Origin of the sequence: Catellatospora vulcania (genome assembly GCF_009720385.1) — a bacterium.
Lineage (GTDB): Bacteria > Actinomycetota > Actinomycetes > Mycobacteriales > Micromonosporaceae > Catellatospora > Catellatospora vulcania.
This window is the reverse complement of sequence record NZ_ML769302.1, coordinates 761,623-843,872: the sequence shown is the minus strand read 5'-3', so window position 1 is coordinate 843,872 and position 82,250 is coordinate 761,623. Positions and strand designations below refer to the sequence as shown.

General features: G+C 71.1%; 71 protein-coding genes and 1 pseudogene (1 of these 72 running past the window's edge). 30 read left to right on the top strand and 42 right to left on the bottom strand.

Annotated features, from left to right (window positions below; translation table 11 throughout):
- On the top strand, window positions 1–644 hold a 644-nt coding region (locus F6W97_RS08130), incomplete at its 5' end, for an elongation factor 1-alpha C-terminal domain-related protein (RefSeq protein WP_407924555.1).
- 180 nt (window positions 645–824) lie between these two features.
- On the opposite strand, the gene F6W97_RS08125 is transcribed toward F6W97_RS08130, so the two are convergent.
- The 7 genes from F6W97_RS08125 to F6W97_RS08095 are packed head-to-tail and all read right to left on the bottom strand — an operon-like array spanning window position 825 to window position 9,733.
- On the bottom strand, window positions 825–1,841 hold the full coding sequence (locus F6W97_RS08125) for a glycoside hydrolase family 26 protein (protein ID WP_155369500.1): 1,017 nt from the start codon (window positions 1,839–1,841) through the stop codon (window positions 825–827).
- The gene (locus F6W97_RS08120) at window positions 1,838–3,430 is read right to left on the bottom strand and encodes a lipopolysaccharide biosynthesis protein (RefSeq protein ID WP_155369499.1); all 1,593 of its coding nucleotides are present in this window, start codon (window positions 3,428–3,430) and stop codon (window positions 1,838–1,840) included. The genes F6W97_RS08125 and F6W97_RS08120 overlap by 4 nt, the downstream gene beginning before the upstream one ends.
- Window positions 3,427–4,296, bottom strand: coding sequence for a sulfotransferase family protein (locus F6W97_RS08115; protein WP_155369498.1), 870 nt, complete (start codon window positions 4,294–4,296; stop codon window positions 3,427–3,429). Before F6W97_RS08115 ends, F6W97_RS08120 begins: the two co-directional genes overlap by 4 nt.
- Window positions 4,296–5,519: a protein kinase family protein gene (locus tag F6W97_RS08110; RefSeq protein ID WP_155369497.1), complete on the bottom strand. Its 1,224-nt coding sequence runs from the start codon at window positions 5,517–5,519 to the stop codon at window positions 4,296–4,298. The genes F6W97_RS08115 and F6W97_RS08110 overlap by 1 nt, the downstream gene beginning before the upstream one ends.
- Window positions 5,520–5,562: 43 nt before the next feature.
- The gene (locus tag F6W97_RS08105) at window positions 5,563–7,014 is read right to left on the bottom strand and encodes an O-antigen ligase family protein (protein ID WP_155369496.1); all 1,452 of its coding nucleotides are present in this window, start codon (window positions 7,012–7,014) and stop codon (window positions 5,563–5,565) included.
- Entirely contained in the window at window positions 7,011–8,006 is a 996-nt protein-coding gene (locus F6W97_RS08100; RefSeq protein ID WP_155369495.1) for a DUF3048 domain-containing protein, read from the bottom strand. The genes F6W97_RS08105 and F6W97_RS08100 overlap by 4 nt, the downstream gene beginning before the upstream one ends.
- Window positions 8,003–9,733 carry a Wzz/FepE/Etk N-terminal domain-containing protein gene (locus F6W97_RS08095; RefSeq protein ID WP_155369494.1) on the bottom strand — a complete coding sequence of 577 codons (1,731 nt, stop codon included), beginning with the start codon at window positions 9,731–9,733 and terminating at the stop codon, window positions 8,003–8,005. The genes F6W97_RS08100 and F6W97_RS08095 overlap by 4 nt, the downstream gene beginning before the upstream one ends.
- A 336-nt stretch (window positions 9,734–10,069) precedes the next feature.
- Between F6W97_RS08095 and F6W97_RS08090 the strand changes: the two genes are divergently transcribed.
- The 3 genes from F6W97_RS08090 to F6W97_RS08080 are packed head-to-tail and all read left to right on the top strand — an operon-like array spanning window position 10,070 to window position 12,959.
- The gene (locus F6W97_RS08090; protein ID WP_155369597.1) at window positions 10,070–10,510 is read left to right on the top strand and encodes a glycosyltransferase family protein; all 441 of its coding nucleotides are present in this window, start codon (window positions 10,070–10,072) and stop codon (window positions 10,508–10,510) included.
- Entirely contained in the window at window positions 10,507–12,051 is a 1,545-nt protein-coding gene (locus F6W97_RS08085; RefSeq protein ID WP_230686485.1) for a glycosyltransferase, read from the top strand. The genes F6W97_RS08090 and F6W97_RS08085 overlap by 4 nt, the downstream gene beginning before the upstream one ends.
- Window positions 12,048–12,959 (top strand): glycosyltransferase family 2 protein, encoded by a 912-nt coding sequence (locus tag F6W97_RS08080; protein WP_155369493.1) that lies wholly within the window; start codon window positions 12,048–12,050, stop codon window positions 12,957–12,959. The genes F6W97_RS08085 and F6W97_RS08080 overlap by 4 nt, the downstream gene beginning before the upstream one ends.
- 60 nt (window positions 12,960–13,019) lie before the next feature.
- Here the strand turns inward: F6W97_RS08080 and F6W97_RS08075 are convergent, their stop codons facing one another.
- From F6W97_RS08075 to F6W97_RS08050, 6 genes are all read right to left on the bottom strand, one after another.
- Window positions 13,020–14,513, bottom strand: a complete 1,494-nt coding sequence (locus tag F6W97_RS08075) for a CBM96 family carbohydrate-binding protein (protein ID WP_196279016.1) — start codon at window positions 14,511–14,513, stop codon at window positions 13,020–13,022.
- 299 nt (window positions 14,514–14,812) lie between these two features.
- Window positions 14,813–16,093, bottom strand: coding sequence for a hypothetical protein (locus F6W97_RS08070; RefSeq protein ID WP_230686484.1), 1,281 nt, complete (start codon window positions 16,091–16,093; stop codon window positions 14,813–14,815).
- A 283-nt stretch (window positions 16,094–16,376) separates the two neighbouring features.
- A complete protein-coding gene (locus tag F6W97_RS08065) occupies window positions 16,377–18,806 on the bottom strand; it encodes a malectin domain-containing carbohydrate-binding protein (protein ID WP_155369491.1) in 2,430 nt (809 codons plus the stop codon).
- 480 nt (window positions 18,807–19,286) lie between these two features.
- Window positions 19,287–19,757 (bottom strand): 2-C-methyl-D-erythritol 2,4-cyclodiphosphate synthase, encoded by a 471-nt coding sequence (ispF, locus tag F6W97_RS08060; protein WP_230686483.1) that lies wholly within the window; start codon window positions 19,755–19,757, stop codon window positions 19,287–19,289.
- 253 nt (window positions 19,758–20,010) lie between these two features.
- The gene (ispD, locus tag F6W97_RS08055) at window positions 20,011–20,712 is read right to left on the bottom strand and encodes a 2-C-methyl-D-erythritol 4-phosphate cytidylyltransferase (protein ID WP_269059674.1); all 702 of its coding nucleotides are present in this window, start codon (window positions 20,710–20,712) and stop codon (window positions 20,011–20,013) included.
- A 26-nt stretch (window positions 20,713–20,738) separates the two neighbouring features.
- Window positions 20,739–21,224 (bottom strand): CarD family transcriptional regulator, encoded by a 486-nt coding sequence (locus F6W97_RS08050; protein ID WP_120317389.1) that lies wholly within the window; start codon window positions 21,222–21,224, stop codon window positions 20,739–20,741.
- Window positions 21,225–21,521: 297 nt separating this feature from the next.
- On the opposite strand from F6W97_RS08050, the gene F6W97_RS08045 reads away from it, so the two are divergent.
- The 5 genes from F6W97_RS08045 (at window position 21,522) to disA (ending at window position 26,295) form a co-directional block, all read left to right on the top strand.
- Complete coding sequence (locus F6W97_RS08045) at window positions 21,522–21,959, top strand: hypothetical protein (protein WP_155369488.1); 438 nt, start codon at window positions 21,522–21,524, stop codon at window positions 21,957–21,959.
- A gap of 92 nt (window positions 21,960–22,051) precedes the next feature.
- Entirely contained in the window at window positions 22,052–22,852 is an 801-nt protein-coding gene (locus F6W97_RS08040; protein ID WP_155369487.1) for a UbiA family prenyltransferase, read from the top strand.
- A 52-nt stretch (window positions 22,853–22,904) separates the two neighbouring features.
- On the top strand, window positions 22,905–23,624 hold the full coding sequence (locus tag F6W97_RS08035; protein WP_155369486.1) for a hypothetical protein: 720 nt from the start codon (window positions 22,905–22,907) through the stop codon (window positions 23,622–23,624).
- Between the two features lie 88 nt (window positions 23,625–23,712).
- Window positions 23,713–25,134, top strand: a complete 1,422-nt coding sequence (radA, locus tag F6W97_RS08030; protein WP_155369485.1) for a DNA repair protein RadA — start codon at window positions 23,713–23,715, stop codon at window positions 25,132–25,134.
- A gap of 54 nt (window positions 25,135–25,188) precedes the next feature.
- Window positions 25,189–26,295 (top strand): DNA integrity scanning diadenylate cyclase DisA, encoded by a 1,107-nt coding sequence (gene disA / locus F6W97_RS08025; RefSeq protein WP_407924554.1) that lies wholly within the window; start codon window positions 25,189–25,191, stop codon window positions 26,293–26,295.
- Window positions 26,296–26,781: 486 nt separating this feature from the next.
- On the opposite strand, the gene F6W97_RS08020 is transcribed toward disA, so the two are convergent.
- The 3 genes from F6W97_RS08020 to F6W97_RS08010 form a co-directional block, all read right to left on the bottom strand.
- A complete protein-coding gene (locus F6W97_RS08020; RefSeq protein ID WP_155369483.1) occupies window positions 26,782–27,489 on the bottom strand; it encodes a hypothetical protein in 708 nt (235 codons plus the stop codon).
- 69 nt (window positions 27,490–27,558) lie between these two features.
- Window positions 27,559–28,101 carry a peptide deformylase gene (gene def, locus F6W97_RS08015; RefSeq protein ID WP_155369482.1) on the bottom strand — a complete coding sequence of 181 codons (543 nt, stop codon included), beginning with the start codon at window positions 28,099–28,101 and terminating at the stop codon, window positions 27,559–27,561.
- A 40-nt stretch (window positions 28,102–28,141) separates the two neighbouring features.
- A complete protein-coding gene (locus F6W97_RS08010) occupies window positions 28,142–28,672 on the bottom strand; it encodes a glycine cleavage system transcriptional repressor (RefSeq protein WP_155369481.1) in 531 nt (176 codons plus the stop codon).
- Window positions 28,673–28,770: 98 nt separating this feature from the next.
- On the opposite strand from F6W97_RS08010, the gene F6W97_RS08005 reads away from it, so the two are divergent.
- Both F6W97_RS08005 and F6W97_RS08000 read left to right on the top strand, forming a co-directional pair.
- Window positions 28,771–29,655 (top strand): HhH-GPD family protein, encoded by an 885-nt coding sequence (locus F6W97_RS08005; RefSeq protein WP_155369480.1) that lies wholly within the window; start codon window positions 28,771–28,773, stop codon window positions 29,653–29,655.
- Between the two features lie 58 nt (window positions 29,656–29,713).
- Window positions 29,714–30,568, top strand: a complete 855-nt coding sequence (locus F6W97_RS08000) for a polysaccharide deacetylase family protein (RefSeq protein WP_155369479.1) — start codon at window positions 29,714–29,716, stop codon at window positions 30,566–30,568.
- A gap of 63 nt (window positions 30,569–30,631) precedes the next feature.
- Here F6W97_RS08000 and F6W97_RS07995 read toward each other — a convergent pair whose 3' ends face one another.
- Both F6W97_RS07995 and F6W97_RS07990 read right to left on the bottom strand, forming a co-directional pair.
- The gene (locus tag F6W97_RS07995; RefSeq protein WP_155369478.1) at window positions 30,632–33,163 is read right to left on the bottom strand and encodes an ATP-dependent Clp protease ATP-binding subunit; all 2,532 of its coding nucleotides are present in this window, start codon (window positions 33,161–33,163) and stop codon (window positions 30,632–30,634) included.
- 410 nt (window positions 33,164–33,573) lie between these two features.
- Window positions 33,574–33,924 (bottom strand): histone-like nucleoid-structuring protein Lsr2, encoded by a 351-nt coding sequence (locus F6W97_RS07990; protein ID WP_155369477.1) that lies wholly within the window; start codon window positions 33,922–33,924, stop codon window positions 33,574–33,576.
- 592 nt (window positions 33,925–34,516) lie between these two features.
- Here F6W97_RS07990 and F6W97_RS07985 point away from each other — a divergent pair.
- A complete protein-coding gene (locus F6W97_RS07985; RefSeq protein ID WP_155369476.1) occupies window positions 34,517–35,245 on the top strand; it encodes a class I SAM-dependent methyltransferase in 729 nt (242 codons plus the stop codon).
- On the opposite strand, the gene F6W97_RS07980 is transcribed toward F6W97_RS07985, so the two are convergent.
- The 11 genes from F6W97_RS07980 to F6W97_RS07925 all read right to left on the bottom strand — a co-directional run bounded on the left by F6W97_RS07980 (window position 35,235) and on the right by F6W97_RS07925 (window position 46,275).
- The gene (locus F6W97_RS07980) at window positions 35,235–35,999 is read right to left on the bottom strand and encodes a type III pantothenate kinase (RefSeq protein WP_120317403.1); all 765 of its coding nucleotides are present in this window, start codon (window positions 35,997–35,999) and stop codon (window positions 35,235–35,237) included. The two genes, F6W97_RS07985 and F6W97_RS07980, sit on opposite strands and share 11 nt — an antisense overlap.
- A gap of 7 nt (window positions 36,000–36,006) precedes the next feature.
- Complete coding sequence (nadC, locus tag F6W97_RS07975) at window positions 36,007–36,888, bottom strand: carboxylating nicotinate-nucleotide diphosphorylase (protein ID WP_155369475.1); 882 nt, start codon at window positions 36,886–36,888, stop codon at window positions 36,007–36,009.
- Window positions 36,885–38,666, bottom strand: a complete 1,782-nt coding sequence (locus F6W97_RS07970; protein ID WP_155369474.1) for an L-aspartate oxidase — start codon at window positions 38,664–38,666, stop codon at window positions 36,885–36,887. The genes nadC and F6W97_RS07970 overlap by 4 nt, the downstream gene beginning before the upstream one ends.
- A 115-nt stretch (window positions 38,667–38,781) precedes the next feature.
- The gene (locus tag F6W97_RS07965) at window positions 38,782–39,672 is read right to left on the bottom strand and encodes a septum formation family protein (protein WP_196279015.1); all 891 of its coding nucleotides are present in this window, start codon (window positions 39,670–39,672) and stop codon (window positions 38,782–38,784) included.
- A gap of 79 nt (window positions 39,673–39,751) precedes the next feature.
- Window positions 39,752–40,651 carry a septum formation family protein gene (locus tag F6W97_RS07960; protein WP_155369472.1) on the bottom strand — a complete coding sequence of 300 codons (900 nt, stop codon included), beginning with the start codon at window positions 40,649–40,651 and terminating at the stop codon, window positions 39,752–39,754.
- 79 nt (window positions 40,652–40,730) lie between these two features.
- Entirely contained in the window at window positions 40,731–41,585 is an 855-nt protein-coding gene (locus tag F6W97_RS07955) for a septum formation family protein (RefSeq protein WP_196279014.1), read from the bottom strand.
- Window positions 41,586–41,721: 136 nt separating this feature from the next.
- Window positions 41,722–42,588, bottom strand: coding sequence for a septum formation family protein (locus tag F6W97_RS07945; protein WP_155369470.1), 867 nt, complete (start codon window positions 42,586–42,588; stop codon window positions 41,722–41,724).
- Window positions 42,589–42,647: 59 nt separating this feature from the next.
- On the bottom strand, window positions 42,648–43,076 hold the full coding sequence (gene panD / locus F6W97_RS07940; RefSeq protein WP_155369469.1) for an aspartate 1-decarboxylase: 429 nt from the start codon (window positions 43,074–43,076) through the stop codon (window positions 42,648–42,650).
- Window positions 43,076–43,921 (bottom strand): pantoate--beta-alanine ligase, encoded by an 846-nt coding sequence (panC, locus tag F6W97_RS07935; protein ID WP_155369468.1) that lies wholly within the window; start codon window positions 43,919–43,921, stop codon window positions 43,076–43,078. The genes panD and panC overlap by 1 nt, the downstream gene beginning before the upstream one ends.
- Entirely contained in the window at window positions 43,918–44,841 is a 924-nt protein-coding gene (locus tag F6W97_RS07930) for a Rossmann-like and DUF2520 domain-containing protein (protein WP_155369467.1), read from the bottom strand. The genes panC and F6W97_RS07930 overlap by 4 nt, the downstream gene beginning before the upstream one ends.
- A gap of 177 nt (window positions 44,842–45,018) precedes the next feature.
- Window positions 45,019–46,275, bottom strand: a complete 1,257-nt coding sequence (locus F6W97_RS07925) for a phytase (RefSeq protein ID WP_155369466.1) — start codon at window positions 46,273–46,275, stop codon at window positions 45,019–45,021.
- Between the two features lie 76 nt (window positions 46,276–46,351).
- Here F6W97_RS07925 and F6W97_RS07920 point away from each other — a divergent pair, with 76 nt between their 5' ends.
- Together F6W97_RS07920 and F6W97_RS07915 are read left to right on the top strand one after the other, a co-directional pair.
- The gene (locus F6W97_RS07920) at window positions 46,352–47,401 is read left to right on the top strand and encodes an SAM-dependent methyltransferase (RefSeq protein ID WP_155369465.1); all 1,050 of its coding nucleotides are present in this window, start codon (window positions 46,352–46,354) and stop codon (window positions 47,399–47,401) included.
- Window positions 47,402–47,561: 160 nt separating this feature from the next.
- On the top strand, window positions 47,562–48,719 hold the full coding sequence (locus tag F6W97_RS07915; RefSeq protein WP_155369463.1) for an NADH-quinone oxidoreductase subunit D: 1,158 nt from the start codon (window positions 47,562–47,564) through the stop codon (window positions 48,717–48,719).
- A gap of 73 nt (window positions 48,720–48,792) precedes the next feature.
- Here the strand turns inward: F6W97_RS07915 and F6W97_RS07910 are convergent, their stop codons facing one another.
- The 4 genes from F6W97_RS07910 to folK all read right to left on the bottom strand — a co-directional run bounded on the left by F6W97_RS07910 (window position 48,793) and on the right by folK (window position 52,955).
- Window positions 48,793–50,073 carry a cation:proton antiporter gene (locus F6W97_RS07910; RefSeq protein WP_155369461.1) on the bottom strand — a complete coding sequence of 427 codons (1,281 nt, stop codon included), beginning with the start codon at window positions 50,071–50,073 and terminating at the stop codon, window positions 48,793–48,795.
- Between the two features lie 296 nt (window positions 50,074–50,369).
- A complete protein-coding gene (locus F6W97_RS07905) occupies window positions 50,370–51,653 on the bottom strand; it encodes an ABC transporter permease (protein WP_155369459.1) in 1,284 nt (427 codons plus the stop codon).
- Between the two features lie 157 nt (window positions 51,654–51,810).
- Entirely contained in the window at window positions 51,811–52,314 is a 504-nt protein-coding gene (locus F6W97_RS07900) for a DUF3180 domain-containing protein (RefSeq protein WP_155369457.1), read from the bottom strand.
- A gap of 113 nt (window positions 52,315–52,427) precedes the next feature.
- Window positions 52,428–52,955: a 2-amino-4-hydroxy-6-hydroxymethyldihydropteridine diphosphokinase gene (gene folK, locus F6W97_RS07895; RefSeq protein WP_155369456.1), complete on the bottom strand. Its 528-nt coding sequence runs from the start codon at window positions 52,953–52,955 to the stop codon at window positions 52,428–52,430.
- A 33-nt stretch (window positions 52,956–52,988) separates the two neighbouring features.
- Between folK and folP the strand changes: the two genes are divergently transcribed.
- The 9 genes from folP (at window position 52,989) to F6W97_RS41505 (ending at window position 62,786) form a co-directional block, all read left to right on the top strand.
- A complete protein-coding gene (gene folP / locus F6W97_RS07890) occupies window positions 52,989–53,810 on the top strand; it encodes a dihydropteroate synthase (RefSeq protein WP_230686509.1) in 822 nt (273 codons plus the stop codon).
- Between the two features lie 2 nt (window positions 53,811–53,812).
- On the top strand, window positions 53,813–54,169 hold the full coding sequence (gene folB, locus F6W97_RS07885; RefSeq protein WP_155369452.1) for a dihydroneopterin aldolase: 357 nt from the start codon (window positions 53,813–53,815) through the stop codon (window positions 54,167–54,169).
- Window positions 54,170–54,415: 246 nt separating this feature from the next.
- Window positions 54,416–54,736, top strand: coding sequence for a molybdopterin-binding domain-containing protein (locus tag F6W97_RS07880; protein WP_155369450.1), 321 nt, complete (start codon window positions 54,416–54,418; stop codon window positions 54,734–54,736).
- A 9-nt stretch (window positions 54,737–54,745) separates the two neighbouring features.
- On the top strand, window positions 54,746–55,108 hold the full coding sequence (locus F6W97_RS07875; RefSeq protein WP_155369449.1) for a hypothetical protein: 363 nt from the start codon (window positions 54,746–54,748) through the stop codon (window positions 55,106–55,108).
- A gap of 563 nt (window positions 55,109–55,671) precedes the next feature.
- Window positions 55,672–58,644 (top strand): ATP-binding protein, encoded by a 2,973-nt coding sequence (locus F6W97_RS07870; protein ID WP_407924560.1) that lies wholly within the window; start codon window positions 55,672–55,674, stop codon window positions 58,642–58,644.
- Between the two features lie 29 nt (window positions 58,645–58,673).
- Window positions 58,674–60,506, top strand: coding sequence for a DMT family transporter (locus tag F6W97_RS07865; protein ID WP_230686508.1), 1,833 nt, complete (start codon window positions 58,674–58,676; stop codon window positions 60,504–60,506).
- Between the two features lie 2 nt (window positions 60,507–60,508).
- The gene (locus F6W97_RS07860; RefSeq protein WP_155369447.1) at window positions 60,509–61,036 is read left to right on the top strand and encodes a hypothetical protein; all 528 of its coding nucleotides are present in this window, start codon (window positions 60,509–60,511) and stop codon (window positions 61,034–61,036) included.
- A complete protein-coding gene (locus F6W97_RS07855) occupies window positions 61,033–62,175 on the top strand; it encodes a M23 family metallopeptidase (RefSeq protein ID WP_155369445.1) in 1,143 nt (380 codons plus the stop codon). Before F6W97_RS07860 ends, F6W97_RS07855 begins: the two co-directional genes overlap by 4 nt.
- Window positions 62,172–62,786, top strand: a complete 615-nt coding sequence (locus tag F6W97_RS41505) for a hypothetical protein (protein ID WP_407924553.1) — start codon at window positions 62,172–62,174, stop codon at window positions 62,784–62,786. Before F6W97_RS07855 ends, F6W97_RS41505 begins: the two co-directional genes overlap by 4 nt.
- A gap of 1 nt (window position 62,787) precedes the next feature.
- Here F6W97_RS41505 and F6W97_RS07845 read toward each other — a convergent pair whose 3' ends face one another.
- Entirely contained in the window at window positions 62,788–63,285 is a 498-nt protein-coding gene (locus F6W97_RS07845) for a hypothetical protein (protein WP_155369441.1), read from the bottom strand.
- 281 nt (window positions 63,286–63,566) lie between these two features.
- Complete coding sequence (locus F6W97_RS07840) at window positions 63,567–63,728, bottom strand: hypothetical protein (RefSeq protein WP_155369439.1); 162 nt, start codon at window positions 63,726–63,728, stop codon at window positions 63,567–63,569.
- 101 nt (window positions 63,729–63,829) lie between these two features.
- On the opposite strand from F6W97_RS07840, the gene F6W97_RS07835 reads away from it, so the two are divergent.
- The 3 genes from F6W97_RS07835 (at window position 63,830) to F6W97_RS07825 (ending at window position 66,842) form a co-directional block, all read left to right on the top strand.
- Window positions 63,830–64,105, top strand: a complete 276-nt coding sequence (locus F6W97_RS07835) for a hypothetical protein (RefSeq protein WP_155369437.1) — start codon at window positions 63,830–63,832, stop codon at window positions 64,103–64,105.
- 117 nt (window positions 64,106–64,222) lie between these two features.
- Window positions 64,223–66,193, top strand: a complete 1,971-nt coding sequence (locus F6W97_RS07830) for an FtsK/SpoIIIE domain-containing protein (protein WP_230686481.1) — start codon at window positions 64,223–64,225, stop codon at window positions 66,191–66,193.
- Between the two features lie 25 nt (window positions 66,194–66,218).
- Window positions 66,219–66,842 (top strand): hypothetical protein, encoded by a 624-nt coding sequence (locus tag F6W97_RS07825; protein WP_155369435.1) that lies wholly within the window; start codon window positions 66,219–66,221, stop codon window positions 66,840–66,842.
- A gap of 53 nt (window positions 66,843–66,895) precedes the next feature.
- On the opposite strand, the gene folE is transcribed toward F6W97_RS07825, so the two are convergent.
- From folE to F6W97_RS41200, 4 genes are all read right to left on the bottom strand, one after another.
- Window positions 66,896–67,540 (bottom strand): GTP cyclohydrolase I FolE, encoded by a 645-nt coding sequence (gene folE / locus F6W97_RS07820; RefSeq protein ID WP_155369433.1) that lies wholly within the window; start codon window positions 67,538–67,540, stop codon window positions 66,896–66,898.
- Window positions 67,537–69,555 (bottom strand): ATP-dependent zinc metalloprotease FtsH, encoded by a 2,019-nt coding sequence (gene ftsH, locus F6W97_RS07815; RefSeq protein WP_155369431.1) that lies wholly within the window; start codon window positions 69,553–69,555, stop codon window positions 67,537–67,539. The genes folE and ftsH overlap by 4 nt, the downstream gene beginning before the upstream one ends.
- 678 nt (window positions 69,556–70,233) lie before the next feature.
- The gene (gene hpt / locus F6W97_RS07810; protein WP_155369429.1) at window positions 70,234–70,797 is read right to left on the bottom strand and encodes a hypoxanthine phosphoribosyltransferase; all 564 of its coding nucleotides are present in this window, start codon (window positions 70,795–70,797) and stop codon (window positions 70,234–70,236) included.
- A 4-nt stretch (window positions 70,798–70,801) separates the two neighbouring features.
- Window positions 70,802–70,924, bottom strand: coding sequence for a hypothetical protein (locus tag F6W97_RS41200; RefSeq protein WP_269059669.1), 123 nt, complete (start codon window positions 70,922–70,924; stop codon window positions 70,802–70,804).
- Window positions 70,925–71,063: 139 nt separating this feature from the next.
- Here F6W97_RS41200 and F6W97_RS07805 point away from each other — a divergent pair, with 139 nt between their 5' ends.
- Entirely contained in the window at window positions 71,064–72,017 is a 954-nt protein-coding gene (locus F6W97_RS07805; protein ID WP_155369427.1) for a GlxA family transcriptional regulator, read from the top strand.
- Window positions 72,018–72,105: 88 nt separating this feature from the next.
- Here F6W97_RS07805 and F6W97_RS07800 read toward each other — a convergent pair whose 3' ends face one another.
- Window positions 72,106–75,357, bottom strand: coding sequence for a S8 family serine peptidase (locus F6W97_RS07800; protein ID WP_230686480.1), 3,252 nt, complete (start codon window positions 75,355–75,357; stop codon window positions 72,106–72,108).
- A gap of 269 nt (window positions 75,358–75,626) precedes the next feature.
- Window positions 75,627–77,198, bottom strand: a complete 1,572-nt coding sequence (locus F6W97_RS07795) for a gamma-glutamyltransferase family protein (protein WP_230686479.1) — start codon at window positions 77,196–77,198, stop codon at window positions 75,627–75,629.
- Between the two features lie 71 nt (window positions 77,199–77,269).
- Here F6W97_RS07795 and F6W97_RS07790 point away from each other — a divergent pair, with 71 nt between their 5' ends.
- Entirely contained in the window at window positions 77,270–78,352 is a 1,083-nt protein-coding gene (locus F6W97_RS07790; RefSeq protein ID WP_155369422.1) for a zinc-dependent metalloprotease, read from the top strand.
- Between the two features lie 209 nt (window positions 78,353–78,561).
- A pseudogene (gene tilS / locus F6W97_RS07785) lies at window positions 78,562–79,458 on the top strand (tRNA lysidine(34) synthetase TilS); the annotation flags it as partial.
- Window positions 79,459–79,461: 3 nt separating this feature from the next.
- On the opposite strand, the gene dacB reads toward tilS, so the two are convergent.
- The gene (gene dacB / locus F6W97_RS07780; protein WP_230686478.1) at window positions 79,462–81,498 is read right to left on the bottom strand and encodes a D-alanyl-D-alanine carboxypeptidase/D-alanyl-D-alanine endopeptidase; all 2,037 of its coding nucleotides are present in this window, start codon (window positions 81,496–81,498) and stop codon (window positions 79,462–79,464) included.
- Between the two features lie 301 nt (window positions 81,499–81,799).
- On the opposite strand from dacB, the gene F6W97_RS07775 reads away from it, so the two are divergent.
- Window positions 81,800–82,250 carry the 5' portion of an inorganic diphosphatase gene (locus tag F6W97_RS07775; protein ID WP_155369420.1) on the top strand. Its footprint extends 41 nt past the window's final position, so 451 of the gene's 492 nt are visible here — the first part of the coding sequence; its start codon is at window positions 81,800–81,802; its stop codon lies beyond the right edge, outside the window.

The window sequence follows — 82,250 nt, the reverse complement described above, 5'->3', positions numbered from 1 at the left end:
ACCTGGAACACGTGCACATCGCCTCCGACCGCAACCTCGTCGACGTCCGGTTCCCCGTCCAGTACGTCATCCGGCCCCAGTCCACGACGGTCACCGACTACCGCGGCTACGCCGGACAGGTCGCCTCGGGCATCCTCAAGCCCGGCGACGAGGTCATGGTCCTGCCCTCCGGGATGACCACACGCATCGCCGGCATCGACACCGCCGACGGGCCCGTCGCCGAAGCGTTCCCGCCCATGAGCGTCACGGTCCGGCTCGAAGACGAGATCGACATCTCCCGCGGCGACATGATCTGCCGACCGCACAACACCCCGACCCCCGCCCAGGACATCGAGGCCCTCGTCTGCTGGATGGACGAATCCCGGCCACTGACCGTCGGCGCGAAGTACGCGGTCAAACACACCACCCGGACCGCCCGCGCGATCGTCAAGGGCCTGCAATACCGGCTCGACGTCAACACCCTGCACCGCGACGACACCGCCACCCAACTCGGCCTCAACGACATCGGCCGTGTTCGGCTGCGCACCACGGTGCCCCTGATGGCGGACCCGTACCGGCGGAACCGCACCACCGGCGGGTTCATCATCATCGACGAGGCCACCAACCGCACCGTCGCCGCCGGCATGATCATCGAAGCCGCCTGACCAGCGCACACGTCTCACCGAACGCCGAAACCGCACCCTCCCCGCCAGGGAAGGGTGCGGTTTCCGCATTACCGGCTCGCCCCCGTCGCGGGTGACGCATGATCGCCGTTTCGGGTCAGAAACTGCGGTCCCACCTCACGATGTGACACGAAACAGCGATCACCGCCCGAAACCGGCCGGTCAGTGGCCGGGTTGGCGGGTCAGCCAGGGGTCTTTGGCCAAGGTGGTCAGGGCTTTGACGGCGTCGGGTTCGTCGTCGAGAGTGGTGGCGTACCGGGGGCGGGAGTCCTGCTCGCTACTGAAGTAGAGGACGCCCTTGATCTGGGGCTGCTGGGGCAGCGCCAGCCGCATCTCGTGCAGCCACGCGGCCCGCTGGCCCGCCTCCCCCTTGACCACGCCGAACTCGCCGATCAGCAGCGGGCGGGGGCGGTGCCGGGCCCACTCCAGGACCGGGGCCATCAGCTCGGTGAAGGAGTACATCTCCGGGCCGGAGTACACGTCGGCGCACAGCCAGTCGACCTGGTCGTCGCCCGGGTAGAAGGGCTGGGCGCGGCCGTCCATGAAACCGTCGGCGTGCGGGCACCAGACCCAGGCGGCGTTGTCCGCGCCGACCTCGGTGAAGATGGCACGCACGTGCTTCCAAGCGGCCACGTAGTCCTCCGGCGAGTGGACCACGTTGAACAGGTTCGGGCGGTCCATCTCCCAGCGGTAGCGCAGCAGGATCGGGGTGCGGAAGTTGCGCACCGCCTCGGCGCGCCGCCGGATCTCGTTGTCGTAGACCCCGGTCACGATCGACCGGGTGTCGGTGCCCGCCCAGGAGATCATCAGCAGCTTGCCGCGGTGGACCAGCTCATAGTCGTACGTCGAGGGGAAGTCGTCCTGCCACGGGTGGAACGAGTGGGCAAGCGCGAGCGGCCTGTCGATCATGTCCTCGAAGCCGTCGATCGCGTCCAGCTGGTCGCCGGTGCGCCGGTTCTGCGCGTTCACGAAAGCCCCGAACCACGCGCCTTCTTCGGGCACGATCGGGCCCCGCCCGGTGGTGGTGAACGGGCCGGATGCTGCCGTGGGGAGTTGCTTGAGGGTGGGGCTGGGACGAGCCGGCAGCGGCTCCTCCTGCGGGACGACGGTCGTGCACCCGGCAGCCGCCACTGCCAGAAGCACCATCACCAGCCCCGCAGCCGGCAATGCTCTTCTCATGGGACGAGGGTCTCCACTGGGGGTGAGGTCTGTGCCGGGGTCTTCCCACGACGCCGGAGCGCGCGCAGGCCGGCCAGTTGCAGAGCGTGCCGGCACCGCCACACTACCGCTACGTAAACGACGGTCGCGGCCAGCACCGAGCCGAGCCCGACGAGCGGGTGATCACCGAACAGGACCCGGACCACCAGGGGCAGGGCCGCGTAGCAGGCGACGGCGGCGGCCATCGCGATGAACCCGCCCCGGCACAGGGGGGACAGCCCATGCCGGCGCTGCAGCTGCGCCAATGGCAGCAGGTTCTTGATGAGCAGGGCCGCCGACCAGGCCATCGCGGCGCCGACGATCCCGTACGACGGGATCAGCACGATGTTGAGGACCACGTTCACGACCAGCGCCAGCATGGTCTGGAAGAACGCGACGCCGGTGTGCCCGGCCATCTCCTGCACCGTGGAGACCATGCCGCACGCGGTCGCGACGAGCATGGTCAGCGACAGCACGATCCCGACGACGCCGGCGTCGCCGCCCGCCGTGTAACCCTCGCCGAACACCGTCATCAGCTGCCCGCCGAAGATGGCCCAGGTCAGGTAGAACGGCCAGATCAGCGCGATCAGCCAGGTGGTGGTCATCTGGTAGAGGCGGTTCGCCTCGTCGTGCTGGTCCTGTGCGAGCAGGCCGGAGAAGCGGTGCTGCACGGTCTGCCCCAGCGCCTGGCCGCCGAGCTGGCCGATGACCAGGAAGCGGGTGGCGGCGGTGTAGAGCGCGGCGTCCACCGGGCCGCGCAGCGCGGCCATCAGCACGACGTCGAGGCGCTGCAGCGCCAGCTGGGCCAGGCCGGTCCCGGCCCGGGGCGAGGCGTAGCGCCAGAAGCGGCTCCAGTCCTCGCGGGTGGGCGCCTCGACCGGCTGTCCGCCGGAGCGCTCGGCCTTGCGCCGCAGCTTCGCCGACCAGAGCACCGCCACGACCAGGCCCAGCGCGTACGGCAGGGACCAGGCCAGGGCGAGCGCCACCGAGCTGGTCCAGCCCGCCACCAGCACGGCGACGACGCCGAGCAGTTGCAGGCCGGGCCGCAGCACCCGCATGACCATGACGTTGGGCCGGGTGGTGCCGAGTCCGCGGCCGACGGCCAGGTGCACGCCGGTGATGGTGGAGGTCGGCAGGAAGACGGCGAACACCTGGATCGCGGCGACGGTGCCGGCGGGGGCGTCCGGCAGCATGACGCCGACCAGCCACGGCGCGGCGAACCACAGCCCGACCGCGAGCAGGATGCTGGCCACCACGACCGGGGTCGTCGCGACCCGCACTGTGGCGCGGATCTTGCCGGTCTCTTCGCGTACCCGCTGCTGGGCGAGCAGGTAGACCACACCGGTCTCCGCGCCGAGCAGCGCCGCCGCGGACAGGATCAGGAAGACCGAGGTGAGCGTGAACAGCACCCCGGCGACGCTCGCGTCGAAGCCACGGGTGACCACCACGGTCAGCGCCAGCCCGGCGACGGCGGACACGCCCGCGCCGACGAGGTTGAACAGGCTGCTGCGCATGACGCGCCCGCGGTCTGCCCCGTAGGCGCCGGCGTGGGCCGGCGTCTGCCCGCTCATCGCCGCCAGCTCGGCTGATGGCCGAGCCAGTCGGCGAGCCGGGCGTCGTACGGCGCGAAGTGGTCCTCCAGCCGGGACCGCAGCTCGTCGGACATCGGCGAGCGGGGCCGGGCGTTGTGCTGGTCGTGCACGATGCCGGGCACGTCCGGGATGCCGAGGAACTCGCACACCCCGGTGAAGATGCGCGCCGGGTCGGCGAAGTAGTCGTGGCTGTCGACGACGTGCAGCCGCTCCCGGCCGACCAGGGACTCCAGGTGCAGCAGCTGGTCGATGTACTCGCCGCGGCCCAGGTGGGCGAGGTGGCGTACGGCGTGGCTGTGGTAGCCCGGGTCGGCGGCCATCTTCTCCCGCTCGCCGGCCATGCGCCCAGCCTCCAGCGCCACGGCCTGCTCGAACTTCTCGGTCTCGAAGCCGCGGGCGTACTCGTGGGCGTGGCCGGAGTAGGCGCGCTCCACCGGGTCGCGCAGCAGCACGATGAGCTTGATGCCGGGGAGGTCCCGGGCGATGCGCTCGGGGGCCAGCGGGTGCCACATGTAGTACGGGCTGGCCTCGCCGGTGACCACGGGCATGCCGAGGGTCTGCGCGGTGCGCTCGGCCTTGGTGCGGCTCACGAAGTGGCCCATGAACCAGGCGTGCCCGCGGTGGTAGTCCATGTCGAAGTAGTGCACGCCCTTGCGGAAGCGCGGCGGCAGGTATGCCGGGTGCTGCGCCAGCGCCTTGTGCAGCGAGGTCGTGCCGCCGCGCTGCGTGCCGACGATCAGGAACGACGGCACCATGCGCCGGTCCGCGGTCAGCTGTCCCGCGGTCCGGGCCAGCGCGCCGGCCTTGCGCCAGACGAACTTCCGTACACGGCTCTTGACTGCCATCAGTTGTCCCCCACCAGAGAAGCCCATCGCCCGCCCAGTCCGGCGAACGCCCCGTTGATCCACTCGTCGACGCGCCCCATCGGCCGGCCGAGGTTGTCCAGACCGTCGCCCAGGTAGCGGCTGCCGATCTCGATGAAGTACAGGGCGGCGACCTCGTTCGCGACCTCGGCGTCGACCCCGAGCGGGGCGAGCAGCTCGGCGGCCCGCTCGGCGACCGAACGCGCGGCGACCACGGGGTCGGTGTGCCGTACTGCGACGGCCTCGTGCAGCTCGAAGTGCAGCGGGTCGTAGCCGACCGGCACGTCCGGCGTGAAGCGTTCGAAGTCCCAGAGCAGCAGCTCGCCGTCGCGGACGGACATGTTGCCGCCGTTCCAGTCGCCGTGCCAGCAGCCGAAGCCGATCTCGGCGTCGGCGCACGCGGCCAGCGCGCGGCGCATCAGCACCGCGGTGGGCCGGTCGCCGAGCGCGTCGACCTGGGCGGCCAGCCGGGCGGCGTAGGTGCTGCCCGCGTACGTGCCGCGGGTGACGCCCTGCACCTGCGCGATGGAGCGCATCGCGGCGAGGCTGAGCGGGGTCAGCCCGTCCGGCGGCGCCTCCAGGCTCACCGGCAGCGCACCGACGACGAGCAGCTCCGCACCGGCCCATTTGCCGAAGTGCAGCACGTCGGGCACCCGGGCCGGGACCAGGTCGCGGTCGGCGAGCAGGCGCAGCGCGCGGTGCTCGGCGGCGATCAGGGTCGAGGTCAGCTCGTTGACGGCCATCTTGGCGTACGCCACCGTGTGCGCCCGATCATCGATGAGCTGGAGCACGGGCTTGCGGTTGGCCCGGGGCGGCCCGAAGCGCACGCTCAGCCGCACCCGCTGCCCCAGCAGCCCGCTGAGGTGCTCGGCCAGCGACGGCTGCGCCTGCACCGCGAGCCGGTCACGGAAGACCAGGTCACCGAGGGTGCGACTGCCGAGCCCGGTGGAGAAGACGCCGGCGAGCACCCGCTGGCGCAGCCGGTCCTTGGCGGAGCGGGGGGCGCTGGTGTGCCGGATCGCGGCGCCGGCCGCCCGGCGGTCGCCGTGCGGGACCAGCAACCGGGCCTTGCCGATGGCGGGGACGACGGTGTACACCTCGCCCGCCGCGCCCGCACCCCGGCCGAGGAAGACCCGGTCGGTGGCCGTGCCGGCGGTGTCGTCGCCCAGCAGCCGGCCGAGCTCGGTGAGGAACTCGCCGCTCACTTCGCCACCTCGCGGACGACGATGGTCAGGGTCCGCGCGCGGCTCATGTGTACACCCGGTTCGTCTCGTTGCGCCAGAGCAGGGCCAGCGGGACCATCATGATCACCAGGGTCATGCCGGTCGAGTTGTAGATCGTGGAGAACCAGATCGCCAGCGGGACGGTGACTCCGGCGGCGATGCCGAGCCACGAATGGTCACGCCGGAAGCGCCAGCCCATCCACAGGAAGAACAGCAGGTACAGGCCCGCGCCGACGAAGCCCTGCGTGATCAGCAGCATCCACAGCTGGCCGTCGCTGCCGATGTCGCGGTTGCCGCACTGCTCGCAGGACGGGCTCTGGCCGATCGCGATGGACCGCTCGCTGCCGATCGTCTCCGACTGACCGCCGAATCCGATGATCGGCGAGGCCTTGGCGGCGTCCCACGCGGCGGCGTTGAGCGAGGCCCGCCCCTCGTTGGAGTGCGGGTTGTCCATCCGGGCCGTCACGGTGCTGCCCAGCGGTGTCGCGAGCACCAGCAGGCCGCCCAGGGCGACCGCGATGAGCACGCCGGCCACCGGCATGATGCTGCCCCGGATGGCCATCCGGACCACCAGGTAGGCGACGATGATGCCCAGACCGGCCCAGGTGCCCCGGTTGAGCGAGTAGACGATCGGGATCATCGCGGCGATCAGGACCAGCGTCGGCCAGATCTTGCTCCACAGACCCTTGGTCTTGTACAGCGTGGCCAGGATGAACCACGGCAGCAGCACCGCGATGCACTGGCCCCACGCGTTGGTGTACTGGAACGGCGCGGCCGGCCGCGGTGACGGCGACTCGCCGACGATGGTCTGCCACTGCGCGAACTCGATGCGCACCGACGACCGGACCCAGCCGTTGGCCAGCAGCGACTTCGGCAGCACCTCGGCCAGCGGGGTGGTGACCGCGATGCGTGGCAGCAGCACACCCGCGATGCCGCCGACGACGAGCACCACGAAGAAGTAGGCCAGGAACTTCACCACGCGTTTGGTGGGCAGCTCGCGTTCGGTGAGGTTGCCGATGTACAGCAGCACCACGATGGCCGCGCCCATGTCCAGCAGGCGGCGGGCGAAGGCCAGGATGCGGCCCAGGCCCATCTCCGGCGGCAGCGCGTCGGGCACCGTGGCGTCCAGCATGACGCCGCCGATCAGGCCGAGGAAGCACAGCAGCAGCCAGGCGAAGACCGGCGCGGGCATGCGCACCCGGCCGCGCCGGAACAGCTCCAGCGCCATCGGGATCGCCAGCAGCGGAACCCAGGCCAGGGTCAGGCCGAGCAGCCAGCCCACCGGATACAGCACGATCATGGCGAACAGCGCCCACTCGCGTGCGGGCACCGGCTCGTGCACGCCGCGGCGGTGCAGCACCGCGGCGAGTGGCGGCAGGGCTCGGGCATGTTCGGGAGCGGCCGCCACGCCGCGGACGCCCGCACCCTCGTCGGCGGGTGTGGTCTCCCCCGGCGTGCGGCGGGCGGCGGTGGTCACGAGACGGTCACCTTCGCCGTCGAGGGCAGCAGCAGGATCCAGCTCGGACCCGGGGAGAGCCGCACCACGGACTGCTCAGGGCCGAGGAGGTTGAGGGCGGAGAAGAAGCCGGCCTTGTTCCACGTCGCCTTGGCGCCCTGGCCCGCGCCGAAGACCTGGGCCGCGCCCTTGCCGACCGGGTCCGCCATCGCCACCTCGCGGTCGAGGGCCTTGACGTCCTTCTTGTTGAACGGCGTGGTCATCAGGATCAGGTTGGCCGTGGCGACCGGAACCCCGCCGAGGGTGGTCTGCCAGCGCCGGGTGGTCGAGTCGAACTTCCAGGTCACCGCCGCGTGCCCGGGGGACGCGACCACGATAGTGGTGGCCGGGGTGCTGCCCGTCGCGACGGGCTCGCCCGGCTGGCCGAACTGGAAGAGCGAGGCCAGCAGCTTCTGCTGGGCCGGAGCGGACGCCTGCAGCGTGCCCGTGTTCACGTAGACCCGCCCGGAGGTGGTGGTGAACCCGGTCTTCTTCGCCGGGGTGACCGCGGGCAGCTTCGACATGGCCAGCAGGTCGGCCCAGCCCTTGGGGGTGCCGTTGTGCACCATGTACGGCTGCAGCTGGTTGAGCAGTTTGATCTCGGCGGGGCGCACCGCCGCCACCGGGCCGACGCGGTCAGCCGGGGTCGACTGGTAGACCGCCGCCACCCGCAGCAGTTTGCCCTCGGCGAACTCCAGCTCGACGATGTCGGCCTTGTCCAGCCCGACCGGCGCCGCGGCACCCGTGCCGATTTCGATCGGCACGATGACCGCGGTCTTCGCCTTGGTCGCCTCCTCCGTCTCCAGCCCCGTCAGCGGCGCGCGCGGGCGCACCGCCTCAGGCGAGGGCAGCGTGAACGGCGACAGCTCCACGGGCGCGCTCGACGGCGGCTTGGCCGGGCCGACCGAGCAGCCCGCGGTGAACGACGCGGCGGCCAGCGCGGCCGCCGCTCCCAGGCGAATCGACCGGTTCATCGCAGATCGGCGGTGGACTGGTCGGCCGAGCTGCTGGTGCGCTTGCCGCCGTTGGTCTTCTTGTCCGCGCTGTCGGAGCCGGGGGCCCAGAACTCGATCCGGTCGCCGTCCTCGCCGACCCGCGGGATGACCATCGTCTGGTCGAAGTCGCGGCCCGCGCGCGGCAGATCCGCGGCCGCGGGCACTGCGGGAGAGTCCACGATCGGCGCGCTCGGGGCGGCCTTGCGCTTGAGCTTGCGGGCGACCCGCGGGCTGCGGACCACGAGCAGGCCGGCCAGCGGGCCCTGGACCCGGGCGACCTGCTCGACCGACTCCTCGACGTCCTCGGCGCGGGCGACCCGGGTCTCGACGACCAGCAGGACGGACGCGGCGATCTCGCTGAGCGCCTGCGCGTCGACAGCCCGGCTCGGCGGCGCGGTGGCCAGCAGCACCCGGTCGGCCTGCTGCTGCAGCTGCGCCAGCAGGTCGGACACGGCGGCGACCGGCAGCTCGACCCGCGGGTCGAGCCGGCCCGCGCCGAGCAGCGAGACGCCGCGGATCGCGGGCACGGCGTACAGGGCGCTGTCCAGGGTGACCTCACCGGCGATGACGTCGCCCAGGCCACGCGACGGGCTCACGCCGAGCAGGTCGGGCAGAAGCGAGGTCGAGTCGGTGCACACGATCACGACGCGCTCGCCGGACCGGGCGAACGCCGCGGCGAGGTTGGCGACCACGAACTCGACCGCCGGGCCGGGGGCCGCACCGCAGATCAGCAGCGCGTCGGTGGCCGAGGGGCGACCGCCGCGGGCGGCCCCGGCGGCGACCCGCAGCACGTTGCGCAACAGGCTGAACTCGCGCCCCAGCGCGCTGGCCGCGTCGGCGACCGCCGACCGGTCCCGGCCCCGCTGGACCTCCATCAGCACCGGCACGTCGTTGCGGTACGGGATCTGGCGGCTGTGGTAGATCCGCGAGTCCATGCGGTCCAGCACCAGCGCGCCGGCCAGCCCCAGCAGCAGGCCGATGGCCACGCCGCTGACCAGGTAAAGCATCATGTCGGGCTTGGCCGGGGAGGTGGGCTTGGTCGCCGCGGACAGGATGTTGCCCGGCTTGACGGTCGTCGCCAGCAGCGGGATCAGCCGCCCGTTCAGGGTGTTGATCTGCGCGGTGAGGATCTGCTGCTTCTGGACGGCCTTCTGCCGGTCGGCGGAGTTGGCGGCCAGGCCGACCAGCTGCGCGGCCACCTCGTCGAGCTGCTTGGTGAGCCCGGCGATCTCGTCGCGCATCGCGGCGCCCTGCACGTCGACGTTCTTCTGCGCCTCGGCGGCGCGCTGGTCCAGGTAGGCCTGGGCGAAGGCCTGCGAGCCGCGCTGCGCCTCGGCCACGGTGGGCGCGTCGAAGGTGATGGACAGCACCGAGGTGTTCGCCGGGACCGTCACGGTGACCCGCGACACCAGCTCTTCGACCGGGGTGTCCGTATTGATCAGATTCTTGGCCGCGCCGCCGACCGTCGTGGAACGCACGACCTGCGACTCGGTGTCGAGGTTCACCTTGGTCGTGGTGTCCTGGCCCACCTGCATCACGAGGACCTTCGTCTCGGACACGTAGACCTTGGGCTGGGTCGCCGCGACCCCGAGTCCGCCGAGCCCGCCTACTGCCACTGCGATCGCCACCAGCCACCAGCGGCGGGCCAGCCAGCCGACGTAATCGCCCATGCTCGCCGTCTGCACCGAGGCCGCATTAGTAGCCATTGATTCCCCTTGTTAACAAACCCATGAACACAGGACCGACGACCGGCGCGGCGCAGGTGAAGACGCCCTGGGTAGACGGTCCTCACCATAGCCATCACTGCCTGGTACGCGCTCAGCCAAACGGCCACTTCTGTATCAGACCGGAGTTATTGGACGCCACGATCGCCTCAGCGGGCTCAAGAGTATGACGCCCAGACCTGCCGTTCGGTCAGATCACATGCACTGTCAGGCTACCGACAATCGTCCGCGCGGAAATGTTAAATCGTGTCGCTAGGCTGCGGGTCGTCGACGTGGAGAGGAACCGAGGTGGGCGAACCGAATCGTGCACGTCATGTCATGCTGGTCGGCTCGTCGGGCGGACATCTCGCCCAGCTTTACGCACTGCGTCCATGGTGGACAGACCGTTTCCGCACCTGGGTGACCTTCCCCACGCAGGACGCGCACAGCCTGCTCGGGGGCGAGAACGTGGTCTACGCGCACTATCCGACCACCCGCAACATCCCGAATCTGCTGCGCAATGCACTGCTCGCGGTGAAGATGCTGCGCAGATCGCGCCCTGATGTGGTGATTTCGACCGGCGCCGGTGTGGCCCTGCCGTTCTTCATCGTCGCCCGGCTGCTGCGGATACCCACTGTTTACGTGGAGGTCTACGACCGGCTGGAGACGCGCACCCTGACCGCGCGGCTGTGCGCGCCGTTCACCTCGCGCATGCTCGTCCAGTTCGAGGAGCAGATGCGGCTGTACAAGGGCGCGACGATGGTGGGGCCGCTGCTGTGACGACCACCTCACCCGACTTCCCGTCGCAGCGCACCGCGCTGTCCGTGCCGGAGCAGCGCCGACCCGAGCGCGACGCCGTCCTGGTCGTGGTCGGCACCGACGTGCACTCCTTCGACCGGCTGCTGGACTGGGCCGAGCGCTGGTCCGCCGAGCGGGACGTGCCCTGCGTCATGCAGTACGGCTCGTCGACCCCGCGGCAGCTGCCCGGCTCGGACGCGTTCTTCGACCACGAGACCCTCAACGAGCGGCTGCGCCAGGCCGCGGTGGTGGTCTGCCACGGCGGCCCCGCCACCATCACCGAGGCCCGCCGGGCCGGTCACAAGCCGATCGTGGTGCCCCGCGACCCCGCGCTGCACGAGCACGTCGACGACCACCAGCAGCGCTTCGCCGCCCGGATGGGCAGCCTGGGCATGGTGGAGCTGTGCCGGACCGAGGCCGAGTTCCGCAACGCGCTCGACGCCGCCCTGGCCGAGCCCACCCTGCTGCGCATCTCCGGCAGCGAGGCGGGCGCCGCCGCGGCCGCGGCCGCACTGCGCGTGGGCTCGATCGCCGACGGCCTGGTCACGCGGGTTCCCCGGCCCACCCCTTCGGACAAGGTCACCGTGCTGTTCATCGGTGGCTGGGGACGCAGCGGCTCCACGCTGACCGACCGCATCCTGGGCCAGGCCCCGGACGTGTGCGCGGTAGGTGAGGTGACGCACATCTGGGAACGCGCCCTGCGCGACAACGAGCGCTGCGGCTGCGGCAGTGCCTTCGCCGACTGTCCGTTCTGGGCGAAGGTGGGCGATCTGGCGTTCGGCGGTTGGGACAAACTGGACCTCGACGCCACCATGGCGCTGAAGCACCGGGTCGACCGGATGCGCTTCGTGCTGCGGATGGGCTTGCCGTTCTTCCTGAACCGCCGCAAAAAGGACCTGCGGGCGTACGGCGAGCTGCACCGGCGGATCTACCGCGCGGTGGCCGACGTCTCCGGGGCGAGCGTGGTCGTCGACTCCAGCAAGCACGCCTCGCTGGCCTTCGCGCTGCGCCACGCGCGCGGCGTCGACCTGCGGGTGCTGCACCTGGTGCGGGACGGCCGCGCGGTGGCCTACTCCTGGAGCCGCGAGGTGCTGCGGCCGGAGATCGTGGGCGCCGAGGTGTTCATGCCGCAGTACTCGGCGGTCAAGTCGGGCGTGCTGTGGACCGTGCACAACGCGCTGTTCCACGTGCTCGACTGGGTGCGCGTGCCGACGCTGCGGCTGCGCTACGAGGACGTGGTGGCCCGGCCCGTCGACGGCCTGCGCCGCATCCGCGCGTTCGCGGGCCTCGGCCCCGGCGGCGCCGAATGCCTGACGCAGCCCGCCGCCGGGCTGCCGGTGGCCCGGCTGGAGACGACCCACACCGTCGCCGGCAACCCGATGCGTTTCACCAACGGCGAGCTGGAGCTGCGGCTCGACGCCGCCTGGCGCGGCAAGCTCGCGCCCCGCAAGCGCCGCATCCTCGGCGTGATGACATGGTTCGGCCGCGCGCGCTACGGCTACCTGGACTGGAGAAGGAAATGACGGCGAGCGTCTCGGTGGTCGTGCCCACCCGCAACCGCCCGGAACTGCTGCGCAAGGCGATCGACGCGATCCTGGGCCAGGACTACCCCGGCCCGGTCGAGATCGTCGTCGTGTACGACCAGAGCGAGCCTGACTTCTCTCTGGTCCAGGACGACCCGCAGCGCCGGGTCCGGGTCATCGTCAACGAGCGCACCCAGGGCCTGGCCGGCGGCCGCAACACCGGCATCCTGGCCACCGCGACCGACCTGGTGGCCTTCTGCGACGACGACGACGAGTGGCTGCCGGGCAAGCTGGCCGCCCAGGTCGCCATGCTCGACGCCAACCCGGCGTCCGAGCTGTGCTCGATCGGCGTCGTCATCGACTACGACGGCAAGGACGTGGACCGCACCCTGGACCGTGCCCTGGTGACGCTGCCCGAGCTGCTGCGCTCGCGGCTGACCGAGCTGCACCCGTCGACGTTCCTGTTCCGCCGCCCGGCGCTGGTCGACGGCATCGGCCTGGTCGACGAGAACATCCCGGGCAGCTACGCCGAGGACTACGAGCTGCTGCTGCGCGTCGCGCGGCGGGCCCCGATCGCCAACGCGCCGGGCGTCGGCGTGCGGGTGCGCTGGCACCGCCAGTCGTACTTCACCGCGCGCTGGGCGACCATCGCCGAGGCGCTGGAGTGGCTGCTGGAGCGCTACCCGGAGTTCGAGGGCGCACCGCGCGGCCACGCCCGGATCACCGGGCAGATCGCGTTCGCGCAGGCCGCGGGCGGGCACCGCAAGGACGCCATGCGCTGGGTCAAGAAGACCATCCGGCACAGCCCCCGGGAAGCGCGCTCCTACCTGGCGCTGGCGGTGGCCACCCGCCTCGTCTCCGCCGACACCGTGCTGCGCCGGCTGCACCAGCGCGGTCGCGGCATCTGACAGTACGAAAAGAAAGGGGGGCGGGATCCGCGGATCCCGCCCCCCTTTCGTCTGTTCACCTCATGCGTCGCAGAACCCGCGCCACGCCTTCTGGCTGGGCGCGTCCAGCAGGCGCCAGTCGGCCCGGGTGAAGTCGACGTCGAAGTACGTGACCCACAGCGCGCCGCCCTTGATGGAGGCGTTGGCCGCGTCGGTCAGCCACGCCGCCCGGCCGCTGCCGGAGGTGTCACCGGGCAGCTTGGCGGTGCCCAGCTCGGCGATGCCCCACGGCTTGCCCTCGGCCTTCGAGATGTTGGCCACCCGGTTCACCATGGTCGCGGCGTCGGGGTACTTCGGGTTGGTGAAGTTGAAGTTGTAGACGTCCCAGCCGAGCACGTCGATGACGTCGCTGCCGGCGTAGTAGTCCTTCCACTTGCGGCCGGACTGTGGGAACACGCTCCAGTCCATCAGCACCAGCGTGGCGTGCAGCTTGCTGTTGCCCGCGGCGTCGGCCAGCCCGGCGATACGGCGCCAGGCCGCCCGGTAGTCGGCCGCGGTGAACACGCCGGACTCGATGTTGTCCTCGGGCTCGTGGTAGTAGACCCAGTAGACGTCACGGTCCCGGGGCGCCTGCGCGAACCAGTTCTTCAGGTAGGAGTCGCGCGACCCGCTGAGGATCTCCTTCGGGTTGTACTTGAAGGAGACCACGACCGTGCGCCCGGCCTTGCCCGCGTTGCCGGGCCAGGCCGCGGGCGCGCCCGTGTAGAAGGTACGGAAGGCCTCCAGGCCGCCGTACAGGCCGTCCACCCGGGTCACGCCCTGGGCGTACGACTCGCCGCTCTTGGGGATGAAGCCGACGCCGCACAGCGTGCGCCCGGCCGGGATGTTGCCCGGCGGGTTCGGCTGGCCCGGGGTGACCGAGGCGGAGGGACCGACCGACGGCGTCGCCGAAGCCCCGGGCGAAACGCTGCCGGACGGTTGCGGTTTGCCGCCGCCGTCGCCCCGCTGGTGCCCGTCCAGCGTCTCGGTGTCGGTGATCTCGACGAAGACCACCGCCAGGGCCGGTGCGCCCGCGCCGTGCTCGCCGGCGAACAGCGTCAGCGTCTCGCTGTCGCTGGCGTTGGTCACCGCGAACGAGTAGCGGGCCGGGCCCTCGCCGGGCGCCGGCGTCGCCGCGCTGACGTCGAAGCTGACCAGGTTCGTCGCCGAGACCGCCGGCTCGCCGCCGAGCACCTCGCCGAGGCCGGGCCGGGTGGCGTACGACAGGTCCTTCTCGGACCAGTCGCTGCTGAGCACCGAGCGCACCTGCAGCGACGCCGGAGGTTTGGCGTCGGCCTGCAGCTGCAGCGACAACGACTGCACGCGGAAGCCTGCGGGTGTCGCGACCTGGAATTTCATGTACGCCACCGCGTAGTAGTCGGGACGCGCGACGGACACCAGGGTGTCCCGGCCGCCGAACACCGTGTCCGGCTCCTCGCGCACCACGTAACCGTCCTCGCCCACGGGGATCCGCTGGGAGGTGGTCTCAGGCGGGCTGTCCTTGGCGAACACGATCGCCACGCCGATCAGTGCCACACCGACGCATGCGGCGACGACCGCGGCCACGATCAAACGGCCGCGGGACGGCGGCCAGAAGCCGCGTCGCCTTGTTCGAGGGTCTAAGCGTTCTGGCGGTGCGAAGCGGGTGCTCCGCGCGGGGTAGGCCACAGTCAGACTCCGAGCAGGTTCACGCGGACCAAGCCGCGATCTCTGTATTGGCTCATGGCAGCCGTATGCGGCGCCGTCACGGACACAACATCATCCGCCACGACGCCGCACATCTCACTGCCTATCCTGATCACATTTCTCGTGATCGGCGATCGGAGTAATTCCGATCACGTTGCCGGCAATGGAAAGAATGCGATCCTTCCATGGAACTCGCCATGCACTGTATCCGTATCGCTGGCAATCCACAGTCCTGCGGTAGTGGGGTAGATGTCCTCGGTGCCGACGCCTCGATCCTTTCCGGGGTTCCAGGTGAAGGCTTTGCCGGTCACCGGATTGATCGCGCCGATGCCCTCGGACGGCACGGCGCCCGGACCGGCGTCGTCGGAGCCGTTCGGGTTGTCCAGCCAGCGCTGGTGGCCGCCGACGTAGACGGCAGCCCCGGCCACCGCGACGGACAGCAGGGTGTCCCCGCCGGTGTAGTTGGCCCAGACCGGCTGCTTGTTGGCGACCTGGCTGACCAGGTCCCACCGGGCCGCGGTGTCGCACAGTGAGCCGGTGCGCTTGGCGCCGGTGGTGACCGCCACGAACCAGGTCCCGTCGGCGGAGATGTCGACGGCGCGCATGTAGGTCGGGAACGAGTTCGAGCACTGCTGCTGGTAGCGCGTCGTCGTCCAGGGCGACAGCGTGGCCGGTGAGGTGGCCAGGTTCACCACCGCGATCTGATGCCGGGCCTGGCCTGCGACGCTGCTGAAGTTGCCCATGATGACCAGCTTCGAGCCGTCGGGGGTGACGTCCATGCCGGTCACCTTCACCGCGGAGGTGGCCCCGGAGCCGGTGGTGCGCGCGCCGTCCAGGCTCATGTTCACCGAGGCGTCGGCCGCGCCGGTGCCCGCGTTGAGCGCGGCCAGGCCGCGCCGGCTCGCCCCGCCGACGGTCTGGAACCGCCCGCCGAGCAGCAGCCGGCTGCCGGTCAGCTTCAGCTCGTCGACCCCGCCGTTGATCTCCGGCACGGTGAAGCCGGACACCGAAGCCCCGGTGGTGGCGCTGATCCGCTCGACACCGCGCGAACGGACCCCGTTGACGTTGGTGAAGTCGCCGCCGATGTAGAGCGACTGGCCGTCAGGCGCCGCGACCAGGGTGCGGACCGTGCCGTCGACCACCGGCTTGAAGGTGGTGTCGATGGCGCCGGTGGTGGCGTTGAAGGCGAACAGCCGGCGCTGTGTGGTCACCGTCGTCGAGTTCGACGGCCGGATCTGCGTGAACGAGCCGCCCACGTAGACGCGGCCGCCGATGGCAAGGATCTTGAAGGCGGTGCCGTCGAGGGCGTGCGGCGTCCAGTTGACCGGATCCTGCCCGACCAGTGCCGGGTGCTGCACCGACACGGCCGAGGCGGAGGCGCCGAAGGCGACGGCGGCGAGGGTGGCCGCCGTGGTCAGCGCAACGAACACCGGGCGCCGCCTGATGCGACGCGCGATCGAGAACCCATACATACGTCCGGATGCTGCCACGAATCGGCGGGCGAGCCTGTCGTGCAGACGACCACGGGAAAGCCGCATAACCGCTTGCGTGAATACCACTTCACGCACTATTACGGGTCTATTGTCGACAATTAGGCCTGGGCATTCGGCACACTTTAGCCGTTCGACCCGTAACGGGCAACGCCCGGCCCCCATAAGCGAGCGGACCGGCCACCCGAGGGTGACCGGTCCGCCTTCACTGCCGTGTCACGGTTCAGCCGCGGATGAACGCTCCCGGCGACACCCAGCTCACCGAGTCGATCGCCGGACCGCTGATCGCGGTGGCGACGCCGGTGAAGTTGGCGCCGTCGAACGCCCGGCGGATGAGCCGGCCGTCGGTCCGCGACCAGTACACGTTCCCGCCGGAGACGAACAGCGCGCCCGAGGGGACGGACAGGTTCTCCAGCGCGGTGCTCGTGCCACTGCCGTTCGCCTGGTAGCGCACCGAGCCGAAGACGCCGCTGTCCGGGCTGAAGTAGCGCCAGAACAGCGCGTTCTGCCCGTTCATCGTGTAGTAGATCCGGCCGTTGCTGTAGAACATGCTCCGCACGTTCGGCAGCTCGGTGTAGATCGCGGTCTTCTTGCCGTCGTACGTCTTGGTCGTGCCGGTCTCGTCCACCAGCACCCCGTCCCAGCGCGGGTCGGAGTGCGGGTTGTGCAGCGAGGCCGGACCGAAGTTGACGCCGTCGAAGGTCCGCTTGTAGAAGTTGCTGTCCGACATGCCGTAGTACAGCGTGTTGTCGACCAGGAACGCGCCGCGCAGGTTGGCCCACACGGTGCCGTCCGCGCCGCCGACCTCGGCGAGCGCGCCGGCCGTGGTGCCGTCGTACGAGCGCTTGGCGACACCGAGGCCGGTGCCACCGCTGGTCCGCACGATCTCGATCGCGTCCACCGCGGGGTTGAGCAGCCCGTGGAGGAACTCGATGTTGATCGTCCCGTCACTGGTGACCGGGAACTTCAGGGTGTGCGCGACCTTGTAGCCCACCTGCGCCACAGTGTCGTAGTTGTCCGCGCGGAGGACACCATCGATCTTGATGTCGAACACGCGCTGCCCGGCGGAGCTGTAGTTCCAGTCCCGCGCCACGAAGGAGAGGCGGACCTCCACCTGCGTGCCGGCGGTGACCGGGAAGTTCCACATCATCTCCGGGGCGGCCGACGGGTCGAACCGCCGGTCGTCGAAGACTCCGAGCGGGGTCGACGCCGCCACGGACGCGTCCGTGGTGAACGTGTTCGACACGATGGTGTTCGCGGTGCTGCCCGAGTTGCGGTAGAGGCTGGTGGAGGCGGTGTCCGCCAGCCAGGCCATCTCGCCGTCGTTCGCCGCCAGCTCCGGGCCGCCCGCGTTGACGCGGTACAGCACGTCGTTGGCCGGGACCGTCACGGTGCTGTTCGGGAAGAACACCTCGGTCGGCAGGTCGCCGACGACGCCGGCCGGCTTCACCTGACCGCCCGCGAGCGGGAAGTAGGCGAGCTTGCCGCGCATGTACTCGTAGTTGCCGATGTAATCGGTGTCCGAGCCGACGTAGAGGCCGTCCTCGGTGGCGTACAGCGCCGAGGCGCCGATGCCACGCGGGTTGCGGCCCGGGTTCCACGCCATCGGGATGCCGTTGCCCGGCTCCAGCGCGGCCAGACCCGGCCGGGCGACCGCGCCCTGCTGGGCCGCGTCCTTGCCGTCGCTGTTGTTCATCCAGCGCTGGTGGCCGCCGACGTAGACGGCGTTGCCGGTGATGGCCACCGACAGCAGCGTGTCGCCGCCGGTGTAGGCGATCCAGCTCGGCTGCAGGTTCGTGCCGGTGACGAAGTCCCAGCGGCTGGCGCTGTCACACAGCGTCCCGGCGTACGGCGCACCCGAGCTGACGACGACGAAGTAGCTGCCGTCCGGCGAGATGTCGACGTCGCGAACCCACTTGTCGAACCGGCTCGACAGACAGGCGTCGTCGAACCGGTTGGTGTGCCAGGGGCGGATGGCAGCCGACGCACCGGTCAGGTCGAGGGTGACGACCTGGTCGTAGTCGCCGCCGTTCGCCTGCTTGAAGTTGCCGAGCACGACCGCCTTGGTGCCGTCCGACGTGATGTCGAGCTCGGTGGCGCCGACGGAGGAGCTCGCCCCGGAGCCGGCGTAGTTGTGGTGCCCGGTCAGCGCGATGTTCACGAACGGATCGAATACACCCGTGGTCGCGTTCACCGACGCCAGGCCGTTGCGGGTCACCCCGCCGGCGGTGGTGAAGAAGCCGCCGACCAGGATCCGGTCGCCGAACTGCTTGACCGAGTTGACCGCGCCGTTGAAGGTCGTCGCCTTGAACGACGACACCACGGCGCCGTCGGTGGTGTTGAGCAGGACCAGCCTGCTCCACCCGCCGGCCTGCACCCCGGTGAAGCGGCCGCCGACGAACACGGTGCCGGGCGCGTTGCCCGGCTGCAGCGAGAGCACCTCGTCGTTGATGTTCGGTGCGAACGCCGGGTCCACCAGACCCGTGGTCGCGTCGAACGCGAACAGGTACGGCTTGCTGTGCACCGTGCCCGTGCCTCTATCGGTGACCCCGGTGAAGGTGCCGCCGACGATGACCTTGTTGCCCACCTTGACGATCGCGTTGACCGTCCCGTCGTTGATGTTCGGTGTCGCGGTCGACGGGACCGCGGACACGGACCGATCGTGCGGCGGTTGCACCGCCGACGCCGGACCGACGCCCAAGAGCAGAGCCGCGGCTACCGCGGTCCCTGCCATCGTGGTGCGACCTAGCCTTCGCACAGTTGTTCTCTCCCGCCAAACCAAAGGAAGCGGGCCCGGTAGACACCGGTGCCCGAACGCGAAAAGCCACAGCTGACGCTAACCCTGAAGCTTCAGGAAGATTGCTGCTCAGGGCAAGAGGAAGGCAGGCAATGTGGCTGATCGGACAGCCAATCGACACCCAAGTCGGGTGGGTGCTGTATCTTTCGCGGCCGCGGCTCGGCTGGCCGCGACAACGCCGGTCGGATCAGCTGCACTTCGTGTCGACAGTACGACATCGGGTGAGGTGTGCACCGGCCTGTCCGAGGACGACTGTCACGGGAGCGACAGAACCGTAGTCTAATTCGGACTTCCCGACTTGCCAAGCCTGGGCGTATTGGCAGGTCAGAGCGCCGCTCAGGAGGAGACGGGCTGCACCAGGGCCACCGCGATCGCGGCAAGGCCCTCGCCGCGGCCAGTGAGGCCGAGCCCGTCGGTGGTGGTGCCGGACACGGTCACGGGGGCGCCTGCGGCCGCCGAGAGCACTCGCTGCGCCTCGTCCCGCCGCTTGCCGATCTTGGGGGCCACCCCGATGACCTGGATCGAGATGTTGCCGATCTCATAACCCGCGGCGCGTACCCGGCGGGCGGCCTCGCCCAGCAGCACGATCCCGGCCGCGCCGGACCACTCCGGGCGGTCGGTGCCGAAGTTCGCGCCCAGGTCGCCCAGGCCCGCGGCACTGAAGAGGGCGTCGCAGGCGGCGTGCGCGGCGACGTCGGCGTCGGAGTGCCCGGCCAGGCCCGGCGAGTCGGGCCAGTGCAGACCCGCGACCCAGCACGGCCGGGTCTCGTCGAAGGCGTGCACGTCCGTCCCGATACCGACCCTCACCGAACTGCCTCCTCGATCATCACGGCGCCGGGATGGCGACATTCCGTCGAACCTACCGAAAGTGACTCGTCCCGGCAGCCCGCCTGGACGGCCGTCGCACCGCGGTGATCGCTGTTTCGTGTCAGAACCTGCGGTGGGACCGCAGATCATGGCACGAAACAGCGATCTTGCACCTAACCCGCTGGGTCGGTCAGCGCCAGGCGAGCACTGCCGACGACTCCCCACCATCGTCCACAAGTCCATGATCGACCTGCTAGAGGGGGTGGGCGGCCAGGAGGGATTCGGCGATCAAGAGGTCCAGGGGGCGGGTGATTTTGAGGGCCAGGTCGCTGCCGGGGACGCAGTGGACCTTGTGGCCGAGGCGCTCGACCATGCCCGCGTCGTCGGTGTGCTCGCCGGCGGCCTCGGCGTGGGCGCGGACCAGGATGGCCCGGGGGAAGCCCTGCGGGGTCTGGATCACGCGCAGCGGGGTCCGGTCGACGGTCTCCAGGACGTGCTCGCCGGCGTCCACCCGCTTGATGGTGTCGACCACGGGCAGAGCGGGCACCACGGCGGCCGCGCCGGACCGCACCGCGGCGGCGACGGCCTCGACCAGCTCGGGCGGGGTCAGCGCACGGGCGGCGTCGTGCACCAGCACGACGTCGATCGACTCGGGCACGACCGCCAGCGCGGCGGCCACCGACTGCTGCCGGGTGGCCCCGCCGGGCACCACCGTGGCACCGGGCACCAGCGCGCGGACAGCCTCCACGTCGCCGGGCGGCGCGGCGATCACGATCATCGCGACCGATGGGGCGAGGGCCAGGCGGCGGCACGCGTGCACCAGCAGCGACTCGCCGGCCAGCGCACGTAGCGCCTTGGGCGTTCCGCCGCCGAGACGTACGCCCATGCCCGCGGCGGGAACGAGAACCGCGACGTCCTTGCGCCGAGTGGGCGCAGGAACGTCGCGGCTATCGATATCAGATGACACTGTCGTTGTGCGGGTCACGCCTCGGCGAGCACCTTGTCGAGGAGGACCTCGGCGCCGTCCTTGGTGCTCTTCTCGGCGAGCGCGACCTCGCCGACGAGGATGTCCCGAGCCTTGGCGAGCATCCGCTTCTCCCCCGCCGACAGACCACGCTCACGCTCACGGCGCCAGAGGTCACGCACGACCTCCGCCACCTTCAGCGGGTTACCCGAGGCAAGCTTCTCGAGATTCGCCTTGTAACGCCGCGACCAGTTGGTCGGCTCCTCGGTGTGCGGGGCGCGGAGGACGTCGAAAACCTTGGACAGGCCCTCTTCGCCAACCACCTCACGCACGCCGACGATCTCGGCGTTCTCGGCGGGCACCCGCACCGTCAGGTCGCCTTGAGCGACCCGAAGGACGAGGTATAGCTTCTCCTCGCCCTTGATGGTGCGGGTCTCGATAGCCTCGATGAGTGCGGCCCCGTGGTGGGGGTAGACAACGGTCTCGCCGACACTGAAATCCATAGGTACGAAACCCCTTTCGCTGTGTCTAGGGTAACACGGGCGTGCCGCGCAGTCCCAGCCCGTCTTGCACAGTTAGCGCAGCTCACCCCCGTTGTGAGCCGTATTTCTTCTGCTTGACACAGCTCGGCAACGCTTCTTCCGCTACGCTGAGTGACCTTTTCTGCACTCATTGGCGTCTGTGGGGCCCGATGTCCACATCGCGAACAGACCTCAATCTCCTCCCGCGCGCTACTAGCGTGAGTCAGTAGGACGCGGGACAGTAGATGGACGCGGTGTTGAACGCGCGAGGAGCCGGCGATGGGCACGCTGGGGAACGGCCTTCCGGACCTCCCGCCCGAGTGGGGAGAGGTCGTCATTCCCGATGACCCCGCTGAGCTGGCCGAAGAGGCGGAGCGGGTCAGGGAGGAACTGCGGGCCGAAGCCCGGGCCGCACGGCGTGCGGCCTGGCGGGCGCGCTGGCGCAGGCGGCTGCACCTGCCCGAACGCATCGACGATCCTGATCAGCCCTCACTCGTGCTGCCGCTCATCGTGCTGGCGATCGCCGTGGTGATCACCCTGCTGAGCCTGCTGCTCATCGCCTGGCCCGGCCTGACCGGGTCGACCCCCGAGACCCCGCAGCCGGGCCCACCCGTCCGCCCGGCCGTCTCCGCACCCGCGAACTCCACCCCCGGCACGGCGCCGACCACGCCGGGCCTGCTGCCGCCCAGCGCGCACCCGCCCGGCCCCACGCCCTAGCCGGCGCCCTGCGGGCCTCGCGGCAGCCCGGCGGATCGAACCACCGGGCTCCGTGGAATGCGGCAGTAGGAGTGACGCGCGACACTGATCGGATGTCACCGCTGGGTCTGCTGCGCGCCTGCCACCCGTTGCCCGCCCTCGCCGTCACCGTATTCGGCGGCCTGCTGGCCGTGGGCATGGGCCACACCCCGGGCGGCGTCGCCGCGGTCATGGCGACCGTGGCGCTGAGCCAGCTGTCGGTCGGCTGGGCCAACGACGCCATCGACGCCGCGCGAGACGCCGCCGTGGGCCGGACCGACAAACCACTGGCCGGGGACCCGGCGGGGCGGCGTACCGTCGCCATCGCGGCCGCCGCGACCGCCGCCGCGACCGCCGCCGCCTGCCTGTGGTGGGGTTGGCCCGCCGGAGCCTGGTTCGCGCTCGCCGTGCTCTCGGCCCACCTGTACAACTGGCCGCTCAAGGCGACGGCCTGGTCGATCGTGCCCTACCTGGTGTCCTTCGCCAGCCTGGTGATCTTCGTCAGCACCTCGCTGCCCGGCGCGCCGTTCCCGGCCGGCTGGCTGATCGCCGCGGCGGCGCTGCTGGCGGGCGCGGCACACCTGCTCAACGCGGTGCCCGACCTGGCCGACGACGCGGCCACCGGCATCCGCGGCCTGCCCCAGCGGCTGGGCGCCCGGCGCAGCCTCGCCGCGGCCTCCGGGCTGCTGCTTGCCGCGACGCTCACCCTGCTGGCCGGAGCCCGGCCGCCGCTGTGGGCCGGGGTCGGCACGCTCCTCACGGCCGTCGTCCTGATCACCGTCGGCTGGTACGCGCCACCCCGCGCCGCCTTCCGCGCGCTACTCGCCGTGGCCGCCGTGGACCTGGCTCTGCTGGTGCTCAGCGGCGCGCTGTGATCAGCGGCGGGTCGGCTGCGGGGCCTCGATCGCCGGACACTACGCTGAGCCCGTGACTCGCTCGATCACCATGCTCCTGGCCGGCGGTGCCGCCGCCGCTGCCCTGGCCCTGACCGGCTGCAGCGCCGGCATGAACTCGCAGACCGCCGACCAGGTGGCGGCCGTGCCCGGCTTCAGTTGGACCGTGCCGGGTCCCAACGGCGGCAACGTCGCGCTGCGCGACGCCATGATCGCCTACGGCGGCGCGACCGGTTACGCGCAGGGCGCGACCGCTCCGCTGCAGCTGCGCATCTTCAACGACACCGAGCAGCCGATCACGCTCGACAAGTTCGAGTCGAACGACGCGGCCGGCGTCAAACTGGCCTCGGCTGCCGACCTGAAGGCCAGCCCCAGCCCGGCAGCGGAGTCCCCGAGCCCCGCGGCGAGCAAGTCGCCCAAGGCGGCCGGCAGCCCGTCCCCGGACGCCGAGGCCAGCCCCCAAGCGGAGGCCAGCCCGAGCCCGGCCACCGCGGCCCCGGCCAAGCTCACTATCGCGCCGGCCGGCTACCTGGAGCTGACCCCGGGCAGCGGCCAGTTCCTCGCCCTGACCGGTCTCAAGAAGGCCGTGGTCAACGGCCAGGGCGTGCACCTGAAGCTGACCTTCTCCAACGGCGTGGTCATCGAGACCCCGCCGGGCACCGTGGTGCCGCTCGCGCCGCCGCTCAGCCCGCAGCCGCGCCTGCCCATCACTCCGCCGCCGACCCGCGCCGGCACCGAGGGCGAAGGCCACTGACCCGGTAGTGGGCTCGTCCCGGGGGCGCCTGGACGGCGCACCCCGACGACTCCCCGCCACCGTCACATCCGGAAGGTAGGTTGCGCACGTGACTGTGCGCAGCACCTCCTCGAAGACGGCGAAGCCCGCACGCCCCGGATACGTCTGTGACGCGTGCGGGCATCAGCCTCCCAAGTGGTTCGGCCGCTGCCCGGAATGCGGCGAGTGGGGCTCGGTCATCGAAGCCTCGGCCGGTCCGGCCCTCGGCGCGATGCGCAACGTGGCCCCCCGTGCCCCCGGTGAACCCGCCCGGCCCATCGCCACCATCTCCGCCCTGCCCGCCCGCGCGGTCCCCACCGGCGTCAGTGAACTCGACCGCGTCCTCGGCGGCGGCCTCGTGCCCGGCTCGGTGGTCCTGCTGGCCGGCGAGCCCGGCGTCGGCAAGTCGACCCTGCTGCTCGACGTGGCCCAGCAGTGGGCGTCCGGGGCCGGCAGCCCCTCCCTCATCGTCAGCGGCGAGGAGTCCGTCAGCCAGATCAGGCTGCGCGCCGAACGCATGAACACCCTCCACGAGCAGCTCTACCTCGCCGCCGAGACCGACCTGGCCGCGGTGCTGGGCCACCTCGACGCGGTCAAGCCCGGCCTGCTCGTGCTCGACTCCGTGCAGACCATCGCCGCCCCCGGCAACGACGGCGTGCCCGGCGGCGTCACCCAGGTGCGGGCGGTGACCGCCGCGCTGATCGCCGTGGCCAAGGAGCGCAACATCGCGGCCGTGCTGGTCGGCCACGTCACCAAGGACGGCAACGTGGCAGGCCCGCGGGTGCTGGAGCACCTGGTCGACGTGGTGCTGCACTTCGAGGGCGACAAGCACTCCTCGCTGCGCCTGGTCCGCGGGCTGAAGAACCGGTTCGGCGCCGCCGACGAGGTCGGCTGCTTCGAGATGCACGAGAGCGGCATCGCCTCGCTGCCCGACCCGTCCGGGCTGTTCCTCACCCGATACGCCGAGCCCGTGCCCGGGACCTGCGTCACCGTCGCCATGGAAGGCCGCCGTGCCCTGGTCACCGAGGTGCAGGCGCTGATCGGGGCCACCGTGGCCGGCTCGCCGCGGCGCACCGTCTCCGGCCTCGACTCGGCCCGGCTGGCCATGGTGCTGGCCGTGCTGCAGCGGCGCACCGAGCGCATGGCCCTGCACGACAAGGAGGTGTTCGCCGCGACCGTCGGCGGCATCCGCGTCGTCGAGCCCGCCGCGGACCTGGCCGTCGCGCTCGCCGTCGCCTCCGCCGGGCTCAACCTGTCCATGTCGCCGCGGCTCGCGGCGATCGGTGAGGTAGGTCTCACCGGTGAGGTACGCCGCGTCGGCGCGGTCCCCCGGCGCCTGGCGGAGGCGTCCCGCCTCGGGTTCAAATACGCTCTGGTACCGCCCGGTTGCGGTCCGTCGTCAACGGGCACCTCAGCGGGCGACATGCACGTCGAAGAGGTGTCCGATCTGCGTACCGCACTGCACTGGGCTGCCCGGTTGTCCGCTGAGTGACGCTTCCGCCACGGGCCGCCGGGCGCGCTCCGGCGGCCCCCGTAGAATGTGCCCGTGCCGATCGATCGCGACACCACCTGGAACACCGCCGCAGTCGGCGGTGATCCGTTGCGCGCCACCCTGGCACGGGTCGCTCCGGGCACGCCACTGCGCGACAGCCTCGAGCGCATCCTGCGCGGCCGGACCGGCGCCCTCATCGTCCTCGGGTACGACAAACTCATCGAGACCCTGGCCACCGGCGGATTCCCGCTGGATGTCGAGTTCTCCGCCACGCGCCTGCGCGAGCTGTGCAAGATGGACGGCGCCGTCGTGCTCTCCGCCGACGGCACCCGCATCCTGCGCGCCGCAGTGCACCTGATGCCCGACGCCTCCATCCCCACCGAGGAGTCCGGCACCAGGCACCGCACCGCCGAGCGCGTCTCCAAGCAGAGCGGCTACCCCGTCATCTCGGTCAGCCAGTCGATGCACATCATCGGCGTCTACGTGGCCGGCCAGCGACACACCCTGGACGACTCCGGACAGATACTGTCCCGGGCAAACCAGGCCCTGGCCACCCTCGAACGCTACAAACTGCGCCTCGACGAGGTCAGCGGCACCCTCTCCGCCCTGGAGATCGAAGACCTGGTCACCGTCCGCGACGCCCTGGCAGTCGTCCAGCGCCTGGAGATGGTCCGCCGCATCTCCGACGAGATCGCCGGCTACGTCGTAGAGCTCGGCACCGACGGCCGCCTGCTGTCCCTCCAGCTCGACGAGATGATGGCCGGCGTGGACGCCGACCGCACCCTGGTCATCCGCGACTACCTCCCCATCAATCGCAAGACCAGAACCGTCGACGAAGCACTAGTAGAACTCGACCTGCTCACCGCGAGCGAGCTCATCGACCTCGTCTCGGTCGCCAAGGCCATGGGCTACCCCGCCAGCACCGAGGCCCTCGACGCCGCCGTCAGCCCCCGCGGTTTCCGGCTCCTGGCCCGGGTACCCCGCCTGCCCGGCGCCATCGTCGACCGACTGGTCGATCACTTCGGCAGCCTCCAGCGGCTCCTGGGTGCGACCGTGGAGGACCTCCAGGCTGTGGACGGGGTGGGCGACGCTCGGGCTCGTGGCGTCCGTGAGGGTTTGTCGCGGCTTGCTGAGACTTCGATTCTTGAGCGGTACGTCTAGGTCGTGACGGCGTCGGGTGCCGGGGGGGTGGGGGTCGCGCGGGGGGGCCGCAAAGAGCGCGGCCTTTTACGCGCTCGACCCCAACCCCCGCTCCACGCCACCCTCACAAAGTAACCGGGTAAAAAGGGCACCCTTTTCCCACAAAGCAGCAGCCTCTCGCCCCACCCCGCGAACCCGTCTCAGGGCGTGACAGGTGACAGGGCCAACCCCGCCAACAGGCGTGAACCGGCAAACGGGTCCCTGTGGGGGTGTTCCGGTTACGTGGGGTCGGGGCTTCAGGGGTGGTGGTTGCGCGTTGTGTGGGGGACGGCATGCGGGTCGGTAAGGCTGTCGCTTTTACCCTGGTTTGCCCCGCCTACCTTGACCACCGTCGGTCGGGCGACTACGGCGAGGAGCGGAGCCGGGGGCAATGCTCGTAGGCGCGTAAAAGGGCCGCGCTCTTTGCGGCCCCAGCGCCGAGAGCATTGCCCCCGGCGGAGCGACCCACTACGTGAGCTTCAACGTCACAGACGGAGAGATCGCCGTACCCACACGGGCGTACAGCCGATACTCCCCAGCAGCCGGAACCGGCCCATCCGGCACCCTCTTGATCGACTTCTCGCAGGCCGAGCTCGAATGCCCGTTCCAGACCACCGTGTAGGACCGCTCGTGCGCCGGCGGGAAAGACCGCACCTCGTGCCCCCGCGGCCCTCCGCAGTCATCGCTCGACCACACCTTCTCGGTGCTCTTCAGAATGCGCAGCTCCTGAAGATCGGCTCCGACGTCGCGGGTGCACGTACGGTTCGAGGTGTTCTTGATGAGCAGCGTGATGAGCAGGTCGTTGCCGCGTTTGAGCGTGGTCTGCGTCGGCTTCGCGGTCACCTTGATCTCGGCGTCGGTGCAGGCGTTCGGGTCGGTCTCGCCGTCGCCGCTGCCTTCGCCTTCGGGGTCCGCCGTCGGTGACGGGGTCAGTTCGGATGCGGGGGCGATGACGCCGTCGGTGGGTGAGGCGGTGGGGTCGCCTGCTGCGGCTGAGGCCGGTGAGGCTCCCGCGCTGCTCGACGTGCCGTTGGCGGTGGGCTGCTGGGCGCCGCCGCTGCCGGTGCCGCGTACCACCAGGGTGATCATGAGGACGGCAGCCAGCAGCGCACCGAGCACCATGGCGCGGCGTCGCCAGTAGACGGCTGCGGGCAGCGGACCCACTATCAGTCTCATGATGTGTTCACGCTATCGCCCTCGATCACGACACGCACCATGCGACACGCTCAGCGGTCGAAGTCCGTGTCACAGATAGACTTTCCGCTGATAGATCGCGTGCGCTCCGTTTACCTTGTCCAAAAAGAGCAGTCCGTTGCAGTGGTCGATCTCGTGCTGGAGCGCGCGGGCTTCGAAGGCATCGGTGGTGATCGTCACCTTACGGCCGCTGCCAGGCAGTTCGCCGGTGACCACGATGCGGCCGGCGCGTTTGACGTCGCCGGTGAGGTCGGGCACGGACATGCAGCCCTCGCGGCCGGGCCGCCACCGGCTCGCTTCCACGATCACGGCGTTGGCGAGCACGAACGCGCCGTGCAGGGTGGCCGTCTTGGGGTGGTCGGTGACGTTCACCGCGAACAGCTGCACGCTGACGCCGACCTGCGGCGCGGCGAGGCCGACGCAGCCGGGTGACACGGCCATGGTCGCGACGAGGTCGGCGGCGAGCGCGACGACCTGCGGGTCGGTCGGGTCCACGGCCTCGCCGACGCGGCTCAGCACGGGTTCGGGCGCGGTGACGACGGGCAGCACCCGTCCTGCGCCGAGTGCGGTGATGTCCCAGCCTTCGATGCTCACGCCGCCTCCTCGCCGTCGGGTGTGGGCGTTTTCGGCCGGCTCATAAGACGTCCGCCCCGGCGGGGCGCAGGTTGACCTCGACGCCGAGTTCGTCGGCGACCTGCGCGAGCCGTCTGGTCAGCTCGCCGGGCACGCCTTCGGGCAGGTCGACCTCGGCGACGAGCAGGTACAGCGGGCCGACGAGGCGGGTGGACAGGTCGGTGATGTTGCCGCCGGCTTCGGCGACGACCCGGGTGACCGTCGCGACGATGCCGAGCCGGTCGGCGCCGTGCACGCTGAGCAGGTACGGCAGGCCGCCGTTGTGCGCGGACTCGTCGGCGCCGACGTCGCGGACCGTCACCAGCAGCTGGCCGTCCGCGGACAGCGGCAGCAGGGCCGCCTCGACCTCGGTGGCGCTGGCCTGCGCGGTGCAGATCAGGGTCATCGCGAAGTGACCGCGCAGCCGGGTCATCGTGGAGTCGGTGAGGTTGGCCCCGAGCCGGGCCAGCGCCTCGGCGACGTCGGCGACGATCCCGGTGCGGTCCGGTCCGATCACGGTGACGGCCAGTTCGGCTCCGTGCACGTCAGTCATGCCTTCTCCTCGCTGCGCTCCTCGGCGGCTCGTGGCGCCCGTCGGTGACGTCAGCACGCCCGCTCCTGCGGGCATTGTGCACCAGTAGGGTGGAGCGCATGTCCGAACTCGCCTCGTTGACCACTGCGTGGTACGACGCCAACGCGCGTGAGCTGCCCTGGCGGGACCCGGAGATCGGCGCCTGGCCGGTACTGATCAGCGAGTTCATGCTGCAGCAGACGCCGGTCGTGCGGGTGCTGCCGGTGTGGCGGGAGTGGGTGGCCCGCTGGCCCGCCCCGGCGGATCTGGCCGCGGAGGACTCCGGTGAGGCGATCCGCGCCTGGGGGCGGCTGGGCTACCCGAGGCGGGCGATGCGGCTGCACGCGTGTGCGACGGCGCTCGTGGAGCGGCACGGCGGGCAGGTGCCGCGGCGGCTGGACCAGATGCTGGCGCTGCCGGGTGTCGGCGACTACACGGCGCGGGCGGTGCTGGCGTTCGCGTACGGGCAGCGCCATCCGGTGGTGGACACGAACGTGCGGCGGGTCGCGGCGCGGGCGGTGAGCGGGCTGGCCGACGCCGGTGCGGCCACCACCCCGGCGGACCTGGCCCTGGTCGAGTCGCTGCTGCCGCGGGCCGACGCGGCGGCGGCACGGGCGAGCGCGGCGTTCATGGAGCTGGGGGCTGTGCTGTGCACTGCCCGCACGCCCCGGTGCGAGGCTTGCCCGCTGCGGGAACGGTGCGCGTGGCGGCGTTCAGGCGCCGTGCTGCCGCCGGGCCCGTCCCGCAAGCCGCAGCGCTACGCGGGCACCGACCGGCAGGTACGCGGGCTGCTGCTGGCCGTGCTGCGGCAGGCGAGCGGCCCGGTGGCCAAGCCCGCCCTGGACGTGGTGTGGCCGGAGCCGGTGCAGCGGGAGCGGGCTCTGGACAGCCTGCTCGCCGACGGGCTCGTGGTGCCCCGCGGGGAGCGTTTCGGCCTGCCCGGGCGTGTTCCCGCCGATATCTGACTCCGCCCTGATCTTTCTGTGGTATTGCGAATTCACTCAGCCTGGATAGAGTCCGGGCGTGGCCTCCACCCCCGTACGCCGCGCCATTGCCGTGTTCCTGCTGACCGCTTTCCTCGCGCCTGCCGCGTGCAAGAGCGCCGGGCCGGATCCGACCTTCGCCGGCCCCGAGACTCCCCCGACGCCGAGCGCCTCCGCCTCGCCGAGTGCCGTCGCTTCGCCGAGCCCGTCGGCGAAACCGACCCCCGCCGGGTTCAAGTCCCTGGGCTGGTACATGGCACGGGTGCCCCAGTTCCCGCAGGCCCCCACCCCGCAGCGGGTCGGACTGCCGGAGAGCGGCTCGGCCATCCACTGGTCGCGCGTGCCGACGACGCACAAGGTCGCCTTCATCACCATCGACGACGGTGCGCTGTCGCGTAAGCCGGAGGTCATCGAGTTCATCCGGCAGGCGAAGATCCCGGTAACGATGTTCCTCAACTCGCCGGCCGCCACCGAGCACACCGCCTACTTCAAGGCGATCCAGGAGGCGGGCGGCATGGTGGAGAACCACACGATCTCGCACACCTCGCTGAAGGGGAAGTCCTACGACTTCCAGAAGAGGGAGATCTGCGGGTCGGCCGACAAGCTGGAGAAGCTGTTCGGCCGCCGGCCGACGCTGTTCCGGGCGCCGTTCGGCGAGAAGGACGCCACCACGCTGAAGGCAGCCCACGACTGCGGCACGCAGGCGGTGTTCTTCTGGACCCAGACGGTCGACAAGGGCATCGTGCGCTACCAGACGTCGGAGAAGGTGGTGAAGCCCGGCGACGTGCTGCTGATGCACTTCCGGCCGGCGCTCATGGACGACCTGCTGGGCGCGCTGAAGGCCATTCACAAGTCCGGCCTGACCCCTGCCCTGCTGGAGGACTACGTCGGCTGACCGGCGCGCCGGCAAACGAAAGGGGCACCGCTCGCGCGGTGCCCCTTCGGCTGTGCGTTGTCGTTATGCGGCGGCAGCGTCGCTGCCGACCGGCTCGGCCGGGGCCTCGGGGACCTCGGGAGCAGCCGCCTTCTGCGATGCCGTGAAGGTCAGCTTCGCGGTCTCGATCTGCTCCGGGTCGCCCTCGCAGTCGACCAGCACGTGCTGGCCGGGCTTGAGCTCCTGGAACAGGATCCGCTCGCTGAGCGTGTCCTCCAGCTCGCGCTGGATCGTCCGGCGCAGCGGCCGGGCGCCCAGGACCGGGTCGAAGCCCTTCTTCGCCAGGTACTTCTTGGCGTTGTCGGTGAGCTCCAGGCCCATGTCCTTGTTGCGCAGCTGAGCCTCGATCCGCTTGATCATGATGTCCACGATCGAGAGGATCTCCACCTCGCCGAGCTGGTGGAAGACGATGGTGTCGTCGATGCGGTTCAGGAACTCCGGGCGGAAGTGCTGCTTCAGCTCGTCGTTGACCTTCTGCTTCATCCGCTCGTAGTTCGACTCCGCGTCCTCGGACTTCTGGAAGCCCAGCGAGACCGCCTTGGCCACGTCCCGGGTGCCCAGGTTGGTGGTCAGGATGATCACGGTGTTCTTGAAGTCCACGATGCGGCCCTGGCCGTCGGTCAGGCGACCGTCCTCCAGGATCTGCAGCAGCGTGTTGAAGACGTCCGGGTGAGCCTTCTCGATCTCGTCGAAGAGGACCACCGAGAACGGCCGGCGGCGCACCTTCTCGGTCAGCTGGCCGCCCTCGTCGTAGCCGACGTATCCGGGCGGGGCGCCGACGAGGCGGGACACCGTGTACCGGTCGTGGAACTCGGACATGTCCAGCTGGATCAGCGCGTCCTCGCTGCCGAACAGGAACTCGGCGAGCGCCTTGGACAGCTCGGTCTTACCGATGCCGGACGGGCCGGCGAAGATGAACGAGCCGGACGGGCGCTTCGGGTCCTTGAGGCCGGCCCGGGTGCGCCGGATCGCCTTGGAGACCGCCTTGACCGCGTCGATCTGGCCGACGACCCGCTTGTGCAGCTCGTCCTCCATGCGCAGCAGACGGGAGGTCTCCTCCTCGGTCAGCTTGTACACCGGGATGCCGGTCCAGTTGGCCAGGACCTCGGCGATCTGCTCGTCGTCGACCTCGCTGACGACGTCCAGGTCACCGGCCTTCCACTGCTTCTCCCGCTCGCCCTTCTGGCCGAGCAGCTGCTTCTCCTTGTCGCGCAGCTGGGCTGCCCGCTCGAAGTCCTGCGCGTCGATCGCGGACTCCTTGTCGCGGCGCACCTGGGCGATCTTCTCGTCGAAGTCGCGCAGGTCCGGCGGCGCGGTCATGCGGCGGATGCGCATCCGGGCGCCGGCCTCGTCGATCAGGTCGATCGCCTTGTCCGGCAGGAAGCGGTCGGAGATGTACCGGTCGGCCAGGTTCGCCGCCGCGACCAGGGCCGCGTCGGTGATGGTGACCCGGTGGTGCGCCTCGTAGCGGTCACGCAGGCCCTTGAGCATCTCGATGGTGTGCGCCACCGAGGGCTCGCCGACCTGGATCGGCTGGAAGCGGCGCTCCAGCGCGGCGTCCTTCTCCAGGTGCTTGCGGTACTCGTCGAGCGTGGTCGCGCCGATGGTCTGCAGCTCGCCGCGGGCCAGCATCGGCTTGAGGATGCTGGCGGCGTCGATCGCGCCCTCGGCGGCGCCCGCGCCGACCAGAGTGTGGATCTCGTCGATGAACAGGATGATGTCGCCGCGCGTGCGAATCTCCTTGAGCACCTTCTTCAGGCGCTCCTCGAAGTCACCGCGGTAGCGCGAGCCGGCCACCAGGGCGCCGAGGTCAAGCGTGTAGAGCTGCTTGTCCTTCAGCGTCTCGGGCACCTCGCCCTTGACGATCTTCTGGGCCAGGCCCTCGACGACGGTGGTCTTGCCGACGCCGGGCTCACCGATCAGCACCGGGTTGTTCTTGGTGCGGCGGGACAGCACCTGCATGACCCGCTCGATCTCCTTCTCCCGGCCGATCACGGGGTCGAGCTTGCCCTCCCGCGCCGACTGGGTCAGGTTGCGACCGAACTGGTCCAGCACGAGGCTGGTGGACGGGGCGGCCTCGCCGGTGGCGGCGCCGGCCGCGGCCGGCTCCTTGCCCCCCTGGTAGCCCGAGAGGAGCTGGATGACCTGCTGGCGCACCCGGTTGAGGTCGGCGCCGAGCTTCACCAGCACCTGGGCCGCGACGCCTTCGCCCTCGCGGATCAGACCGAGCAGGATGTGCTCGGTGCCGATGTAGTTGTGGCCGAGCTGCAGCGCTTCGCGCAGCGACAGCTCAAGCACCTTCTTGGCCCGCGGCGTGAACGGGATGTGCCCGCTCGGCGCCTGCTGGCCCTGGCCGATGATCTCCTCTACCTGCTGGCGCACGCCCTCCAGCGAGATGCCGAGACTTTCCAGCGCCTTCGCCGCGACGCCCTCACCCTCGTGGATGAGGCCGAGCAGGATGTGCTCCGTGCCGATGTAGTTGTGGTTGAGCATCCTGGCCTCTTCTTGGGCCAGGACGACCACCCGACGCGCCCGGTCGGTGAACCGCTCGAACATTCCCGCTCCTCACCTACGCCTCAGTTCCTCGAACTCCTGCCGGAGATCCGCGGCGGCGAAGCTGTTTCACTCACTCTAACGCCAGACCCCGACCATGTCGGCCCGCCGGAAACGCTCGTCCGGTCACCGTTGGGTAACCATCAGGTCGCTTACCGTCGACTTGAAAGCGGAGGAAACAGGGCATCTTCCCCAGAAACCCGCCGACGTGGCTGGCATCAGAGCCAACCTTGCCTCGCCCGCGGCTGTTCCGCATCCAGGACCGCTACGCGCACAGCGAAATATCGGTGTCCACATCCTGGCCGACGCGCCCGGCACGGGTCGGCGGACATGAAAGACGGCACGACGCGAAGGAATTACGCAACCTTCGCGTCGTGCCGTCAATCCGGCAAACGCCGCAAATCTCACAAAGACTAGCGCAGTCCCGCGGCGTAGTAGGCCTCGATCACCTTCGCCGGCACCCGACCCCGGTCGTTGACCTCTTTGCCCTGACCCTTGGCCCACTCGCGCACCCGCTGGTTGAAAGCACGCTGCTCAGCGGCAGTCGGCGCCTTCGCCTTGGGGGCGGCTGCCGGTCCGCGCCGGCCGCTCTCCTTGCGCGCGGCGGCGACGAACGGCGCCAGCGCCAGCGCCAGCTTGTCATGGTTCGCCGGTCCGAGATCGATCTCGTAATTGGCGCCCTCGAATCCAAACCTCACGCTGCGGACGTCGCCCTCGGAACCGTCGAGGTCGTCCGCCAGCACCACAATCTCGCGCCTGGCCATACGTCATCCTTTCTCGCCGCCCCGGATCCTCCCCGCCAAGTCGAGGGCGTGCCATGAATTCATAGAGAAGAGCGCTCGCCAGGATAGCCACTCATTGACAGCGGATCAATTCCGGCGTGACCCATTATTCGGCATACCATCGCCGGGCGCGGCGCAAAGTCGGACAGCAGCCGCGTCGATTATCCTCTGACAAGGGAAAACGGATTCTCAGCGCCATTGCGCAAAACGCCGAGGACGCGGTGATACCGGTTCCTGCGACCCGGAAGCACGGCATACCGTCGCGGCAGTCCGCTCGCACGGCGCAGTCGCGCGAGCACCGGCCGTCGCCCGGACCGACCCATTCGCGCTCTGCGACGACGCGATGACCCTGTGCGCCGACCGCCTATCCGGTCGCCGAATACACCGCCGTCCGGCGGCCCCCGCGGGGCACGTTCAGGGTGCCGACCGGGCTCGATTCCGCGACTCCGCGGCGGCGTATCCGACCGTCGTGGGATGAGCCTGTCGGCGACTGCCCGGACCGGGGACGAATTCGCCCACGCCCCGCTGCACTAGGGTGGGCCGGGCGTTATGGCGGCATACCCGGGAGGCGCGCATGGACCCCATCGAAGAGCATCGGCTTTCTTTCGGAGCGGCCGCACAGGCATACCAGCAGTCCCGCCCGGGTTATCCGGCACAGGCGCTGGCCTGGGCGATCGGCACGGCCCCCGGCCGCGTGGTCGACCTGGGCGCGGGCACCGGCCAGCTCACCAGGGTGGCGCTGGCCGCCGGCTTCGAGGTCGTGCCGGTCGAGCCCGACCCCGGCATGCGGGCCGCGCTCGACGCGGCCACCCCCGGGACCGTCGCGCGCGACGGCGCCGCGGAGTCGATCCCGCTGCCCGACGGGTATGCCGACGCCGTCGTCGTGGGCACCGCGTACCACTGGTTCGACCGGGCGCGGGCGCACCCGGAGATCGCCCGGGTGCTGCGCCCCGGCGGGGTGTTCGCGCCGATGCGCAACGACCGCGACCTGAGCGTCGACTGGGTCCGGCGGCTGGACGAGATCGTCCAGGCGGCCCGGTTCCACCGGCCCGACGTCGCGGACTTCGGGCCGCTGTTCGCCCCGGCCGAGTGGGCGACGTTCCGGCACGCCGTCCCGCAGACCCCGCAGGGCCTGCTGGACCTCATCGCCACCCGGTCCTGGTACCTGGTCGCGACCGAGGACGTTCGGCAGCGGCTGCGCGGCGAGGTCAGCGAGCTGTGCGCGACCCATCCCGACCTGGCCGGGCGGGACGGCTTCGAACTGCCCTACGTCACCACCGTGTGCCGGGCGGTCAGGCGCTGACGTTGCGCTCGTACACCATGCGCAGGCCGATCAGGGTGATCATCGGCTCGTGATGGGTGATGGTGCGGCACTCGCCCATCACCACCGGCGCGAGGCCGCCCGTGGCGATGACCGCGGTCACCCCGCCCAGCTCCTCGATCATCCGCTCGACGATGCGGTCGACCTGGCCGGCGAAGCCGAAGTACATACCGGCCTGCAGGCACTCGACCGTGTTCTTGCCGATCACCGAGCGGGGCTGGGCGGGCTCGACCTTGCGCAGCTGCGCGGCCCGGGCCGCCAGCGCGTCGAAGGAGATCTCGATGCCCGGCGCGAAAGCCCCGCCCAGGAACTCGCCCCGGGCGCTGATCACGTCGAAGTTGGTGGTGGTGCCGAAGTCGACCACGATCGCCGGGCCGCCGTAGAGGGTGTGCGCCGCCAGCGTGTTCACCACCCGGTCGGCGCCCACCTCCTTCGGGTTGTCGATGGCCAGCTGCACGCCGGTCTTCACGCCCGGCTCGACGACGACCGCGGGCAGCCCGGCGTAGTAGCGGCCCAGCATCGTGCGCAGCGAGCGCAGTGCGGCGGGCACCGTCGAGCAGGCGGCCACCCCGGTGATCTCGACGTTGTCCCCGGCCAGCAGGCCGCGGAACATCAGGCCGAGCTCGTCGGCGGTGTTGCGGGCGTCGGTCTTCACCCGCCACGAGTGCACGATCTTGTCGCCGTCGAAGGTGGCGAGCACCGTGTTGGTGTTACCGATGTCGATACAGAGCAGCACCCGACGTCTACTTCCGCGCTCGGAGGTCCAAGGCGATGTCCACGATAGGCGACGAGTGGGTCAGCGCCCCCACCGACAGGTAGTCGACGCCGGTGGCGGCGTACTCGGCGGCGACGTCCAGGGTCAGCCCGCCGGTGGCCTCCAGCTCGGCTCGGTCGCCGACCGCCGCTACGACCTCGCGCAGCAGCTGCGGGGACATGTTGTCGCAGAGCAGGAAGGTCGCCCCGGCGGTCACCGCCTCCTGCGCCTCGGCGAGCGTGGTCACCTCGACCTGCACGACCACGTCCGGGAAGTTCGCCCGGACCAGGTCGTACGCCGCGGTGATGGAGCCCGCCGCGAGCTTGTGGTTGTCCTTGATCATTGCCACGTCGTAGAGGCCCATGCGCTTGTTGGTGCCGCCCGCCGCGCGGACCGCGTACTTCTCCAGCGGCCGCAGGCCGGGGGTGGTCTTGCGGGTGTCCAGCACCAGCGCCTTGGTGCCGGTGAGCTGCTCCACCCAGCGGCGGGTGTGGGTGGCCACCCCGGACATGCGGCAGAGCAGGTTGAGCGCGGTGCGCTCGGCCGACAGGAGGGTCCGGGTGGGCCCGGTGACCGTGGCCAGCACGTCGCCGCGTGCCACGGTGTCGCCGTCGGACGCGTGCACGGTGACCTCGGCGCCCGGCCCGGCCAGCTCGAACACCAGCTCCGCCACGGCCAGCCCGGCGACCACGCCGGACTCGCGGGCGATCAGGTCCGCGGTGTCCACCTGTGGTTCCGGGATGGTCGCCACGCTGGTCACGTCGAGCCGGTCCGGGCCCAGGTCCTCGCGCAGCGCGTTGGCCACGATGCGCTGCACCTCGTCCGGGTCCAGCCCTGCCTTGAGCAGCTGCGCCTGCGTCGCGTCCCTCACGCCATCGCCTCCCACGTCTCCGTCATCGCGCCGGTGCCGGCCAGCTCGGGGTACAGGTGACCCCGCCAGCCGTCGTCCGCCTCTGCATGATCCTCGCGCCAGTGGCACCCGCGCGTCTCGGCGCGCAGGGCAGCCGACGCGACCAGCGCGCTCGCGACCGTGAGCAGGTTCGCGAACTCCCAGCCCGCGGTGCGCCCCGGCAGCGGCGGCGTGCCGGTCTCGCGCAGCACCCGGGCTGTCTCGGCCAGCGTCTCGGCACTGCGCAGCACGCCCGCGCCGCGCGTCATCGCCCGCTGCAGCTCGCGCCGCCGGGCCGCCAGGTCGACCGGCGGCACCTCGGCCGCGGACACCAGGCCGTGCGGCGTCCACGCCAGACCGTCTGCCGCCACGGGTCCCGCTGCGGCCGCCGGGTCGCCGGGTGCGACGCCCTCGGTGCCCTCGCCTGCGAGCTGCTCGGATGCGAGGCTCTGGGGCAGGTCGGGCCCGTCGAGCACCGGGTCGGCCTGCGCGGGCAGGTCGCGGTTGATGTCGGCGGCGATGCGGCGGGCGAAGACCAGCCCTTCCAGCAGCGAGTTCGACGCCAGGCGGTTGGCCCCGTGCACGCCGGTGCAGGCCACCTCGCCGCAGGCGTACAGGCCGGGGATGCTGGTGCGGCCGTCCAGGTCGGTGCGGACCCCGCCGGAGGCGTAGTGCGCCGCCGGGGCCACCGGGATCAGGTGCACGGTGGGGTCCACGCCGGCGGCCAGGCAGTACGCCGTGATCGTCGGGAACCGGTGGGCCAGGTCGGGCACGTGCCGGGCGTCCAGGTAGACGTGATCGGTGCCGGTGGCCAGCATCTGCCGGTGGATGCCCTTGGCGACCACGTCGCGCGGCGCGAGTTCGGCCAGCTCGTGCTGGCCGACCATGAACCGCTTGCCGTCCCCGTCGACCAGGTACGCGCCCTCGCCCCGCAGCGCCTCGCTGACCAGCGGCTGCTGTGCGGTGCGGTTGTTCGGCAGGTAGAGCGACGTCGGGTGGAACTGCACGAATTCGAGGTCGGTGACGTCGGCCCCGGCCCGCAGCGCCAGCGCGACGCCGTCGCCGGTGGACACGACCGGGTTGGTGGTGGCCGCGAAGATCTGGCCCAGGCCGCCGGTGGCCAGCACCACGGCGCGGGCCAGCACGGCCCCGACACCGTCCTCGGTGCCCTCGCCGAGCACGTGCAGGGTGACCCCGCAGGCCCGGCCGGCGGCGTCGCGCAGCAGGTCCAGCACCAGCGCGTGCTCCACCAGGCGGATCCACGGGTCGCGGTTCACCGCCGCGTGCAGCGCCCGCTGCACCTCGGCTCCGGTCGCGTCGCCGCCCGCGTGCACGATGCGGTTGGCGTGGTGCCCGCCCTCGCGGGTCAGCATCAGCGAGCCGTCCGGGTGCCGGTCGAACTCGGCACCCATCTTGATCAGCTCACGGACCCGGGTCGGTCCCTCGCTGACCAGCACGTCCACCGCGGCGGGGTCGCACAGGCCGACGCCCGCGACCAGCGTGTCCCGGGCGTGTGCGGCGGGGGTGTCCAGGGGGTCCAGCACGGCCGCGATGCCGCCCTGTGCCCAGCGGGTGGAACCGTCATCGATGTTGACCTTGGTAACCACGGTGACGTGCAGGCCTGCCTCACGCAGGTGCAGTGCCGCGGTCAGGCCGGCGATGCCGGACCCGATCACCACCACGTCGGTGGGTTCGAACCAGCTCGCGGGCCGCGCGGGCAACGCCCGGGGCACCACCGGAAGATCAACCGGAACTGTCAACGCCTTGCGCACCAGCACAGTCAACCGCGCCGCAGCCCGCCGTTCACCCCCGGCCCCACGTGACACCCCTCACCCGTCCCCGGCACAGGGCCGGGGACGGGTGAGGGAATCAGGCTCAGTTGGTGGGCAGACCCTTGGTGCCGGCGCCCTTGAGGGACTTCGTGAGCTTCTTCTTGTCCAGCCAGAGGTGGCAGCGCACGCCGTGGTTGCCGGCCTCCCAGTCGGACTTCGACGGCCAGTTCCACACCACGCCGGTGCGGTAGCTGATGTTCGAGTCGTTGGGCACCTTCACGTACCGGGCGATGACGCCGCGGCACTCCTTGGCGATGCGGGTCTTCAGACCGGACAGGCTGTCGTAGGCGATGCCGTTCGCGATCCACACGCCCACGAACTCAGCGTTGTGCGCCTTGTTGCAGGCGGTCGGGACCAGCTGCGAGCCGTACTGGTAGCAGCCGAACTTCAGGTTGGACGCCGGCTTGGCCAGCTCGCCCTTGAGCGAGCCGATGCGCCGGATCGGGTCGCCGTGCTGGCCGTCCGTCTCGGCCAGCTCGCAGCGGTACCAGCGCGCCCCGCCGTCCCAGGCGGCCGGCGACGGCACCGCGAGGCCGAACCACAGGGCCCCGGTGCGCCATTCCCCGCCGAGGTAGTCGGTGATGCGCTTGTCGCAGTCCGCCCAGGCCTCGCCCAGGTCCGGCGAGCCCGCCGAGGGCGGGGTGGTGCGCGAGGCCGTCTCGCCGGTGAAGTCGGCGACGGCAGCCGTCTCGTACGTGTGGTTCTGGTCACACGGCTGCGGCTTGTACGACGAGCGGTAGCTGACGTCGCGGAAGCTTTCGGCGCACACGCCCTCGTCCGGGCGCCAGCTCGTGGCCGCGGGCAGCGCCGCCCACTGGTTGGTGAGGTCGCCGTCCGCCCCCGCCGGCAGCTGCCCCCCGCAGGCCGATGTGGCCAGCAGAGTGGCTGTGGCCAGCACGACCCCTGCGACCGTACGGCCGATCACCTCACGCATCAGTGCCTCCCCAAGCCATGCCGAACATGAATGGGGAGCATATTTCATGCCCGCCAACACATGTCGGGGCGTATCGGGGTCAGCTCGGGATGCCCTTGCCCGCGGTGCCCTTGGCCGAACCGGTCATCTTCTTGGTCTCCAGCCACAGGTAGCAGCGCACGCCGCGGTCGCCACCGGCCCAGGTCGCCTTGCTGTACGGCCACGAGATCACGCCGTACTTGCTGGTCGCGCTCACGCTGACCCCGATGAACGTGGCCATCGCCTTGCGGCAGTTGTCGTGGAAGTAGTCCCAGTCCGTCTCGCTCACCGGGTACTTGCGACTGGCCGCGGCGGCGAACGTGCCGACGTACTCGGCGTTGTGCGACTTGGCGCAGTCGGTCTCCGGCATGGTGTCCACCGAGCCGTTCTTGCCGCTCTCGGCGAAGCAGGTGAGCAGCAGCCCCGCCGGCAGGTTGCCGCGCAGGCTGCCGCTGCGGCGCACCCAGTCGGCCTTGTCGGTGACCGTGGTCAGCTCGTTGAGCTCGCAGCGGTACCAGCGGGCGCCGCCCTGCCAGGCCGCGGCCGAGGGCAGCGTCAGGTCGAGGGTGAGCCGGCCGTCGCGCCACTGCCGGCCGACGAACGCGGTCGCCCGCTCGTCGCACTCGGCGAACGCGCCCGCGAGCAGCGCATCGTCCGCCTCCGGCGGGTCGGTCAGCTCGGCGGCGGCACCGGTCAGCGTGCCGACGTAGACCGTCTCGCCGTAGTGCTCCGACTCGCAGTCGACCGGCCGGTACGCGGTGGCCCGGCCGGTCTGCTCGTACGCCTTCTCATGGCACACCTCGGCGCTGGGGGTGAACACCTGCGCCGCGGGCAGGCTCGCCCAGTCGTCGGCGAGCTTGCCGTCCACACCGGCCGCCGGCGACGTGCAGCCGGTCAGCGCCAACGGCGCCGCCAGTGCGCAGACGGCCGCACTGGCGGCGATCATCCGCCTCCATGCCATGTGTCGCCCCTCCCAGACCCTGGCCCGCCCGGGAGCCTAACCGACCGAAGGCGACCGCGACAGCGGTGCTGTCGGCCTTCTACCAGCCCGGAACGCCCTTGCCCTTGGACCCCTTGGCCGACTTCTTCATGGTCTTTCCGTTGAAGAAGTAGATCGAGCAGCGGACCACCCGGTCTCCGGCCGCCCAGGACTCCGAGTTCGCCGGGCTGGACACGACACCGATCCGGTCGGCGCTGGACGTGCTGACGCCGAGGAACTTCGCGGCCAGGCCCTGGCACTTGTCGTGCAGGACGTTCCACTGCCGGTCCGACTTCGGGAAGGCGGTGGTCTGGCTCGCCCGGAAGAAGCCCACGTACTCGCTGTTGTGCGCCTTGGTGCAGGGCACCTCGGGCATCTTGACGATCACGTCGCCCTTTTCCTGGGTGTGCGTGCAGCCGACCAGCAGCTCGGCCGGCACATTGCCCTTCAGGCTGCCCGCGCGCTGGACCCAGTTCATCTCGTCGAACACCGAGGAGACCTCGGTGACGTCGCACCGGAACCAGCGCGCGCCGCCGTCCCAGGCGGTCGGGGTCGGCACGGCGAGCGTCAGCTCGAGCCGCGCCTGGCCCCACGAACGGCCCAGGTAGGTCGCCGACTCCCGGTCGCACTCGGCGTACGCGGCGGCGGTGTCCTTCGGGGCGGGCGCGGCCGTCAGCCCCTTGAACTCGCCGACGTGCGCGACCTCGGCGTAGTGCGTCTTCGCGCAGTCGACCACGAAGTCGGTGTACCGGCCGGTGTCCTTCGGCGCGACGCCCAGGCAGACGCCCGCCTCGGGCACCCAGCCCTTGACGTCGGCGACCTTCACCCAGTCGTCGGTCAGCTTCGAGTCCACCTCGGCCGGCAGTCCGGTCCCGCAACCGGCCAGCGCCAGGTTCGTCAGTAGTGCAGCCAGCATCGTGCCGACCGTAAGGCGTCCCCGCATCGCCCATCCTCCCAGGTCATAGAGCCTGGGCGAGCCTAAGCGATCACGATCGAAGCCGTATCGGCCTAACGGCCAGGAGTGAGATCACACCTGGCCCGCAAAACCGCAGCTAGAAGTAGGGAACGCCCTTGCCCTTGGTCCCCTTCGCGGACTTGGTCATGCTCTTGGTCTCGAACCACATGGCACAGCGCACCGCCCGGTCGCCGGCCTTCCACTCCTCGAAGCCGCGCGGAATGGAGATGACCCCCAGCCGGCCGGCCTGCGTGGTGCTGACGCCCAGATACTTGCCCACCAGCACCCGGCACTGCTTGTGCAGCACGTCCCACTGCCGCTCCGAACTCGGATAGGCGGTGCCCTCGGCGGCCCGGAAGAAGCCGACCCACTCGCTGTTGTGCTTCTTCGAGCAGGCCACGTCGGTCATGAACCGCACGTCGCCCTCGTTCATGGCGACGTTGGCGCAGCCGAGCACGAGCGCGGCCGGGAAGCCGTCCTTCAGGCTGCCGCTGCGCAGCGTGCGGCCGCCGCTGGTGCCCGCGTCGCCGACCTCGACCAGGTCGCACCGGAACCAGCGCGCGCCGCCCGCCCATACGTGGTCCTCGGGGACGGTCAGCTCCAGCTCCAGCCGGCCCTGCCACCACGGCCGGCCGAGATACTTCCCCGCCGCGGTGTCGCACTCCGCGTACGCGGTGGCCAGCCGGGCCGGGGTGGGCGGTTTGTCACCGTCGAAGGCGCCCACGTGGACCACCTCGACGAAGTGCTGCTCCGAGCACGCCAGGGGACCGGGATCGAGCCGGCCCACGCCCTCGCCGAGGCAGACGCCCGACGGCGGCACCTGCACCTTCACCTCGGCGACCTGGGCCCAGTCGTCGGTCAGTTCCTTGTCGACCTCCGGCGGCAGCGCCACCGCGCAACCGGCCAGCGCCACGTTCACCAGCAGTGCGGCCAGCATCGCGCCGGCCCTCAGGCGTCCCCGCATCGCCCGACCTCCCTCGTGTCCAGGGCAGCCTAGGCAATTGGATCAAGGACGGGATCGGCCTAACGGCTCAGCGTCAGATCCCCGCGTACGACATCGCCGACCATGCCCGGGACGGCCTCGGCCGGGTCCGCGCCGAGCGAGATGATCCGGTTGTCGGCGTCCACGTGCACCACCCGCGGGGTGTACGAGCGGGCGGTGGCCTCGTCGGCCTGCGCGTACGAGATGAGGATGACCAGGTCGCCCGGCTTGACCAGGTGCGCCGCGGCGCCGTTGATGCCGATCACGCCGGTGCCGCGCTCGCCCGGGATGACATAGGTCTCCAGGCGGGCCCCGTTGGTGATGTCCACGATCGCGACCTGCTCGCCGGCCAGCAGGTCGGCGGCGTCCATCAGCTCCTCGTCGATGGTGACCGAGCCGACGTAGTGCAGGTCGGCCTGGGTCACCGTGGCACGGTGGATCTTGGACTTGAACATGGTGCGCAGGAACATCAGGCCGACTCTCCCTCGGTCGTGGCCGCCTCGTCGAGGTGGACGGGCAGGTTGTCGATCAGCCGGGTGGTGCCGACGCGGGCCGCCACCAGCAGCCGCGCCTCGCCCGGCCCCGGGTCCGCACTCAGGTCGGCCCCCCGCAGGGCCAGGTAGTCGACGTCCACGCCGGCCAGCTCGGCCCGGGCTGCGGCCAGCACGGCGGCGGGCTCCCGCCGGGCGGCGCCCGCCCGCAGCGCCCGGGACAGGGCGAGCGCCGTCGCGCGCTCGGCCTCGCTCAGGTAGCGGTTGCGGCTGGACAGGGCCAGGCCGTCCGGCTCCCGGACCGTCGGCACGCCGACGATCTCCACCCCGAGTTCGAGGTCGTGCACCATGGCCTTGATCAAGGTGAGCTGCTGGTAGTCCTTCTCCCCGAAGAACGCCAGATCCGGGCGGGTGAGCAGGAGCAGCTTGCCGACCACGGTCAGCACACCGGCGAAGTGGCCGGGGCGCACCGCCCCCTCCAGCACCTCACCCAGCGGGCCCGGGTGCACGGTGACCTGAGGCTGGCCGTGCGGGTACATCACCTCGGGGGTCGGCGCGAAGATCAGGTCGACGTCCTCGGCCTCGCACATCGCCAGGTCGGCGTCGAAGGTGCGCGGGTAGCGGGCCAGGTCCTCATTCGGGCCGAACTGCAGCGGGTTCACGAAGATCGTCGCCAGCACGAAGTCGGCGTGCTTGCGGGCCTCCCGCAGCAGGGTGGCGTGACCCTCGTGGAGCGCGCCCATGGTCATCACCACGGCGACGGAACCGGGGGCTGCGGCACGTGCCCGCGCCAGCTCCTCGCGGGTGCGTACGACGGCGGTCACTTCGCCGCCTCACCGAGCTGACCGGCGTCGGCGGCGGCCGGCTCGGCCGGCTCGGCCAGCACGCCCAGCAGCGGCTCGGCGTCGACCGCGCGCAGCCGCCCGTTGGCGATCGCCCGGTCCGCGGTGCGCCGGGCCAGCGCGACGTACGCCGGGAGCGAGTCGGGGGCGGTGCGGGCCAGCTCCTGCACGTGCCGGGCGACCGTGCCCGCGTCGCCGCGCGACACCGGTCCGGTGATCGCCGCGTCGCCCATCCGCAGCGCGTTCTCCAGCGCGGCGGTCAGCAGCGGGCCGAGCACCTTCTCCGGGCTCAGCACACCCGCGTCGCGCAGCCGGTCGGCCGCCTCGTTGACGAGCGTGACCAGGTGGTTCGCGCCGTGCGCGAGGCCGGCGTGGTAGAGCGCCCGGTTGTCCTCGGCGATCCACTCCGGGCTGCCGGCCAGGTCGGCGACGAGCGCTGCGGCCAGGGCGCGCACCGTGTCGTCGGCGGCGGTGATCCCGTACGAGATGCCGGGCAGCCGGTCCAGGTCGGCGGCGGTGCCGGTGAAGGTCATCGCCGGGTGCAGCGCCAGCGCGCGGGCGCCGACCGCGGCGGCCGGAGCCAGCACGGCCAGCCCGTGCGCGCCTGAGGTGTGCGCCACGACCTGACCGGGTCGCAGCGCGCCGGTGGCGGCCAGCCCGGTCACGACGCCGGCCAGGGCGTCGTCGGGCACCGCGATGATCAGCAGATCGGTCGCGGCGCGGGCCACCTCGTCGGCGGGAAGATTCTGCGCACCGGGGAGCAGGGTGCGGATGCGGTGCTTGGCCGCGGCGGAAACGCCGGAAGCGGCGACGATGCGGTGTCCCGCGCCCCGCAGGGCGGCAGCGAGGACCGCGCCGACCCGGCCGGCGCCGATCACACCGATGGTGAGCTCAGCACTCATGATCTGATCCAGTCCTCTTCTTCGGGGTACCGGTCGGGGCAAGTATGACCCCGTGTCCTGATCACTGGACAGAGACTGTGCGAAACCGCACTGCCGCGGAATGTTCACATCTCCACAACGAAAGGCGCCCCCGGAAACACGTCCCGGGAGCGCCTTTCGTGACCGCCGTCTCGCCCTTTAACGCCTGTTCAAGAATCCCGCGTCGACGAACTTGACGTTGGTCGCGGTGCGCTCGCCGTCCGGGGTCTCGTGGCCGTCGTGCACCACCAGCAGGCCGCCGGGGAAGCCGGGCAGCGGGGTGTTCACCACCGCCGCGCCGTCGCACTCCTGCGAGCCGTCGACCCGGCCGTCGACCACCGCGAAGTGCTCCAGCGGGCGCAGCGTCAGCCGGTCGTACGTGTAGAAGGTGTCGTCACCCTGCGAGGAGACCAGCAGCGTGCCGCCGAACCGGCCGGTCTTGAAGATCGTCACGCCCTCGACGTCGGCAGCGATGCGCCCGCCCTCGCCCGGGTCGGCCGCCCAGTCGAACGCGCACTCCTCGGTCTGCGGGTCGTAGACCGCCGGGACGCCGTACTCCCGGGTGCGCTCGACCATGCGCGGTGTGTAGCCGAAGCGGCCGCCCGCGACGGAGACCCGCCACAGCGCGACGTCCTCCTGCGCGGCGTAGAGCACGCCCAGCGCCGGATCGATCGTCATGCCCTCAATCTGCGGCAGCTCGCCGGGCTCCAGGCACGGTGTCCAGCTGCCGCCGCTCTTCAGCCGGAACGTGTCCGGCAGCACCAGCTTGTCCACGCGCTGGTAGCTGACCTTGGCGCCCTTGGCGACCAGGCGGAACATGCCCAGCTCCGGGGTGTGCCGGCGGCTCGCCACGGCCAGGAAGTCCCGGCCGTCGCGGAACGTGGCCAGCCCGTACGCGGTGGCCTGCTCGTTGACCTCCGCCTGGGTCGTGTTGAACGCGAACGGCGCGTCCGCCGCGGTCACGTCGGTCAGCACGCCGTCGTCGATGCGGTAGAAGCGCAGCTTGTCGCGGCCCCGGTCGGTGACCACGGCCAGGTCGACCAGCCGGCCGCGCAGCGGGAAGCCGAGCACCAGGTCGACGTTGTTGAAGCGGCCCGGCTCGTCGTCCGGGCCGGGCGCCTCCGGCGTGGCGAACGACTGCGTCTCGCGTCCCCGCAGGTCGTAGACGCGCAGGCCGCCGTTCTTCGCGGTCACGATGACCCGGCTGCGGGCCTTGTCCCGCTCGTTCACCCAGATCGCCGGGTCATCGGCGTCGGCGTCGCCGCCCGCCTCGTCGTCGTACAGCGCGGGCGTCTCGAATTTCGCGGTGACCGTGCGCAGCACGGGTCCGCCGGCCGCGGGGTCGGCCGAAGCCACGCCGGGCAGCGCGGTCGCCGCCAGGGCGCCCGCCGCCAGGCAGGTGAGAATACGTCGCATGGCCCGGACCGTAGATTCGGCGGGACAACCCGCGACGAACGGAGAGTGAACCGCACCCATGCGCTGGCGGGACGCGATGCGAACTGCGCTGTACGGCCCGGACGGGTTCTTCGTCCGCGAGCGGCCCGCCGACCACTTCCGGACCAGCGCGCAGTCACCCCACTTCGCGCGGGCGATCGCGCTGCTCGCCGCCGACGTCGACCGGGCGCTCGGCAGTCCCGAGGTGTTCGACCTGGTGGACGTGGGCGCGGGACGCGGCGAGCTGCTGCACGGGGTGCTGGCCGCACTGCCCGCCCCGCTGCGCGCCCGGGTCCGGCCGGTGGCCGTGGAGGTCTCGGCCCGCGGCGGCGGCGAGCCCGGCGCGGACGGCGCTCTTGCCGGTGTCGCACCGCGCACCGGTGCCGTGGCGGGCACCGGTGTCAGCTGGCGCACCGAGCTGCCGCGCGGGCTGACCGGGCTGCTGCTGGCCACCGAGTGGCTCGACAACGTGCCGCTGGACCTCGCGCGTGACGGGTCTTACCTGGACACGGACCTGAACCCGTGCGGGCCGCTCGACCCGGCCGACGCCGCCTGGATCGAGCGGTGGTGGCCCGCGGGGCCGGACGACGTCGTGGAGGTCGGGCGCAGCCGGGACGAGGCCTGGGCCGACGCGGTCGGCGCGCTGGACGCGGGGCTGGCGCTCGCGGTCGACTACGGGCACCGGCGCGGCGAGCGGCCGGTCCTGCCCACGGTGACCGGCTTCCGGGGCGGACGCGAGGTACCGCCCGTCTTCGACGGGAGCACCGACATCACCTGCCACGTCGCGATGGACTCCGTCGCGGTGGCGGCGCAGGCGCGGACCCGGGAGGTGGCCGGGCCGGACGCCCAAGCCGCGACCTCAGGCGGCCCCGAAGCCGGCTGGCTGCTGCTGGACCAACGCACCGCGCTGCACCGCCTCGACGTCACCGCCGCCCGGCCACCGCTGGGCCTGGCCTCGACCGATCCGGTCGGCTACGTGCGGGCGCTGGCCGCGGCGAGCGAGATCGGCGAGCTGACCGCCACCGGCGGGCTCGGGGGGCACTGGTGGCTGGCGCAATGGCCGGACCTCGACGCCCGGCAGGTGCCCTTACTGCGCCCCCACCCGTGACGGCCTGCTGCGGCCCGGCGCCCCCGGACCCGCCCGACTCCCGTGACGGCCGCACCCGCCGCGGGCCGCGCCCGGCGAGGAGTTAAGAAGGTGCCCTTCCTCTACGAATACCGATAACAAGGTGCCCTTCCTTTCTTTCGCCTGGCTTACGATGGCGCGCATGGTGGAGATGGGCGGTAGGCGCGAGCTGACGGTCGGCGCGGGGGCGGGGGCTCAGCAGCTGGGCACCGACATGGTGCTGAACATCGGCCCCCAGCACCCGTCCACGCACGGCGTGCTGAGGCTGCGGCTGGTGCTCGACGGCGAGAAGGTGCTGTCCGCCGAACCCATCGTCGGGTACATGCACCGCGGCGCGGAGAAGCTGTTCGAGGTGCGCGACTACCGGCAGATCCTGGTGCTGGCCAACCGGCACGACTGGCTGAGCGCGTTCAGCAACGAGCTGGGCGCGGCCATGGCCGTCGAGCGGCTGATGGGGCTGGAGGTGCCGGAGCGGGCGGTCTGGCTGCGGATGGCGATGGCCGAGCTGAACCGGGTGCTCAACCACCTGATGTTCCTCGGGTCGTACCCGCTGGAGATCGGCGCGATCACGCCGGTGTTCTACGCGTTCCGCGAGCGCGAGGTGCTGCAGGCCGTCATGGAGGAGGCCACCGGCGGCCGCATGCACTACATGTTCAACCGCATCGGCGGGCTGAAGGAGGAGGTCCCGGCGGGCTGGACCGGGCGTGCCCGGGAGGCCGTCGACCTGGTCGCCTCCCGCATGCCGATGCTGGACGACCTGATCCGGCGCAACGACATCTTCCTGGCCCGCACCGTCGGCGTCGGGGTGCTCACCGCCGAGCAGGCCGCCGCGTACGGCGCCTCGGGGCCCGTGGCGCGGGCCAGCGGGCTGGACTTCGACCTGCGCCGCGACGAGCCGTACCTGGCCTACGGCGAGCTGGACGTCCCGGTGGTCACCCGCACCACCGGCGACTGCCACGCCCGCTTCGAGGTGCTGCTCGACCAGGTGTACGTGTCGCTGGACCTGGTCCGGCAGTGCCTGGACCGGGTCGACCGGATCGGCGGGCCGGTCAACGTGCGGCTGCCCAAGGTCGTCAAGGCGCCCGAGGGGCACACCTACGCCTGGACCGAGAACCCGCTCGGCGTCAACGGCTACTACCTGGTGTCGAAGGGCGACAAGACGCCGTGGCGGATGAAGCTGCGCACCGCGTCGTACGCCAACGTGCAGGCGCTGTCCACGGTGCTGAAGGGCACCCTGGTGCCGGACCTGATCGCCATCCTGGGTTCGATGTTCTTCGTCGTCGGCGACATCGACAAGTAGCGCCCGACGCCCCCGTTTCCACGAAAACGCGCCCTCCCGGTCTCCCGGAAGGGCGCGTTGCTCGCTGTCGTGGTCAGCGGTAACGGCGGTCGTAGTCCCGATCGCGGTCCCGGTCCCGGTCGCGATCCCGCTCGCGGACGTCCTCGTAGTCGGACCAGCGGTCCTCCCGGTCCGTGCCGGTCAGCGCGCGGGGCTCGCGGCGCTCCTGGTCGCGGTACGGGAAGCCGCCCCGGCCGTCGTCGGCCCGGTCGTCGTCGTAACCGCGGTCCTCGCGCCGCACCGCGGCCCAGCGGTCCTCGATCCGCAGCTCGGTGCCGGAGCTGTCGCTGTGCAGCGCCGCCCGGCGCTCGCCCATGCGCACCTCACGGCCGCGGTCGTCGTCGCGCACGGTCGTCCAGCGGTCGCCGGCGGCGCGCACGGCGGGCCGGTCCTCGTCGTCGCGGTCGGACCAGCGGCCCTCGATCGCGTCGGCGGGGCGGTCGGACCAGCGGTCGTCGCCGCGGTCGCGCCGCGAGCTGCGGGTCTCCCCGCCGGAGACCGGCTCGTTCGCGTCTCGGCGGCGCTCCAGCTGCTCGCGCAGCCGCTGCTCGGTCCACGACTCCTCGTGCCGGTCCCGCTCGCGGGCGCGTTCGGCCCGCGGGCGCTGCACCTCGATGCGCGGGCTCTCGGCCCGGTGGCCGTACTCGCCGGCGTCGCGGCCGCGGTCGTAGCCCGCGCTCGCCGCGCCGCTGACCGGGCTGCCGTAGATCGCCGAACCGCGCTGGGCGTCCTCGCCGTGCGGGTCGACGATGGTGTGCCGCGTCGTCACCTGCACGGTCTCGGTGTGCCGGACCACGCCGGGCGCGATGCCGGCCCGGCCCGAGCTCGGGCCCGGCTGGTGCGGGGCGGGGGCAGGGGCGCCGGACCGGGCGGCGGGGGCTGGTGCGGCCTGGGCCGCGGCCCGCATGGCCTCGGCGCGGACGTGCTCCAGCTGCGCGCGGGTCGCGTCCAGCTCGTGCCGGGTGGCTTCGAGCTGGTCGACCAGGTACTGGAACTTCTCCCCGAAGGCGCGGTGCGTGGCATGGGCCGCGGTCGAGATGTCGTCGCGGACGTCGGCCCGGACGGTGTCGATCTCATCGAGGATCATGTCCTCGAGTTCGAGCCGAACGGTCTCGGTGTCGCGACGGAGAGTGATCGACAGGCCTATCAGGATGACCGACAGGATGACCACGCCGATCGCGGCCCGCAGCGCGGTGCCGCCATCGGCTATGAGCAGGAAGATCGCAGCCAGCGGGGCCAGCCCGACGCCGCCCCAGAACAACACGGGGAGCAGGCGCGCGTGCCGCTGTTCATCGCGAGTGTCCGAGTTCGGCATGTTGCTAGAGGCTACCGACAGTTGCTTGCGAGGGGAATGCTCCACGGCCTTGAAATGCGAGAACATTCCGCCTGGAGATCGTCGCCGACCCGTCCTGAACAGCTGCGCCACCCAGCGTGGCTTGCTGAGGACCGTCCGCGGCGCGCGACGCGCCGGTAATCGCCGAACCTTCGTCACGAACGGTTCAACGAGCGCACGCCCGTTTCGCCCGACTCTAAAGCAGGATGGCACAGATGGCCGGAGCCCCGGTCACGCCGCGGGTGCGGTGCGGGCCGGGGCTCCGGTCGTGCGTCAGCTCATCGCAGGGAGGACCAGCGGTCCTCGTCGCCCCACTGGTCGGCACGGGCCGGGGCCGGCTGCGCGGGCAGGTTCGCCCAGGTGTCGCCGCTGCCCGTGGACCAGGAGGTGCCGGGCACGCCCACGTCGGACCAGTCGTCGGGGGCGTCGTCGTCCAGCGGCAGCGGCCGCCCGAACGTCTCCACCAGCCTGGTGACCACGAGGCCGAGCGCGAGGGCGCCGGCGGCCAGCGCGTACAGCGAGATGTGCCACTGGGCCGCGTCGGCGTACCAGACGACCAGGGCGAGCAGTGAGACGCCGAGCAGCGTGCCGAACACGCCGCCGCGGCGGCCGTACGCGCTCACCCCGCCGATCAGGGCCGCGCCCAGGGCCAGCCCGGTCAGCTCGAAGCCTTCGGTGGGCGCGACGACCTGCTCGGTAGTCCCGTTGAGCGCCGCCATCACCACGCCCGCCACCGCGGCCAGCGCCGACGAGCCGACCAGCGCGAGCACGGCGACGACGCCGCCGAGGCCGCCGCGCCGCCGGGCCGGGTCGCTCACCGGGCGGAACCGGCCGACACCGCGCCGGATGGACCGGATCGCGCCGAGCAGGCCCGCCACGATGGTCAGCGCGGCGAAGCCGCCGTACAGGTAGAGCGCGTGCCCGGTGGGGTCGTACTCGCCGCTCACGGTCAGCGGGGCGGGGTGCTTCTGGATCCAGACGACGGCGATCAGCGCGGCCGCCAGGCTGCCCGCCCAGCCGGGCACGTGGAAGCCCACCACCAGGACCGCGACGACCAGGCCCAGCCCGGCGGCGAAGGCCACGGCCATGCCGGCGGTCGGCACTACGCCATTGGCGCTGTGCTCGGCGTAGTACAGCGCGGCGGCGGCGGCGACCGGGCCCAGCGCCAGGTTCACCGCGCCGGCGCGCAGCGTCATCGAGGCGCCGAGGCCGAGCAGGCCCAGCACCGAGGCGAAGACGAGCAACTCCTTGAAGTTCGCTCCGGTGATCGTCTCGCGGTGCCCGCTGTGCAGCAGGAAGCCGATCGCGACCACGCCGAGCAGCAGCACGCCCTCCCACGCGAAGTGCACGCCGAGCCGGTCACGGCCGACCTCGCCGTGCGCCGGGTCGTCGAAGACGTCGTCCAGGTTGGCCGAGGGCGTCGCCCGCGGCCGGTACTGCATGCCGGCGATGACGCTGTGCGCGCCGCCGCCGTCGTTTCTGAGATCGGACTCCTCGCGGAAGCCCTCGCCGCGGTACCGTCGCTGCCCTGTCGCGTCGGTCGCTTCGCTGTCGTAGGCCATGACTCGCGCCTCCCGAGTCGGCTGCCGGTCGCGGGGTACGACACGGCATACCCGAGGCACCGTACCGGCTGAAACGTGAATGCAACAGGGTCTACCGGGGATGACATCCCGTGGTCGACGGGTACCCGATAGTGGCCGACACCGATCCGTTCGGGCGCTACTGAATGTCGGTCTTGTCGTCCTCGGGCTGCTTCGGCACCCGGCATGCCCGCTCCAGCCACAGCGCGGCCCCGACCAGCGCCAGCGAGCAGACCAGCGAGGTGAGCGCGGCCGGCAGGTCGCGGCTCACCGAGGCCAGTTGCCGCTGCTGCCCGTCGACGAACAGCCACAGGCTCAGCCCGGCGGAGAACCCGGCGAAGATCGCCCCGGCCAGTGAGGACGCCTTGGCCAGCACCACATAACGCGCGACGGCCAGCGGCTCGACCCGCTCCCGGCCCGGCTTGCCCTCCAGCCGCGCCCGGGTCTGCTGGGCCAGCGCGAACTCCACGATGGCGAGCGCGAGCAGCGTGAACGCCGGCAGCCAGCCGTTGCGGCCGAGGAACGGCAGCGTAGCCAGGTCGAAATACCAGGTGCTGATGATGAGCCAGGCGACGGCGGCCGAGCCCAGGCCCGCGACGATCAGGGTGGCCGGGTTGGTGGGTTGCAGCCGTGGCTCCGGCATCGGCGGCTGGCTCAATTCGGTCCACACCCCTCACTCGTCTGGGCAGAACGTGGGGAGTCGCCCGGTGCGCCGCGTGAGCGGCGGCGCGCCGGGACGAGCCAGGTTCTGGAGGGTCACTCTACTTCGAGCCGCACCTCGGGCAGCGCGGTCATCGTGGCCACCTCGGTCGCCATGGGCTCGGCCAGCACGAGGTCGTTCACCCAGCCGTATCCGGGCAGCTGGGCGTAGGGCTGCACCTCCAGCCAGGGCCGCAGCACGAAGGCGCGCTGGTGGGCGTGCGGGTGCGGCAGGGTCAGCTCCGGGGTGGCGCGCAGGATCGGCTCGCCGTCCGCGGCGAACGCGGCGACCAGGTCGACGTCGAGGGTGCGCGGGCTGTACCGGCGGGCCTGATGGCGTACCCGCCCGGCTTCGTGCTCGATGCCCTGCGCGGTGAGCAGCCACTGCTCCACCGACTGCTCCCCGCGTACGAGCAGGGCGGCGTTGTAGTACGCCGGCTGCTCGGTGTCGCCCCACGGCGGCGTCTCGTAGACACCGCTCACCGCCAGCAGCTCACCCTCCTCCGCGAGCCGGCGCACCGCGAAGCGCAGATGATCGGCGCGGTCGCCGAGGTTGCTGCCTATCGAGAAGACCACCGAAGTCACGACCGATATTCTCGCAGCGTGGCAGCCGACCTGATGCACGCGACGCCGCCGGTGGTGATGGGGGTTCTCAACGTGACCCCGGATTCCTTCTCCGACGGCGGCCTCTACGACGACCTCGACGCCGCCGTACGGCACGGGATCCAGCTGCACGCGCAGGGCGCGCACCTGGTGGACGTGGGTGGCGAGTCGACCCGTCCGGGCGCGTTCCGCGTCGACGCCGACACCGAGATCAAGCGGGTGGTCCCGGTCATCGCGGCACTGGCCGAGGCCGGCGTGCCGACCAGTGTCGACACCACCCGCGCCGCGGTCGCCGAGGCCGCGGTGAAGGCCGGGGCCGCCGCCGTCAACGACGTCTCCGGCGGGCTGGCCGATCCGGACATGCGCCGCGTCGTCGCCGACGCCGGCTGCCCGTACGTGGTGATGCACTGGCGCGGGCACTCCGCCGACATGCAGGCGCTGGCCACCTACCGCGACGTGGTCGCCGAGGTGCGCGAGGAGCTGTCGCGCCGGGTCGACGAGGCGTTGCGCCTGGGCATCGCCGCCGACAAGCTGATCGTCGACCCGGGGCTGGGCTTCGCCAAGACCGCCGAGCACAACTGGGCGCTGACCCGGCACCTGGACCGCATCATCGACCTGGGCTTCCCGGTGCTGTTCGCGGCCAGCCGCAAGTCCTACCTGGGCCTGCTGCTCGACGGCCGGCCCGCCGCGGACCGCGACGCCGCCACCACCGCGACCAGCCTGCTGGCCGCCGCGGCCGGCGCCTGGGGGGTACGCGTGCACGACGTGCGCTCGACCGTCGACGCCCTCGCGGTGTGGCGGGCGACCGGCGGCCCCCGGCTGCGCTACGAAGGCTGACCATGGACCTCATCACGCTCACCGGCCTGCGGGTACGCGGCAACCACGGCGTCTTCGACTTCGAGCGGCGCGACGGGCAGGACTTCGTGATCGACGTGCAGCTCGGGCTGGCCCTGCGCCCGGCCGCGGCCAGCGACGACGTCGCCGACACCGTGCACTACGGCGAGCTGGCCGCCCGGCTGGCCGAGATCGTGGCGGGGCCGCCGGTCAACCTGATCGAGACGCTCGCACAGCGGCTCGTCGATGCCTGCCTGGCCGATCCCCGCGTCGCGCGGGCCGTGGTGACCGTCCACAAGCCACAGGCGCCGATCCCGCTGACCTTCACCGACGTGAGCGTGACGATGACCGGCACCAGGTGACGGCCGGACATCCGACACCCGCCACCACCTGCATGGCTTGTCGCGCCGGTGGGTGCACCGTACGCTCTGCTATGGATCGAACACCGGTCCTACACAACCGCACAGCACCACAAACAGCCCCGGCGCTCCACTACGAACTGTGATCGACACAAAGCAGGGTGTCATCAGCCGCATCCCACCGCTGAGGACCCCCATCAGTAAGGCTTAAGCAATTGCAGCGCCGGTCGCGCACCGGGGAGGTACCGAATGATCGCCATGGAGCTGGTCCAGGCGGCGTGGAGCCATGCCACGCCGACCCTCGGCATGATCGCCGACGCGATCCAAGCGGCCCCCGAGGAGCCCAAGGGCGGCATCGCGACCAACGACATCCTCACCTTCTTCGCCACGAAGATCTCTCCGATCCTGCTGGCGATCCTCGGTGTCATCTTCATCGGCCGGGCCAGCAAGGGCGAGGTGTCCAAGGTGCTGACCAGCTCCGCGATCGCCATCATCGGCGTCGCCTTCATCGTCGGCGCGGGGGCGCTGCTGCTCGTGGGCGAGAACCTCATCGACATCATGTTCGAGTAGGCGGAAGCGATGCGGCTGCGTACGGACGACGACATCTACCGGGCCCGCCTGGTCTATCTCGGCCCCCCCGGCTACACGCTCCCCGTGCAGCTGCCGTACGCGCAGTACGGGCTGTTCGTGTTGCTGGTCCCGCTCTACATGGGCGTGCGCTGGCTGATCACCCAGCAGTTCGAGGTCTTCCCGACCTGGGAGATCGCGCTCGCCATCGTGACGACGTCGTACATCTTCCGCCACGTCGACCCCGACCGGCCCGCGCGCATGGTCATCCGCACCGCGCTCACCGACTGGAAGCGCACCCGCGAACCGGTGACCGAGCGGCGCGACCCGCGCCTGGTCGCCCGCCGCGTCGTCGTGCGGCAGGCGATCACATGACCAGCAACGACACCGAGTACGACCTGGACGACGCGGTATCCGACGTCGTCCCCTCCGTCGAAGGGACCGCCGCGACGGGCCCCGTCGCCGTGTTCCAGCCGCCCCGCCGCCGCGAGCCCACCGAGCCGGAGGGCCACGCCGAGGAGGAGGGCGGCCGCCCCGAGGCGCGCACCGCCGACCTGCGCAGCGACCTGCAGTCCGCGGCCGGCCGCGCCGCCGCCGAGATGCGCGCCGCCGCCGAGGCCGCCACCCAGGCGCAGCGCGAACGCGCCGCGTCCTCGCGCCGCGACCCCGAGCCGTCGTCCGCACCGCCGGCGCCGTCCGGCCCCGACATCGAGTCGCCGTTCCTGGAGTTGTTCGACTCCGAGGCGGCCGACCCGGGCTCCGTGGGCCTCACCGGCACACCGAGCCGCCCCGCACCGCCGGGCCGCGCCACCACCGCCCGCAGCACGCCCGCCGCCGACCGGCGCGCCGACGTGCCACCTGCCGGACGCACCGAGCCGGGTCGGCCCGACGACCGCCACCCCGACAGCCGCCAGGCCGCGCCGCACCGGGCCGGTCCCATGCGGGCGGATACGCCCCCGGTAGCCCCGCCGCCGGTCACGCCACCGCCGAGCGCCCCCGGCCGAACCGCCGGTGGGCACCGTCCCGACCAGAGCGGCTACCCCGGCACGCAGCCCGATCCGCGCCAGGCCGCGCCAGGCCGCGGCGCGCAGCCCGGACGCCCGCGCAACGCCCCGGTCAGCGGCGTGCCGCGCAACGCGCCCGTCAGCGGCGTACCGGTCAGCGGGGTGCCCATGCGCCCCCAGCCGGACCTGCGCAACCGCCCGGTCAGCGCGATGCCCGTCAGCTCCGTGCCGGTCAGCACCGTGCCGCTGAGCAGCCGTCCGCTGCCCCCGCGCGGCACCCCGCAGGCCCCACCCCGCAGCGCGCCGCCCGCCGGCGGCCAGCGGCAACCGGCCAAGGGCCGCGGCAAGCAGGTCAAGCCGCCCGCGCAGCCGAAGGCCGCGAAGGACCGCGACGCCGCCCAGGAACTGGCGATCACCGAGATCGCCGGTCACCTCACGTTCACTCCCCACGCGGTCACCGCGTGGTACATGCTGCCCGAGGTGCGCTGGGCGTTCCGCCCCGACGCCGACCGTGAGGCGCTGCTGTCCGCCATCAGCGAGCAGTACGCCGGCCTCGCCGGGTTCCGCCTGCACCTGCGCCGCACCACCCGGCCCTTCCCGGCCGACCAGTGGGCCGCACAGCTCGACCAGCTCACCCACCGCCCGCTGCCGCCCGTGCCCGGCGCACCCGGCTGGGGCGACCACCTCGTCGCCGCCCAGCGCCACCTGCGCGAGATCAACCACAGCGAGGGCCAGACCTACCTCGGCGTCACCTTCGCCCGGCGCGCGCTCGGCGACTCGTTCAGCGAGAAGCTGCTGCGCGCCTTCGGCAAGGGCACCGCCGACTCCGAACGCCGCAAACTCGGCAAGCAGGTCGAACAGTTCGACGAGGTGCTCGCCGCGTTCGGCATGCGTGGCCAGCGCGCCGCCGCCGCCGAACTCGAATGGCTGCTCTACCGCTCCGTCGCGCTCGGCATGAGCCCGCCGAACATGGTCGGCTCGGTCGGCCACGGCCGCTGGGACTCCGGCGACCTGCTCGCCCTCACCGAGCACATCGAGCGCTACCGCACCCCGTACGGCAGCACCGTCAAGCTCGTCAACCGGATGACCGGCGAGGAACGGCACGTCGCCGTGCTCACCGTCGGCCGCATGGAACCCCTCGACATCCCCGAGCGGCACGAGCCCTGGCTGCACTTCCACGAGCGCCTGCCCTGGCCCATGGAACTGTCGTCGCGGGTCGACATCCTCGGACCCGGCGACAGCTTCCGCAACCTCGAACACCGCCTGCGCATGATCCGCTCGCAGCAGCTCGACTACCTCGAGCACGGCATGGACGCCCCGCCCGAACTGGAGCGCCTGGCCAGCCGCGCCCTCGTCATGGGCGACGAGATGACCACCGGCCTGCCCGTCGACTCCGCCCGCGCGCACGGCTGGCACCGCATCGCCGTCAGCGGCGCCGACCGCGAGGAATGCCTCGAACGGGCCCGCTCCGTCGTCGCCACCTACAGCCGCGAACTGCGCGTCTCGCTGCAGCACCCCAAGCAGCAGGACCAGCTCGCCCGCGAGTTCATCCCAGGCGAACCCGTCGCCAACACCGGCTACCTGCGCCGCATGCCGGTCCGGCTGCTCGCCGCCGCGCTGCCCCAGGCCGCGTCCGTCGTCGGCGACCGCCGCGGCGACCTGCTCGGGCGCACCGCCGGCACCTGCCGCCGCCCCGTCTTCCTCGACCCGCACTTCCCCATGGAGGTACGCGAGCGCTCCGGCCTGTCGGTCATGGTCGCCGAACCCGGCGGTGGCAAGTCCACCCTGCTCGGCGCCATGGGCTACCTCAACGCCCGGCGCGGCGTCCAGGTCACCCTGCTCGACCCGAGCGGCCCGCTGGCCCGGCTCGCCTCCATGCCGGAGCTGAAGCCGTACTCCCGCGTGCTCAACCTGACCGGCGGCGAACAGGGCACCCTCGCCCCGTACTCGCTGATCCCGACCCCGCAGCGCACCGAATTCGGCCCAGGCGCCGACGGCGACCGCGAATACGAGATCTCCGTCAGCAACGCCCGCGCCGAACGCCGCATGCTGGTCCAGGACATCTGCTCCATGCTCATGCCGCCGCAGGTCGCCCGCGAGGCGTCCACCGCCACGCTGCTGCGCCACGCCGTGCGCACCGTGCCCGCAGAGGAGACGGCGACCCTCGACGACGTCGTACGCTGCCTAGCCGGCATCGACGACACCGGTCGGGAACTGGCCAACCTGCTGCTCGACACCGCCGAGATGCCGCTCGCGCTGCTGTTCTTCGGCAGCCCGCCCGGCGACCTGCTCAGCACCGACTCCGCGCTCACCGTCATCACGATGTCCGGGCTGCGCCTGCCCGACCTCAAGATCGAGCGCGAGTACTGGTCCGCTGAGGAAGCCCTCGCGCTGCCGATGCTGCACACCGCGCACCGGCTCGCCGTCCGGCGCTGCTACTCCGGCGACATGCACCAGCGCAAACTCGTCGGGCTCGACGAGGCCCACTTCATGGAAGGCTGGCGGTCCGGGCGGTCGTTCCTGGTCCGGCTTGCCCGAGACAGCCGCAAGTGGAACCTCGCCGCGCTCGTCGCGTCGCAGAACCCGAAGGACATCCTCGGGCTCGACGTGCAGAACCTCGTCTCCACCGTGTTCGTCGGACGTATCGCCCAGGACCCGGAGATCGCCTCCGAGGCGCTGCGGCTGCTGCGGGTGCCGACCGACGTCGGGTACGAAGCCGTACTCGCCTCGCTGTCCGCACCCGACGCGAACAGCGCGGGGCGGCTCGGGTATCGCGAGTTCGTGCTGCGTGACGTCGACAGCCGGGTGCAGCGGGTACGGGTCGACGTGTCCTACGTGCAGGGGCTGCTGGAGACCCTCGACACCACCCCGACCGGGCAGGCGGCCGGCCAGGGAGGCAAGCGGTGAAGCGGCTCGCCTCCGCTGTCCTGGCCACCATGGTGCTGGCGCTGGGGACGCTGTTCGGCGCGCCGGTCCAGGCGGCGGCGCCCGCAGCTATGGCGGTCGCGCCCGGGGACAAGCTGTGCTCACTGGAGGAGTGGACGGCCCGCGGCCTCGACGAGTGCATCAAGCGGCTGCAGGAGGTCAGCGCCGCGCGCGTGCAATGCGTGAGCGCACCTAATCCTGCGGCACCAGACTCGGGGCTCGGGGGTTGGTTCGTCAGCAAGCCCACGTGGACCACGGGAGCCGACGGCCGTAGCTACCTGCTCTACAGCGAATACGGCTATGCCGGGTACGACTACACCACGTATGACATCAACTGCGTCCAGACCGTCATGCACCCGGACTACAAGCTGGAGAACACGATCGCCAACGGCGAGTTCATGCTCGCTGCTGGCATCGTCGGCGTCTCCAACGCCCTCAGGGAACGTGCTTGGGCTCCGGACGAGATGTGGGGCTGGGCTGACCCGCTCGTGGAGAACGCCACTACAGCGCTCTACAAGCAGGTCTTCAGCGTGTTCGGCGTAATCACGCTGGCGGTGATCGGCGTCTACCTGCTGTGGCGTTCCCGCCAAGCGCAGATGTCGATGGCACTGACCACTGTCGGCTGGGCAATCCTGGTCATGGTCGGCGTGACGGCCATCGCGAGCTGGCCAGTTCAGTCGGCCAAGGCCGCCGACAGCACGCTGGTCAGCGTCCTCAGCGTCGTTCACGACGCCGTCGGGCCGCGGGCCCAGGCACCCACGGTTTGCGACGACGCGACACCAGGGGCTTGCGAGGACAAGCGCCCACCGGCTGTCCGCGCGGGCGACACCGCTGTGCAAGCGCTTTTGTACCGGAACTGGCTCCGTGGAGTGCTCGGGTCTGCCGACAGCGAGACGGCCAAGAAGTACGGACCAGCCCTCTACCGCGCAAAGTCGCTGAGCTGGGACGACGTTGCGGCGATCCAGGACGACTCCAGCCGCCGCGACGGCATCATCCGCGCCAAGCAGAGCGACTGGATGAAAGTCGCCGAGCAGATAAAGACCGAGGACCCGGAGGCCTACGAGTACCTTCGCGGGACCAAGGGGATGGAACGGATCGGCGCAGGCTTCGTCGCGATCCTCTCTGCGTTCTGTTACGCCGCATTCGACATCGTGGCTTCGCTGCTTGTGCTGCTCGGGTTCCTCATCATCCGTTGGGCAGTCATCGCGGCACCGGCTCTGGGCACGGTCGGCCTGCTTCGTCCTGCCAGCGCAGGCCTCCGCCGACTTGTGAATTCCGTGCTGGCGGCTCTTTTCAACGTGCTCATCTTCGGCACCGGCGCTGCGGTCTACCTTTTCGCGGTCGACCTCATCATGAGCACCGCCTCCTTGGCGGGATGGCTACAGGTCACGCTGGTGCTGCTCTGCGGCGTCGTAGGCTGGATTCTCCTCCGCCCATACCGCCGGATCACGCAGCTTGGTGGCGGCAGTAGCGGCACATCGCTGCTCACCGCTAGGCCGTCCGCGCCCGCGGCGTCCTCCTCGAACGAGCGGATGCCAGCGACCGTGGTTGCGCCAGGGAGCACCAGCAGCACGACCGTCCCGGAAGCGCGCCCGGAACTCGCGGTCAGCGCGGAGGACCCTGCATCGGTCGTCCGTGCCGAAGCACGCGGCGGAGCCGACCCGGTCCGCACTGAAACGTGGCGCTCGCCTGACGTACCCGAATCTTCTCCGGCTTACGCCGTGTACAGGCCCGCCACGGTGCCGCATCAAGCAGCCACTCGCGCGGAAGCACGGACGGAGCCGCCCGCTGAGCCAGCGCAGCGGGCTGAACGCCGCTCCGAGACGTGGGCGGAACGGAGTTAGTCATGCTGTCCCGGATTCCCCTACGGCCCCGCACCGTGGTGGCGCTCGGGCTGGCCGGCGTGGTCGCGGTCATCGTCGCCCTCGGCAAACTACTTGGCGACCCCACCCCACCAGCGATTTCATCCGTTCAACCACCGATTGCAGCACCCAGTGCGGTCGACCCGCACGAGGGGGACGACGGTCTGGTGCACCTCGACCCGACGCCCAGCCCGATGAAGGCAAGCGACGGGCCGCAGGCCATTTCTGTAGCAACCAAGTTCGCCCAGCAGTGGATCAAGCATGACCGCGGTGCGACTTCCTGGCTCGACTCCTTGCGACCCCACAGCACAGAGGCTCTCGTCATGGAGCTTGATGGCGTGGACCCGGCAGGCGTACCGGCAGACCGGATAACCGGTGCCGCCCGCATGGAAGCTCTCGCAGACTCGTTCGTAGAGGTCGTCATTCCCATCGATGCGGGCCTGCTGCGGCTGCGGCTCGTGGCTTTCCAAGGCCGGTGGCTGGTGGACGGCGTCGACTGGGAGCGGGTATGAGCGGCTTCCCTCTACCCAACGCCCCCCTGCGAGAGAAGGGGCGCCGGCTACTTCGGCCCGGGATCATCGTCGCCGCAACAGCAGCCCTTGCGCTGCTGTGCTGTGGTGGGGCCGTTACCGCCGTCATTTTCGGCGATCTCGCCACCAACAACTCCGCGCTTACCAACGCCCTCGGCTGCGGTAGCGCCAAGACTATCAGCGTTACCGGGCAGTTCCCACGGATCGGCCCATACAGCGAGGACAAGATTCGTAACGCTGCCATCATCATCAAGACCGGACAGCAGCTCAAGGTGCCGCCGCGAGGATGGGTAATCGCGGTTGCGACAGCGATGCAGGAAAGCAGCCTCACCAACCACGGTCACCTTGGCGATCACAACGACCACGATTCGCTGGGGTTGTTCCAACAACGACCAAGCCAAGGCTGGGGCACTCCTGCGCAAATCATGGATCCCGTTTACTCGTCGACGAAGTTCTACAACAAGCTACTCAAGGTCAAGGGCTGGGAGAGCCTTCCGCTCACCGTCGCCGCACAGCGGGTACAGATCAGCGCTTATCCGAATGCATATGCCAAGCATGAGCCAATTGCTACACGGATAGTCAATGAGCTAGCAGATGGCGCAGCTCGCGCTGTTGTAGTAGGAAACCAGCTAAAGTGCGCCGAATTTGGTCAGATCGCAGCCTCAGGCTGGACGGCTCCTGTCAAGGCAGGTGTGTGGTCGGGCTTTCGCACTCGTGAAAGACCTAGTCACAACGGCGTCGACCTCGGCGCGTCCCGCAACACACCGATCCGGGCCGCTTCGGCAGGCGTCGTCATCGTCAGCAAGTGCGATGTCGGCAATTGCGACCGGGACGGTTCGCCTTCCACGCCTGGTTGTGGCTGGTTCGTCGACATTCTTCACGCCGGGCAAGTGATAACCCGCTACTGCCACATGGTGACTAGGCCTCTCGTCCGCGTCGGCGAACGAGTCGGTGCCGGCCAGGTTATCGGCTATGTGGGAACCAGCGGCCACTCCAGCGGACCGCACCTGCACTTCCAGGTGCACCTCGACGGCGACCGGTCCAACCGTGGCGCGATCGATCCGGTGCCTTTCATGGCGAGTAAGGGTGCTGCCCTCGGAAAGGGGAACGACTCGGCATGACCGAGGCAGACTTCGCAGCGTGGGCTGCCGAGTGGCGCACGCCACCCGCCCCCATCGTGCCTGTACCCGCGCTGACCGTCATCAGTAGCGGTGGGGTGCTACGCGGCGCGCGAGTAATGATCGGCCTACCGGGCCACGGATGGCGTACGGGACTGCGCGGTGACACGATGATTCGCCAGGGCGCGCGGAGCCTGATTCCTGTTCTCGCCGAGGCAGAGTGGTACCGGGCGGAGCGCGAGCGAGTAGAGGTCTTCGCTGCACTTGTGCCAGTTGAGCGAGTGTGGGTCGAGACCATCAGCACGTCGGCCGAGCGAGCGACGAGCGCCGATAGCCTGACACTGGTCTCGTTGGATTCACCGCCGACCCGAGTTGCGGTTCCCGCAGAAGTTATCGCCGCTCAAGCCCCTGGGCAGCTGACCGGACGGCGGCTTGTTCAGACTGGCAATGATGGTGAGCAGCGCGGCCTGCGCGCAGTCACCGAAGCTCACTCCGGGCCTGAGGGCAATGCGCAGGTTCGGGTAGCGCTTGAACACGAGTGGTATCGGTGGGCTGCTACTGGGCAAGCACCCGCAACCAGGGCTGTGCCGATTGCCGAACTCTGGATCGAGTAGCTCAGGGCGAAGCCGTAGCTGACGGTGCGGGCTCCGGCATCTGCCGAGCGGCGCACACTCTCCAACCATCCGACTCCACAAGGGTGAACCGCCAGGTCTCGCTGCGCTTGCTGATGACTGCGCCATCCTTGCGACCTGAGATCGTCAACGTCGTCGTCACCGCCGAATCCTTTCCGCTGGTTTCGCCGGTCATGGCACCCCAAGTCACGAGCACGACTACGCCAAAATCCCTCTCTCGCCGATCAAACTCCTCACGTAGCGACCCGATGGGCGCCAGGCCTACGGGATCGTCGCAGGTGTGAAGGTCGACGCCCACCTTGTCTTTCTCAATCAGTGCTGCTCGCAGGTATTCGTCAAGCACGACCTTGGGATTGCTGCGGTCAATCTTGGTGGCTTCGTTGTAGCTCACAACGGCGGCTATCACACCGCCGGTTCCGGCGACCGCCACGACAATCGCCAGGACAAGGAAGATCTTTCGCCACTTCGCCGATCGCACCATGCCCTCATTCTCGCGTCGTCATGTCTATGGTCGATCGCCTTAGGAAGTAGATCCCACGCGCGAACTGCACTGCACTAGCGCAGCCAGCACGCCATCGGCACAAGTGCTCAGGTCACCTGCGTCCTACCGCACCTCGGCCAGGTCCACTGCTGGCTGCAGCATCGACTTGTCCGCCATGCTCACCCTCACAGGTGAGCGACGTACATCAGCATGCCTTGGGCAGCGTAGCTGAGCGGACACCCTCCGCACAGGGTGTGCGATCCTGTGTGGACGACCCGACGTCAAACCGACCCGGTGTTGAGGTTCCCGAACAGCCACAGCCCACAGCAGCAGAAGATGACCAGCAGCAGGGCCACGGCCGCGCCGGCGATGGCGAGCATCATCGGCTTCTTCACCAGGCCGAGCAGGGGCGACGGCCGCTTCGGCGGCGGGGTCTCATACACGCGATGACGATAACCTGCTCCCCCTCCCGGCACGAGATCGCGACGGGCGGACAGCTTCCCACTGGGAAGCCGCTCACGGGATCACCCCGTACGCTGGTCGGGTGACCGATTTCGCCGAACTGGATGCCCTGCCCACCGAGGAGCTGCGTGAGCGCGCCTTCACCAAGGCGCGCGAGAAGCTTGACCTCGGCTTCTTCTGGGACCTGTTCAAGCACCTGCCCACCTCCCCCGACACCGAGGAGCGGGAACTCGCCGACATCGGCTCCGCGGTCGACGACTCGGTGTCGCTGTGGCGGGAGTTCACCGGGCACGATTACGGCGACCAGGAGCCTCTGATCAGGGCGCGCTTCATCGACTACCTGTCGAAGGACGAATAGCCCGGTATCGACGGTCGAACTGTCGGGTTTACACGGCGGTTGCTTCCGCGTAGTTGCGACAGGTATCGGGCGCTCTGCGCTACCCTCCCCCGGGGAGGACGCAGCGGAGGTGTCGGCGTGCCCGGATTGAACGCACGGATCGACCAGGCGGCGAGCCTGCACCGGCATGCTTCGGCGGTGGCTCAGGCGGCGGCGTCCGCGTTGGACACCTATCTGCCGCCGCCGCGCACCGATCTGGCCGAGCAGCAGGCGCTGGCGCAGCGGCTGCGTGATGCCGCTGCGCGGCTGACGCCGGGCTGGCTGGGTGTCGCGCTGGACGAGGTGCCGGCGGGTACGCCGCTGGGCGATCAGCGGCGGCCGGAGTTCGTCCGGGTCGGCACGGCGGCGCCGCAGGAGGATGCCCAGTTCCCGGCGGTGTTGCCGCTGCTTGGCACGGGCCATCTCACGTTCAGCGCCGATTCGCGGGACCCGCGGGTGGCGGGGGTGCTGCGGGCGGTGCTGTTGCGGCTGCTGGCGACGGCGCCGTCGGGCACGCTGGTGGTGCGGGCGGTGGACGCGGTCGGCGGGGCGCTGTTCGCGCCGTTCGGGGTGCTGGCCGATGCGGGCCTGATGCCGCCGCCGGTCACGGACCGGGCCGGGTTGCAGGCCGTGCTGGCGGAGGCCGAGCATTGGGTACGCCCGAGCCGGCCGGAGGCGCAGCGTCGTCCGACGGCCCGGCCGCGGCGGCGGGACTGCACGATGCTGCTGCTGATCGCCGCGCTGCCTTCGGATGTGCAGGGTGCGGAGCTGACCCGGATCACGTCACTGGCGCAGGCGGGCCCGGCGACGGGGCTGCATCTGATCGTCGCGGGCTGGCCGCCGCCGCCGTTGACGCCCGACACCTCGCTGCCGTCGGCGCAGGCCCCGCTGCCGATGAGTACGCAGATCGCGTTGCGTAACCCGTACGCCCTGCTGGGGGGTGTGCCTTTCACGCAGCAGGCGGCTCGTGCCGACGGCGTGCCGGCGGCTCGCACGGGTGCCGAAGGGCCGAGCCCGACCGCGACGTGGCCGGGGCTGTCGGTGCCGGTGCGGCTCGATCCGGATCCGCCCGCGGAGCTGGTGGCGCGGGTGTGCCGGGAGCTGGCCGAGCGGTATGCGCTGTCGGGCCAGGTGCACCTGATGGACCTGCTGCCGGATCCGGACCACTGGTGGGCGGAGTCGTCGGCGGCGGGGCTGTCGACGACCGCGGGGCTGGCCGGCGATACGCCGATCTCGCTGGTGTTCGCCGATCTGACGCCGCACTGGCTGGTCGGCGGCCGGTCCGGGGGCGGCAAGTCCGCGTTCCTGGTGAACGTGCTGTACGGGCTGTGCACCCGGTACGACCCCGATGAGCTGGCGCTGTACCTGCTGGACTTCAAGGCGGGCGGGGCGTTCGGGCGGTTCGTGCCGGGCATGGCGGGGCCTGAGCCGGATCCGGCCTGGTTGCCGCATGCCCGGGTGGTCGGCATGGATTGCGACCGCGAGCACGGCCTGGCGGTGCTGCGGGAGTTGGACGAGGAGTTGCGCCGCCGTGAGGAGCTGTGGGAGGAGCTCGGCGTGAAGCGGTTCGCGCAGGCTCGCGAGCAGCGGCCGCTGCCCCGGCTGGTCTGTGTGATCGACGAGTTCCCGGTGCTGCTGGCGGGCTCCGACCCGGTCGCGGCGGAGTCGCTCGGGCTGCTGGAGTCGATCGGGCGGCGCGGGCGCACGTACGGCGTGCATCTGATCCTGTGCTCGCAGACGGTGCGCGGCATCGAGGCGCTGCACGTCCGCCGGGATTCGCTGTTCGGGCAGGTGCCGGTGCGGATCGCGCTGCCGGGTGGCGGGGACGTGCTGGAGGCGACCAACGACGCGGCGGCGACGTTGCCGCTGGGCTGCGCGGTGGTCAACACGGCAGGCGGCCTGGGCGGCCCGCGCGGAGCGACCCGCGGTCATGAGAAGACGGTCCGCTTCCCCGACCCTGACGCCGACGCGCAGGTGCTGGCCGCCCTGCGGCAGCGCCTCTGGCAGGCCCGCGACCCGTCCTCGGATCCGCCGGTGGTCCTCACCGCGCTGACCCAGGAACCCGCATGACCGAGTGGAGCTGGGTGGTGGTGTGGTGAGCGAGCGGAGTGCGGCCTGGGCGGAGTATGTCGGGGCGGCGCAGCGGCTGGACACGGTGCGGCGGGAGGCGGCGGATTCGGCCGCGGGCGAGGCGTCGGCGCTGGCGGCGGCCCGCGACGAGTTGCCGACCGTGCAGGCGCGCCTCGGCATGCAGGCCACCCGTCTGCTCGACACGGCGAGCCGGGCCGGGGCTCCCCCGCCGGTGCTCCAGCCGGGTCCGGCGGAGCTGCACACGGCGGCGGAGGCCGTCACCGGCGGACCGGCGGTGGCGCTGGCCGCGTTGCGCCAGGCGGGCGCGAACGTGGAGGTCGCCGACGGCGCGCTGGCCCGGTTCGACGACGAGGGCAGCGGCTCGCAGACGCTGCGCAACCTGCTGGTGTACGGGCCGATGGCGCTGACCGCGCTGCTGGTGCAGCTGGCGATCGCGGGGCTGGCCGCCGACGGCGCGCAGGTGTTCTTCGCCGCCGTGTGCGGGCTGATCCTCGGGCCGCTGGCGTTCGGCGCGGGCTGGCTGCTGGTGGGCACCGTCTACCCGGACCGTCCCCGGACCGCCGCCGCGGGCGCGTTCGCCTGCATCGCACCGGCGCTGCTGGCGGTCCTGCTGCTGGCCGTCCTCTGAACGAACGCGCCCGCCCGGCCGTGGTCACGGCAGGGCGGGCGCGTCGAAGATCGTCAGCGGGAGTTGATCAGGGACATCGCTTCGGCGCGGGTCTTCGGGTCCGTCTTCAGGATGCCGCGTACGGCGCTGGTGACGGTGCGGGCGCCGGCCTTGCGGATGCCGCGCATCTCCATGCACATGTGCTCGCACTCCAGCACCACGATGACGCCCCGGGCCTGGAGCTTGTCCTGAAGCAGGTCGGCTACCTGGGAGGTGAGCCGTTCCTGCACCTGCGGCCGCCGGGCGTACACCTCGACCAGGCGGGCCAGCTTCGACAGGCCGGTGATGCGGCCGTCCTCGCCGGGCAGGTAGCCGACGTGCGCCACGCCTCGGAAGGGCAGCAGGTGGTGCTCGCACAGGCTGAAGATCGAGATATCGCGGACCAGCACGAACTCGTCGTGGTCGGCCTCGAACGTCGTCTTCAGCACGTCCGCGGGGTTGGCCCGCAGACCTGCGAACAGCTCGGCGTAAGCACGGGCCACCCGGGACGGGGTCTTTTGCAGGCCGTCGCGGTCCGGGTCCTCACCCAACGCGATGAGGATCTCCCGGACCGCCTTCTCTATACGCGCGAGGTCGACGGTCTCCTCCACCGGAACACCGGTGAGGGAGCCGTCGACCAGGCGGGCGGCGAGGTGGTCCAGCTCCTGCTCGCCGTTCAGTTCGTGGCCTCCGCGGTCGACGAGACGGTGATCTCACCGCTGTCGGTCGCCTGGCCGTTGCTCGCCGACTGCTTCTCCACCTCGGCCGGCGTGAGCACCGGCGGCTGGGTGGACGGCGTGCGCTTGCCGAACCCGTTGAACGGGGCCATCGGCGGCCGCTTGACGACCCGGGCGCAGATGCGCGCCATGTCGGCGGTCGAGATGGTCTCCTTCTCGATCAGCTCCAGCACGATCGCGTCGAGCACGTCGCGGTACTCGACGAGGATCTCGTACGCCTCGTCGTGGGCCAGCTCGATGAGCGAGCGCACCTCGGAGTCGATCTCGGCGGCGATGGAGTCGGAGTAGTCCCGCTCGTGGCCGTAGGACCGGCCCAGGAACGGCTCGTCACCGGCGGTGCCGTACTTGACCGCGCCGAGCTTCGAGCTCATGCCGTACTGGGTGACCATGGCCCGGGCCAGCGCCGAGGCCTTCTCGATGTCGTTGCCGGCGCCCGTGGTGGGCTCGTGGAACACGAGCTCCTCGGCCGCCCGGCCGCCCAGCGCGTACGCCAGGGTGTCGATCATCTCGGCACGGGTCTGGGTGTACTTGTCCTCGGTCGGCAGCACCAGCGTGTGACCGAGCGAGCGGCTGCGCGACAGGATCGTCACCTTGTGCACCGGCGCGCTGTGCGGCAGCGCCCAGGCGACCAGGGCGTGACCGCCCTCGTGGTACGCGGTGATCTTCTTCTCGTGGTCCGACATCACCCGGGTACGCCGCTGCGGGCCGGCGACCACACGGTCGATCGACTCCTCCAGCGACTCGTTGGTGATGGCGCGCTTGTCCTGGCGGGCGGTCAGCAGCGCCGCCTCGTTGATCACGTTGGCCAGGTCGGCGCCGGTGAAGCCCGGCGTACGCCGCGCCACCGCGTCCAGGTCCACGTCCGGCGTGAACGGCTTGCCCTTGCCGTGGACCCGCAGGATCGCCTTGCGGCCGACCATGTCCGGGGTGTCCACCGCGATCTGGCGGTCGAAGCGGCCCGGGCGCAGCAGCGCCGGGTCGAGGATGTCGGGACGGTTGGTCGCGGCGATCATGATGACGCCGCCCTTCGCGTCGAAGCCGTCCATCTCGACCAGCAGCTGGTTCAGGGTCTGCTCACGCTCGTCGTGACCGCCGCCCATGCCGGCGCCGCGGTGGCGGCCGACGGCGTCGATCTCGTCGACGAACACGATCGCCGGGGCGTTCGCCTTCGCCTGCTCGAACAGGTCACGGACACGCGAGGCGCCGACACCCACGAACATCTCGACGAAGTCGGAACCCGAGATCGAGTAGAACGGCACCCCGGCCTCGCCGGCGACGGCGCGGGCCAGCAGCGTCTTACCCGTTCCGGGCGGGCCGAACAGCAGCACACCCTTCGGGATCTTCGCGCCGAGCGCCTGGTACTTCGCCGGGTTCTGCAGGAAGTCCTTGATCTCGTGCAGCTCCTCGACGGCCTCGTCGGAGCCGGCCACGTCCGAGAACGTCGTCTTCGGGGTGTCCTTGCTGACGAGCTTCGCCTTCGACTTGCCGAAGTTGAGGACCCGCGAGCCGCCGCCCTGCATCTGCGACATGAACAGCAGCAGCAGGATCACCAGCACGGCGATCGGCAGCAGGCTCACCAGCAGCGACAGGAACACCGACTCCTCGGTGACCTCGGTGTCGAAGTCACCCGAGATCTTCCCGGCCTTCTTGGCCGCGTCGACCTGGTTGAAGATCTCAAGCCCGGCGTCGGCCGGGTACTGAGCCTCGATCTTGTCGGTCTCGACATCACCGAACTTGGCCTTATTGGCGAGGTCGATCCGGAGCGTCTGCTCCTTGTCCCGGATCTGCACTTCCTTGATGGCTCCCGCCCCAGCGTTGTTCAGCTGGGAGAGTGCCACCGAGGTGTCCACGGGCTGGTAGCTCGGGCCGCTGGTGAAGAGCTGGCTGAGCAGGATCGCGCCGATGGCCACGATGAAGATCCAGAAGATCGGCCGGCGGAAGAAACGCGTACGCTCCATGCTGTTACCGGACGCTTTTGTTCGCGCCCGTGTCCTCCTGATCGATAGAGGCGGTCAGCTCACCGGGCGCGGCCCGGTTAGTCGACGGTACACCGTAGAAACCTTCGGTTGGCTGATGCGTGGTCCCCATCGCACAACGTTCAGCGTTTTCTCAGCTCAGGTCCCCCGCATTCGGGACAAATCACGCCTGTGTTCGCTTACGGCTGAGTGGGTGGTTGAGGCTACTGCCTGGGGGCGCTCCACGGGGTAGGGGTCGGGGGAGCTGGGCCGCCAAACCCGGGCGGCCCTTTACGCTCCCCCGACCCCTACCCCGTTCCGCGAAAGCCCATACCCAGGCTGCACTTTTTAGGGACATAGCAACACAGGTAACCCCACCACCCAAGTGAACCCCCAACGGCTCCCGTGGAGACCGCCGCAACTCGCTTGCGCCCCACAGGTAACGCCCCACATGACAGTCCTTGAGGACATGTGTGGTGACCGTGGGGCCAGGTAGTAGCCAAGTGTGGGGCGTTACCCGTGTGGCAGACCCTAAAAAACCCGCACAAGCCCACCCACCGCAACCACTCCTACCGGAGCGGAGCAGGGGGTGCCGCCGGGAAAAGCGTAAAAAGGGCCGCCCGCTCTTGGCGGCCCTCAGCGTTCCCGGCGGCACCCCCTGCGCAGCGAAACCACGCACGATCAGCGCTGATAAACCTCAGGCTTGAGAATCCCCACGTACGGCACCTCGCGATACCGCTCCGCATAGTCGAGCCCGTAGCCGACGACGAACTCCGTAGGAATGTCGAACCCCACGTACTTCACCGGCACCGGCACCTTGATCGCCTCAGGCTTCCGGAACAGCGCGACTACGTCGACCGACTTGGCAGACCGCGACTCCAGGTACTTCAGCAGCCACGAGAGTGTCAGACCCGAGTCGACGATGTCCTCGACGACGATCACGTGCTTGCCGGCGATGTCGCGGTCGAGGTCCTTGAGGATGCGGACTACGCCGGAGGAGGTGGTGCCCTGGCCGTAGGACGAGACTGCCATGAACTCGAGTTCGACGGGGGGGCCGCCGAGCTTGCCGAGTTCGCGGGAGAAGTCGGCCATGAACATGACTGCGCCCTTCAGGACGCAGACGAGAAGCAGGCCGTCGACCGACGCGTAGTCGGCGGCGACCTGCTTGGCGAGCTCGGCGGTCTTACCGCGGAGTTCCTCTTCAGTGATGATCACACGGTCGATGTCCGCGTCGTACCAGCCCATGTGGTCAAGAGTGCCGGATGACGGGGTCCTGGCGCACGTCGGGGTCGGAATTGGTGACGATCATCCCGAACTGGCCTGCGATGCCGGTGACCAGTAGGAACACGAGTAGGAAGACGAACAGCTCCATGACGGCCTCACCGTTTCGAAGTGGTTGGGCCGGTGCGCACCGGAGTGAATCAAGTGTCTCGTGTCCGGTTCGCGGGTGACAGTGGCAGAGATGCCAGGGTCCCTCGAATTTCTGCCATTCATCGAGTAGCTTGAGTCACATGTCGCTGTATCGGGTGGCCGTGCTCGGCCTGGATGACGTCGCACCGTTCGAGCTGGGGGTGCTGTGCGAGGTGTTCGGGACCGATCGGAGTATGGACGGGTTCCCGTCGTACGAGTTCGCGGTGTGCAGTCCGGACGGTGGGCCGATCCGGACGCGGTCGGGGTTCAGCATCGTGCCGCACGCGGATCTGGGGCCGCTGGCGAGTGCCGACCTGGTGGCGGTGCCCGCGCATCCGCTGACGTCGGCGGTGCCGCCGGCGGCGGTGGACGCGCTGGTCGCAGCGGCCGAGCGGGGGGCGTGGATCCTGTCGGTGTGTTCGGGGGCGTTCCTGCTGGGGCAGGCGGGGCTGCTGGACGGGCGGCGGTGTACGACGCACTGGAAGCACGCGGCGTTGCTGGCGCAGCGGCATCCGACGGCGCTGGTGTCGCCGAACGAGCTGTACGTGCAGGACGGGCGGGTGATCACGAGCGCAGGCACGGCGGCCGGGATCGACGCGTGCCTGCACCTGGTGCGCCAGGAGCAGGGGGCGGCGGTGGCGACGAAGCTGGCGCGGCGGATGGTGGTGCCGCCGCACCGGGCGGGCGGCCAGTCGCAGTTCATCGAGGCGCCGATTGCGGAGCAGGTGGACTGCGACACCCTGCAGCCGCTGCTGGAGTGGCTGCTGACGCACCTGGACGAGCCGCTGACCGTGGACGACCTGGCGTCGCGTTCACACATGGCGCCGCGTACGTTCGCGCGCCGGTTCCGGGCCGAGACCGGAGCGACGCCGCACGACTGGATCACGCATCAGCGGCTGCTGCTGGCCCGGCGGCTGCTGGAGGAGACGGAGCTGAGCGTGGAGTCGGTGGCGGCGCGGGCCGGTTTCGGCGACTCGGCGACGCTGCGCCACCACTTCCGCCGCCGCCTCGACACCACTCCGGCCGACTACCGCCACACCTTCCGCACCCGCTGAACACGCTTGCAGACGAAGGGAGGGCACCTTCACAACGCTATGCGTTGTGAAGGTGCCCTTCCTATCTTGTCGGCCCTGGGAGCAGGGCTTATGGGGCGATCACCGGGATGCGGGTGCGCACGACCGTCGTGCCCGGAACCTCCGGGCTGGTCATGCTGGTGGTGACCCGCGCGTCGGAGGGCATGACGCCGCGCAGCTTCACCGTGTACGACACCACGCCGCCCGGGTGCCCGCCGCTGCTCTGGATCCGCAGGTCGGGGCCGGGCTTCTCGGTGCGCAGCGTGCCCTTGCCGAGGGCGTTCTCCGCGCCGACCGCGAACACCTTCGCGCCGCCGGGCAGCTTCCGGCCGTCGTACGCGAACCGGATGTCCTCGTTCTCGCCGGTGGCCAGCCAGACCTGGAAGCGCTGCGTGTCGGAGGTGCCGAAGCGGTTCACCCGCCACTCGACGACGATCCACTCGACGCCGCCGCCCTCGACGGTGGCCACGCGCACCCCGTCGGCCTGCGAGCCGTCCAGGTCGGCCCAGTACGGGGCCAGCACGTTGTTGGGCCGGTCCGGGTCGGGGGCCTGCTCGCCCTCGGTGCCCGGGGGCTCGAAGCGCACGTCCTGGGCGGTGCCGCCGCCGACCACGAGGTAGCCGTTGGAGACCACGCCGAGGCGGTGGTACGTCTGGCCGGCGTAGCCGAACCCCGGCACCTCGTAGTTGATCATTTCTTCGTCGCCGATCGGGTCGGGCGCGACGTCCAGCGGCTTCCACACCCGGTCGTCCAGCTCAGCGACGCCAGGCCGGCCGGGCTCGATGCCCTGCAGCGTGGAGTCGTGGCTGACCTCGCGCGGGCCGTCGACCGTCGCCCCGCCGTCGACGCCGGTGACGGCGAGCGCCGGGTCCAGGCGGGTGGTCAGGTCGACCGGCGCGTCGTCGTACCCGGTGTTGGCGGCCGTCACCGTGCACTGCGCGGTGCGGGCCAGCGTGACCTTCTTCGCGGTGCAGGTGCTGGCCAGTGTCACCTGGCCCTGGGCCGGCTGGAAGGCGACCGGCAGGTGCAGCGCCGGGCCGCCCGTGGTCGGGGTCAACCGGATCTCGCCGGACAGGTAGCCGTCGGCGACCGCGCGGGAGTAGATCGTCACGGGCAGCGGGGCTACGCCGCGAGCGGGCACGGTGACCGTCGCCGGGACGCTGATCGAGCTGCTCTCGGGCGCGGTGGTCGCGACGGCGTACGTCATGGTCTGGTCGGTCATGTTGCGCAAGGTCCGGATGGTGGACAGCCGGCCCGGCATGATCGGCGCGTTGATCGACGGCAGGTTGAGGTCGACGGCGCGCACCTCGTCGTCGGCCAGCGTCACCATGCGGGCCGCCGAGTCGGACACGGTCAGGGTGACCTGGTCGGCGAGGTCCACCGCGATCCGGCCGGCGCCCATCTCGTGCGGCCCGGCCGGGGTCTTGCCGTCCTCGGTCGTCACCGCGGTGACCGCGGTCGTCATCAGCGCCGACTTGAGCTCGCCCGGGGACCACTGCGGGTGCCGGGAGGCCAGCAGCGCGGCCGCGCCGGCCACGTGCGGCGACGACATGGAGGTGCCCGCGATGGCCTGGAACAGCTCACCGGCCGGGCCGCCCGTGTTGGCGTCGGGGGTCGGCGTGTGTCCGGCCAGGATCTGCACCCCGGGCGCGGTCACGTCGGGCTTGAGCGCGAGGCCGCCCGGTCCGCGGGACGAGAAGGCCGCCATGACGTCGCCGGTGCCCGCATTGGCCTGGCCCGCGGTGATCGTCGCGGTGACGTCGGCGTTCGCGTTCGCGTCGAGGAACTCCAGCACGGACTGGTCGGCCAGGTGCACCGTGGGCAGCCAGTGGTTGTCGGTCTCCACGTCCTGCAGCTTCGGGTTGTAGAGGACCATGCCGACGGCGCCGCCCTCGCGCACGTTCCAGCCCTTCTCGACCCGGGCGTTGCCGCCCCGCTCGCAGACCACGATCTTGCCGGTGAACTGGCCCTTCTTGGCGGGCTTGGCGCAGGTCACGCCGCCCTTGTAGCCGGGGGCGCTGCCGGCCCGGACAAGCGGGGCGGGCCCGGCGCCCGCGGTCAGCGAAGCGCCGCTCAGCTGCTCGGTCGCGGTGCCGGCCTGCAGGGTCAGACCCGCGCTGAACTCGCGGCGCTGCGAGGAGGCGGCCACTGTGGTCACCCACGGGGACAGGTGGTTGACCGTCCCGGCGTCGGGGCCCGAGTTGCCCGCCGAGGCGGCCACGAAGACCCCTGCCGCGTACGCGTCCAGGAAGGCCATCTCGACCGGGTCGCTGAACGGGTCGGTGCCGCCGGAGATGGAGAAGTTGACGACGTCGACGCCGTCGCGCACCGCCTGCGCCACCGCGGCCGCCGAGTCCGACGACATGCAGCCGTTCGCACCGCAGACCTTGTAGACGCTGAGCCAGGAGCCCGGCGACACACCGTGCACCGGGCCGCGTTCCACGCCGAACACCTTCGCCGAGGCCAGCACGTCCCCGGCCGCGGTCGACGCGGTGTGCGTGCCGTGCCCGTCGCTGTCGCGCGCCGACTTGTACGTCTCGTCCGGGAACGCCTCCAGGTACGCCGACAGGAACGCCGCGCCCCCGATCAACTTGTTGTTGCAGCGGAAGACGTCCTTGGCGGGCGTCAGCGGGTTGTCGCCGAAGTCGCAGCGGCGCGCCGTGCCGTCCGTCTTGGCCGGCGGCGCGGCGAGCACGCCCTGGTCGGCGAAGGACGGGTGCTCCGGCCACGCGCCGGTGTCCAGCACCCCGACCACGACGCCCTTGCCTGCCTGGCTGGTCGGGGCGCCGTTCGCGCCGGCTCCGCTCTGCAGCACGTCCGCGCCGATGAAGGAGCTGGACGAGTCGGTCAGCGGCTCGCGCAGCTCGTCGCGCTGCACGGCCACCACGCCCTCGACGGCGAGCAGCTTCTTGACCTCGTTGGCGGGCAGCGTCAGCGCCACCCCGCCGTACACGGTGCGCAGCCGCTGGCCGACCCGCGCCGACGGCAGTTGCGCGGCGAGCGCGGAGGTGAACCGGCTCTCGCGCTGCGCCAGGTACTGCTCGTAGGCCTGTTCCGCGTCGCCGCCGCGCAGCCGGGTGCCGGTGGCCGCCGGGCTGGTGGCGGCCAGCCCCGGCACCCCTCCGGTGTAGCTGGCGACCGCGTCGTGGTCGAGCTTGACCAGCACCGGGATGCGTTCGCCGTCGGTGCGGTCGAGCAGGCTGCGGTCGGTCTTCGCGAGCCGGCTGGTGGGTGCGCGCCCGGCCGTGGCCCGCGAGGCCGGTTGGAGTTTCTGCGGGCCGCCGGGCGCGGCCGCACCGCTGCCCCCCGGTATCACCGCCACGCTCGCCACCAGGGCAAACCCGCAGCTAATCCGGACAAAAGTCGCCATCTTCACAGTGGCCTAAACGACCACGCGTAGCCCCTGGACTTGGCGAGGCCCTGTCCTACCTGCCCCCGCCGCCGCCTCGGCGGGCGGTCGGAGATCGCCGTTTCGTGTCAGAACCTGCGGTGGGACCGCAGATCATGGCACGAAACAGCGATCATGCCCGCGTGGCAAGCGCGGCCCCGCGGCGGCAGGCCAGCGCGGCGGCACGGCGGCGAGGCTGCGGGTCAGTAGGCGGCGGCTTGGCCGTCGGCGCGGGGTTCGGAGCCGGCTACGTAGCCGCCGGGGATGCGCCAGATCGCCTGGCCCATGCCGAAGGTGGAGCGGTCGGTGGCGACGGTGACCTCGTGGCCCTGCGCGCGCAGCTGCTCGACCAGGACCGGGTCGAATTCCGGCTCGACCTCGACCTGGCGTGCGGTGTGCCAGTACCAGCGCGGGCGGGTCAGCGCCTCCTGCGGGCCCAGGCCGTCGTCCACGGTCGCCAGCACCAGTTGCAGGTGGCCCTGCGGCTGCATGTGCCCGCCCATCACGCCGAACGGTCCCAGCGGTGCGCCGGCGCGGAACAGGAACCCGGGAATGATCGTGTGGAACGGCCGCTTGCCGGGCGCGGCCACGTTGGGATGGACCGGGTCCAGGCTGAACCCGGCCCCGCGGTTCTGCAGCCCGAAGCCGTACTCTCCCAGCACCACGAACGAGCCGAAGCCCTGGTACGTCGACTGGATCAGGCTCACCATCATGCCGTCGGCGTCGGCCGCGGCGAGGTAGACGGTGCCGCCCTTCATCGGGTCCCCGGGCGGCGGGTCACCGGCCCGGTCCCCGATCAGCGCCCGCCGCGCCGTCAGGTAGGCGGGGTCGAGCAGGTCCGGCATCGGGTACACGGCCGGGTCGGCGACGTACGCGTGCGCGTCGGCGAAGCCGAGTTTCATCGCCTCGATCTGCTCGTGCAGCCCGTGCCGCGGCAGCCCGTCGAGCAGCGCGAGCGCCTGCAGCGCGGCCACCCCCTGCCCGTTGGGCGGGATCTCGTACACGGTGTGCCCGCGGTAGTCCGTGCTCACCGGCTCGACCCAGGTGCTGGTGTGCTCGGCGAGGTCGGCGGCGGTGAGCAGGCCGCCGGTGTCCGCCGCGTACGCGGCCAGCGCCTGCGCGATCTCCCCGCGGTAGAAGGAGTCCGCGTGGCTGCCGCCGATCAGCCGCAGCGCCCGGCCCGCGCCCGGGTTGCGGAACAGCTCGCCGACCTGCGGCGCCCGCCCGCCCGGCGCGTACACGTCGGCCCAGGTCCGGCACTCGGGATGGTCCAGCCCGCGATGGACTTCCACCGACTCGGCCCAGCGGCTCGCGACCGTCGGCGACACCGTCCAGCCCTGCTCGGCGTAGTGCACCGCGTCGGCGAACAGCCGCTCGAACGGCAGCCGGCCGAACCGCGCGTGCAGGTCCTGCCAGCCCGCCGGGGCGCCCGGCACGGTCACCGGCAGCCACCCGCGGGCCGGTGGCGCGAGCGCGGCCTGCGCCTGCCCTCCGCCGAGCGCGCCGCCGGGCGGCTTTGCGGCCGCGGTGAGCTCGGCCAGGCTCAGCGCCGCCGGGGCACGGCCCGAGGCGTTCAGCCCGTGCAGCTCCTTCCCGTCCCAGACCAGCGCGAACAGGTCGCCACCGATGTCGTTGGAGCCGGGCTGAACCTGGGTCAGCGTGACCGCCGCGGCCACCGCGGCGTCGACCGCCGAACCACCCTCACGCAGCATCGCCAGGCCCGCCTGGGCAGCCAGCGGCTGACTCGTGGCCACCACGCCCTGAGGTGCGTACACCGCTTGTCGCATCCCTAGATCCAAACACGTGGCGCGGGGCGATATGGCTACGGGAGAGTAGGTTCTTACCTATGGCTCTCGTGGACTGGGATCTTGCCTCGACCACCGCCGCGCGCTTCGGCCCGACCGGACCGTCGGTGACCATGGCAGAAGCCACCGCGGTCGTCGCCGATCTACGTCGGCTGGCCGACGAGGCGATCGGCCACGTCGCGGAGTACACGAAGATGACCCCGCAGGTGCCGGACGCGCCGGTGCGCGTGGTCGACCGGCGCACCTGGGCCGACGTCAACGTGCAGGGGCTCCGCACGGTGATCACGCCGCTGACCGACAAGCTGGAGGAGAAGGTCGGCTTCCTCGGCAACCTGGTCGGCGCGAAGGTCACCGGCGTCGAGGCCGGGGCGGTGCTGGGCTACCTGTCCGGCAAGGTCCTCGGCCAGTACGACATCTTCGCCGCGCCGCCGGCCGAGCCAGGCCGCAAGGTCGAGGCCGGGCAGCTGCTGCTGGTCGCGCCGAACATCGTGGCCATGGAGCGCCGGATCAAGGCCGACCCCCGCGACTTCCGGCTCTGGGTGTGCCTGCACGAGGTCACCCACCGGACCCAGTTCACCGCCGTGCCGTGGCTGCGCGAGCACTTCCTGAGTGAGGTGCGGGCCTTCGTCGGTGCCACCGAGCCGCCCACCGGCAACCTGCTCAGCCAGGCCTACCAGCAGTTCGGCGCGGCGATCAAGGCGGCCCGCGAGCCCGAGGGCACCCGCGGCGCGTCGCTGATCGAAGCCGTGCAGACGCCCGAGCAGCGGGCCGTGCTCGACCGGCTCACCGCGGTGCTGACCCTGCTGGAAGGGCACGCCGAGGTGGTCATGGACGGCGTCGGGCCGCAGGTCATCCCGAGCGTCGCCACCATCCGGGCCGCGTTCGACCGCCGCCGCAACCCGAGCAACCCGGTCGAGCAGTTCCTGCGCCGACTGCTCGGCATCGACATCAAGATGCGGCAGTACGCCGAGGGCCGGGTCTTCGTGCAGTCCGTGCTGGACCGGGTCGGCATGGACGGCCTGAACCGGATCTGGACGTCCCCGCAGACCTTGCCGACCCTGGACGAGATCGCCGACCCCGACGCGTGGGTGGCCCGCGTGGTCACCGCCGACACCCTGGGATGAGGCTCGACCCCTCGGTCGCCGCCATCCGCACCGCGATCCGCCACACCCTGACCACCCTGCCCACCCCTGCCCCGCCCACCCGCCCGGCGACCGTCTCCGCGGCCGCCGCCGCGCCGACCCCTGCCGCAACTTTTGAAGAGTCGCGGCCTCAGGGCGGTCCGGATGGCGCAAGTCTTGAAGAGTTGCGGCCGGTAGAAGGGCGCCCGCTGGTGTTGGTGGCGTGTTCGGGTGGGGCGGATTCGCTGGCGCTGGCGGCGGGGGCGGTGTTCGTCGCGCCGCGGCTGGGGTGGCGGGTCGGGCTGGTGACCGTCGACCATCAGTTGCAGGAAGGGTCGGCGGGACGGGCCGAGCAGGTCGCGACGTGGGCGCGAGAGCAGGGGTTCGCGCCGGTGGAGGTCGCGACGGTCGAGGTCGGCACGCACGGCGGGCCGGAGGCGGCGGCACGGCAGGCGCGGTACGCGGCACTGGCCGAGGCGGCCGGGCGGCTCGGCGCGGTGGCGGTCCTGCTCGGACACACCCGCGACGACCAGGCCGAGACCGTGCTGCTGGCGCTGGCGCGCGGGGCCGGGCCGCGCGGACTGGCAGGGATGCCGGCACATCGCTCGCACGCGGGTGCCCGGTTCAGCCGGCCGCTGCTGGGCGTGCCGCGTTCGGCCTGCCGGGCCGCGTGTGCCGCGTTGGACCTGGTGCCGTGGGAGGACCCGCACAACACCGATCCGTCGTACGCCCGGTCGCGGGTGCGGGCCGACGCGCTGCCCGCGCTGGTCGCCGCGCTCGGCGAGGGCGTCGTGGCCAACCTGGCCCGGTCTGCGGCCCTGCTGGGCGCGGACGCCGACCTGCTCGACGAACTGGCCGGGAACGCGCTGGCAGGCTGCCGCACCGCCGCCGGGCTGTCCACGGACGCGCTGTGCGGGCTGCCCGCGGCACTGCGTACCCGCGTGCTGCACGCCTGGGCCACGGAACTGGGCGCACCCCGCGCCGCGCTGACCCACCGGCACGTCGCGGCCCTGGACGCGCTGATCACCGCCTGGCACGGGCAGGGCGCGACGCTGCTGCCCGGCGGGATCGCGGTGAGCCGCCGGTCAGGCGAGCTGACCGGCGGCTGAGGCTCAGCGGCAGCCGCAGACTGCGATCGACGCGGCGATCTTGTCCAGGGCGTTCTGTGCCGTATCGCGGTCGACCTGCACGTTCTCCGCCAGCACGGCAAACGCCAGCAGCCGCCCGTCGGCCGTCTGCACGACCCCTGACAGCGAGTTGACGAAGTTGAGCGTGCCGCTCTTGGCGCGCACGACCCCGAAGCCGGACTTCGACTTGGCGAAGCGCAGCGTCATCGTGCCCGACCAGCCCGCCACGGGCAGGCCGTTGAAGAAGTCGGACAGGTGTGAGTCGGTGCCGCCCGCGGCCTTCACGAGCAGGCCGGTCAGCACCTTCGGGGAGATCTTGTTCTTGGGCGACATACCGGAGCCGTCCAGCAGGTCGCTCTGCGTGGCGTCGAGCCCGAGCTCGGTCACCACCTGCTCGATCGCGTCGGCGGCCCCGGCGAACGAACCGGGCTGGCCCTTGGCCAGGGCGACCTGGTGCGCCAGCGCCTCGGCCAGCGTGTTGTCGCTCTCGGTCAGCATCTGCTCGACCTGTCGCAGCAGCGGTGCGGACTGCACCGCGCCCAGCTGCGTACCCGGCGCGGGAGACCCGGCCGCGGCGGCGCTGGCCTGCGGCGACGGGGCCGCCGAGCCGGTGGCCGTGGTCGCGGGCGCCTTGCCCTTGGCGCTGTCGGTCAGCCCGAGCAGCTTCGCGAAGGCGTCACCGGCCGCGCGCTCGGGATCGCTGAACCGGTTGAACGGCATCACGCGATCCTTGATGTCGGTGCGGGCACCGTTGATCATCACCGCGGTGATCCGGGAGACGTTGCCCTCGCCGAGGGTGTCCGACGGCCAGTCCGGCGACGCGGTCGGCCCGGTGAACAGGCTCCCGTCGGTGAGCACCTTGGTGATCGGGGTGTCGCCCATCGCCTTGCGGACCTGCGCCGCGAGATCGTCGAGCTGGGCCGCGCCCTCGTAGAACTTCTTCGCGGTCACGCCCAGCGTCGCGTCACCCGCGCCGATCAGCACGACCTCGCCCGGGTTCGGCCCGGCCACCACCCGGGTGGTGATCCGGTAGTCGGGGCCGCGCGTGGTGAGCACGGCGGCCGCCGTCACCAGCTTCGTGTTCGACGCCGGAGTGATCATCTCGGTGGGGGCGCGCTCGTAGAGCACCCCGCCCGTGCCGACGTCGACCACCGAGGCGCTGACGCTGCTGCCCAGCGGCGAGCTGATCACCAGCGGGTCGAGGATCCTCTTGAGCTCGGCGGCGTCCGGCACCGGGGCGTCGGACATGGCCGCCAGCACCGGCGCGACCGCCGGCTCCGCGGGCGGGGCCGCGCTGGGCGACTGCCAGTCGGGTGCGTCCAGCAGGTTCGCCATCAGGTCCGGTTTGAGCACGGCGACCCCGGCCAGCCCAGCGCCGAGCGCGACGACCAGCGTCAGCACGGTGACGAGCACGCCCTTGCGGCGCTTCTTGGGCTTGCCGACGTCCTTCGGACCGGCGGGCACGGGTTCGCCCTGTGCGGCCGGGCGGCCGTACTCACCGGAGCGGGTCGCCGGGTTCTGGCCGGCCGGTACGCCGTAGCCCGGTCCTGACGGGACCTGGGCCGAGCCGTAGCCCGCGGCGCCCTGGCCCTGCGGCGGGGATCCGTACTGGCCCTGCGGCACCTGCGCAGCGCCGAAGCCAGGCGACACCTGACCCTGCGGCACCTGCGCCGAACCGTAGCCCGGAGACACCTGGCCCTGGGACGGCTGGGCCGACCCGTACTGGCCCTGCGGCACCTGAGCGGCGCCGTAGCCGGGAGACACCTGGCCCTGGGGCACCTGCGCCGAACCGTAGCCCGGAGACACCTGGCTCTGCGGCGGCTGAGCCGTGCCGTACCGGCCCTGCGGCACCTGGGCGGAGCCGTACTGGCTATGCGGCACCTGGGCGGAGCCGTAGCCGGGCGCGGCCTGCGAGCTGCCGTGGACCTGTGGACCGGAGTCGGCCGGAGCCTGTGGATTTCCGGGCTGGGCGTCCTGTGGACGGCTGCCGTAAGGTTGCCGATCCTGCGGAGTGCTGTGCACATCCTGTGGATAAGCACCCGGTCGGGGGCTTGCGTCCTGTGGATAAGCCGGTGGATACCCGCTACGCCCCTGGTCCTGGGGCTGTGGATAACCGCTGTGGATCTGCCAGACCCACTCCTGGCCGTTCCACACCCACTCGCCCGGCGGGCCGGACGGCGAACCCGCGGCATCTCCGGGTTCGGCACCGTAGTGTGAACCTTGCCTCCCCAAAGCGGCCCTCCTCCGATGCCTCAAACCAGCCAGGCGAGACTAACTAAAATTCGCCAACGTCGGCGAACTAACAGGCCAATGGGAGTGTGAAATGGATTTCGACGTCACGGTTGAGATCCCTAAGGGGCAGCGCAACAAGTACGAGGTCGACCACGAAACCGGGCGGATCCGGCTGGATCGCACCCTGTTCACCTCCACCCAGTACCCCGCCGACTACGGGTTCATCGAGAACACCCTCGGCGAGGACGGCGACCCGCTCGACGCGCTGGTGCTGGTCCAGGAGCCGACTTTCCCCGGTTGTCTGATCAAGTGCCGCGCGATCGGCATGTTCCGCATGCGTGACGAGAAGGGCGGCGACGACAAGGTCCTCTGTGTGCCGGCCTACGACCCGCGCCTGGAGCACCTGCGTGACATCCATCACGTCGCCGAGTTCGACCGGCTGGAGATCCAGCACTTCTTCGAGGTCTACAAGGACCTGGAGCCCGGCAAGAGCGTCGAGGGCGCGACCTGGGTCGGCCGCACCGAGGCCGAAGCCGAGATCG

Excerpts from the sequence above, each read along its gene's own strand:
- F6W97_RS08010 (WP_155369481.1), bottom strand. The coding sequence starts at position 28,672 with ATGACTGACGTGCACGGAGCCGAACTGGCCGTCACCGTGATCGGACCG.
- F6W97_RS08005 (WP_155369480.1), top strand. The coding sequence starts at position 28,771 with ATGTCCGAACTCGCCTCGTTGACCACTGCGTGGTACGACGCCAACGCG.
- F6W97_RS08100 (WP_155369495.1), bottom strand. The coding sequence starts at position 8,006 with ATGAACCGGTCGATTCGCCTGGGAGCGGCGGCCGCGCTGGCCGCCGCG.
- F6W97_RS08120 (WP_155369499.1), bottom strand. The coding sequence starts at position 3,430 with ATGAGCGGGCAGACGCCGGCCCACGCCGGCGCCTACGGGGCAGACCGC.
- F6W97_RS08090 (WP_155369597.1), top strand. The coding sequence starts at position 10,070 with ATGCTGGTCGGCTCGTCGGGCGGACATCTCGCCCAGCTTTACGCACTG.
- hpt (WP_155369429.1), bottom strand. The coding sequence starts at position 70,797 with ATGGGCTGGTACGACGCGGACATCGACCGTGTGATCATCACTGAAGAG.
- F6W97_RS08125 (WP_155369500.1), bottom strand. The coding sequence starts at position 1,841 with ATGAGAAGAGCATTGCCGGCTGCGGGGCTGGTGATGGTGCTTCTGGCA.
- F6W97_RS08080 (WP_155369493.1), top strand. The coding sequence starts at position 12,048 with ATGACGGCGAGCGTCTCGGTGGTCGTGCCCACCCGCAACCGCCCGGAA.
- F6W97_RS07855 (WP_155369445.1), top strand. The coding sequence starts at position 61,033 with ATGAGCGGCTTCCCTCTACCCAACGCCCCCCTGCGAGAGAAGGGGCGC.
- F6W97_RS08040 (WP_155369487.1), top strand. The coding sequence starts at position 22,052 with ATGTCACCGCTGGGTCTGCTGCGCGCCTGCCACCCGTTGCCCGCCCTC.
- F6W97_RS07870 (WP_407924560.1), top strand. The coding sequence starts at position 55,672 with ATGCGGGCGGATACGCCCCCGGTAGCCCCGCCGCCGGTCACGCCACCG.
- F6W97_RS07965 (WP_196279015.1), bottom strand. The coding sequence starts at position 39,672 with ATGCGTGAGGTGATCGGCCGTACGGTCGCAGGGGTCGTGCTGGCCACA.
- F6W97_RS07945 (WP_155369470.1), bottom strand. The coding sequence starts at position 42,588 with ATGCGGGGACGCCTGAGGGCCGGCGCGATGCTGGCCGCACTGCTGGTG.
- F6W97_RS08020 (WP_155369483.1), bottom strand. The coding sequence starts at position 27,489 with ATGAGACTGATAGTGGGTCCGCTGCCCGCAGCCGTCTACTGGCGACGC.
- F6W97_RS07920 (WP_155369465.1), top strand. The coding sequence starts at position 46,352 with ATGCGAACTGCGCTGTACGGCCCGGACGGGTTCTTCGTCCGCGAGCGG.
- F6W97_RS08095 (WP_155369494.1), bottom strand. The coding sequence starts at position 9,733 with ATGGCTACTAATGCGGCCTCGGTGCAGACGGCGAGCATGGGCGATTAC.
- F6W97_RS07995 (WP_155369478.1), bottom strand. The coding sequence starts at position 33,163 with ATGTTCGAGCGGTTCACCGACCGGGCGCGTCGGGTGGTCGTCCTGGCC.
- F6W97_RS07985 (WP_155369476.1), top strand. The coding sequence starts at position 34,517 with ATGGACCCCATCGAAGAGCATCGGCTTTCTTTCGGAGCGGCCGCACAG.
- F6W97_RS41200 (WP_269059669.1), bottom strand. The coding sequence starts at position 70,924 with ATGGAGCTGTTCGTCTTCCTACTCGTGTTCCTACTGGTCACCGGCATC.
- F6W97_RS07880 (WP_155369450.1), top strand. The coding sequence starts at position 54,416 with ATGATCGCCATGGAGCTGGTCCAGGCGGCGTGGAGCCATGCCACGCCG.
- F6W97_RS07910 (WP_155369461.1), bottom strand. The coding sequence starts at position 50,073 with ATGCCGAACTCGGACACTCGCGATGAACAGCGGCACGCGCGCCTGCTC.
- F6W97_RS41505 (WP_407924553.1), top strand. The coding sequence starts at position 62,172 with ATGACCGAGGCAGACTTCGCAGCGTGGGCTGCCGAGTGGCGCACGCCA.
- F6W97_RS07805 (WP_155369427.1), top strand. The coding sequence starts at position 71,064 with ATGTCGCTGTATCGGGTGGCCGTGCTCGGCCTGGATGACGTCGCACCG.
- F6W97_RS07905 (WP_155369459.1), bottom strand. The coding sequence starts at position 51,653 with ATGGCCTACGACAGCGAAGCGACCGACGCGACAGGGCAGCGACGGTAC.
- F6W97_RS07865 (WP_230686508.1), top strand. The coding sequence starts at position 58,674 with ATGGTGCTGGCGCTGGGGACGCTGTTCGGCGCGCCGGTCCAGGCGGCG.
- ftsH (WP_155369431.1), bottom strand. The coding sequence starts at position 69,555 with ATGGAGCGTACGCGTTTCTTCCGCCGGCCGATCTTCTGGATCTTCATC.
- F6W97_RS07860 (WP_155369447.1), top strand. The coding sequence starts at position 60,509 with ATGCTGTCCCGGATTCCCCTACGGCCCCGCACCGTGGTGGCGCTCGGG.
- F6W97_RS08045 (WP_155369488.1), top strand. The coding sequence starts at position 21,522 with ATGGGCACGCTGGGGAACGGCCTTCCGGACCTCCCGCCCGAGTGGGGA.
- panD (WP_155369469.1), bottom strand. The coding sequence starts at position 43,076 with ATGTTCCTGCGCACCATGTTCAAGTCCAAGATCCACCGTGCCACGGTG.
- F6W97_RS07930 (WP_155369467.1), bottom strand. The coding sequence starts at position 44,841 with ATGAGTGCTGAGCTCACCATCGGTGTGATCGGCGCCGGCCGGGTCGGC.
- F6W97_RS07845 (WP_155369441.1), bottom strand. The coding sequence starts at position 63,285 with ATGGTGCGATCGGCGAAGTGGCGAAAGATCTTCCTTGTCCTGGCGATT.
- F6W97_RS07990 (WP_155369477.1), bottom strand. The coding sequence starts at position 33,924 with ATGGCCAGGCGCGAGATTGTGGTGCTGGCGGACGACCTCGACGGTTCC.
- F6W97_RS07900 (WP_155369457.1), bottom strand. The coding sequence starts at position 52,314 with ATGCCGGAGCCACGGCTGCAACCCACCAACCCGGCCACCCTGATCGTC.
- F6W97_RS07915 (WP_155369463.1), top strand. The coding sequence starts at position 47,562 with ATGGTGGAGATGGGCGGTAGGCGCGAGCTGACGGTCGGCGCGGGGGCG.
- F6W97_RS07875 (WP_155369449.1), top strand. The coding sequence starts at position 54,746 with ATGCGGCTGCGTACGGACGACGACATCTACCGGGCCCGCCTGGTCTAT.
- folB (WP_155369452.1), top strand. The coding sequence starts at position 53,813 with ATGGACCTCATCACGCTCACCGGCCTGCGGGTACGCGGCAACCACGGC.
- folP (WP_230686509.1), top strand. The coding sequence starts at position 52,989 with ATGCACGCGACGCCGCCGGTGGTGATGGGGGTTCTCAACGTGACCCCG.
- F6W97_RS08115 (WP_155369498.1), bottom strand. The coding sequence starts at position 4,296 with ATGGCAGTCAAGAGCCGTGTACGGAAGTTCGTCTGGCGCAAGGCCGGC.
- F6W97_RS08050 (WP_120317389.1), bottom strand. The coding sequence starts at position 21,224 with ATGGATTTCAGTGTCGGCGAGACCGTTGTCTACCCCCACCACGGGGCC.
- F6W97_RS07790 (WP_155369422.1), top strand. The coding sequence starts at position 77,270 with ATGGCTCTCGTGGACTGGGATCTTGCCTCGACCACCGCCGCGCGCTTC.
- F6W97_RS07925 (WP_155369466.1), bottom strand. The coding sequence starts at position 46,275 with ATGCGACGTATTCTCACCTGCCTGGCGGCGGGCGCCCTGGCGGCGACC.
- F6W97_RS07955 (WP_196279014.1), bottom strand. The coding sequence starts at position 41,585 with ATGCTGGCTGCACTACTGACGAACCTGGCGCTGGCCGGTTGCGGGACC.
- F6W97_RS07960 (WP_155369472.1), bottom strand. The coding sequence starts at position 40,651 with ATGGCATGGAGGCGGATGATCGCCGCCAGTGCGGCCGTCTGCGCACTG.